This is a genomic window from Vicinamibacterales bacterium, assembly GCA_036496585.1.
Classification (GTDB): domain Bacteria; phylum Acidobacteriota; class Vicinamibacteria; order Vicinamibacterales; family 2-12-FULL-66-21; genus JAICSD01.
In genome coordinates this window covers 1-87,281 of record DASXLB010000065.1, presented here as the reverse complement: position 1 = coordinate 87,281, position 87,281 = coordinate 1, and the positions used below count along the sequence as shown (strand labels likewise).

Genomic DNA, 87,281 nt, shown 5'->3' with positions numbered 1-87,281 from the left:
CTCGGATGAATCGGATAAGGAGTCGGATCCGGCCGCCGAGGGTGGCACGAGTCGAGGGAGTGGAGGGGCGAACGAGCACCGCGAGTGAGCCACGCGACCGGAGCGCGCCGGCGGAGCGGCGCGCGCGCGAGCGTGTAGGGGAGTCCGAGGGGCGACGCCCCTCGGATGAAAACGACGTCGATCTCGCACGGTTGTGTGCGGCCGGCGACGAGCGCGCCTGGGAGAGGTTCGTCCGAGAGTACCGCCCGATCCTCTATCGCGCCGCAGACGCGCTCGACGCGACTGGCGGCGCGCGCGAGGTCGCCGATTCGCTCTATGCCGATCTCTACGGTCTGGCGAGCGGCGGCGGCGAGCGCCAGTCGCTGCTGCGCTACTTCCACGGGCGGAGCAGCCTGGCGACGTGGCTGCGCGCGGTGCTGGCGCAACGCTACGTCGACCGCCTTCGGGCCGCACGCCGCCTCGCGCCTCTGCCCGACGCGGCCGAGCCCGAGGCGCCGGCGGCGGCCGATCCCGATCGCGATCGCTACGTGGCGCTGGTGCGCGGCGCGCTCGGCCACGCCGTGGCGCGGCTCGACCCGCGCGATCGCCTGCGGCTCGCCAGCTATTACGTGCAGGAGCTGACGCTCGCGCAGATCGGCCGTCTGCTGCGCGAGAGCGAGGCGTCGGCGTCGCGTCATCTGGCGCGGACGCGCCGCGAGATCCGCAGCGCCGTCGAGCGCCAGCTCCGCGAGGAGTCGCGCCTCGACGACGACCAGATTGCCGCGTGCCTCGCCTCGGTGATCGCGGATTCAGGTCCGCTCGATATGAAGCAGGTCATCTATGACTGAGTTGCCCGATCGGCTGCTGCGCGGCGTGCTCCACGACTCGGCGTCGGCCGCGGCGTTCGGGACCTGCGCCGACGCGGAGACGCTCGCGGCGTGGGCCGATGGGACGTTGACCGCGACGGCCCGCGCCGCGTTCGAGGCGCACGGCGCCGACTGCGCGCGATGCCAGGCGCTCATCGCCGCCGTGATGCGAACGGAGCCGCCGCCGATCGCCCGACCGTGGTGGAGGGCGCCAGTGGCGTGGCTGGTGCCGCTCGCCGCCGCGGCCGTAGCGCTCGTCATCGTCGGGCGCCTCGCCTTCATCGAACCACCGTCGCCCGCGCTGGTGGCGTTTCCCTCGCCAGCAGCGGCCGCATTGCCCGCGCCCGGCCCGGCCGCGGCGTCCCCCGCCGCCGGCGCGCGCGAACAGGCCGTCGCACCCGCAGGCTCGGCTGCGCAGACAGCCGCATCCGCTGCGGCGGCACCGGCCCGGCTCGCAGGGCGATCGGTGACCGACGCGGCGGGGCCATCCCCTGCGCTGCCGGCGACGCGCCAGAAGGCTGAGACGATCGCTGACGCGGCGCCGGCGGCGCCGGGGCAGGCCGCGCCAGGTCAGGCGCCGGCCACGGCCGAGCCCGCCGCCAAGGACCTCGTTGCTCCGAAAGAGCCCGCGCCGGCCGCTCCGGCAGCGGCTGGGGCGGCGCCTGCGCGGTCTACCCAGGTGAACGTGGCGGCAGCCGACCGCGACGACATGAGGAGGGCGCCGCGCGCCCGTGCCTTCGCCGCGGCGCCGATGATGAACGCGCCCGCGCCTGCGCCGGTGGCGATCCTGTCGCCCGATCCCCTTTCGCAGTGGCGCAGCGTCGACGGCCGGATCGAGCACACGACGGACGGCGGCAAGACGTGGCAGGCACAGTCGATCGACGGACTGACGCCGGTGCGGGCGGGCGCCGCGCCGTCGGCGCGCGTCTGTTGGCTGGTCGGCGCCGGCGGTCTGGTGCTCGTCACCACCGACGGCACCGCGTGGGTCCGTGCCGCAGTCCCCGACGCGATCGATCTCGTCGCCGTCGAGGCGACCGACGCCTCGCACGCCACGGTGACCACCATCGCCGGCCGCCGCTTCATGACGAGTGATGGCGGCAAGACCTGGACGCCGCGGTAGACGCGGGAGAGTGGGACCGGGGGTGTATAAGCGTCACGAATAGAGACGTAAGGACTATTTGTTTGACGAATGATCGGCCGTGTGCCAGAGTTTCGGGGATGCGGATTGCCTATCAGGGGGAGCCCGGCGCCTACAGCGAAGCCGCGGCGCTGGCGTTCGCGCCGGACGCCACGCCGTTGGCGTGCCGCAACTTCGAGGATGTCTTCCAGGCAGTGGCCGACGGCACGGTGGGGCGAGGCATCGTGCCGATGGAGAACACCATCGGCGGCAGCATTCACCGCAACTACGACCTGCTCGTCGAGCACGAGCTGCCGATCGTCGGCGAGGTGCAGCTGAAGGTGGATCACTGCCTGCTGGCGCTGCCCGGCGTGCGGCTCGAGGACGTCAAGGTCGTCCACTCGCACCCGCAGGCGCTGGCGCAATGCGAGCGCTTCCTGCGCGGGCTCTCCGGCGTCGACATCTCCGCCGGTTACGACACGGCCGGTGGCGCCAAGCTGATCCGCGAGCAGGGGCTGAGGCATGACGCCGCGATTGCCTCGATTCGCGCCGCGCAGGTGTTCGGCCTGGAGGTGCTCAAGCGCGGCATCCAGGACTACGACAACAACATCACGCGCTTCTGCGTCATCGCCCGCCACCCCGTCACTGAAGGGGCGGACAAGACGACGATCGTGTTCGCGCTGCCGAGCGAGCCGGGATCGCTGTTCCGTGCGCTGAGCGTCTTCGCGATGCGCAAGATCGATCTGACGAAGCTCGAGTCGCGTCCCATCCGCGGCAGCGCCTGGGAGTACATGTTCTACGCCGACCTGGGCGTGTCGCGCGACGACCTGAACTGCGGCCGGGCGCTCATCAACCTCGCCGAGTTCGCGCGCTGGGTGCGCACGCTCGGCACCTATCGCGCCGCGCGCGAGGTCTCGTCGCCGGACGAGCCGATCACTGCGGCGGCGCCGGAGTCCACCCGATGAGCGCGTCGGATCCGGTGCGCCCCGCCGGCGGCATGATCACCGCCGGGCCGGCCCGCGCCGCGTCGCGCGCGATGCTCAAGGCGGTCGGCTTCACCGATGGCGACCTCAAGAAGCCGCTGGTCGGCATCGCCAACACCTGGATCGAGATCGGGCCGTGCAACTACCACTTGCGCGACCTCGCCGTGCACGTCAAGCGCGGCGTGCGCGAGGCGGGCGGCACGCCGATGGAGTTCAACACGGTGTCGATCTCCGACGGCATCACGATGGGGACCGCCGGCATGCGCGCTTCGCTCATCAGCCGCGAGGTGATCGCGGACTCGATCGAGCTGGTCGCCCGCGGCAACGCCTTCGACGCCGTCGTCTGCCTGGTCGGCTGCGACAAGACGATTCCGGGCGCCGCGATGGCGCTGGCGCGGCTCGATGTTCCGGGCCTGGTGCTCTACGGCGGATCGATCGCGCCCGGCCACGTCGACGGCCGCGACGTCACCATTCAAGACGTGTTCGAGGCGATCGGCGCCAATGCGGCCGGCCGGCTCGATGCCGCCGGGCTGCGGCGGATCGAGGATGGCGCGTGCCCGGGCGTCGGCGCGTGCGGCGGCCAGTTCACCGCCAACACGATGGCGGCCGCGTGCGAGTTCCTCGGGCTTTCGCCGATGGGCAGCGCGAGCGTGCCGGCGCTGGATCCCCGCAAGGCCGACGTCGCCGTCGAGGCCGGCCGGCTGGCGATGGCGCTGCACAACGGCGGGGTCACGGCGCGCCGGATCGTGACCCGCGCCGCCATCGAGAACGCGATCGCGGCGGTCGCCGCGACCGGCGGATCGACCAACGCCGTGCTGCACCTGCTGGCGATCGCCAGGGAAGCCGGTGTCGAGCTCGATCTGGACGTGTTCGACGCGGTCAGCCGCAAGGTGCCGCTGATCGCCGACCTCAAGCCTGGCGGCCGCTTCGTCGCAACCGATCTGCATCGCGCCGGCGGCACCCGCCTGGTGGCGCAGCGGCTCGTGCAGGCGGGCGTGCTTCACGCCGAGACCCGGACCGTGTCGGGACGGACGATCGGCGACGAGGCGGCGCTCGCGACCGAGACGCCCGCGCAGGAGGTGGTGCGGCCGCTCAGCAATCCGATCTCGCCCAACGGCGGCCTGGTCATCGTGCGCGGCAATGTCGCGCCCGACGGCGGGGTGATCAAGATCAGCGGCCACACCCGTCCGAGTCACAGCGGCCCGGCGCGGGTGTTCGACGCCGAAGAGGACGCCTTCGCCGCCGTGCAGGCTGGAGCGATCAAGGCCGGCGACGTGGTGGTCATCCGCTACGAAGGGCCGAAGGGCGGCCCCGGCATGCGCGAGATGCTCGCCGTGACGGGCGCCATCGTCGGCGCCGGTCTGGGGGAGTCGGTGGCGCTCATCACCGACGGCCGTTTTTCCGGCGCGACGCGCGGGCTGATGATCGGCCACATCGCGCCGGAAGCCGCGGTCGGCGGCCCGATCGCGGCGATCAGGGACGGCGACGTCATCACCATCGATCTGGCCGCGCGCAGCCTGGCGGTGGCGCTGACGCCTGCCGCTGTCGCGTCGCGGCTCGCGACCTGGACGCCGCCTCCGCCGCGTTTCTCCACCGGCGTGATGGCGAAATACGCGAAGCTCGTCTCGTCGGCCGCGCAAGGCGCGGTGACGGGATAGAACAGTAGACAGAAGACGGTAGCGACGATGAAAAAGACAGGCGCACAGATTCTCTGGGAGTGTCTCGTTCGCGAGGGCGTGGCCGACGTGTTCGGCTATCCGGGCGGCGCGATCCTGCCGGCCTACGATGCGATGCTCGCTTATCCGATCCGTCACATCCTGACCCGGCACGAGCAGGGGGCGACGCACATGGCCGACGGCTACGCGCGCGCCACCGGCAAGGTCGGGGTGGCGATCGCCACCTCCGGTCCCGGCGCCACCAACATGGTCACCGGGCTGGCCACCGCGATGATGGACAGCTCGCCGATCGTCTGCATCACCGGCCAGGTCGGCAGCCGGCTGATCGGGTCGGATGCGTTCCAGGAAACCGACATCACCGGGGTCACCCTGCCGGTCACCAAGCACAACTACCTGGTGACGCGCGCCGCCGACGTCGCGCCGGCGGTGCGTGAAGCCTTCTACCTCGCCAAGAACGGTCGCCCCGGTCCGGTGCTGATCGACATCACCAAGGACGCGCAGCAGTCGCAGGCGGAGTTCGACTACGACGCGGCGGCTCCGCGTCCGCACGGCCGCCCCGGACCGCCGCCGCAGGAGGCGAATTTCCGCGAGGCGCTCGCGCTCATCAACGCGGCCGAGCGGCCGGTCATCCTCGCCGGCCACGGCATCCTGCTGGGCAACGCCATGGCGGAGTTCAAGGCGTTTGCCGAGCGGACCCAGATCCCGGTGGCGATGACGCTGCTCGGCATCGGCGCCTTCCCCGCCTCGCACACGCTCAACCTCGGCATGATGGGGATGCACGGCGAGGCCTGGGTCAACACCGCGATCCAGGAGGCGGACCTGCTGATCGCGATTGGCATGCGCTTCGACGATCGGGTCACCGGCACCCTTGCCAGCTACGCGCCCAACGCGAAGAAGATCCACGTCGAGATCGATCCCGCGGAAATCAACAAGAACGTGCCGGTCGACGTCGGCATCATCGGCGACGTGCGCGACGTGCTGCCTCGCCTGCTGCCGGCGATCGCGCCGGGCGATCGCAGCGCCTGGCTGCGCAAGATCGACGAGTTGAAGGGGGGCTCGGCCGTCCTCGACATCAAGAACCTGCCCGACGAAGGGCACCTCTACGCCGCGCACGTCATCAACGATCTGTGGCGCGCCACCAGCGGCAAGGCGCTGGTGGTGACCGACGTCGGCCAGCACCAGATGTGGGAGGCGCAGTACTACCACCACGACGTGCCGCGGTCGCTGATCACATCCGGTGGTCTCGGCACGATGGGCTTCGCGCTGCCGGCGGCGATCGGCGCCAAGATCGCGCGGCCCAACGCGGAGGTCTGGGTCGTCGTCGGCGACGGCGGCTTCCAGATGACGATGAGCGAGCTGGCGACGATCGTCCAGGAAGGCATCGACATCAACATCGCGATCATCAACAACGGCTACCTCGGCATGGTGCGGCAGTGGCAAGAGTTCTTCTACGAGCGCCGCTACGCGGCGACGCCGCTGCTCAGCCCGGATTTCGTCAAGATCGCCGACGCCTACGGCATTCGCGGCATCAACGTGCGGAAGCGCGACGAAGTGATCCCGGCGGTGCAGGCGGCGCGCAAGGCGCGCGAGACGGTGCTCATCGACTTCGCCGTGGAGCAGGAAGACACGGTCTATCCGATGGTGCCGGCGGGCGCGGCGCTGCATCAGATGATTCGCCGGCCCAGTCCGATCGCCGAAACCGGCGAGGACGTCTAGGGCCATTGGCAGCGGACAGTCGACAGTTGGCAGAGAAGCCTATGCAGACCACTTTCATCGTTCACGTCGAGGACCAGCCGGGCGTGCTGACGCGCGTCACCTCGCTCATCCGTCGCCGCGGCTTCAACATCGAGTCGCTGACCGTCGGGCACACCGAGCGGGCGGGCATCTCGCGCATGACGATCGTGATGGACTCCGACGAGCGCGCGGTGCCGCGAATCGAAGCCAATCTCTACAAGCTCGTCAACGTGATCAGCGTCGAGAACGTCACGCCGCAGCCGGTCGTCTTCCGAGACCTGGCGATGATAAAGGTTGCCGCGACCGAAGCCTCGCGCGGCCCGATCATGCAGCTCGTCGACGTCTTCCGGGCCCGGGTCGTCGACGTCTCGCCCGACTCGCTGATTATCGAGATCACCGGCACCGAAGACAAGATCGACGGACTGGTCGAGATGCTCAAGCCGTACGGCGTGCTCGAGATGGCGCGCACCGGCCGGGTCGCGATGGCGCGCGGCAGCAGCGCGCCGATCCTGGCCGCCGCCGAACGGCCGGCCGGCGACAAGGAAGTCGAGTTCGACAGCGGCGTGTCGTTCTCGGTCTAGAGCACGGATACACACACGCGGAGCCGCGGATAAACGGCCGGATACGGAGTGGCAATGGCGAAGATGTACTACGACAAGGACGCGGACCTCGCGCTCATTCAAGCGAAGAAGGTGGCCGTGATCGGATACGGGTCCCAGGGGCACGCGCACGCGCTGAACCTGAAGGACAGCGGCGTCGACGTGCGCGTCGGTCTGCCGCCCGGCAGCGCCTCGCGCGCCAAGGCAGAGAAAGACGGGCTGCGCGCCCTCGACGTCGCCGAGGCCGTCCGCGAGGCGGACGTCGTGATGGTGCTGACACCCGACCACGGCCAGGGAAAGCTCTACAAGGAATCGATCGAGCCGAACCTGAAACCCGGCGCGACGCTGATGTTCGCGCACGGCTTCAACATCCGCTTCGGCACGATCCAGCCGCCCGCCAACGTCGACGTGTCGATGATCGCGCCGAAGTCGCCGGGCCACCGGGTCCGCGAACTGTTCAAGGAAGGCGGCGGCACGCCGGCGCTGGTGGCGATTCACCAGGATGCCAGCGGCAAGGCGCGCGAACTGGCGCTCTCCTACGGCAAGGGCATCGGCGTCACCCGCGCCGGCGTCGTCGAGACGACGTTCACCGAGGAGACCGAGACGGATCTGTTCGGCGAGCAGGCGGTGCTCTGCGGCGGCACGAGCGCGCTGGTGAAGGCCGGTTTCGAGACGCTCGTCGAGGCGGGCTACCAGCCTGAAATCGCCTACTTCGAGTGCCTCCACGAGCTGAAGCTGATCGTCGACCTCATGTACCGCGGCGGCCTCAACTACATGCGCTACTCGATCAGCGACACCGCCGAATTCGGCGACTATACCGGCGGCGCGCGGCTGGTCACGGCCGAGACGAAGGCCGAGATGAAGCGGATGCTCGACGACATCCGCAGCGGCCGCTTCGCCAAGATGTGGATCGCCGAGAACGAGAAGGGCCGTCCGAGCTTCAACGCGCACCGCGCCGAGGAACAGGGTCAGCTCCTCGAGCAGGTCGGCGTCGAACTGCGGCGGATGATGCCGTTCGTCGATCCCGTCGAAGTCAAGCAGACGGTGCCGACGCGATAGTTCAAGCCGCGCGCGACGACCGGGCAGGACGCGGGCGGCGGCGCCACACGAGCGCCGAACCGCCTGCGACCAGCAGCAGCACCGCCAACACCGCAAGCGTCTTCCGATAGTGCATACCGCCCAGGACCATCAGCAGCGGGAGCGGCACGTGCGGGGGGCCGATCTGCGGGAGCCAGACGATGGCGTCGGCATTCCTGATCAGAGACAGGCGGACCGGGCGGGATTCGATCCACACGGTTTGGCTCCCGGCAAAGGCCTCGTCGTTCCTGACTGAGGCGTCGCGGAGGTCCACGAGGAAGGGCGTCGACGACAACGCTCGCATCCGCGTGGCGAACTGGTCGGAACCAGCCCGAACCCAGCCATAGCCGACATCGTCATCGGATCCCGGCGCGGGGAAGATCATGATCGCGCTTCCTCGGTCGGCGACCGGAAGGATCGTGTAGATGCGTTCTCCCAGCCGCTGTCGAAGCGCGTAGCCGACGGACGGTCCTGCAAGAGAGTCGTCGTAGGTCAGATGGCTCCAGTGCGCCCAGAGCATCAGCTTCCGGTCGATGGACACGTTTCGCAGCGCTTCCGCGAAGATCGCAGCCTGGCCGTCCCGAAGGGCCTTGTAGCTGGCTGAATGGGAGGCCATGCCGGTGCACAGTGCGAGGGAGCCGCGCAGACTTGCCGGAACCAGTCGCAGTGACCGTGAATGCATTGGAACGTCTGGGAAGCGAGCCGCTACCACTGGACTCGCCGTTGCGATCCACGTCTCCAGTTGCTCAATTGCGTGGATCGCGGCCGGAGCGTCAGCTGGCGTAAACGCACCGCAGCCGCCGGTCAAAGGCTGAAGGTCATGCAGCCATGTGTCACGGGCCAGATTCACTGGCGGCGCGGCATATGTCGTCAGTCGATCGGCAAGCAGCCGAATGGCCTCGACGCCGTATGTTCCCTTTCCGCTGCCTGGCTGCACGTCGTACGAAGTGACGTACAGACGATTTTGCGTCGACCAGCTCGCGGCTTCGTACTGAAACAGCTCCCGGATTTCAGGGGTGTTCCACAGAGGGAAGAGCGCGAGCTGCGCCTCCGACGCGTCGCGATCCGATCGGGCCGACGCGAGGAACCGATCCTGCGTGGCCCACGCATCGACGAGCGAGCCCTCGAGGGCGAGCGTGTGAAAGCCCAGATGCTCGTTCAGGAACCGGATGATTCCGATGCGCAGGATGGGAAACTCGTGAGTCATGTGGATCGGCTCCGCCAACCCGACTACATCGACGTTCTCAAGCCTTGGCGCGAGAAACTGCCATTGGGCCGCCGTCTCGAAATGGCTTCCGTCGAGCCTGTGAATTGCAAGCAGCGACGGCGCTTGTCCCGAGCGCGCGCCGAGGATGGTTCCGAGCAGCAGCAGAATCGACGCGGCCATTGGTCCCCCAACGCCGGCGCGGGCGGCGCCGTCACGGATGACTACGAGCGAAAAAGCGCCGAATTCGGCGGGCGCGAGTCGTATCTTATATCATGTAAGACCGATAAACATAGCTGTAATTTAGATAAAGCACGAGCCTGCCGAGTAGCGAGGCAGGCCGGGTCTTCGGACCCGGCTTTTCGTCAGGCGTCCTGCCGCAGCACGGCGATCGGATCGATCCGCAGCGCTCGCGACGAGCAGGCCGCTGTCATCAATCCCGAAACCAGCGTCACGACGGCCGCCGTAACGCCGAACGTCGCCGCGTCGTACGGCCGTACGCCGTAAAGCAGCGACGATAACCCGCGTCCGGCGATGGCGCCGGCTCCCAGGCCGGCGATGATACCGATCGCCGTCAGCGTCAGGCCCTGCCTGCCTATCGTCCACATCAGCCGCTCCGGTGAGGCGCCGAGCGCCGCGCGGATCGCCAGATCGCGCCGCCGCTCGGCGACCAGCGTCGAGAGCGTGGCCATCACGCCGACCGCCGCGACGGCGAGTGCGAGCAGCGCGAACGCCGCGGCGGGGATGGCGCGCATGCGGCGCGCCGCGATCGACTCCGCCTGGATGCCGTCGAGCGTCAGCAGCTCGGGGACCGGCACGGCGGGATCGATGCTGGCGATGACCTGCCTGACGTCCGCGAGCGAGCGCCGCGGATCCGACGCCGTGCGAGCGACCAGGTAGCCGGTGCCGAACGGCCGGCTGCTCCACGGCAGGTAGAGCGCGCCGCCAGCGGGAGCGTCGAGACCGCTGTACTTGACGTCGGCGACGACGCCGATGACTCGCGGCACGCCGGCGACGCCGAACATCGACGGCAGCTTCACGAACTTCTGTCCGATCGGATCGAGGCCGGGGAAAGAGAATCTGGCGAGCGATGCGCTCAGGACCACGACCGGCGACTGGTTGTCGGCGTCCTGGAAGTCGCGGCCGGCGATGAAGCGTGCGCCGAGCGCCGGCAGAAAGCCCGGTGTCGCGCTGCCGACGTTGACCATCAGGCTCCGCCTCCTGCCGTCATTCTCAAAGGCGATCGACATCGAGACTGGCGGCGTGCGCGGCGGCAGAGAGCTGCCGAGGCCGGCGCCGCGAACGCCTGGTAGCGCACGCGTTCGATCGAGCAGGTCCCGAACGAACGCGGATCGTTCGGAACCCGCAAGGACCTTGTCCGACAACGCGACCTTCGCCGACAGCGCCTGATGCCCGTCGAAGCCGGCGTCCTCGTGAAGGAGTGCGGTGACCGTCCGTATCAGCAGGCCGGCGCCGACGAGCAGCATGCAGCAGCAGGCAATCTGGGCGACCACCAGCAGCCTCCGCACGACCCACACCGCTGGTCGCGACGACGATGATGGCTTGAGGAATGCCGTGAAATCCGCGCGCGCGGCGTGCCAGGCGGGAATGCTGCCGCTCAGCACGACGGCCAGGGCCACGAGTACAACGGTCGCCACTCCGACCGCGATGTCGAGGCGGACCTGGCCGAGCCGGGGGAAAGTTGTCCCGGCGGCCGCGGCGAACCGGGTGAGGGCCAGCTGACCGAGCAGCAGACCCGCCGCGGCGCCGGCGATCGCCACGACGGACAGTTCGACGAAGATGCGGCGGACGAGATCGGCGCGTCCGGCGCCGAGCGCCAGCCGGGTCGCGAACTCGCGTCGCCGGGAGATGTCCCGACCGATGAAGAGCGTGGCGACATTGGCGGAGGCGACGGCGAGCACCAGGAGCGATCCGGCGAACGCGACCAGGAGCAGACGCCGCAGACCGCCGATGACGGACTCACCGAGCGGCGTGATCGAGATGGCATTGCCCGGATCCGTTCTGAGGTCGCGCGCCACCCGCGCCGCGGTGTCGCGAAACTGCGCCAGCGTGACGCCTGGCTTCAGCCGCGCGACGATCTTGGCATAGCCCGGTTCGAACGGTGCGACGCGCCAGGGCAGCCAGATGCCGATCTGCTCGTTCGGAAATCCGAACTCCGGCGAAAGCACCGCGGCCACCGTTCGCGGCGCGTCACCGATGGTGACCGTCGTGCCGACGGCCCGCGGCTTCTCGCCGCCGAGCACCTCGGCGACCCGGCCGGCCCCGACCCACACCGAGTCGTCATCGGAGGCGAGGCGTGTCATGCGCGGCGCTGCCGCGCCGAACACGTCGAAGAACCGATCGGTGGCGAACGCGGCACGCACCACTGCGCTGTGTGACCCGGTACGAACGGTCACGTCACGCGTGTAGTAGGCGGCGGCCGCTTCCGCGCCATCGAGGCGGCGAAGCCACTCCCCGGCTTCGTCCGGAGAAAAATCGAGGTCGCCGCCGTCCGGGAACAGGAGGGTCAGAATGACGATGCGCTCGGAAGACGGATAGGGAAGCGGGCGCAGCAGAATCCCGTACGCCGCCGCCATCGCGGCAACGTTCACGCCGATGCCGAGCGCCAGCGTCAGCACGGCCAGTGCGGTGAAAGCGGGCCGCTGCCGCATGCCGCGCACCGCGTCCCGCAGATCGCGGATCAGAATATCGATCGCGGACATGGCGGCCATTGTATCGCCGCCGCATCGCCGGGTCTGAAGACCCGACCTACGGGTCGTAGGGCGGACCTGTCAGGTCCGCCGCAGCAACCGGTCCCCGGCGCTACAAGCTGGTGATCGCGCCGTACGTCTCCGGCCGGCGGTCGCGGTAGAACTGCCAGGTGTCGCGCACTTCCTTGATCAGATCCAGATTCAGATCGGCCACGACGAGCTCGGTCCGATCTCGGCTGGCTTCCGCGACGATGCGGCCGCGCGGGTCACAGAAGTAGCTCTGGCCGTAGAACTCGCCGATGTTCCACGGCGCTTCAATGCCGACTCGGTTGATCGCGCCGACGAAGTAGCCGTTGGCGACCGCGTGCGCCGGCTGCTCGAGCTTCCAAAGATACTCCGACAGCCCGGCGACGGTCGCGGACGGATTGAAGACGATCTCGGCACCGTTGAGGCCGAGGATGCGCGCCCCTTCGGGAAAGTGCCGGTCGTAGCAGATGTAGACGCCGACCTTGCCTACCGCGGTCTGAAACACGGGATAGCCCGTGTTGCCCGGACGGAAGTAATACTTCTCCCAGAAACCTGGGGCGACCTGCGGGATGTGATGCTTGCGGTACTTGCCGAGATAGGCGCCGCCGGCGTCGATGACCGCTGCCGTGTTGTAGTAGACGCCGGTGTTCTCCACCTCGTAGATCGGGACGATGACGACCATCCCGAGCCGCTGGGCGACGTCCTGGAACAGCCTCGTGGTCGGGCCGTTCGGGATCTCCTCGGTCAGCTCGTACCACTTCGTCTTCTGCTCGGCGCAGAAGTATGGCCCGTAGAAGAGCTCCTGCAGGCAGAGGACCTGGACACCCTGACGGCCAGCATCCTCGACGAGTGGCAGCGTCTTGTCGATCATCCGCTGCTTGACGTCGGCGGTGGCCCCGTCGAGGGACACGTCGCACTTCACCTGAATCAAGCCGGCTCGAACCGTCCGTGGCATTGTGTCGGCCTCCCGGGAAAGAACCGAAACGTAGCATAGTTGCGTCTAATCACGGCATGTACGGCTCCTGGATCCGTCTCGTCCTGCTGGCGGTTCTCGCGGCTGCCGTCCCCGCGTCCGCGCAGACGCCCGCTCCAGCCCCTCCCGCCGCCGCCGGGTTTCGACTGACCCGTGCGGCCAGTCCGATCAAGATCGACGGCGACCTTTCGGACGAAGCCTGGCGGACGGCGGCCAGGGTGGAACGATGGTACGAAGTGCAGCCCGGTGACAACAACGAGCCGCCGGTCAAGAGCGTCGGTTATCTGACCTACGACGATCGGGCGTTGTACGTGGCGTTCGAGTTCGACGATCCCGCCCCGGCGGCGATTCGGGCGCCGTACGGCGACCACGACAGCATTTCGGGCAACAACACCGACTTCGGCGGGATCATCATCGACACGCAGTCGACGAAGCGGACCGCCATCGAGTTCTTCGTGAGTCCGCGCAACGTGCAGTACGACGCCGTCACCGACGACGCGACGGGGGAGAACCAGTCGCCGGATTTCTTCTGGGACTCGGCGGCGAAGATCACCGATCGCGGCTGGACGCTCGAGATGCGGATCCCGTTCTCGACGCTGCGCTACCCGCGCGTCGATCCGCAGAAGTGGGGCATCATCCTGATGCGCAACTATCCGCGCAACTTCCGCTACCAGTTTGCGTCGGCGGTCATGCCGCGCGGCAGCAACTGCTTCATCTGCCACGTCACCGACCTAGAGGGACTCGAACACCTGCCGGCGGGCGGCCATCTGGTGGCCGCCCCCTACGCCAGCGCGAGCGACACCGCGCATCCCGAAGGCGGCGTCGAGGGGGCGCCCCTCAAGAACGATCCGGTTGACGGCCGTATCGGCGTCGACGTCAAGTACAGCCCCGACGCCAATCACGCGCTCGATCTCACGGTGAGGCCCGACTTCTCGCAGATCGAGTCCGACACGGCGCAAATCTCGGCCAACGAGCGGTTCGCGCTGTTCTATCCGGAGAAGCGCCCGTTCTTTCTCGAGGGGGTCGACCTGTTTCAGACGCCGATCCAGGCGGTCTACACGCGCACGATCACCGACCCGACCTGGGGCACACGGCTGACCGGGAAGGACGGCAACCTCCGCTACACCGCGCTCGTCGCCCGTGACGGTGGCGGCGGGCTCGTCATCCTGCCCGGCTCGAACGGATCGTCGTCGGCGCCGCAGGACTTCACTTCGATGAATGCCATCGGTCGCGTCAAGGAGCAGATCGGCCGGTCGTTCGTCGGGGCGCTCGTCACCGATCGCGAGATCACCAGCAGCGGCGGCGGCTACAACCGCCTCGTCGGCCCCGATTTCGAATGGCGTCCCAACGCCGCCGACGTCGTGACCGGCCAGGTGCTGTACAGCACCACGCAGACGCCGAACCAACCCGATCTCGACGAGAGCTGGGACGGGCGCCGCGAGAGCGGGACGGCGCTGCAGACCTACTACACGCGCAACACGCGGCACTTCGACATGTTCGGCGGCTATTCCGACATCACCGACGGCTTCCGCGCCGATCTCGGGTTCGTGCCGCAGGTCGGCTACCGGCAAGGCAACGTGTCGACGGGCTGGACGGTGCACCCGAAGGGGGCGATTTCCCGCGAGCGCACGTTCTTCAGCGCCCAGTACCAAGCCGACCGCGACGGCCGCATCATCACCGAAAACGCGCAGCCAGGATTCGGCATGGACACCAAGTGGAACGGCTTCGTGCAGGTCCGCTATACGAGCGATCGCACCCGCGCCGGCGACGAATTGATCGGACGCCAGCAGGGTGGCTTCACCGTGCAGTTCAGCCCGACGCGCCGCCTCGCGCTGCTCTTCGTCGACACGACCTTCGGCCAGGACATCGATTTCGACAACGCGCGGCCGGCGACCGGCTACACGCTCAACCTGCGCGGCACCGTGGTGGCGACCGATCACCTGTCGCTCGATCTGATCCAGAACACGCGCTCGCTCGACGCGAACGCCGCCGCCGTCACCGGTCACCTCCTCACCGAGCAGGTGTCGCACGTCAAGGCGACCTACACGTTCACGTCGCGCATGTTCGTGCGCGCGATCGGCCAGTACGTCGAGACGACGCGCGATCCATCGCTCTACACGTTCGACGTCCCCGCCAAGTCCGGCAGCTTCAGCGGCTCGCTGCTGTTCGCCTACAAATTGAACTGGCAATCGGTGATGTTCGTGGGCTATGGCGACGATCGCGACCTGCCGTCGCCGCCCGATCCGGTTCACGGGCTGCAGCCGGTCGATCGGCAATTCTTCGTGAAACTGTCCTACGCCCTGCAGCGATAGCGACTCAGGGATTCGGGATCACCGGCGCGGCATAGCCTTCCGCGGCCTCGTGCCCGCCGTGGTACTCCCGCGCGTCGGGGCGCCGGATTTGCGAATGCGCGACGATCCGGTCGCGGCGGAGGCCGCGGAAGTCGTCGAGCCGGCTCCAGCCGCGCGCCGCGTGCGTCTCGAGGAACGCCTGCATTCCTGACAGCAGGCCCTTGATCACGTTGGGCCCGATCGCGTGATCCAGCATCGCGGCGGTACACACCTGTGCGGTGCCGCAGCCGAGCAGGAAGTAGCTCAGTGCCTGGGGGAACTCGGAGATACCGCCGATCCCCGAGAAGCTGCGCTCCGGAAACGCCGTGCTCATCTGGGCGATCTTCGCGAGCGACAACGGCAGAATCGCCGGGCCGCCGAGGCCGCCGTACGACACCAGGCCGTCGACGTTCACTTCGAAGTCGAGCGACTCGGGATCGATCGGCGGCAGCGAGGTGAAGGTGTTCGACGAGGTGATCGAGTCGGCGCCGGCGTTGAACGCCGCTTCCGCCTCCTTGGCGATGTTGGTCGTCGTCGGGGTCAGCTTCACCCAGACCGGCCGGCGCGCCACCTGTTTCACCGCGCGGACGACCGTGTCGATGAGCGCGCAATTTCGCCCGATGTTCGATCCCATGTCGACCCGATCCATGTGCGGGCACGACAGGTTCAGTTCGAAGGCGTCGACCCCCTGCTCCTGGCAGGCGACGGTCAACTGGCGCCAATGGTCGATTTCACGGTCGTCCTCGGAGCCGGCCATGATCGACGCGACCAGCACCTTGTGCGGGAAGGCCTGCTTGATGCGGCGCAGGCGCGGCAGCCACCAGTCGAGCGGCTTGTCGGAGATCAGCTCCCAGTTCCACGACGAGTGAAGCGCGGCGCCAGGGCGCTTGTCCATCGAGATGCGGGCGCTGTCGGCGCTCGAGCGGAGGAATCGCGTTTTCGGCCCCTTGACGTTGACGACCGGGTGCATGCCGATCGTCTTGACGACCACGCCGCCCCAGCCCGCCTCGAAGGCACGGAGAATGTTCGAGTCCGATTCGGTCGGCGGAGCCGAGGCGAGCAGAAACGGGTTCTCGAATTCAATGCCGGTGAACGTCGTCGAGAGCGTCGGCTGCATCGGGTCCCCCTACCACCAGCGCGCGATCGTGACCTTCTTGTCGGTGTAGAACTCGAACCCGTCGCGGCCGTGGACCTTGAGATCGCCGAAGAAACTGTCGCGGGCGCCGCCGAACGGGAAGTAGGCCATCGGCGCGGCCACGCCGATGTTGACGCCGACCATCGAGGCCGTCGACCGGCGCGCGAACTCGCGGGCGTGCCCTCCGTTCGACGTGAAGATCGATGCGGCGTTGGCGTTGGGATGCGCCTCGAGCAGCGCCACCGCATCGGCGAGCGTCCGCACTGCGTGAATCGACGCGACCGGACCGAAGATCTCCTCGTGACCGATGGCCATCTTCGGCGAGACGTCGTCGAACACGGTCGGGCCGACGAAGAAGCCCTCGTCGCGGTCCGCCACGGCGACGCCGCGGCCGTCGAGCACGAGCTTCGCGCCTTCCGCCACTCCCTTGTCGATGTAGCGCCTGACGCGGTCGCGATGCGTGCCGCTGATGACCGGCCCCATCGTCACGCCCGGCTGTATGCCGTCGCCGACCTTGAGGCTCTTCGCCGAGGCGACGAGCCGGTCGCGCGCTTCGGCGTGTGCCTCGCCGACCGGCACCAGCACGCTGCCCGCGAGGCAGCGCTCGCCGGCGCAGCCGTAGAAGGACTCGGTGATCGCCTCGATCGACTTCTCGAAGTCGGCATCGGGCATGATCACCACGAAGTTCTTGGCGCCGCCGAGCGCCTGGACGCGCTTGCCGGCGTGCGAGGCGCGCTGGTAGACGGCGCGCGCGACCGGCGTCGAACCGACGAACGACACCGCGCGAATGCCCGGGTGATCGCAGATCGCCTCGACCGCCTCCCGTCCGCCGTTCACCAGATTGACGACCCCGGGCGGAATGTCGCATTGCTCGAGAAGCCGGAAGAGCAACCGCGCCGACAGCGGCACCTGCTCCGACGGTTTGATGATCACGCAGTTGCCGGTGACTGCCGCGAACGGCAGGAACCAGAGCGGCACCATGGTTGGAAAATTGAAAGGCGTGATCGCCGCCACGACTCCCAGCGGCTGTCGGAACACCGTGCAGTCGACGCCGCCGGCGATCTGCTCCATCCCGTAGCCCATCATCAGCGACGGCGCGCCGCACGCGACCTCGACGCATTCGATGCCGCGGCGCACGCTGCCGCGCGCCTCGCCGAGCGTCTTGCCATGCTCGGTGGTCACCTGGCGCGCCAGTTCTTCGAAGTGCTCTTCGAGCCGCTGCACGAAGCGCAGCATCGCGCGCGCCCGTTGAACGACGGGCGTGTCGCGCCAGGCGGGGAACGCGGCGGCGGCCGCCCTCACCGCGGCGTCCACCTCAGTGGCGCTCGACAGCGGGGCCGTTGCGATGATCTCGCCGGTGGCGGGGTTGTAGACGTTGACCGACTCGGCCGCCCGCGACGTGACCCACGTGCCGCCGATGAAGTTCTGGACGATCTCCGGAGTGCTCATAGTCACGTCGGAGAATACCGCAGGAGGAACAGGCGGGCGGCAGAATCTGATTTCATCCGACGCTTCTGCTCAGTCGCGCCCATTTTTCAGACAATCTCTAGCGATTTTCCCGATCTCCCGTCGATTCCGCGCTGCGAACCGCCGTTCGAACCTGCTCGGGCGTCCACCCTCGCGCCCGGAGGTCGCGGATGCCGGTGTCACGGTCGGACTTGCTCAGCTTCTGGCCTGCCGATTTCATGACCAGCGGATGATGGCGGAACTCGGGGGCCACGGCGCGGCCGAGCAGACGGGCGAGCCGGATCTGGCGGCCCGTGGAGGCGAGGAGATCGACGCCGCGGATCACGAGATCGATTCCCTGACGGAAGTCGTCAACCGCCGCGACGAACTGGTAGGTCCAGTTGCCGAGTCGATCGCGGATCAGCAGATCGCCGCACTGTGCGGACGGATCCTGCGTCTGTGGGCCCAGCAGGCCGTCGACGAAGTGCTCGACGCCCGCGTCCATCCGCACGCGCCAGCCCACAGCGGCGCCGGTCAGCGGCAGTCCGCGGTCACGACAGTGTCCGTCGTAGCGCAGTTCGATCGCCTCCGACGTCTGTCGAGCCTCTGCGAGCCGCGCGCGCGTGCAGTCGCAGGCGTAGACCAGGCCTTGCGCCCGAAGCGTGGCGGCTGCATCGAGATAGACGGCGTCACGTTCGCTCTGGCGGACGACTGGAAGCTGATAGCGGTAGCCAAGCCAGTCGAGATCCGCCAGGATGCCGGCGTCGTACTCGGGACGGCAGCGCTCGCGATCGTGGTCCTCGATCCGGAGCAGGACGCCCACGCCTGCGCCCCAGACGTACTCGGCATTCAACACGTGCCCGAGGTGAAGCCACCCGGTTGGGGCTGGCGCGAAACGCGTGAGCACGGGCCAGTGTACCGCGCGGGGATGGGCCGCCCGGGCACGCGTCGGGATGGGGCTAACGAGCGACGACGAGGAGGAGTGTTCGCGAGGTGAAGCCGGCAGTTTCGGCGGCGGTCACCTCGAAGGTCCATTGACCCGACGTGCGCGGCGTGCCGGACAGCTGACCCGACGGAGCGATGGTCAGGCCAGGCGGCAGGACGCCTGAGGTCACGCGCCAGGTTGCCGGCCGCGTTGCCTGCAGCAGCGCCGTGTAGGCACGCCCGCTTTTGGCGGCCGGAAGCGAACCGGTCGTGATCTGCAGGGGAGCCCATGGCGTGTCGTCGCTGTCGTCGTCGATGGCGCTCAGCCGCAACAGGAAGACGTCCTGGCGCGCCCGCTCGCCGGCCGCGCCCTTCGGATCGGCGCCGAGCGTTTTTCCCCAGTTCGAGGTGAACAGCACCCAGCGGCCGTCGCGCGACACGTTGGGGCGGGGCGTGTACCAGAAAGACGTCGCGCTCGGGTCGTCGTCATTGCGCACGTCGCTCCGATGGTGCGCAAACCGCCACACTTCGGCGCTGCCGTCCCCGATGTCGGTCTGCACGGCCACGATCTCGTCGTCCCACGGACGCCACTCGACCGCGTTGGTCCCATAGCGGTAGGTCCCCGACACGAACGGCACGAGGCGATCGGGACGCGCGTTGTTCCACGACGGGTGATCGGCGAGGCTGATCTCTTTCGGCGTGAGCAGCGGCTGGATGAGATCGCGCGAGGCGATCGGATCGTCGAGCTGGCGCAGCTGCCACTCCGCGGCGTCCCACGCGCTGTTCTGCGCGCAGCAGTCCTGATTGACGGCCGTGCCGTAGCCGTAGGCATCGTGTCCGCCGGAATGCGCCGGCAGCAGGGGCATGGCCGTTATCGTGTTGTCGAGCGTGTCCCACATGAAGACCTGCGCCGCCTTGCGTGGCGCGGCGAGATCGGCGGCCGTCGGATACAGCGCGACGTAGCGCCCGCTGCGGTCGATGGTGGCATGGTGCAGCTTGAAATTGAGCGCCGTTGCGAGCGGTTTCCCGTTGACCGTCGAGGCCGTCGTGTCGAGCAGCAGCCGCTGCTGCGGGTTGTCGTGGGCGAACACGACGACGTAGTGATGCTGGTCCTGCGCGGTGCCGCCGAAGAACGCGAGAATCCGCTCCGGCGGACCCGCGCTCGACGCGATGCCGCCGACGTAGGTCTTCTGCAGGCCAGGGACGAGCGCGTCGAGATCGAGCAGCCGCGAATACTGGCCGCTGCCGAAATCGTATTGATCGAGCGTGCGGAGCGAGCCGCCGCCGACGCTGCCGTAGATCACCGAGTCGTTCACGTAGCTGAACTGTGGCTCGATGTAGAACGTCAGCGCGTCGAGCCGCGAGAAGTGTCCGGTGCCGCGATCGAAGGCGAACGGCACGACCGTGCCGTCGGTCGAGACGACGTAGAAATAGGAGCTGTCGGCGCTCCAGGCGTTCTGGTGCGAAGCCGACGGGGTCCGATACGAGCGGTCCGGCGCGTCCGGACGGGTCAGCCGATCGGTGACCCGCCAGGTTCGCGTACCGAAGACCGGATCGTTGAAGGAAAAACCTGCCTGGCCGAGCCGCACGAGCGCGGGTGTCTGGCGCGGGCCGCGATCGGTGACCGCCGAATACGCTGATGGAGCCTGTGCCAGCGTGCACGCGAGGAGTGTGGCAAGGAACATGGACGCCTCTGCCAGCCCTGCAACCTGGCGACCACATCAGCGCTCAGCTCAGCCGTTGACGGTTTTCCGCCGCATCTGGAGCATTTTCGCGGAGAGGCCAGCGCCGGTGCCGGCGCGCGTGGCAGGTGTCCGGATCCGCGGCTGTCGCGTGGCAAGGCGCCCTGCTGTAAGAAAGCGCCTGCCGCGACGGTCAAGGGCCGGCGCTCAGCCCTCCCGCAGCACGCGAGCGGGGTCGATGCGGGACGCGCGGCGTGCCGGCAGGTAGCCGGCGATCGTGCCGATCGCGGCGAGGACGACGGCCGCGGTCGCGAGCGTCGACGGATCGCGCGGCTGCAGGCCATAGATCAGCGACGACCCCGCCATGAACCTTGCCGCCCACAGCGCGATGAGCGTGCCGGCGGCGATGCCGGCGCCGACGAGCGCGGCGACTCGGAGGAGGATCAGTCGGACCGCGCCGCCAGGACCGGCACCAAGCGCCATGCGAATGCCGATTTCCGTGCGGCGCCGGCTGACGGCGTACGACATGACGCCGTAGAGACCGAGGCCGGCGAGCAGCAGCGCCAGTCCACCGAAGAACGCCGAAAGCATCGCCAGCACGCGTTCCTGCGCCGTCGCCGCGCGGACGCTGTCGCGATACGGCGAGAACGTCAGGGAGACGTCGCCATCGACCCGGCCGAGCGTGTCGGCCAGACTGCGGGTGAGGAGCGCCGGCGAGCCGGCGGCGGCGCGGACGACGATCGTGGCGCTCGGACCCGGCTGTTCGTTCTGCGTGAACACCTGGTACATCGTCGGCGGGATGGCGTCGCGCAGCGAGTCGTAGACGCTGTCGCGCACGAGGCCGACAATCTGCAGCCGCGGCGGGTTATTGCTCCTGGGGGTCGGCTCGTTGCGCACCCAGTGTCCGATGGGACTGGCGCCGCCGAAGTACTTCCTGGCGAACGTTTCGTTGACGATGATCACGCGCGGCGCGGCGAGGTTGTCGGCCGGCGTGAAGTCGCGTCCGGCGAGGAGCGGCGTGCCGAAGGTCGCGAAGAGGCCCGGACTGACTTCGTTGACGTAGACATCGCGCTCGCTCTCGGGCAGCGACAGGCCCTCTGGACTCTGGATGAGGGTGTCCCACGAGCTGTTGGTGAGCGGCGTGATGCTGAGGAGCGCCGCGTCTCTGACCCCCGGTACGGTGGCAGCCGTCTCCCGCAGGCGCCCGTAGAGCGCCGTACGGCCGGTGGTGAGATCGACGGAGCTCCGCTTCGCATTCGCCGAGACCATGATGATCGGGTCGAACTCGAAGCCGAGGCGGACGTGCGCCAGCGTCGAGAACGTGCGCAGGAACAGGCCGGCGCCGACGAGCAGGACGAGCGACAAGGCCACCTGCGCGGCGACCAGCCAGCTGCCCAGGCCGAAGCGCGATTCGCCGACGACCGAGCGCCCCTGCTCTTTGATCGCCTCGCTCGGCGCGACGCGCGTCGAGCGCAAGGCTGGCACGATGCCGAAGAGCAGGGTGGTCGCGCCGGCGAGGCCAATCGTGAAGAGCAGCACGCGCCAGTCGAGGCCGACGTCGAGCGCCGCGGCCGTCGTCGCCCCCGAGAGCTCGAAGACAAGCAGGCGCGCGCCCCATTGCGCGAATACGAGGCCGAGCACGGTGCCGGCGATCGCGAGCACGGCGCTTTCGATCAACAGCTGGCGCGCGATTCGCCATCGGGACGCGCCGAGCGCCACCCGCACGCTCAGTTCGTGGCGGCGGGCGCTGGCGCGCGCCAGCAGCAGGTTGGCGATGTTGGCGCAGGCGATGAGCAGCACCAGCGCGACGACGACCATGATCAGGTAGAGCGGATCGCGGTACTGACGCCCGAGGTTGTTGGGGCCGTTCGCCGCCGCTCGGACCACGAAGGGATCCTTGAGATAGGTGGCCAGCTGCTGCGGACGCCAGTTGGGCAGGGTCGCCTCGCGGAGCTGGGGCTGGAGACCGCGGACCGCCGCCGTCGCGCGATCGATCGTGTCGCCCGGCTTGAGCCGACCGATGACGCGCAGCCACCACCAGCTGCGTTGGTCCATCGCGCTTTCGCTCGCGCCGCGGATGAGCGGCTCCGACGCGAGCGGAATGAACACCTCCGCCGAGGTCCCCTGATCGATGCCGGTGAACTCCGGACCGGTCACCCCGACAATCGTGAACGGAACACGATCGAGCTCGAGCGGTTTGCCGAGGACGTCGGCGGCGCCGCCGTAGTGCTGCTGCCAGAAAGAGTAGCTGATCACCGCCACCTGGCGCGCCTCGAGCCCGGCTCCCTTGCGGACGTCGTTCTCGACCGTGAACGTCCGCCCGAGGATCGCCGGCACGCCGAGGACGTCGAAGTATCCGCCGCTCGCGAACACGCCATTGACTTGCTTGGCTTCGCCGCCGCGCGTGAGGTTGAAGCGAGTGACGGCGTAGGCGAACGCCCCGTCGAAGAGCTGGCGTTCGCGGTCGCGCAGCACCTCCCACAGCGGATTCGTAAAGGACGCGCGCCGGGGACTGCTCATCATCTGTCCCAGCCGCTGCGGTTCGCGGACGGGAAGACTGCGCAGCATCAAGGTGTTGACGAGCGAGAAGATCGCCGTGTTGGCGCCGATCCCCAGCGCCAGCGACAGAATCGCCACCACGGTGACGACAGGGGTGGCTTTCAGCGCCCGCAGGGCATCACGGAGATCGGCCATGCGCGTTGGACGGGCGCGGCGGCCAGAGGGTTGGCGGCGGCGATGTCCGGCCTACCTTTTGACGTTTTCCGTGCCGGTGACCGGAATGCCGCACACCGTCCCGCTATAGCTGACCACGATGGTGGTGGTGTCGGCGCCGGGCGTCGCCTTGCCGTTGGTGAACGTGAACGGGCAGTTGACGTTGCCCTGCGAGACGAGGCCGTTGGCGCTCCAGTCGATCGACGAACCCGACAGGGTACCGGCCCCGGAGCCGCTGACCGTGATGTTGCCGGCGCAGGTGCCGGTGAACGACACGTTGGCGGCGGTCGCGGTCGTCGGAGTCACCGTGTACTTGAGGTTTCCGCACCCGGTCGCCGGCGTGCTCGCGGTCACCGACTGCCAGGTTCCGGCAAACGCGTCCATCGACACGGTCGGCGTCGTGGTCGTCGGCGTCGGCGTAGTCGGGGTCGTCGAGCTGTCCTTGTTCGGCAGGAGATCGCAGCCGGCCGCCGCGAGCGAGGCGGCGAAAAGCACAACCAGGACGAACGGGCGAGCGGACGACACCCCGCGAGCGGCGCTGGTTCCGGATTTCATGTTCCTTCTTATCGTGACGTATGATTTCCTTCTTTAGCCATGCCATTTGCAGGTGTCTATTCCATTATCCCGACGGCATTTACCGACGCCGGCGATTTCGATCTCGACAGCCAGCGCCGGGTCGTCGATCTCTTCCTCGACAAAGGGGTGAACGGGCTGACCGCCCTGGGCGTGACCGGCGAGGTGGCGCGCCTCGAGGAGCACGAACGCGCGGTCGTGCTCGAGGCGGTACTGACGCAGACAGCCGGCCGCGTGCCGGTGGTGGCCGGGACGTCCGCCGACGGTGTCCGGACGTGCATCGCGTATTCACGCCAGGCCAAGTCGCTCGGGGCCGCGGCCGTGATGGTGAGTCCGCCGCGCATGGCGAAGCTCAACTCGAATGCCGTCGTCGCGCACTACAAGGCGCTCGCCGACGCCGTCGACCTGCCGATCGTCGTGCAGGACTATCCGCCGATCACCGGGTTTGCGATGGAGGCGTCGCTGCTGGCGCGGATCGCCAGGGAGATCCCTGCCGCGCGGACGATCAAGCTGGAGGATCCGCCGACTCCGTTCAAGACCGCCCGCATCCTCGAGGCGGCGGCTGGTACCCCGGTTCGGGTGTTCGGCGGTCTCGGCGGGGTGTTCCTGCTCGAGGAGCTCATCTCGGGCGCCACCGGCGCGATGACCGGCTTCGCGTTCCCGGAAATCCTCGTCCGCATCATGCGCTATTGGAACGCCGGCGAACGGGACGCCGCCGCCGACCTGTTCTATCGCGCGGTGCCGCTGATGCGCTTCGAGTTCCAGGAAGGGATCGGCATGGCGATCCGCAAGGAAGTGCTGCGGCGCCGCGGCGTGCTGCAGAGCGCCGCGACACGCGCGCCCGGCGGCGGGCTCGATGCGCCGACGACCGAGGCGCTCGACCGCATGCTGACGTGGGTCACCTCGCAGAAAGGCATGGAATGGATCTCGGTCTGAAGGGCAAGATTGCGATGGTTGCGGGCGCCAGCCGCGGCCTCGGATACGCGGTGGCGGAGGCGCTGGCGCGCGAAGGGGCGATCGTCGCCATCTCGTCGACGACCCAGGCGTCGATCGACGACGCCGCGAAGCGGCTCTCGGCGTCCGGCGGCACCGTCGTCGGTACCGTGGTCGACGTCCGCGATGCCGCGCAGATCGCGCGATGGGCGCAGCAGACCATCGAGCGGTTCGGCGGCGTCGATCTGCTGCTCACCAACGGCGGCGGCCCGCCCGCCGGCCAGGCGCTCGCGTTCGACGATGCCGCGTGGCAGAACGCCGTTGACCTGTTGCTGTTCAGCGCGCTCCGGATGGCGCGCGCCGTCGTCCCGTCGATGAAGCAACGCGGCGGTGGCGCCATCCTCATGTCGACCTCGGGATCGGTGAAGGAACCGATTGCCAACCTCGGGCTCTCGACCGTGGTCCGGTCGGCCGTCTCCGGTCTGGCCAAGACGCTGGCGCTGGAGCTCGCCGCCGATCGGATCCGCGTCAACCAGCTCATTCCCGGCCGGGTCGACACCGACCGGGTCAAGCACCTCGACCAGCTCGCGGCGCAGAAGTCGGGGATCACCCCCGAGGAGGCGAAACGCAAGTCGATCGGGGCGATTCCGGCCGGACGTTATGGTGAGCCGCCGGAGTTCGGCCGCGCCGCGGCGTTTCTGCTCTCCGACGCCGCGTCCTACATCACAGGCGCGACGCTGCAGGTCGATGGCGGCCAGATCAAAAGCGTGCTGTAGCGCGCTGTCCTCGGAGAGGCAATGTCGCTGAGTCGTAAGGTCCTGCTGGCGATGTCGACGTCTACGTTCTTGCGCGAGCAGGCGACGAAGCGGCGGTTCGTCCGCCGCTCGGTGTCGGCGTTCATGCCCGGCGAGACGATCGAGGACGCGCTCGCCGCGGCGGCGACGCTCGCGCCGCAGCGCATCACCACGATCCTGACGCGGCTCGGCGAGGGGGTGACCAGGCTCGACGAAGCGGAGCGGGTGACCCAGCACTACCTCGACGCGCTCGACAAGGTGAAGGCCGCCGGTCTCGACGCGCAGATCTCCGTCAAGCCGACGCAACTCGGCCTCGATCTCGACGCCGAGCAGTGTCAGCGCAATCTCGATCGGATCTGCGAAAAGGGAGAGCGGCTCGGCAACGTGCCGATCTGGATCGACATGGAGAACTCTCCCTACGTCGACCCGACGCTGGCGCTGTACCGCAAGAGCAAGGAACGCTTCAAGGGGGTCGGTCTCGCCATCCAGGCCTACCTCTATCGCTCGGCGAAGGACATCGAATCCCTGATTCCCCTCGGTCCCGCCATTCGCATCGTCAAGGGGGCCTATCTCGAACCCGCGGACCTCGCGTACCCGAAGAAGGCCGACGTCGACGAGAACTTCTACGCTCTGTGCACGCGGCTGATGCGGGAGGACGCCCGCCACACCGGCACGCTCCTGCACATCGCGACGCACGATATAGCGCTCGCCGATCGGCTGCTCGCCTACGTCGATCAGCAGGGGGTGCCCTCGTCGGCCTACGAGTTCGCGATGCTCTACGGCATCCAGCGCGCGCAGCAGCAGCGGCTGGCTCAGAGCGGCCGCCGCGTCCGCGTCCTCATCAGCTACGGCGAATACTGGTATCCCTGGTACATGCGGCGCCTGGCGGAACGGCCGGCCAACGTCGCGTTCGTGCTGAAGAACCTGTTCGGAGGCTAACCGCTGTGAAGGCCATCGTCGTGCAGCCGCTGGTCGCCGACTCGATCCACATGCGCGACATGCCCGACCCGCCGATGGGAGCCGGCGACGTCGTGGTCAAGACGATCCGGGTCGGCCTGTGCGCGACCGACGCCGAGATCGAGCACGGGATTTACGGTCAGGCGCCCGCCGGCAGCGAATATCTGATCCTCGGCCACGAGAACTTCGGGGTCGTCGAAGCGGTGGGCCGGCGGGTCCGCGGCTGGAAGCCCGGCGACCTGGCGGTGGCCACCGTCCGGCGTCCTTGCGGGATGTGCGCCGAGTGCAAGGCCGGCGAGAACGACATGTGCAGCAGCGGGCAGTACACCGAGCGCGGCATCATGCGTCGGCACGGCTACATGGCCGAGTACTACGCCGAGGTGCCGCAGTACCTGCACCGTATTCCGAAGTCGATTCGCGATATCGCGGTGCTGCTCGAGCCGATGTCGGTCGTCGAGAAAGGCATCGACCACGCCTATCTGCTGCAGCGCCGCATGAAGGTGTGGAAGCCGGGGCTCGGGTTGGCGCTCGGCGCCGGCCCGATCGGCCTGCTGGCGGCGGCGGTGATGCGCGCGCGCGGCCTGCGGACGGTCGTCATCGGCCGCGAGGACCCGGCCGACGTGCGCGCGCAGATCGTCAGGCAACTGGGCGCCGAGTACGTGTCGGTCGCCAGCCGCACGCTGACCGACGCGATAAAGGAGATCGGGGAACCCGATCTCGTGTTTGAAGCCACCGGCAGTTCACAGGTGGTGTTCGAGGCAATGGAGATCCTCACTCGCAACGCCGTGCTCTGCCTGCTCTCGGTGACGAGTGGAGACAAGACGCTGCCGGTGCCGGCCAATCTGATCAACCAGCGCCTGGTGCTCGGCAACCAGGTGGTGTTCGGCAGCGTCAACGCGAATGCGCGGCACTTCAGCGCCGGTGTCCGCGACTTCGTCCGCATCGAGAAGAAGTGGCCCGGCGCGTTGAAGCGCCTGCTCACCGATCCGATTCCGTGGCAGGACCACAAGAAATGGTTCGAACAGCGGGGTAGCGGCATCAAGGCCACGCTCGAGATCGCCGGCTGAACCCCCTAAGCCCGTGTGCTAAATTCGGCACGCCTGTTCCGATCTGGAACAATGCAGGTAAGTTTCTGATAAATAGCGACTTACATCGACGTGTCGCTCGAATGCCCGGACATCGTGTCCCATACTGAACCAAATGAGCGAATCGTCGATGCCGTAAGTGATTGATTCTCAAGGGTCGGCGATGGACTGATCGTTGCTCTGCCTGGGTCGTTACTGATCTGGAATGGACCAACGAATGCTCAAAAGATCCTTCGCCAACCGCCTGAGTGTCTTTCCTGTCGTCTTATGTGCTCTTCTGCTGTGGGGATCACAGCCCGCCGGCCAGCAGCCGGCGAATGGATCCGACGGTCCCCCGACTGTCTCCAGCGATCTCGCCCAGCATCCGGCACAACTTCATACCCACCGCGTCATCGTCCAGGGGGGTGACAACGGCCTCGGGCTGCTGCGCGGCGGGGCGCTCGGCCGTCTGCGCCGCGATCTCGGGGGCGCCGTGGCGATCGAGGTCTCCGACAGCCAGCTGGCGGAGCTCGAACGCAATCCGCTCTACACGCACATCTCCGGGGATCTCGCCGTGGCGGCCGACCTGGCGGTCACGAACGACGTCACCAAGGCGACCTCGGTCTGGCAGGGCACGTCCGGCCTGCTCGGCCTGTTCGGCACGTCCGGCGACACCGGCGCGGGCGTCGGCGTTGCCATCGTCGATTCCGGCATTGCCTCGCACACGGCTCTCGACACGCGCGTGGTGGCGCATGTGAATCTCGTGAGCGATGAGCCGGGGGTCACGGGCGATCCCTTCGGTCACGGGACGCATGTCGCCGGCATCGTCGCCGGCAACCGGACGGCGGCCGCCGGCGTCACTCCCGAATTCAACGGCGGCAGCGCGCCGTCGGCCAGGCTCATCGACGTGCGGGTCCTCGGGTCGAACGGCAGCGGTCTGACGAGCGACGTCATCGCCGGCATCGACTGGGCCGTGGCACACCGCTCGACCTACAACATCAAGGTCATCAACCTGTCGCTCGGGCATCCGGTCTCGGAGCCCTCGGCGACCGATCCGCTCTGTCAGGCGGTGGCGCGCGCCGTCGCGGCCGGCATTACCGTCGTGGTGTCGGCCGGCAACTACGGCGTGACGAGCACCGGGCAGCCTGTCCTCGGCGGCATCACCTCGCCCGGCAATTCGCCGCTCGCGCTGACCGTCGGGGCGCTCGACACCAACGGCACGCTCGACCCGTCGGACGATGTCGTGGCGCCGTACAGCTCGAAGGGTCCGACCCAGTACGACTGGGTCGCCAAGCCCGATATCGTCGCGCCGGGCGCGCGGATCACCTCGATGGAGGTCCCGGGCTCCTACATCAGCCGCACCTATCCGCAGTGGCACGTCGCCGGCAGCGGCAAGAACTCCTACCTGCGCCTGAGCGGTACCAGCATGGCGACGGCAGTCGTGAGCGGCGGCGCCGCGCTGCTGCTCAATGCGTATCCGGGGCTCTCGCCCGCGCAGGTGAGGCTCTCGATCCAGATGGGCGCGCACTTCATGCCCGCCGCCGGCCTCGTGGCCTCAGGCACCGGTAGCGTCGATTTTGCGCAGGCGTTGAAGTTCGCGCAGACCGGCCTGCTGACCAATCTGTTGACGCCGCTGACCTCGCTCCTCGGGACCTCTTCGGGCGCGACCTATCGCGACACCGGCACGCTGATCGAGCGGATCTACGACCGTTCCGGCATCCGCCTGCTCGGCCTGGTCGATTTGACCTGGCTGTTCCATCTCACGACTCCGTCCGAGCCGGGCGTGCTCAACCTGCTCGGGTGGTCGAATTCGCTGACGATGACGGGCGCCAACTACATCGTCTGGGGCAACGTCGCCAATTACTCCGGCAGCTACTACATCGTCTGGGGCAACAACCTTCAGTCGCCGGACGGCCAATACATTGTCTGGGGCAACAGCGAGACGAGCGACGGCAGCTACATCGTGTGGGGCAATGCCGCGGGAGGCGGACACTGAGCTCGCCCGCGAAAGACGGCGGCCGCCGCCTGCCGGCTGGCGCGGCAGTGTTTGTCGCGCTGGTCAGCGCCGCGGGTTTGCTCGCGGTGTCGACCAGCGCGCTGACACTCGTGCGGGCGACCGTGCCGGCGGCGTGGCTGTTGTTCGCGATCCTGACGATCGCCAGCGGCATGCTGACGCTGAAGATCCCGTCGATCGAGACGCGGTTCTCGGTGTCGGAGGCCTTTGCGTTTGCCTCGATGCTGCTATTCGGACCTGAGGTCGGCGTCATCACCCTGGCGCTCGACGGCATCCGCATCTCGGTGCGCTGGCGGATGACCCGGACCCAGACGCTCTTCAACTTCTCCAATCTGGGGCTCTCGATGTGGGCGGCAGGGCGCGCCTTTTTTCTGTTGAGCGGCGCGTCGCCGCTCTACGGCGGCGCCACTCCGCCGGCAACGGTGGTGCTCTACGTCGCCGCGATGACGACGGTCTACTTCGGCGTCAACACGCTGTTGACGGCGAGTGCGATCGGCTTGTCGCAGGTGCGCTCGGTCCGGGCGGTCTGGACGGAGCACTACTGGCCGCTCTTTCCCAGCTACGTCGCGGGGGCCGCGGTGGCGCTGCTGCTGGTGCTGGCCTTCCGTGAACTCCATTTCACCGCCATTGCGCTGATTCTGCCGCTGCTCGCCATTTGCTACCTGACGTTCCAGTCGTCGTTCGGCCGGCTCGAGGACGCCAAGCAGCACGTCGACGAGCTCAATCGCCTGCTGCTTTCGACGGTCGAGACGCTGGCGACGGCGATCGACGCCAAGGACGAGGTCACCCACGACCATGTCCGCCGTGTGCAGCAGGGGACGCTGGCATTGGCGCGGTTCATCGGGGTGACGGATGCGACGACGCTGCAGGCGATCGAAGCGGCGGCGCTGCTGCACGATACCGGCAAGATTGCCGTGCCCGAGCACATCCTCAACAAGCCCGGGCGGCTGACGCCGGCCGAGTTCGAGAAGATGAAGCGGCACGCCCCGATCGGGGCGGAGATTCTGTCGGCCATCCATTTTCCATATCCGGTTGTGCCGATCGTCCGCCATCACCACGAGAACTGGGACGGCACCGGCTATCCCGACGGCATCGTCGGCGAGGCCATCCCGCTCGGCGCCCGCATCCTGTCGGTGGTCGACTGCTTCGACGCGCTCACCTCGGATCGCCCGTACCGTCTCCGCATGACCGACGCGCAGGCGCTGGCGATCCTGCGCGAACGCCGCGGGAAGATGTACGACCCGGCAGTGGTCGATGCCTTCATGGCGAACTACACGCGCATCATGCCCGCCTTCGATCCGACGCCGCATCCGGCGTCGCGCGCGATCGGGGACGCGCGCGCGATCGATCGCGTGTCGCCCGATCCTGAGCCGCCACTGTCGGTGGACGCCGGCGTCGCCGACGGCCTCCTGGCAGTGACGAGCCTGTCGCGGGCGATCGGCGGCAACGCCGGCGTCGCGGATGTCGGCGCGCTGCTGTGGACGATTCTCACGCAGGTGCTGCCCTGCGACGCGCTCGCGATTTTCGTCCCGGACCCGCATCACGATCAGGTCGCGGTCCGTTACGCCACCGGCTCGCACGCCGCCACGCTGCGCGGAATGCGGTGCGCCACCGGCACCGGCATCACCGGCTGGGTCGCGGCGACGCTGCGCCCAGCGATCAACGCGGATCCGGCGATCGACGCGGCCCGCAGCGGCGAGGAGCGCACGCCGGCACTCCGCTCGTGCCTCGCGCTGCCGCTGGTGGAGTCGTCGACGCTGGTGGCGATCCTGACGCTTTACCGTTCCGACGCCAATGCGTTCTCGGAAGACCATCTGCGGCTGCTCGAATTGCTCGGGGCGCGCCTCGCGCCGGCGCTCGCCGCCACGATCTCGACAGACGCGACGCTGGCGCCGCCGGCCGCGGCGTTGACGTTGATTCGAGGCGGCGCCAGAGGGTGATATCGCGTCCAGCATGGGCCAGTGTGTGACACGAGAGATGTTTGATAGCGGCATTGTTCATAGATGGTTACAGCGACCGATCGCGTCGTTGCCGAACATGGCGGCGCGGTCTGCTTCGCCGGGGGATCGAGTGTGAGGGCACAGGACAATCGGCTGGACGAGGGACTGCTGGCGGTGGCCAGCCTGACGCGCGCGCTCGGCGGGACCGCGCTCCTGCCGGACATCGGGGCGCTCGTCTGGATGCTGCTCCGGCAGATCGTCTCGTGCGAGTCGATGGCGCTGTTCCTGCCCGACGACACGCACGACAACGTCGTGGCGCGGTTCGCTGCCGGGGCGCATGCGCATGCGCTGCGCGGCGTCACGAGGCCGTCCGGCACCGGCATGGCTGGCTGGGTGGCAGTCCATCGGACGCCCGTCGTGAACGGCGAGCCGGTCATCGATCTCGGCTTCCGCGCCCAGAGCGCGCCGGCGCTGCGGTCTTCGCTGGTCGTTCCCCTCGTCGACAGCGATGCGCTGATCGCGGTGCTGGCTCTCTACTCGCAAGAGCTGCTGGCCTTCACCGACGACCATCTGCGCGTGCTGGAGCTGCTGGCGCCGAAGCTGGCCGCCGCCATGGTCGACGCCGTGATCGCCGACGAAGACCAGGTCTATCCGGTGCGGCGGGCCGCCCCGTCGCTCAGGCTGGTGCAGTCGCGCTGATCCGGCACGCCGGCTGTACACTCAGCCGTCATGCGCGTTTCGTTCCGGGGCGTCCGCGGATCGGTCCCGTGGGACCAGCCCGACGGCGCTGAACACGGTTGCAACACGGCCTGCATCGAGATCCTCGACGAGTCCACCGGGGCCGTGCTCGTGCTCGACGCGGGCAGCGGCATCTGCGGCGTCACGCCCGCCCCGGATGCGAACGTCGCGCTCGTGCTCACGCACTATCACTGGGATCACCTGCTGGGACTGCCGTACTTCCCGGCGCTCGCCGATTCGCGCTGCGCGCTCTCGCTGTACGCGCCCGCCCTGCCGTCGCACGATCCGGCCTGGCTCGACGTCCTCTTTCGCGAGCCGTTCCATCCGCTGCCGTACCGCGCGCTGCCGAATCATCCCGCGCCGCGGATGATCGCGCCAGGCCGTGCGGCGATCGGCGGCTTCGAGGTCGCGGCGATCGCGCTGAATCATCCCGGCGGCGCATTCGCGTATCGCGTCGCGGGTCGCGGCGGGGATTTCGTGTTCGCAACCGATCACGAGTTCGGGATGCCCGAGTACGACGAGCCGTTCGCGGCGTTTGCCGAGGGGGCGGCCGCAGTCGTCCTCGATGCGCAGTTCACCCCCGACGAGCGCCCGCGCTACGCCGGCTGGGGACACAGCGACTGGCGCCAGTGCGCGGAATTCGCCGTCGCGACCGGCGCTGGCGCGTTGTACCTGTTCCATCACAAGCCCGGGCGGACCGACGCCGAGCTGCGCGAGATCGAGCGGGACGCTCGGCGGGTGTTCGATGCGACCCGCGCTGCGCGCGAGGGCCATACGTTCACGATCTGAGGTCGGCCGCGTCGCGGCGAGACAGAGTGTAGAGGGCGACGTCCCCGCGGAGACTAGTCGAAGGGCAGGGCGCTCTGCGTCAGGATCGGGATCCGCAGGCGGCCGGCGCCGTTGGCGGCGAACAGCGGCTCACGGCCGGTGCGACAGACCGCTTCGTCGGCGGCGCGGTTGAACGCGTCGAGCAGGTCGAGGGTGCGGGTACCGGGGCGCCGCGGCCGCCGCAGCTGGCGCAGCAGCGCGCCGGTGAAGAAGCCGTGCACGCTGTTCTCGCGCGTGCGCGAGTCGGCCGCGCACGAGGCGAGCACGATGGGGCGCCGCTCGGGCGCAACCGCCTCGATCGCGTCCCCCAGGTGGCGGATCCGATCCTCCGCGTGACACGTGTCGACGATCAGCACGCGCAGCCGCGCGCCGCCGTCTCTGGCGAGCGCCTCGACGACGCGCTCGACGTTGAAAAGGTGTCCCGACCAGTACACCAGCAGCAGATCGAGATCGCCGAGTGTCGCGCAGTGTCCCAGATGCGCGTCGACGGCCGCCGCTGCGGTCTGCGCGCCGGTGAGACACCGATTGCGCTCGGCGCGCCAGTAGCCGAGTTGTGCGAAGGTCCAGGAGACGCCGAATGCGTCGCGTTCGGCCGAGCGGACGCTCGCGCCGTTGGCCTCGCGGTTTACGCCGATGGAGAGCAGGTGATACCTGAAGTCCCGCACGGGCATTGAGCGCCGTGTGGTGTGTCGGCGCGAGCGGCCGCGGACTTTATGACAAGTTCGTACGCGCCGTGTAAGAACTGCACCGCGCCTCGCCCCGAGCTCACTGTCCTTCAGCGACTTACCGCCGGCACGGATCCTGATACGGCGGAGAGGATGCTCGTACGTCCCGTCCTGCTCGCGGTGTCTCTGACGCTCGCCTCGGCCATGCTCGGCGGACCGATTGGCGTCGCCTCGGTGTTTCCGCCCGACAACTGGTGGAACGCCGACATCAGCCAGGCCCCGGTGGATACGAACTCGTCGGCCTTCATCTCCTTCATCGGCGGCACGCGGAAGCCGCATCCCGACTTCGGTCCCTCGCCGTACGGCATTCCCTACATCGTCGTGACCGGCGATCAGCCGCTCGTCCAGCCGACCTGGGTCGCGTACGGCGACGAGAGCGACAACGGCGCGCCCGGCCGCCCCGCTGGCTATCCGATTCCGATCGAGGCCGCGACGCAGCCGGACTACATCGAGGGGGCGGTGCCGGGCGGCGGCACCAGCGGCGATCGCCACATGCTGATCGTCGACAAGGACCACTCGCTGCTCTACGAGACTGCCGGGACGTTCTGGAACGCGGCGCTCAATCGATGGGAAGCCGATTGCGGCGCCATCTTCGACCTGACGACCAACGCCCGCCGGCCGGAGGGATGGACGTCGGCTGACGCAGCCGGTCTGCCGATCTTCCCCGGGCTCGTCCGCTACGAGGAGGCCAACGGCACCAGCGAGATCACGCACGCCTTTCGCGTCACGGTGCGCGCGACCAACGGCTACGTCTGGCCGGCCTCGCACCAGGCGGGATCGACGACGGGAGCGCTGCCGATGGGGGCCCGCCTGCGGCTCAAGTCGTCGAAGACCCTCTCGTCCTACACCCCGGACGTCCAGCGCATCTTCCGCGCGATGCAGCGCTACGGCCTGATCGTGGCCGACAACGGCTCCGACATGTACGTCACCGGGACGATGGACGCGCGCTGGGACAACTCGGTGCTGAACCCGGCGTTCTCGTCGCTGTCGGCCAGCGACTTCGAGGTGGTCCAGCTCGGGTGGCGGGGCAACGGGCCGCACGCGCCGACCAACCTGCGGATCATCAGGTAACATCGTCGTCAAGTCGGGTCTGTTCCGCCTGGAATGTAAGCGCAGACCATGCTCGAGACGTAGCGCAGACCTTCAGGTCTGCCCTCAACGCGATCTGGTGGAGGCCCGATGACCCCGCAGCAGCGGATGATCGAGGAGCAGATTCGCGGGCGCGACGTCCGCGATCCGCGCGTGCTCGAGGCGCTCGGACGCGTGCCGCGCGACCGCTTCGTGCCCGAGAGCGCCCGCCACGACGCCTACGCCGATCATCCGGTCCCGATCGGCCACGGTCAGACCATCTCACAACCCTACATCGTCGCGTTCATGACCGAGGCGCTGCGGCTGCAGCCGTCGCATCGGGTGCTCGAGATCGGCACCGGCTGCGGCTATCAGACAGCGGTGCTCGCCGATCTGGTACGCGAGGTGTATTCCGTCGAGGTGATCGCTGCGCTTGCGGAGGAGGCGGGCCGCCGGCTCGAGATGCTGGGCTACGGCAACGTGCGCCGGCACGTCGGCGACGGCCACCACGGCTGGCCCGAGCACGCGCCCTACGATCGGATCCTGGTTGCCGCCGCCGCGGACGCCGTGCCGCCGCCGCTCGTCGAACAGCTCGTCGACACCGGCATCCTGGTCATTCCCGTCGGCGCGTCGAATCAGGAGCTGCGCGTCCTCCAGAAGCACGGGACGCGCGTCGATCTGCTCGCCACGCTGAGCGTCCGCTTCGTCCCTCTCGTTCGCCCGTAGCGGCGAAGGTGGCGGGACGGAATCAGTTGCCTCGGCGGCTCGGCCTGTTCACGACGGGCACGGCGGGGACGGCGCGGAGCGGACCTGGCTGCTCCTCGCTCGAATAGCACACCGACTCGAGGAACAGCCCCGACGCGGGCGCCGTCAGCGTCGCGGGCACCTCGGAGCGCTCGTCGAGGAATCGCGCGACCTCGTCCACGCGCAGGTCGTTCCGCCCGACCGCGGCCAGCACCCCGACCAGCCGCCGCACCATGCGCCACAGGAAATGGGATCCGACCACCCGGAGCAGGACGAGGTCGCCGTCCTCGGCGATCTCGATTCGATCGACGAGCACGCGCGTCGATTTCTCGTCCGGCTCGTCGGCCGTGAAGGAGGCGAAGTCGCGCATCCCGACGAACGTCGCGGCGGCGCGCTCCATCGCGCCGACGTCGAGCGCCTCCTTGACCCACCACACGTAGGGCTTGAAGAACGCCGTCTTGCGACGCGAGATCTGATAGACGTAGCTGCGCTGGCGCACGTCGTGCCGGGCGTGGAACCGGTGCGGGACGTTGTCGATCGCGCGGATGTAAATATCGCCCGGCAGCGCGTCGTTGAGGCGGTGACGCAGGATTGCCGGGGTCAGATCGGTGTAAAGCTCGAGGTGCGCGACCTGCCCGAGCGCGTGCACGCCGGCGTCGGTGCGGCCGGCGCCATACAGCTCGAATGCCGTGCGCCGCGACACCTCGCGAATCGCGCGATCGATCTCCCCGGCGACCGTCCGCGCGTTCTTCTGGATCTGCCAGCCGCTGTAGCGCGTCCCGGCGTATTCGATGAGCAGCTTGAAACGGGGCATGAAGAATCGGGTGATCGGGTGATCGGGTGATCCGGTGATCGGGCGATCGACAGGGCAGATTACCTGATCCGATCACCCGATCCGGAGATCACCCGATCACCCGATCACCGGATCACCCGATTCCTTCCGGCACGACCGCGATGGCATCGATTTCGACGAGCAGGCCGTCGCCGGGCAATCCTTTGACCTCGACCGTGGTGCGGGCCGGCCGGTGGGCGCCGAACATCCGCGCGTAGACCGCGTTCATCTTGGGAAACTCGCTCATGTCGACGAGAAAGACCCCGCAGCGCACGACGTGCTCGAGCCCGGAGCCGGAGGCTTCCAGAATCGTGGCGATGTTCTTCAGCGCCTGTTCGGTCTGTCCTTCGACGTCGGGCGACAGGCGCCCGGTGCCGGGCTCGCGTCCGGCCTGCCCCGAGACGAACACGAGGTTGCCGACGCGCATCCCCGGTGAATAGGGACCCACCGGAGAGGGCAGCGCGCTGCTGGTGACGGGGCGCGGGGTGTCGGACACGGCGCCATCTTACCGCGAGCCTCCGCTGGCTCGACGGCGCCGCCGGATGCATAATCGGGCCGGAGGCCTTCGCGTGCGTGGTGTGCTCGTCGCAGTGTTGGCGGTCGCGGCGTTCGCCCGTCAGGCCGAGGTGCCGTCGGCGCGTGAGGCGTTCGATCTCGGACGCACCCACGACACCGCGCTCTTCGAGGCGTTCAACCGCGGCTACGAGCTTGCCGTCAGCGGCACGGTCGACCATGCGGAAGTGATCACCGAGTTCCGCCGTGCCGTGCTGTTCGTGCACGAACAGGCGATACAGGGGCAGTACCTGATCACCGATCGCGATCTGGCGAAGGCGATGTCCCCCCTCGACGGTCTGGTCACCTTCGTGGTCGAGGCGCGTCTTCATCCGCTCAACACCTACGCGAAGCCGCCGCCCTACGAGCTGTACATCGAGACCGGCCCGACGACGAAGCCGCTGGTGGCACAGCCATTGAAGCGCGACGCCGTCTATCCGCCAGGCCTGATCGGACCCGGCAACTCGATGACCGGGGTGCGACTCGACGCCACGTTCCCGCGTGCCGACATCATGTCGGCGCCGTCGCCGTCGCTCATCGTGATCGACGATCAGGCGAACGTGATCTGGAAGGCGCGGATCGACCTCGCGCGCTATCGCTGAGCGCCGCGGCTCTGTCGCGTCCTGACGATCGGCGCACCGCCTGCTTCGGTGTACAGTCACGGGATGCCCCACCCGCGAACGCGCCTCGCATTCATCACGGCCCTCGTCACGCTCCTGCTGGCGCCGATCGCGGCGCGCCAAGCGCTGCAGGAGAAGATTCCCTTCGACGCGGCGGTCCGCACGGCGCGGCTGAGTAACGGCCTCACCTACTTCGTGCGCCAGAACGCCCGGCCGGCGAACCGCGTGGTGCTCCGCCTGGCGGTGAAGGCCGGCTCGCTCGACGAAGGGGACGATCAGCAGGGGCTGGCGCACATGCTCGAGCACATGGCCTTCAACGGCAGCGAGCATTTCAAGCCCGGCGACCTGATCTCCTATTTCGAATCGACCGGCGCCAGGCTGGGCCCGCACGTCAACGCCCAGACGGGATTCGAGAACACCATCTACATGCTCGATCTGCCGAGCGACAAGCCGGAGATCGTCGAAAAGGGGTTCACCGCCTTCGCCGACTTCGCCGGCGGTCTCACGCTCGACCCCAAGGAGATCGACAAGGAGCGCGGTGTCGTGATCGAGGAATGGCGCGGCGGCCTGGGCGCCGGCTCCCGCATCCGCGACAAGCAGATCCCGGTGCTCTTCTGGCACTCCCGCTATGCCGACCGCCTGCCGATCGGCAAGCCGGACATCCTGCGGACGTTTCCGCCGGCCCGGCTCAAATCCTTCTACGACACCTACTACCGCCCGGATCGGATGGCGGTCGTCGCGGTCGGCGACGTGGATCCGCAGAAGCTGGTGGACATGATCACGGCGGCCTTCGGCGGCCTCAAGGCGCGCGCGCCGGAACCGCCGCCGACCAAAGCCGACGTGCCGCTGCACGAGGAGGCGCTCGTCAGCGTCGTCGCCGATCCCGAGGTCACGCAGTCGTCGGTGACGCTGCTGCGCCAGCGGCCGCGCGAGTACGAGACGACAGTGGCGGACTACCGGCGGTCGCTCGTGCAGCGGATCTTCGAGCAGATGCTCAACGATCGCTTCGACGAAATCTCGAGGCGCCCTGACGCCAAGTTCCTCAGCGCCGGCACCGGCAGCGGGCCGCTCAGCCAGGACGTCGAAACGGTGTCGCTCGGCGCCGGCGTCGAGGACGGCAAGATCGCCGAGGGGCTGACCGCGGTGGCGATCGAGGCCAAGCGCGCCCGCGAGTTCGGGTTCAGCGCCAGCGAGCTGGATCGCGCCCGCAAGTGGATGCTCGCCTTCTACGAACGCGCCTATACCGAGCGTGACAAGACCGAGAGCGGATCGTTCGCGCAGGAATACCTCGACGATTTCCTCGAGCGCGAACCGAGCCCCGGGATCGCCTACGAATACCGCCTGGTGCAGCAGCTGCTGCCGACGGTGACGGTCGGCGAAGTCTCGGCGCTCGCCAAGACGCTGCTCGCCGAGGACGGCCGGGTCATCCTCGCGACCTCGCCCCAGAAGGCCGGGATCACGGTGCCGGCCGAGGCCGAGCTGAAACGCGCGCTCAGCGCCGCCGAATCCACCACCGTCGCGGCCTGGAACGACACGACGTCGACGCGTGAACTCGTGCCCCACCCGCCCGAGCCCGCCGCGATCACCGCCCGCCGCACCGTCGAGGCGGTCGGGCTGACGGTGGTCACGTTCGCCAACGGCGTCGAGGCCTGGCTCAAGCCGACCGACTATAAGAACGATCAGGTGCTGTTCTCGATGCAGGCCAAGGGGGGCACCTCGCTCGCCTCCCCCGACGACTACGTCGAGGCCGAACTGGCCACGAGCTACGTCAATGTCTCGGGCGCGTCCGGGATGACGGCGGTCGAACTGCAGAAACAGCTGGCCGGCCGCATCGCCAGCGCGACGCCGTTCGCGTCGCTGTCGATGCACGGGATCGAAGGGGCGGCGGCGCCGGCCCAGCTCGAGACGGCGCTGCAGCTTCTCTACGCCCGGTTCACGCTGCCGGGAGACGACCCGCAGGCCTTCGATCTGATGAAGCGGCAGCTGACCGCCGCCGTGGTCAACCGCCTCGACAGCCCGGATGCGGTCTTCGGCGACAAGCTGGACGAAGTCAACACCTCGAACCACTACACCTCGCGGCCGCTGACCGTCGAGCGCGTCAACGCGCTCGATCGCGGCAAGATGGTCCGGTTCTACGCGGATCGCTTCAACAATGCCGCCGACTTCCACTTCTACATGGTGGGCGCGTTCACCGTCGACCAGGCGCTGCCGCTGCTGCAGCGCTATGTCGGCGGCCTGCCTTCGCGCGGCGCCGCCACGTCGAACTATAAGGACGTCGGCCTTCACTTCCCGTCGCAGGACGAGAAGGCGACGGTGCAGAAGGGGCGCGAGCCGAAGAGCGAAACGGTGATCAGCTACTTCGCCGAGCCCGCCGCCGACGATCCGATGGCGCAGGAGCTCGCGCTCGCCGCGACCGACGTGCTCGAGCTGTCGCTGCGCGACATCCTGCGTGAGGAGCTCGGACAGACCTACACCGTCTCGGTCGGCCTCGCGCAGATGCCGCCGCAGCGCGGCGACGGCCATGTCGAGATCAGCTTCGGCGCCGCCCCCGAGAACATCGGCCGGATGACCGCGCGCGTCCGCGAGGAAGTGGCGCGATTCAAGCGCGACGGGCCGACCGAGGCGCAGTTGAACAAGGTCAAGGAGACCGCGCGCCGCAACTACGAGACGGCGCTCAAGACCAACAGCTACTGGCTGAACCGCTTCAAGGCCGTCGATCTCTACCGGCAGGATCCGGCGATCATCGCCACCCGCCTCGATCGCATCAACGCGCTGACCGTCGCCTCGGTGAAGGACGCCTTCACTCGGTACTTCCCCGAGAACCGCAGCACGGCGGTCACGCTGCTGCCGGCGGCGCAGTGAGACGCAGCCGGCTGGACCGACCGGGCAGCGACGATCCGCGCGCGTCGACGGACCCTCGACGCGTCACGGCCCGTAATGACGGACCACCAGTGTGACGATCACCAGCGCCGCGATCACGCTCGCGACGAGCGCAATCGCGACCCAGGTCATCATTTTTCTGTAGTCGTCGTCCACTCGGCCCCCGCCCCCTCGTCCCGCCCCATGATACTTTCAGCGGCCGATGGGCTTCTCCGCGATCGACTACGTGGTGCTGATCGCCTATCTCGCCGGCATCACCGCGTTCGGCATGCGCTTCCGCACGTCGCAGCGCAGCGTCCGGGACTACTTCCTCGGCGCGCGGCAGACGCCCTGGATCGTCATCTGTCTGTCGATCGTCGCGACCGAAACCAGCACGCTGACGCTGATCGGCGTGCCGGCGCTCGCCTACGGCACGTTTGCGCGGCCGGAGCAGGGGGGCACGCTGACCTACCTGCAGGTGCTCATCGGCTACATCGCCGGACGGTTCGTGATCGCGCGGCTGTTGCTGCCGGCGTATTTCCGCGGGGAGCTGCTGACCGCGTACGGGCTGCTCGAGCGGCGCTTCGGCGCCGGCACCCGCCGGGTCGCCGCCGCGCTGTTCCTGCTGATGCGTGCCCTCGCCGAGGGCGTCCGCGTGTTCGCCGCCTCGCTCGTGCTCTCCGCCGTACTGGCGTCGAGCTTCTCCGGCATCCCGGGCCTGTGGCTCTGGTCGATCGGGATTGTCGGCGTGCTGACGCTCCTCTACACCTTCGAAGGGGGCATCGCCGCCGTCATCTGGACCGACCTGATCCAGTTCGTGATCTACGTCGGCGGTTCGCTGCTGGCCGCGTACGAGATCGTCCACTTGATGCCCGGCGGCTGGGGGGCGATCGTCGCCACCGCACGCGCCGCCGGCAAGCTGCAGGTCCTCTCCTTCTCCGGCGACCTCACCGTGCCGTTCACGTTCTGGGCCGGCCTCATCGGCGGCACGTTCCTGACGGGCGCCAGCCACGGCACCGACCAACTGCTCGTGCAGCGCCTGCTGACGTGCCGTAACCTGCGCGACAGCCAGAAGGCCATCGTGACGAGCGGCTTCATCGTGCTCGCTCAGTTCGTGCTCTTCCTCGGCATCGGCGTCATGCTGTATGCCTACTATCAGCACGCCCCGCGTCCCTCGACCACGACGAACGACGAGATCTTTCCCGCCTTCATCGTCACGACGCTGCCGCACGGCATCTCGGGCCTGGTCATCGCGGCGATCTTCGCGGCGGCAATGTCGAATCTCAGCGGCTCGCTCAATTCGCTCGCCTCGACGACCGTGCTGGACTTCTACAATCCGCTGACCGGCGGCACGGCGAGCGACGCCACGCTGCTGCGACTCTCGAAGTGGTGCACCGCCGTCTGGGGCGTCGTCCTGATCCTGATCGCGGTCGTCGCGCGCGGCTGGGGTTCGGTGTTCACGGCGGGGCTGACGGCGGCGTCGATCGTCTACGGGCCGATGCTCGGCGCCTTCTGCCTCGGCGTGCTGACCCGGCGCGCCACCGCCGCCGGCGCGGTCGCCGGCATCGTCGTCTCGGCGATCACGATGCTGGCGATCTGGTGGACGACCAGGCTGGCGTGGACGTGGTATGTTGCCGCGGGGACAGCGATCTGCGTCGCCGTCGGCTACGCGGTCAGCCTGATGGTCCCGGCCGGAACACCGGCGCAACGCCGGACACAAGGAGCCTTATGAACGGCGTCACACAGGATTTGCGCTTCGCCTTCCGGCTGATCCGCAAGACGCCGGTCGTTTCCATCGCCACCATCGTCACGCTGGCGCTCGGCGTCGGCCTCAACGCCGGCGTCTTCACCGTGCTCGACGGGATGCTGTTCCGGGCGAGAGTCACGTCCGATCCCGGCAGCTTCGTCCACGTGCAGCCGGTGTACTCGGGGTCCGGCGCGCCGCGTCACGAGGCGCCGCAGTTGACCACGCGCGACTATCAGGCGCTTCGCGATCGTGCGACGACGGTCGATCCGCTTGCGGCGTGGACGGTGATCCACGCCCGGCAGGGCGCGGAGGCGGCGAACTCGCTGACGCTGCTCGTCTCGTGCAACTTCTTCACGGTCTACGGCCTCGATCGGCTCGAGCGCGGGCGGACGTTCCGTTCCGAGGAATGCGAGCCGCCGGCGGCGCCGGTCGCCGTCATCAGCGACGAGGTCTGGCGGCGCTATTTCGACGCCGACCCAGCCGTCCTCGGCAAGCCGCTGCTCCTCGACCGGCAGCCGTTCACGATCGTGGGCGTGACGCCGGCGGCGTTTCCAGGACGAGTACGCGGTGAAGGCATCTGGGTGCCCTACACGAACCAGCCGGCGCTGCGCCAGGGCGTCTCGCTCTTCGACGATCCACGTGCGGCATGGCTGGTCGTCGAGGGCCGGCTGAAGCGCGGCGTCACGCGCGAGACAGCGCAGGCGGAGCTCGGCGTGCTGATGCGGCAGCAGGACACGCTCGCCGTCGATCGCACGACCGCGGTCGCGTTGAACAACGGCGCCTTCATCCACGATCCCGCCGTGGCGCCGGTGGCGGTCTTCGTCGTGCCGCTCGTGCTCGGCAGCGTCGGCCTGGTCCTGCTCATCGCGTCGGGCAACGTCGCGCTGCTGCTGCTGTCGCGGGCGGTGACGCGGCGCCGTGAGATCGCGGTTCGTCTCGCGATCGGCTGCAGCCGCGGGCGGCTGCTGCGGATGCTGCTGAGCGAGAGCGTGCTCTTCGCGCTCCTCGGCGTCCCGCTGAGCGCGTGGATCGCCTCGCAGGTGCCGGCGGCGATGCGCGCGCTGATCCCGGCGATGCCGTTCTATCCGATGCAGCTCGACCTGGCGGTGTTCAGCTACCTGGCGGCGGCGTCGCTCGCGGCCGGCGTCGCCGCCGGCGCGACACCGATCGTCGAATCGCTGCGCCAGCGGCTCGCGCCGTCGCTCGGCGGACACGACGCGCTCGCCGGGGCCGGCCGCACGCGCGCGCGCAGCGTGCTCATCGCCGGGCAGATCGCGATGAGCGTGGTGCTGCTTTCGGGCACGGCGCTGTTCCTGCGCGTCGAAGCGGCGCTGCTCGCGCCGGATCCGAGCGTCGACGCCGCGCACCTGCTTGTCGCCAACTACGATCCGCCGCCGACCGCGCCGACGACGGCGTACGCCACAACGGTGGCGCGGCTCGCCGCTCTGCCAGGCGTCGTGGCCGTAGCCTACGGGCACGGGTCGACGGGAGAGCTCGGCGGCGAAGGGACACCGCTGTCGGTGCGTGGCGCGTCGGCGCCGATCCGGCGCGTCGCCATCAATCTCGTCTCGCCGAACTACTTCGACACGCTCAATCGCCGCATCGTCCAGGGGCGCGCGCTCCGCGACGAGGACGGCCGCGCGGCAGCGGCTGGCGCGGTCGTCTCGCAGGCGCTCGCCGACGCCTGGTGGCCGCGCGGCGGCGCCCTCGGCGCGATCCTCGAGACGCCGGAGCACGATCTGCTGGACGTAGTCGGCGTCGTGCGCGGCGACCTCGCGCTTTCCGGAGCGTCGTTCGACCCGATGCAGCTCTACATCGTCGCGCCGGCGGCGCCGCCGTCGGGCCAGTTCGTGCTGCGCTTCTCGGGCGACCTCAGGACATTGCAGGCGGCGGCGCGGGACGCGCTCCGCGATCTCGGGCCGGGGTCGGCCGCGTTGCCGACGACGCTGGCGGCGGCCGACGCGGCGTCGGCGGCGACCTTCATGCCCCTCGTCGACATGGCCGGGACGCTGGCGGTGACCGCGATCGTGCTCGCGCTCGTCGGGATTTACGGGGTCGTCGCCTTTGCCGTCGGCCGGCGCACGCGCGAGATCGGCGTGCGCATGGCGCTCGGCGCCACGGGCGCGCAGGTCACACGGATGATTCTCGCCACCGGTCTGCGGCCGATCGCCGTCGGCCTCGCCGTGGGCTTCGTGCTCGTCGTGCCGGGCGCGATTGCGTTGAGCCGCGTCTTCGAGCACACCCCGGTGCCGATTCGTGCCGGCGATCCGGTGCCCTACGCGATCGTCGGGCTCGTGCTCGCCGCGGCCTCGCTGCTGACGATGCTGGTCCCGGCGCGCCGGGCGATGCGCGTCGCGCCATCGGTGTCGCTGCGCACGGAGTAACCGCCCGGTGAGGCAGGGCAGACCTGAAAGTCTGTGCGACGACGCCGTAGCGCGGGCCCTAGCCCTGCCTCGTCTTCTCGATCCAGCCCGCGAAGGCGTCGACGAATTTCTTCAGGAAGGCGCGCGTATCGTCGTTGATCAGGCGCCCGTCCTGGTCGAACAGCTTTGCCGCGCCGCCGATGTACATCTCCGGCTGCTGAAGCGTCGGCATGTCGAGGAAGACGAGCGACTGGCGCAGGTGGTGATTGGCGCCGAACGCGCCGAGCACGCCCTGCGAGACGCTGACGATCGCCGCCGGCTTCAGGCTGAACACGCTCTTGCCGTACGGACGCGATCCGACGTCGATGGCGTTCTTCAAGAGCCCCGGCACCGATCGGTTGTATTCGGGCGTGACGAACAGCACGGCCTCCGCGCGCCGCAGGCGGTCGCGAAACTGCGTCACCGGCGACGGGACGTCCGCTTCGAAGTCTTCGTCGTATAGAGGAAGGGCGCCGATCTCGACGAGCTCCAGCGCCAGCGTGCCCTGCGCCACCTGCTGCAGCGCCAGCGCCATCTTGCGGTTGAATGAAGCTCTTCGCAGGCTGCCGACCAGCACCGCCACGTCGCGCATGAAACGACCCCCCGTTGACTATGATGGCACGATGCCGGACCTCGACGCGCTGCGATCGCCGATCGTGCAGATTTCGCTCGACCTGACTTCGCTCGACGAAGCGCTCGACACGGCCAGGGTGGCGGTCGACGCCGGGGTCGACTGGCTCGAGGCCGGCACGCCGCTCATCCAGGCGCACGGGCTTCGCGCCGTCGAGCGGCTGCGCGCCGTCTTTCCCGATCATCCGATTGTCGCGGATCTGAAGATCATGGACGGCGGCTATCTGGAAACGGAGATGGCGGCGAAGGCGGGCGCCAGCTTCGTCGTCGTGATGGGACGCGCCCACGAGGCGACGATCCGCAAGTGCGTCGAGGCCGGCCGCAGGCACGGCGTCAAGGTGATGGGCGACAACCTGGGCGCCGCCGATCGGGTGGCGCTGGCCGGCTGGATGGAAGGGCTCGGCGTCGACGTCATCGTGCATCACATTGGCTACGACGAACGCCGGATGGTGCGCGGCCTCAGCCCGATGGACGAGCTCGACGCGGTCGTGGCGGCGGTGTCGGTGCCGGTGCAGGCGGTCGGAGGCCTGACGATTCAGCAGGCGATCGCCTGCCCGTCGCACGGCGCGCCGCTCGTGGTGCTTGGCGCGCCGCTCGTGATCGCCGCCGACGACTTCAGGCCGGCGGGACAGACGCTGAGCGCCGTCCTGGAGGAGATTTGCCGGGAGATCAAGAAGACGCCGGTGAGGCGCCGGTGAGCGGGGAAGCCGTCACGGCGGCGCCGCGCCTCAGCGTCTTTCCCAAGTGCTGGTTCGACGAACTGGTCAGGGGCAAGCGCGACTACGTGCCGTGGATCCATGACGCGGCGCGGCTCGGAGGCGAAGGCATCGAGCACTACGACGGTTTCATGCACGGCGAGCCGGAGATCGCGGCGGCGATCCGGGCGTGCCTGGAGACCGGCCAACGGACGTCGATGCTGTGCTTCTCGCCCGACTTCACCCACCCCGATCCCGTCGAGCGCGCCCGCCAGGTCGACCGGCAGAAGGCGGCGATCGACCTGACGGTCCGCTTGGGGGCGGTGCATTGTCGGACGCTCAGCGGCCAGCGACGGCCGGACGTCACGCGCCAGCAGGGCGTCGCGTGGGCGGTCGAGGGCATCGAGCGATCGCTGGAGTACGCCGAACGTCGCGGCGTCGTGCTGTGCCTCGAGAACCACTACAAGGACAGCACCTGGCGCTATCCGGAATTCGCCCAGGCCGAGGACGTCTATCTCGAGATCCTCCACCGCATCCCGTCGCCGCATCTGGGTGTGCAATACGATCCGTCGAACGCGATTGTCGGCGGCTACGATCCGATCGCCTTTCTCGACACGGTGCTGCCGCGGGTGGTCACCATGCACGCGTCGGACCGCTCGCTGGCCAAGGGAGCGACCCTCGACGACCTGCAGGAGGCTGACGGCTCGCTCGGCTACTCGGCCAAGCTGCAGCATGGCGAGACGGGACGCGGGCTGATCGACTACGACGCGATTTTCGCCAGGCTGGCGGCGGAGCGGTTCACCGGGTGGATCTCGGTCGAGGACGGGATGAACGGCCTCGACGAGATCGCGCGGTCGGTGGACTTTCTCAAGGCGAAGCGCTCGCAGTACTACGCCTCATCGCCGCCGAGGACGCGATAGCGGCGGCAGCGTCGATCTGATCGAACCTGGCCGCCTAGGCGTGTGCGGCGCTGCCCTTCGCCAGTTCGACCGGACGATAGCCCCCCTTCGACTTGAAGTAGAACCAGAGCAGCCCGAAGATCACCGTCAGGATGGCGCCAAGGATGGCCATCATCTGCAGCGCGGCGCCGGGTCCGTACTTGTCGATGCGGGCGCCCATGAAGGGCAGCGCGACCGCCACCGAGAGCATGCCCGTGCCGCCCATGATCGAGATCAGCAGCGCGCCGCCGCGCGGGAACTGCTCGGCGGTGATCCCGATCATCGTCGGCCAGAAGTAGCTCTTGCCGATCCCGAACACGGTCGCCGCGGCGAAGGCGACGGCCGCGCTGGTGCCGGTCTGCAGGCCGCCGAGCCAGTAGAGGCCGACGCCGGTGAGGATCGAGCAGACGACGAGCGTCGAGATCGGGGCCTTGTGCGCCACGCCGCTGCCGGCGGTGCGGAGCACGAAGACCAGGCCGGCGGTGTAGACGAGGAACAGCACGCCCTGCAGGTGCGGCACCAGCGCGCCCATCACCGACGGGAACCATTGATCCGGCCCGAGCTCCGCCGCCGCGGTCATCCACATGCAGCAGAACAGGAGGAGGAAGAGCGGCCGCGCCGCCTGCGACCACATCTCACCGGTCGAGATGTTTGACTGCACGCGTTCGGTCTGCGGATACTGCATCGAGAGCGCCATCACCAGGTAGATCGTGGCGGGAATCAGGATCGTCGACAGCTTCAGCTGCCAGCTCGCGTTGAACGCCTGGGTCATCGCGACGGCCAGCAGGCCGCCGATGATCTGCCCGCCGGGCCACCAGGCGTGCAGCCGGTTCAGCCATTTCGTCTTCTCGCCACTGTAGATCGTCGCGACGAGCGGGTTGATCACCCCTTCGACCAGCCCCTGCGACAGGCCCATCACGAAGAAGCCGGCGTAGAGCATCGACGTGCCGGTGTTGTCGAAGATCGCTGCCACCGGCGCGGTCGGATGCGGCGCGAGCAGCACGAGCGCGATGCCGAGGAAGTAGCCGACCGCCGACAGGACATGCAGCGCGCGCAGGCCGACGAGATCGGCGATCGCCCCGCTGATGTAGATCGCGATGGTGAACGCCCAGAATGCCGGGCTCCAGATCGTGCCCATCTGCTTGGCGTTGATCTGAAACGTGCTGCTCATCGCGGTTTCGATGTCGCCGCGGATCGCAAACACCATCGACGTGGTGACCAGCGAAATGCAGCTGGCCAGGAACAATTTTCCTCTCGGCATCAACCCTCCGGAGCGCGTTGGCGCGCCGAAGCTTAACACTAAACCCCTGGAGTTATTGCGGTGGGGCCGGCATCGGGGATAGATCTTCTCCTGCCAATGCCTGCCGCCCATAGTTCGCTGGGTGCATCGTCGAAGTACGTCCGGCTGCTGTGCTGGGCGGCAATTGCCTGGATCGTCGTCTTCTGGCGCCTCGGCTATCCGAGCCTGATGGACCCTGACGAGGCCCACTACGCGGAACTGACCCGCGAGATGGTGCGCGCCCACAGCTGGCTGGTGCCGCTCCTCGACGGCCACCCCTACATCGACAAGCCGATTCTGTTCCACTGGCTGCAGGCCGCGGCCATCTGGCTGCTCGGGCCGACCGAGTTCGCGGTCCGCCTGCCGAGCGCGCTCTCGGCGCTCGTGCTCTGCTGGACGGTGCGCCGCGCCGGCATCGTGATGTTCGGCGAGTCGGTGGGCGAGTGGGCCGCGGTGATGTTCGCCACGATTCCGGCGACGTTCATGCTCGCGAGCCTCGCGCTCTTCGACATGGTCTTCACCGCGTTTCTCTTCGGCGCGGTGGTCTGCCTGATCGAAGCCTCGGCGAACGGCAGCCGGCGTCGCGAGATCGCCGGCTACGCGCTGTTGTCGCTGGCCGTGATGATCAAAGGTCCGGTGGCGCTCGTCCTGGTCGGCCTCTTCTGGCTGGCCGCATGGGCCTGTGGCGGCGAGCTACGGGCCCGCGCCGGCCGCCTGCGCTGGATCGCCGGCCTGGCCGGCGCCGCCGCCGTCGCCTCGCCGTGGTTCGTGTGGATGTTCGCGCACTTCGGCGACGCGTTCGTGCAGGACTACCTGCTGGCCGGCAATCTCTATTACTTCACCCAGCCGGAAGCGTGGTCGGCGCGCGCGATCAGCCACGTTTTCTATCTGCGGTCGTTCGTCGGCGGCTTCTTCCCGTGGAGCGCGGTCGCTCTCGCCGGCCTGGTCGAGAGCGTGCGGCGGCGCGTCTTGCCGGCGGCCGACGAGCGCCTGCTCTGGATCTGGTCGGCGGTGGTCATCGGCTTCTTCTCGCTCGCCAGGTTCAAGCTCGATCACTACATCTTCCCGGCCGCGCCGGCGATCTGCCTGCTCGCGGCGAAGGCCTGGCACGACGCGGCGCTGGCCCCGCGTGGCGCGTGGCGGATCGTGCACGCCGTGGGACTCGGGCTGGGCGGCCTGCTCGTGGTCGCCGGGACCTTCGCGAGCGTCTACCTGTTCGAGCTCAATCTGGAACTGCCCGCGACGGCGATCCTGCTCCCGGTGGCACTGGCAGCCGGCGGCGTCGGGCTCCTGATTCGCGCGGCGCACTCCGGCTGGCGCATGCCGGCCAGACCGTTCGCGCTCGCCGCAGGCCTGCTCGCGATCGATGCGGTGATCGTCGGCGTGGGGCTGCCAACCCTCGACCACGCGCACCCGACGGCGCTCGTCGCGCAGAAGCTCAGGGACCATACGCCATCCGAAGCGCCGGCGGCGATCTATCAGCTCGAGCAGTGGCGGGCGAGCCTGCGCTACTACGCCGAGCGGCCGCTGACGGGGCTGTCTGGCACCGGACAAATCCGCGCCTTCTTCGGCGCGTCGGACACGCCGCGATACGCCATCATGGTCCGGCGCGACTATCTCGCCCTGCGCGCCGCCGGCGTCCGTATCCATGAAGTGTTCCGCAGCCCCGCAGTCGTCGGCACCACCCGGATGTCCGGGGGGCTGCGCCGCCAGCAGTGGGACGACCTGCTCGTCGTGACCAACGCCCCTCGCCAGCGCTTTCCCGCCTGGCTGCCATAGAATATCTGCAGCGTGGTGGTGGAGTTCGCCCGATAACATCGCTGTCCCGCTGGACGGCCAATGACTCCTGCGGGCAGCCGTGGGAGTGTTGCTCGGCGCCCCTGTTCACCAGTCTTCGAATTTCAGGTGTCGAGCATGATCTGGATGGCAGTGGCTTTCGGCGGTGCGGTCGGTTCGCTGATGCGGCATGCGGTCAACATCGCCTTCGCCCGTCTGGCGGCGACGCCCTATGCGACCGCGACCGTGAACATCGTCGGGTCCGTGGTCATCGGCGTGCTGGCAGGCCTGACGGCGAGCGGCAGGCTGCACCTGTCGCCGCCGGCGCGCGCGTTCATCTTCGTCGGCATACTCGGCGGCTTCACGACGTTCTCGAGCTTCATGCTCGACACTCTGACGCTGCAGCGCGGCTCCCAGCAGGGGCTGGCGGCGGTCAACGTGTTCCTGCAGGTGCTGATCGGCCTGTTGGCGGTGTTCGGCGGATACGCCGCCGCGAGGTAGACGCATGCATCCCTGGCACGACTGTTACATCGACGAATCGGTCATCCCCACCGCGTTTCCGGCGGTGATCGAGATCCCCAAGGGCAGCACCAACAAGTACGAGCTGGACAAGGAGACGGGGCTGCTGCGGCTCGATCGCGTGCTCTACAGCGCCGTCTACTATCCGGCCGACTACGGGTTCATTCCTCGCACCTTCTGCGACGACGGCGATCCGCTCGACGTCCTGGTGCTCGGGCAGGAGCCGGTCTTCCCGCTGACCATCGTCGAGGCGCGCGCGATCGGCGTGATGCGGATGCGCGACGAAAAGGGGATCGACGACAAGATCCTCGCCGTCAGCGTGCGCGATCCGGCCTACTCGGAATATCGCGACAAGACGCAGCTGCCCAGCCACGTCCTCCGACAGGTGCGCCGGTTCTTCGAGGACTACAAGGCGCTCGAGCACAAGCAGGTCAACGTGGAAGACCTGCTCGGGCCCGACGCCGCGGTCGGCATCATCGGCGACGCGCTGCAGATGTACAAGCAGCTGCGGCGAGGACAGCTGGGAAAGTGAGTCACCCACGCCCGTGACACGGCCGGTGGCCTGGTCGCGAGGCGCGATGTTGTCTCGTGTTACTGTCGCTGCATGCCTCGTGCGATTGCGTGTGCAGCGGCGTTTGCTGTCATCGTTTCGTCACCACTGACTCGCGGCCAGCAGACGGTTGACGCGCCGCCGGCTCCCGTGCAGGGCGGCGTGATGGCCGCGGCCGACGCGCAGGCGTTCGCCGATGCGGCGGCCGAGCGTCTCGACTACCTCCCAGGACAGGTGATTGTCCGGTTCAAGGACGGCGTCGACGTGCAAGGCGAGCAGCGGGCGCTCGACGCGCTGCGCAGCCGTCCCGCGGTCGACCGGCTGCAGTGGATGGGGGAATTCGCCGTCCTGCGCGATGCCTCGCAGCCCGACGCGCGCGTCCTCTCCGAACAGCTCGCCTCCCAGCCGGAAGTCGCGTATGCGCAGCCGAACTACCTGCGCCGCAAGAGCCTGGCGCCGAACGACACCGGCTACGCGCCGCGGCAATGGAACCTGCAGACGATCGACATGCCGCACGCCTGGGACATCAATGCCGGCACCCGCGGCGACGTCACCGTGGCGGTCGTCGACACCGGCATCACGAACTTTACCGGTTCGCTGCAGTTCAAGACGTGGAACGGCAGCGCCATCCAGACGATTACCGTGCCCTTCACGTCCAATCCCGACCTGGCCGTGTCGCGCCTCGTCTCGGCGACCGACTTCATCACCGGCGGCGGGACGACGACCCTCGACACCGACGGCCACGGCACCCACGTCAGCTCGACGATCGGCGAAGACACCAACAACAACCTGCTCGACGCCGGCATCGCCTACAACGCGCGGATCATGCCGGTGAAGGTGTGCGCCAGCTACTGGGACGTGCAGTTCGCCATGTCGGCGGCCGGGATTCCCGGATTCGCGGACCCCGACGCCGGCGGGTGTCCGACCAGCGCCATCGCTGCGGGGCTGCACTACGCCGCGGACAACGGCGCCAAGGTGATCAACATCAGCCTGGGGGGTGACGGCGCCTCGCCGACCGAGCAGGCCGCGCTGCAGTATGCGCTCGACAAGGGCGTGTTCATCGCGATCGCCGCGGGCAATTCCAAGCTGGAAGGCAACCCGACGCAGTATCCGGCGTTCTACGGACAGAGCATGCAGGGGGTGATGGCGGTCGGCGCGACGAATCGATCCGGCAACCGCGCGTCGTATTCGAGCACCGGCAGCTACGTCGATATCGCGGCGCCCGGCGGCGATCCTTCCGACAGCGACGCCGCCGGCAACGGCTACATCTGGCAGTCGACCCTCCGCCCTTCGGTGAGCGATCCATCGCTCGTCCTGTTCCCGCGGTTCGACGCCTACGCCGAGGTCGGCTACGCGGGCACGTCGATGGCGTCGCCGCACGTGGCCGGCGTGGCCGCGCTGCTCTACAGCCAGGGGATCACCAAGCCGGCGGCGATCGAGCAGGCGCTCAAGCGATCGGCGAAGTTCCTCGGGACGCCGAGCCCGAGCGATCCCTCGCGCAATGATGATTTCGGCTCCGGACTGATTCAGCCGCGCACGGCGCTGTTCGGCCTCGGGCTCAGGAAGTAGGTCGATGAAGCCGACGCTGCTCGCACTCGTTCTGGCCGCATGCTGCGCTGCTCCCGCGGCGGCGCAGCCCTATTCAGGCTCGTCGGGACCAGGCGCCGGACTCCGCGTCTACGGCATCTTCGACACGACGACGGTCGCCGCGTCCAAGAGCTTTGACGCGATTTTCGGCAGCAGCCAGATGACGGGCTTCGGCGGCGGGGCCGAGGTCGACGTGTGGCATCACCTCTTCCTGCGCATCGCGGTGACGCACTCGTCGCGCACGGGCAGCCGCGTTTTTGTCGACGACGGCGGCCAGGTCTACCCGCTCGACATCCCGCTCACCGTGACGATGACGCCGATCGAAGCGGGCGGCGGATGGCGATTTCCGATCAACAGCCGCGTCACCCCTTACGTGGGCGGCGCCTTCATCTCGCTCGACTACCAGGAAACCTCGGACTTCGCGCAGGCGGGCGACAACGTCAGCGAGCGCTACACGGGTGGCGAAGGGTTCGGCGGCGTCGACGTCAAGGTCTGGAAGGGTTTGTTCATCGGCGGCGAGGCGCAGTACCGGCATATCGGCGTGCCGGATGTGAGCACGAGCGTGATGAATCAGTTCGGGGAGACCGACCTCGGCGGATTCAGCGCGCGCGTGCTCGTCGGTTTCGGAACGCGCTAGCCGTTCGATCGCACCTCCGCCGTCCACGGCTGACGTTGCCTTTGGGGAGCACGGCGCGTACCATCGTTGTGCGCGCCATCGCGGGCCGCGCAGCTCAACACAACCCATGAACTTCAGGATTGGCGTCTGCCTCGCCGTCGTCTCTCTTGCCGTGAGTGCGGCGGCTGCCTCGGGCGTACCGGCAGTGTCGGCAGCCGCGCTGACACAGGAGGCGTGGACCGGAGCTCAGCTGGACGGCCTCAGCCCGGCTGTGTTCGGGCTGGCTCTGCAGTCGGCCTCCTCGGCGGTCGAACGAGGAGCCGCCGCGCTGCCGTCGACGCTCACCGTGATCGATTACTCGAAGCCTTCGACCGAGCCGAGGATGTGGGTATTCGACGTGCGGACCCACGCGTTGCTCTTCCACGAGCTGGTCTCGCATGGCCGCGGCAGCGGCAAGACGCGTTCGACTGCGTTCTCGAACGCCCCCGAGAGCAACATGACCAGCCTCGGGCTCTTCCGCACGGCGGAGCCGTACGTCGGGCACAACGGCTACTCGCTTCGACTGGATGGTCTCGAGAAGGGGACAAACGATCGCGCGCGCGAACGCGCCATCGTGATTCACGGCGCACCGTACGTGAGCGCGTCGGCGGCGAAGGCCAACGGCTATCTCGGCCGCAGTCTGGGCTGTCCCGCCGTGCGTCCGGAGATCGCGCGACAGCTCATCGATACGGTAAAGGCCGGAGGCCTTCTCTTCGCCTACTATCCCGATCCGATCTGGCTGCGCGCGTCTACTTATCTGAACTAGTCGGACCTGCGGCGGCAAGATACGCCGCGAGGTTCAGCATGTCTTCCTGCGTGAGGTCCTTCACGATCTGCTGCATCAGCGGCGACCACGTGCCGTGCCGCGTGCCCTTCTTGAAGTCCCACAACTGCCGCATCAGATAGCTCGGCGAGCGGCCGGCGATGCCAGGCACGGGCCCGAGCCCCAGCAGTTCCGGACCGTGGCAGATGCGGCAGGGTGTCGTCCGCCCTCCGCCGCTGGCGACGAGCAGCGAGCCCTTGTTGACACTGCCTGGCGGCACGTAGGCGATAAACCCCGAGCGAGGGTCCCGCAGCTCGAAGCGCTCGGCGTCTTCGGGCGTCTCGATGATGCGATCGCCGATCGGTTCCGTCTCGCTGCCCGGCAGCGGGAAGAAGACGTTGCCGCCGATCCGCGTCGTGGGTACCGTTGCCGCTTCCTTGACGGTGATCCAGTGGGTCCACGGCATCGACGAGAAGTACTTCGCCGCTTCCTGAATTTCGTCGTCCGTCATGTCCTGCGCCGCCTCGATCATCTGCAGCGTGTTGGTCTTGCGCGGATCGGCGTTGTTCCGCAGGCCGTTCTTGAAGTCGCGCAGCTGCTGGATGATGTAGGGCTCGGGCTGTCCGGCGACGGGAGCGTTTTCGGGACGGCCTTTCCCATTTGGCATGTGGCACATCGCGCAGCCGCGGACGTGCGGCTGCCGGCCGTGCACGACTACGTTGGGCATCGGCGGATGATCCGTCGGGAACCAGTCGCCGACGTCCCAGTAGTCGCGGATGTGCTGGAGCGTCAAGGCCTGATCGCTGCCCGGCACGTGCTTCGGCGACGTGTCGGGCGCCGGTCGCTCCCCGGCCGGACGCTGGACAGGCGTATTGGGAACGCCGTACGCCCACGAGGGGGAGTCGGGAGGCGCCGCGGGCTGCGGTGCCTGCGCACCTTGCGCCGCGGCCGATAACCGGATCGCCAGCACGAGCGCTCCGACGGCGAGAGGACCGATGATCGTGCGTGTCACGTGTGTCACGCGCCTATTTTAGTGTCATTCCCATCACTTGCTCGGCGCGTCGTTGGCCTGCAGATCTCCCAGCGCGTACTGCACGCCGGCGAGGATGTGCGCCAGCATCGGCGCCATCTTGTAGATCGACTCGTCGTGTCCGAGCACTTCGACGAACACGCGGCCGCTGCCTTCACGGCGGATGTAGCTGAGCGCGTAATCGCTGTCGCTGCGCTTCGGCGCCGGCTCCAGCGCCTTGGTCTCAGCCGGCAGTTTGGCGTAGTCGATGCTCGTCAGGACGTGCGCGTTCGTGCGCGACCACGATGCGTCGTTGAACGTGTAGACCTCGTCGACGGTCGTGAAGGGACGCGGCAGACGGACCCCCGAACCCTGGTTCACATAGGTGAAGGGGACGGTGAGCGGGCTGTCGGGATCGTCGATCTTCACGGGGATCTGCGTCGGGTAGAGCCAGTGCCACTTGAAGTAGCCGCCGATGAGCTTGTTGAAGTCGGGCCACAGCGGCGTGCCGCCGTCGACGACGTTGGGCTGCGGGGCGCCGCCGTGGTACGAATCGGTAGCGGCGTGGACGGCGGCGAGTCCCTTGCCGCCGCGCACGAACTCGAGCAGGGCGTCGCGCCGGGCCTTGGTCGCCGCCGGATCGGCCGGATCGTCGAGGAAGGTGCCCGTCGTGCTGGCGAGGAACACGCCGTCGTACTGCTTCAGGTTGTCGGTGTTGATGTCGGCCGCGTTGTAGGTGATGACCGTCGTCCATGCGCCGGTCTTCTGACCGAGCGCTTCGATGGTGCGGGCGGCGAGCGGAATCGAGGCGTGGACGAAGCCCTGCGCGCGCGCGAGCACGAGGACGCGGCGCGGCTTGGCCGGCTTGGCGGGAGCGGTATCGGGCAGCGCCGCCATCATCTGCATCAAGTCGAGCACGCGCGCGACCTGCGGCTGCGGCGGCGCTCCGCCGCGGCCAGCTTGAGCCGTTCCCGACGGGGGGGAGGGTCTCGAGACGCCCTGTCCGCCCTTGGCGGCCATGCCCGACATCTCGAGCTGGCCCTCCATGATGGAGATGTCGGCGCGCATCGCGGTGCCGTCGGGGGTCAGGATCAGGACGGTCGGGATGCTCATCCCGGGATAACTGGTGTTGTAGGAAATCAGGAGGCTCCTGCCCGATAACCGCACATCGCCCGCGGCGGCGTCGGGCTGGTTCGGGGCTTTCACGGTGGCTTTCACCGCATCGGCGCCGCGCGTGACGCTGACCTGGAACGTCTGCGCCCCTATTCCGGGAGCCGAGGAGCTGACGGTCCAGTCTCCGAGAAACGGCGCCGCCTGTTCCGCCGTAATCGCACGTGCAGGCTGACCGAAAGCGGCAAGGACGAGTGCCCCTATCAACGCGGCTGTTTTCATGCGCTGATTATATGGGTGCCATGGGCAGGAGTTGACCTAATCGGCGGCGCGGCTTACGCTGCACTCACGTTCAATTGGGGGAGTACATGGTTCGTTCCGTCCGTCCCGTTCCAGCCGCCATTGCCGCGGTGTCCGCACTCTTTCTCGCAACCTTCTCGACGACGATCCTGAACGGTTTCGCCCAGGCCTCGCCGGCGCCGACCGCGGCGCAGGCCGCGCCCTTCGTCGGCGACTGGGTATCGACCGTCTCCATGGGCGGCAATCAGATGACGTCGCTCGTCTCGGTGAAGGCCGACGGCGGCAAGGTGACCGCGATCGTCACCCCGGAAGGGCAGGCGCCGATCACCAACACGCGCGTGTCGATGGCCGGCACCAGCCTCGCCATCCGCTACACCCTCGACATGCAGGGCACGGCGATCGCCACGGTGTTATCGCTCACGCCTGACACGACGGCGGGCGCGCAGGCCACCGTTCAGCGCGTGAACATGTCGATCATGGACGGCCAGTACGAGATGGCCGGCATGGCGGCCAGGCAGGCGCCGGGCGCGCCGTTCCCGGCTCCGCAGCGCGGCGCCGGCCAGGGCGCTGGCGGCGGCTTCGGTGGCGGCGGCCGTCAGATGACCAACGAGAATACGGACTTCACGCCGAAGCCGCCGATGAAGGCGAAGACGCCGGCCGAGGAAGCGGCGGGCTTCATCCTGCCGCCCGGCTATCGCATGGAGCTCGTCGCCGCCGATCCGGAGATCATCAGCCCCGGCGCCATCGAGTTCGACGGCAACGGCCGCATGTACGTCGCCGAGCTCGTCAGCTACATGATGACGGCCGACGCGCAGAAGGAGCACGATCCGATCAGCCGCATCAGCCGCTGGGAGAGCACCAAGGGGGACGGCGTCTACGACAAGCACACCGTCTTCGCCGACAAGCTCGTCGCGCCGCGCATGATCCTGCCGCTCGGCGACGGCGTCATCCTCGCGAGCGAAACCGATTCGGACGACATCATCAAGCTGACCGACACCAACGGCGACGGCATCGCCGACAAGCGTGAGGTCGTGTTCACCGGCATCGGCCAGAGCGGCGACGCCAACATCGAGCACCAGAAGGCCGGCTTGATGTGGAACCTCGACAACTGGATCTACACGACCTACAACCCCTTCCGCATCCGCTGGACACCGAACGGCTTCCAGCGCGAGCCCACAGGGCCGAACGGTGGCCAGTGGGGGCTCAGCACAGACGACGACGGCAAACCGTGGTTCGTGGACGCGGGCGGCGAGCGCGGGCCGATGAATTTCCAGTTCCCGATCCACTACGGCGCCTTCACGCCGTGCCCGGCCGTCGGCGGACGCATCACCGGCGTCCAGCGCGGTGGGCCGCCGGCGCCGCCGAACAGCCCGAACTGCCCGCCGGGCATGGAAAACGGCTTCGAGAAAGACTTCGCCGTCGTCTGGCCGGCGCCCGGGATTGGCGACATGCAGGGCGGCATCGGCCGCATCCGCATGCCGGCCGGCAACCTGAATCACTTCACGGCGGCGACGGGCCCGGCCATCTTCCGCGGCGACGCGCTCCCCGCCGATGCCAAGGGGGATCTGTTCTTCACCGAGCCGGTCGGGCGCCTCATCCGCCGCGCCAAGGTCGAGAACGTCGAAGGACTGACCGAGTTGCGCAACGTCTATCCGAACTCGGAGTTCCTGACGAGCACGGATCAGCTGTTCCGGCCGGTCAACATGACCAACGGTCCGGACGGCACGCTCTACATCGCCGACATGTATCACGGCATCATCCAGGAGCTGCAGTGGTCGGGCCCGGGCAGTTACCTGCGCGCCAAGATCGAGCAGTATCAGCTCGACAAGGTCGCGCAGTACGGCCGCATCTGGCGTCTGCGCTACGACGGCCGCGCCGCGGTCGCGGCGACCGACAGCAACCCCGGTCAGCCGGCGATTGCGGCGATCACGCCGAAGTTCACGCCGCCGCACATGTACGGCGAGACGCCGGCGCAGCTCGTCGCGCATCTCTCGAGTCCCAACGGCTGGTGGCGCGACATGGCGCAGCGGCTGATCGTCCTCTCGCAGGACAAGTCGGTGGCGCCGGCGCTCGTGCAGCTCGCGCGGACGTCCGACGACCCGCTGGCGCGGATCCACGCGCTGTGGACGCTCGAAGGGCTGGGCGCGCTCGACGCGCGTCTGGTCCGTGACGCCATGGAAGACAAGAGCCCGCGTATTCGCATTCACGGGCTGCGCACCAGCGAGACCCTCTACAAGAACGGCGACAAGACGTTTGCCGATGACTACCGCCGCATGGCCAAGGATCCCGACACGAACGTCGCGATCCAGGCGATGCTCTCGGCCAGTCTCTTCAAGCTCAAGGACATCTCCGACATCGTCAAGTCGGCCGAAGACACGAACAAGGCGAAGGGGCTCGCGCTCATCGGCGATCGGGTGATGACCCCGCCGGCGACGTTCGGCGGCGGCGCCCGCGGCCGGGCGTTGACCGCAGCCGACGAGAAGCGCCTGACCGCGGGCAGCGATGTCTTCAACGCGGTCTGCTTCTCGTGCCACGGACCTGACGGGCTCGGCGCCCCCGACAGCGCCGGCCCGGCCGGAGCGACGCTGGGGCCGCCGCTCGCGGGCTCCCCGCGCGTGCAGGGGCACCGCGACTACATCATCAAGGTGCTGATGCGCGGCCTCACCGGTCCGCTCGACGGCCGGACCTACCGCGACGTGATGGTGCCGATGGACAACACCGACGAGTGGATCGCCGGCATCGCATCCTACGTCCGCACGTCGTTCGGCAACACCGGCGACATGGTGACCCCGGCCGACGTCGCGCGTGTGCGCGCCGAGATCGCCAGCCGCAAGAACCCGTGGACGCAGCCCGAGCTCGACGCCTCGCTGCCGCACCTGGTCGATCCGCAGCAGCTGAAGTTCACCGCCAGCACCGGCGCCGACACGGCGGAGTACGCCGCCAACCTGCGCGGCTGGAGCACCAACGCGCCGCAGGCGCCTGGCATGTGGCTGCAGATCGAATTGCCGCAGGCCGCCAACGTCACCGAGCTGCAGTTCGACTCGGTCGGCGGCGGACGCGGCGGTGGTGGCGGCCGTGCCGCCGCGCCGCTTCCGGCGCCTGGCGCGCCCCCAGCCCGTGGCGCCGCGCCCGCCGGCGGCGGCGCCGCGTCGGCCGGCTATCCGCGCGCCTACGACGTGCAGGTGTCGATGGACGGCAAGAAGTGGAGCAAGCCGGTCGTCTCAGGCCGCGGCGAGGGTGGGCACACTACGATCGCCTTCACGCCGGCGCAGGCGAAGTTCGTCCGCATCACGCAGACCGACAACCTTCCGGAAGCCCCCGCCTGGAACGTCCGCAACCTGCGGGTCTACGAGGCGAAGGCGACGACCGGGACGAAGTAGCGCGAGGCGCGAACGATCAACGGAAACGGGGAGTGGCGCAGGGCCACTCCCCGTTTTACGTACAACCGTCGTGCTACAGGCCGGCCATGTGGCAGGACATTCGCGTCGCCTGGCGCTTTCTCCTGAAACAGCGGACCGGCACCATCATCACAGTCGTGACGCTCGGCATCGCGATCGGATCCAGCACGATCGCGACTGGCGCGCTCGACAACGCGTTCTGGCGGTCGATTCACACGTCGAACGGTTCCTCTCTTCTCACGTTCTACAACACGCGCGCCGCCGCTCCGCAGTTTCAGGTTCTGTCGTACGGGGACTACGCGACGCTCTGCGACCGTCTGCGCGACCGCGTCGACGTGGCCGCCTTCGTTCGCACGTTCACCACCCTCGAAGGCATCGCGCAGCCGGCATATATCCAGGGCGAGCTCGTATCCGACAACTATTTCGGCATACTCGCGGCGGCGCCGTTCACCGGCCGCCTCATCGGCGACAAGGCCGCCACGCACTCGCTGGTACTCGTCCTCAGCTATGACTCGTGGCGACATCGCTTCGGCGGAGATCCGAACATCGTCGGTTCGTCGATCCAGCTCGGACGCGAGTTCTACACTGTCATTGGCGTCACTCGGCCGGACTTCGAGGATCCGGCGTATCCGTCAGAATTCTGGGCGCCACTCGCCGCGACGCCGCAGCTGCTGGGTGTCGATCTTTCCCGAATGCATGTTCCGTATCTCCAGACCATCGCTCGTCCGCGCCCGGGTGTTACCCAACGACAAGTCCAGTCGTACGTCGCCGGTCTCACGACGGATGGCACGCGCGACGGTTGGCGCCTGGCAGCTCTGCGCGGCATCTATCTGCGGTTCTGGCCGGCCTATCGCACAACCGTCCTGAACTTCCTTGGCATCTTCGCCGCGCTGGCGGTCGCGATTCTGGTCATCGCCTGCGCCAATGTGGCGGGCCTGCAGCTGGCGCGAGGTGCGGAACGCGGCCGTGAGCTTGCGGTACGACAGGCGCTTGGCGCGACACGGCTCCAACTGTTTCGTCGTCTCGCGGCCGAAAGCGTCCTTCTGACCGCGGCCGGCGGCGCCACGGGCGTACTGCTCGCCTGGTGGAGCGCCCCGCTCTTCCGCAACATCCCGATGCCGGTCCCGGCCCCCGTCACGTTGACGTTCGACGGGAGACTGGTGGCGATCGCACTGGGGATTTCGTTGGTGGCATCCCTCGCGTTCACCGCGGTCGCGGCGTGGAAGGGCACGCGTGAGGACGCTCAGCAGGTCCTGAAATCGTCCTCTCGCGGTGCCACGAGCAAGACGATGGCGCAGCGCACTTTGGTGGTCGCCCAGCTCGCAGTCGGCTGCGTTGTGGTCACGGCAGCCGTACTGCTGCTCCGAAGCTTCTGGAATGTTCAGCGAATCGACGTCGGTTTCGATCCGGCGGACCGTGTCGCGGCCCAGGTCTCCTTGCGCGATCAAAACTATTCAGACTCGCGGGCGGCGATCTTCTATCGTCGGCTCCAGGAGGCGCTGGAGCGCACGCCGGAAGTCGAAGGCGTTGCCTTCGAGTCGAGGGCCGTACTCGAACGCTTTCGGGCCGTCGGAACCTTCAGACGTCCACAGGCTCCTGAACCGTTGTCAGCCCGATTCGACGCGATGAGCCCGGGATATTTCCGGACGATGGGCGTTCCGATCCTGGTGGGGCGCGCGTTCGACGACCACGATACGGAGTCGGCCGAGACTGTGATGATCGTCAACCGAACGATGGCCAGGCTGCTCGGCGGCGATCCGCTCGGCCAGATATTGATCGAGGAGGGGACGATTTTTGGTCGTCGGTCCGGAACCAGTGTGCGCATCATCGGGGTCGTGGGGGACGTGCAGTACAACGGGATCACGGAAGGACCACAACCGTACGTCTATTTGCCGGCTGCACAATGGCCGTCGACGGATCTCGAGGTCTACATTCACACGCGCATGTCCGCGATCCAGGCGATCGCGCTACTACGAGAGCAGGTACACCAACTGGATCCCCAGGTGGCACTGACCGACGTCGGCACGCTGACGGATCGCGTGACCGAAGCTGGAATCGTCCCTCGGTCATCGGCTCTTGCCTCGATGGCGCTGGCCGCCATTGCCGTCTTCCTCGCGCTGGTCGGCGTCTACGGTGTGCTGACGGTCTCCATTGAAAACCAGCGCCGTGAGCTGGCGATCCGAAGTGCGCTCGGCGCGTCGCCATCGAACCTGATCCTGCGGGTGATCCGTGAAGGGACGCTGCTGACGTCAGGCGCACTGGTCTTCGGCGTTGCGGGAAGCCTGGCCGGCGCTCGCACGATCGCCGGCCTGTTGTTCGGCCTGCCGCCGTACGATCTCTGGTCCATCGCCGCCGCCACATGCCTGATCGTCGCGGCGTCCGCCGTCGCCTGGATCGGACCCGCCCGCCGCGCCGCGAGCACCGACGCAGCGACGGCGCTTCGAGCCGAGTGAAGCGTCGCGGGCGCCTCGCGCCCTAGCTCTCGCGCTTGTGGTGCAGCAGCAGGTCGAGTGCGTCCTGCATCGAGCCGGCGCGGGTGATCTCGCCGCCGTTGATGAACAGGATCTCGTCGGCGTTCTCGATCGTGTTGAGGCGGTGCGCGATGACGACCTTGGTCGTGCGCGCCGGCAGCTCGCGGAGGATTTGCTCGAGCACCTGCTCGGTCACCGTGTCGATGTTCGCGGTGGCCTCGTCGAGGATGAGGATCTCGGGCTCGCGCAGCACGGCGCGGATGAAGGCGACGATCTGTCTCTGGCCGAGGCTCAGTCCCTCGCCGCTGGAGGTGACCGGCGTCGCGACCCCTTCCTTGAACCGCTCGAGCAGCGCGTCGAGGTGCTTTTCCGTGAGGCGCGCGAGCAGCGCTTCGTCGGAGAGCGAGGACAGCGCTTCGTTGCCGTAGACGAGATTGTCGCGCACCGTGCCGGTGAAGAGGAACGGCTCCTGCAGGATGAAGCCGATGCGCGCGGCGCGCTCGGCCGGCGTATAGGCGCGGATGTCGCGGCCGTCGAGCAGCACGCGTCCACCCGCCGGATCGTAGAGCCGCGCCATCAGCAGGGCCGTGGTCGTCTTGCCGCCGCCGGTCGGGCCGACCAGCGCATACGTCTTCCCCGGCTCGAAGGCGAACGACGCGTCGCGCAGGATCGGGGTGCCTGGCGCGTAACTGAACCGGACGTGATCGAAGGCGAGCACCGAGGCATCCGCGGCGGCCGCCGCTGGCGCCTGCGCCAGGTCGCCGCGCAGCGCGAGGACGGCCGAAATCCGATCGAGGCTGGCCATGGCCAGCTGGAACGACGACCACAGCGCCGCGAGCTGGCGCAGCGGCATGTAGAAGCTGTTCACATAGAGCAGGAACCCGATCAGCAGGCCGACGGTGAAGCCGCCGGTCGTGATCAGGTAGAACCCGTAGGCCAGGACGACGACCTGGGCGAGGTTGAGCGCCAGGCCGTAGAGCGGGATGAGCACCGTGTTGGCGATTCCGGCCGCTACCGACGCGCCGTAGTTGCGCTCGTTGGCCTCGCGGAACTGCCGCTCGAAATAGTCGACGCGGTTGAACGCGACGATGACGCGGAAGTTGCTCATGCTCTCCTGGATCTCGCCGCTCAGCGCGCCGAGGGCCTGCAGGCTCGCGAGGTTGCGGCGCTTCATCCAGGGGCCGGCGAGACGGGTCAGCACGAGCGCGGCGGCGGCCGGGGCGAGCGCCGCCAGTCCGAGCCGCGCGTGCAGCGTCACCAGGAAGATGGCCGCGCCGGTCATCACGAACAGGTTGGCCGCGACCTGCACCAGCGCCTGCGAGAAGAACTGGTTCAGCTTGTCGGTGTCGTTGTTGATGCGCGAGATCAGGTCGCCGGCCTTGTTTTCGTTGAAGAAGGCCAGCGGCAGGTCCTGCAGTTTCGCGAACAGCGCGTTCCGCAGGTTGAACAGCAGGTAGCGGCCGACCCGTCCCATCTGCTGCGCCTGCACGTAGGTGGCGACCAGGCCGACCAGATAGGCGAGCAGCAGCACGCCGGCCGAGACCAGCACGCCGTGGAAGTCGTGCCCGCGAATATCGGTGTCGATGGTGCGCGCGATGATCACCGGGCCGAGCAGCCCCATCGCGGCCGAGACGATCGTCGCCGCGAAGGCGACCGCCAGCCGGCGGTGCTCGCCCCTCAGTACCGGCGCCAGCTTCTTCAGCGCCGACAGCACCGACGGGCTCGCCTGCGGCCGCGCCGCGCTAAGCCTGTACGGACTCGTAGTGGCTGGTGCTTCGCTGGGAGTCATGGATCTGGGCGTATTCGGGACAAGTGTCGAGCAGGTGCGGGTGCGTGCCGGCCGCCAGCACCTCGCCTTCCATCAGCAGCACGATCTGGTCGTAGTCCTCGATCGGCGCGATCTTCTGGGTGACGGAGATGAGGGTCAGGCCGGGATAGTTGACGCGGACGTTGTCGAGGATCTTGCGCTCGGTGGCGGCGTCGACGCGCGCCGTGAAGTCGTCGAGCAGCAGCACGCGCGGGTTGAGCGCCAGCGCCCGCGCCAGCATGATCCGCTGTTTCTGGCCGCCCGACAGGCTGGTGCCGCGCTCGGCGACGACCGTGTCGAGCCCCTGCGGCAGCGCCCGCACGAAATCGGCGAGCTCCGCGGTCGCGATCGCCTTGTCGAGATCCGCGTCGCGCACCTCGCGGCTGAACCCGATGTTCTCGCGCAGCGACAGGTTGAACATCGCCGCGTCCTGGAAGACGAGCGCCACCTGGCGGTGGAGCGCCGTCCGGTCGTAGTCGCGCAGATCGCGCCCGTCGTACTCGACGTGCCCCGACGCCGGGTCGAGCAGCCCGGTGAGCACGTAGAGGAGCTGCGTCTTGCCGGCGGCGGTCGGACCGATGATCGCCGTGCGGCTGCCTGGCGCGACCTCGAAGGAGACGTCCTTGAGCGCCTCGCGCTCGGCGTAGCGGACGGTGACGTGCGAGACGCGCACCGCACCGCGCAGATCCGCCACGACGCCGCCGCGCTGCGGCGGCGTCGGCGCCGCGAGCACCGCGCCGATGCGCGCGTAGGAGGCGGTCGACTGCGCGATGACGTTGCTCATGAAGCCGATCATGATCACCGGGAAGATCAGGATCGAGAGATAGCTGTTGAACGCGGCGAAGTCGCCAAGGCTCATGCGGCCGGCGATCACGAAGCGGCCGCCGATCGTCAGGATCAGCAGCGTCGCGACGTTGGTGCAGAACATGATGATCGGGATGAGCCCGGCGAACAGGTTGAGGATGCGCAGGCTGATGTCGCGCGCCTCGGTGTTCGCCTTGCGGAACTTCCCCTGCTCGATCGCCTCGGAGTTGAGCAGCCGGATCAGCGCGGCGCCGAGGATGCTCTCGCTGATCACCTTGTTCAGCCAGTCGACCGCCCCTTGCGCCTTCCCGAAGAGGATGCGGACCCGGCGAAGCACGATCTGGAACGTGATGCCGATCACCGGCAGCACCGCGATCACCGCCAGGCCGAGCTTCCAGTCGATCCACAGCAGCAGCGCGCTGGCGCCGATGATCAGGAACACCGAGGCGATCAGCGATCCGATCGCCTGCGAGACGAACAGCTTGACCGCGTCGACGTCCGACGTCAGGTTGGTCAGCAGCTTGGCCGTCGTCACCTGCTGGACATAGGCGAGGCTCTGAGTCGCCAGCGTGGCGACGATCTTCGCCCGCAGATCGCGCGCCACCCGCTCGGCTGCGAACGTCTGCACGATGTTCTGCAGGTAGGTGAAGAGGAAGATGCCTGCTGCCACGGTGATGAACCCGGCCACCAGCGCCGGCGGGATCGGCCGGGCGCCCGCGAAGGCGTCGATCGCGCGCGCGATCAGCCGTGGCACCAGGAGGTTCAGCGCGTTGGCCGCGACCGTCAGCAGCACGATCCCGCCGACGAGGGGCCGGTACGGGGTGAGCAGGCTGGTCAGCTTCGGGGGGCGCGGGGGAGTCACCGGAGCAGCTAGTGTCTCACAGGCGGCTTCCATCTTCAGCAAAATAACTGATATAATATTGCTATAGAAATTACATGCCGTCGCCTGCAATCGATCCAGCGCCGTCCGAAGGGCTTGTCGTCACGAAAGCGGCGCTGCGCGCCGCCGGACTCCTCGGCTTGTCGAACCGGGCGCTCGCCCGGATCGTCGGCCTTTCGGACGCGACGGTATCGCGCATGGGGACGGGCGCCTATACGTTGTCGCCCGGCGACAAAGCGTTCGAGATCGCCGTGCTGTTCGTACGTCTCTACCGGGCGCTCGACGGGCTCGTCGACGGCGACGAGGCGGTGGCGCGAGCCTGGCTGCGCAATCCCAACAGCGCGCTCGGCGATGCGCCGCTGACGCTGATCCAGACCGTCCCCGGCCTGGTGCACACGCTTGCCTACCTGGACGCGCGCCGCGCTCTCGCCTGAGCGCCGCGCGCTCTCGGGCACCTGCTGGCGCCTGGTCGAGGCGCAGCATCACGTGCCGACGATGAAGCTGGTCGACACGCTCGCGGAGCAGCGCGTGCTCGAGTCGATCGTCGAGGAGACGAAGCCGCCCGTGCCGGCCGAGTGCCGCGGCCTGCACTATCTGCTCGCGACCCCTTTTCGGTATGGCGCGCCGTATCCCGGCGGCTCGCGGTTTCGGCGCGCCGGCCTGACCGCCGGCGTGTTCTACGCCTCACAAGCGGTCGACACTGCCGTCGCCGAGATGGTGTTCCACCGGCTGTTGTTCTTCGCGGATTCGCCGGCGACGGCGTGGCCGGCGCGGGCCGGCGAGTTCACGGCGTTCTCGGCGCGCTACCGTTCGGCGGCGGCGCTCGATCTCGGGGCGGCGCCGCTCGACGCCGATCGCGCGAGCTGGACGGACCCCATCGACTACGCACCATGCCAGGCGCTGGCGGACGCGGCCCGCGACGCAGGCGTCGAGCTGCTGCGCTATCCGTCGGCGCGCGACGCCGGCGGCGTCAATCTCGCGCTCCTCAGCTGCCGGGCGTTCGGCGCGCGCGAGCCGCAGGCGCGCGAGACCTGGCGGATTGCCCTCGGCGAGCACGGCGCGCGGGCGCTGCGCGATATGCCGGATCGCGGGATCGAGTTCGGGCGCGAGGCGTTCGCGGCGGATCACCGGATCGCGGCGCTGCGCTGGGAGCGATGAGGGCTGCCGCTTCCCGCGCGCGCGCGGAAGGCCGCCGCTATTCCGGTTCGTCGATCTGGAGCGCGATCGTCCCGATCCCCTCGATCGATCCCTCGAGGCGGTCGCCCGGCTGCACCGGTCCGACGCCGGCCGGCGTGCCGGTGTAGATCAGATCGCCAGCCTCGAGGTGGTAGTACCTCGAGAGGTCGGCGACGACCGCGGCGACGCCGTGGATCTGCATCGACAGGTCGCCCGACTGCTTCGTCTGTCCGTTGACGCGCAGCTCGATGCGGCCGCGGGACGGATGGCCGATCGCCGCCGCCGGCGCGATCTCGCCGAGCACCGCCGACTGCTCGACATTCTTGCCGAGGTCCCAGGGGCGCTGCTTGTCCTTGGCCGCCGCCTGCAGATCGCGCCGCGTCATGTCGAGGCCGCAGGCATAGCCGAAGACGTGGTCGAGCGCCGCCGCCTCGGCGATGCGGAACCCGCCGGTGCCGATGGCGACGACCAGCTCGATCTCGTGATGGTAGTTGCGGGTGCCGGGCGGATAGGGGGCCGCCCCGCCCGAGGCCAGGTAGTGCTGCGAGGCCTTCAGGAAATAGAACGGCGCCTCGCGATCGACCGCCACCCCCATTTCCTTCGCGTGGTCCTCGTAGTTGCGGCCGACACAGAAGATGCGGCGGATCGGGAAGCGCGGGCCGCCGCGCACCGGCGCGGCCGGCGGCGCCGGCGGGGCGAAGAGGTAGTCGCTCACCGGGCCAGTATATCGGGCTGCCCCCGCCAACCATTTCCCGCCGCATCCCGTCATAGTATGCGTCGCTACCTATAGGGAGGCAGAGTGTGTTCAGCCCTGAACTGAAGAAGGGCAGCATCGAGATGCTGGTCCTCTCGCTGGTCGAGTCGCGGCCCCGCCACGGCTACGAGATCGGCAAGTTGATCGAATCGCGCTCGCACGGCCGCCTCAGCTTCGCGCTGCCCACCCTCTACCCGACCCTCCTGCGCCTCGAGAATCGCGGCTGGATCAAAGGACGCTGGGTCGAGAAGGCGGGCGAGCGCGGCCGCTGCTTCTACCGGCTGACCCGCGCCGGCCGCCGCGTCCTGGCCGAGCAGCGCGCCACCTGGCGCACCTACGTCGCCGCCGTCGACGACGTGATGGGCTTCGGCGATGCGTGACTGGCGCGGCTTCGTCAGGGCGCGGCTCCCGCTGCCCGACCTCGCGCCGGAGCGCGAGCTGCGCATCGTCCGCGAAGTCGCGGCGCAGCTCGAAGATCTCTATCGCGATGCCCTCGCCGGCGGCGCCAGCGAGCCGGAAGCCGACGCCCGCGTCGTGGCGCACGTCGGCGACTGGACCCGTCTCGCCGCCGACCTGCAGCAGCTCGACCGCCCCCACCGGCGGCCGGCTGTCGACCGCCTCGTCCGCGATCTCGAAAACCGGCCCGTGCCTGCTCCAGGAGGAAGCCTGATGGTCGCCCACACGTTGCGTGATCTGCGCTACGCCGTCCGCCAGCTCGTTGCCGTGCCGGGGTTCACCGCCGTCGCCGTGCTGACGCTGGCCCTCGGCATCGGCGCCACGACCGCGATCTTCAGCGTCGTCAACGGCGTGCTGTTACGGCCGCTGCCGTACCCGGAGTCGAGTGAACTCGTCCGCGTGCATGAGATCGTGCCGCAGTTCGGCCGCTTCTCGGTCGCGCCGGCGAACTTTCTCGACTGGCGTGCACAGAACGCCGTCTTCGATCGGATCGCTGCCTATTCGACGAGCAGCGCGACGTTCCAGGGGGCGGACGGCCCGCTGCGGATTCCCGGCGCGCTCGTGTCGTGGGACATGTTCCCGGTCCTGCGGGTGGCGCCCGCGATCGGCCGTCCGTTCACCGCCGCCGACGACGCGCCAGGCGCCGGCGCGACCGTCATCGTGAGCCATGCGTTGTGGCTGGATCGTTGTGGCGGGGACCCCGGCATCGTCGGGCGGTCCATCTCGATGAACGGCGCGCCGGTCACCGTGGTCGGCGTCATGCCGGCCGGCTTCTACTATCCGGCACGCGACACGGCATTCTGGCGTCCGCTCAACCTCAATCCAGCCGACGCGACCCGCGGCGGGCACTATCTCGGCGTCGTCGCCCGGCTTCGCGCCGGGGTGACGCTCGATCGGGCGGATCTCGAGATGCGGACGCTGGCGCAACGGCTGGCGGTCGAGTATCCGAAGAACAGCGCCGGCGAGTCGGCCGTCGTCGTCAGTCTGCAGGACCAGGTCGTCGGCGCCATCCGTCCGGCCCTGCTCACGCTCTTTGCCGCGGTCGGGTTCGTCGTGCTGATCGCGTGCGCCAACGTGGCGAACCTGCTGCTCGTGCGCGCGTCGGTGCGCGAGAAGGAGATGGCGATTCGGGCGGCGCTCGGCGCCAGCTCCCGGCGGCTGGTCGGCCAGATGCTCGCCGAGAGCCTCGTCCTCGCGGCGGCCGGCGGCGCGCTGGGGATCGCGTTCGCGCATGCCGCGCTCGGGCCGATCCTGTCGCTTGGCGCCAAGAGCATCCCGCGCGCCGCCGACGTGGCGCTCGATTCCGACGTGCTGGTCTTCGCGGCCGCGGCCTCGATCGTGACGGGGCTGCTGTTCGGTCTGGCACCCGCGTGGCAGGTCTCGCACGGCGGTCTCGTGGGCGTGCTGAAGGAAGGAGGCCGTTCTTCGGGCACCGGCGGGGCCCGCTGGGTGCGGAGCACGCTGCTGGTCGCCGAAGTGGCGCTGTCGATCGTCCTCCTCACCGGCGCGGCGCTGCTGCTGCGCAGCTTCGACCGCCTGACCGGCGTCGATCCCGGCTTCAACCCTGACGGCGTGCTGGCGTTCCAGGTGTCGCTGCCGCAGAAGGCGTACGCGGAGGCCGGGCGGACGACCGGGTTCTACGACGCGCTCACCGGCCGGCTCGAAGCGGAGGGCGACGTGCGCGGCGTCGGCCTCGTGCAGACGCTGCCGCTGCGCGGATCGTACGAGCTGGCGTTCGACATCCGCGGCCGCGCGCCGGCCAGCCCCGGCGCGGGGCCCTCCGCGCACTACCGCGCGGTCAGTCCGCACTACTTGGACGTTCTCGGGGTTCCGCTCGTCAAGGGGCGCGGTTTTGCGGCGTCCGACGGCCCGAAGAACCAGCCCGTCGCCATTGTGGATCGCGCCTTCGCCGACAAGTACTTCCCCAGCCAGAACGCGATCGGGCAGGGGCTCCACATTGGCAACGGCGTGTCCGACTTCTTCACCATCGTCGGGATTGCCGGCAACGTCCGCTCGGACGGGCTCGACGCGACGCCGGTGCCGACGATGTACGTGCCGATCGCGCAGGACACGTTCTCGACGGTGTGGGTCGTCGCGCGCGCCGCTGGCGACCCGGCGTCGCTCGCCGGGAGCGTGCGGCGGACTCTGCACGACATCGACCCGGCGCTGGCGGCGTATTCGATCACGCCACTGCGGGTGATCGTGAACGAGTCGATTGCGCCGCAGCGCTTTGCGATGCTGCTGCTGGCGCTGTTCGCCGGCGTTGCGCTGTTCCTGGCGGCGGTGGGGCTCTACGGCGTGGTCGCCTACTCCGTGAGTCGGCGGACCCGCGAGATTGGCCTGCGCATGGCGATCGGGGCGGACCCGGGCCAGGTCGTCCGGATGATTGTCGGCGGCGGCGTACGACTGGCGCTGCTCGGCGTCGCGATCGGCGTGGCCGGCGCGTTCGTCCTGTCGCGGTTGCTGCGCACGCTGTTGTTCGAGGTCACGCCATCCGACCCGATCAGCTATGCGGCCACGGCCGCGCTGCTGCTGGCGATCGCGACGCTGGCGTGCTACGTGCCGGCGCGGCGGGCGTTGCGCGTCGATCCGCTCGTCGCGCTGCAGTCGGACTGAGCGGAGGCACTCAAGATTTGGACTTATTCCAGGGTTGGATATATCCTGGGTGTCGTGTCCGACAGCGCCGCCGGGCTTCTTCGTCAACGCGGGATCCAGGTCACCGCGCAGCGCCTGGCCGTGCTGCGCGCGGTCTCGGGCCACCCGCACGTCACAGCCGATCGCGTCGCAGGGATCGTCAGGGGGGAGATCGGCGCGATCTCGCTCCAGTCGGTCTATGACGCGCTGACCCTGCTCGCCGCCGAAGGCCTGATCCGTCGCATTCAGCCGGCCGGATCGCCGGCCCGCTTCGAGGATCGCGTCGGCGACAATCACCATCATCTGATCTGCCGCGTCTGCGGCCGCGTCGTCGACGTCGACTGCGCGGTCGGCTCCGCCCCCTGTCTCACCGCGGTGCACGACAAGGGCTACGAGATCGACGAAGCGGAGATCGCCTACTGGGGCCGCTGCCCGGATTGCCGCGGGCGCCGCCGGCCGCGGCCGGCCCCCACCAAGACCACGACAGCAAGGAAAAAATAGAGGTCACGTCAGCATGGATCAGCAATCGCAGTGCCCGTTCTCGGGCAAGACACACGCCGGCCGCGCGAATCAGGACTGGTGGCCCAACCAGCTGGATCTGAAGGTCCTGCAGCAGAATCCGCCGTCACGCGATCCGATGGGAGTGTCGTTCAACTACGCCCAGGAATTCGCGACGCTCGATCTCGGCGCCGTCAAGAAAGACATCGAGCAGGTCATGACCACGTCGCAGGCCTGGTGGCCGGCCGACTTCGGGCACTACGGGCCCTTGCTCATCCGCATGGCCTGGCACAGTGCCGGCACCTATCGCATCCATGACGGCCGCGGCGGCGCGGGATCCGGCATGCTGCGATTCGCGCCGCTCGGCAGCTGGCCCGACAACGCCAATCTCGACAAGGCGCGCCGGCTGCTGTGGCCGGTGAAGCAGAAGTACGGTCGCAAACTCTCGTGGGCGGATCTGATGGTGCTGACCGGCAACGTGGCGCTCGAGTCGATGGGTTTCAAGACCTTCGGCTTTGCCGGCGGCCGCGAGGACAAGTGGGAGCCGGAAGACGTCAATTGGGGATCGGAGGCGACGTGGCTGGGCGACGAGCGCTACAGCGGGGATCGCCAGCTCGCCAATCCGTTCGGCGCCGTGCAGATGGGCCTCATCTACGTCAACCCGGAAGGCCCGAACGGCCATCCCGATCCGAAGGCGGCCGCCCGCGACATCCGCGAGACGTTCCGGCGTATGGCGATGAACGACGAAGAGACGGTGGCGCTGATCGCCGGCGGCCACACGTTCGGCAAAACCCATGGCGCGGGTCCGGCGACGCACGTCGGCCCGGAACCGGAAGGCGGCAATCTCGAAGAGCAGGGCTTCGGCTGGAAGAGCAGCTACGAGACCGGCAACGGTGCGCACGCCATCACCAGCGGCCTCGAGGTCACCTGGACGACCGTGCCGACGCGATGGAGCAATGATTTCTTCAGGCATCTCTTCGAGTACGACTGGGAGTTGTGCGAGAGCCCGGCGGGCGCGAAACAGTGGACACCGAAAGGCACCGCTGGAGCCGGCACCGTTCCCGATGCGCACGATCCGTCGAAACGGCGCGCGCCGGGCATGCTGACGACAGATCTGGCGCTGCGCTTCGATCCCGCCTACGAGAAGATCTCGCGGCGCTTCTACGCCGATCCGCAGGCGTTCGCCGACGCCTTCGCCAGGGCGTGGTTCAAGCTGACGCATCGCGACATGGGTCCGATCTCGCGCTATCTCGGCCCGCTCGTGCCGCAGGAGCCGCAGATCTGGCAGGACCCGGTGCCGCGGGTCGATCATCCCCTGGTCGACGCCGCCGACATCGCCGCGCTGAAGACGACGCTGCTCGGGTCGGGTCTGTCGATCGCGCAGCTGGTGACGACGGCCTGGGCCTCGGCCTCGACGTTCCGCGGCACCGACAAGCGCGGCGGCGCCAACGGGGCCCGCATTCGGCTCGCGCCGCAGAAGGATTGGGAGGTCAACAAGCCGTCCGAGCTGGCCAAGGTGCTGACTGTCCTCGAGGGGATTCAGCGCGCCTTCAACCAGGCGCAGCAGGACGGCACGAGGATCTCGCTCGCCGACCTCATCGTCCTCGGCGGCTGTGCGGCCGTCGAGCAAGCGGCGAAGGACGCCGGATCGAAGGTCGACGTGCCGTTCACGCCGGGACGCACCGATGCGACGCAGGAGCAGACCGACGAGGAGTCGTTCGCCGTGCTCGAGCCCGACGCCGACGGCTTCCGCAACTACGCAGGCGCCGGCCATCGCGTGCCGGCCGAATACCTGCTGCTCGAGCGCGCCTTCCGTCTGACGCTGAGCGCGCCGGAGATGACCGTGCTGGTCGGCGGCCTGCGCGCGCTCAATGCCGCCGACGTGCCAACCCACGGCGCCTTCACCAGCCACCCTGGCACGCTGACCAACGACTTCTTCGTCAATCTCATCGACATGAGGACGGAGTGGAAACCGACGTCGGCGGCGGCGCACGAGTTCGAGGGTCGGTGCCGCACCAAGGGAGACCGCACGTGGATCGCCAGCCGCGTCGATCTCGTCTTCGGCTCGAACTCCGAGCTGCGCGCGCTCGCCGAGGTCTATGCGTGCGACGATGCGAGGGAGAAGTTCGTGCACGACTTCGTCGCTGCGTGGAACAAGGTGATGAACCTCGATCGCTTCGACGTGGCGTCTCCCGCGGCGCGCGCCGGCCGTGGGGCGGCCGCCGTCTAGCGCCTCGTCGCCGTCACTTGTCCGGCACTCGAGAGGGAGCGACCAGCGTCACTCCCTTTCGAGTGGTGGTCAGCGCAAGCTTCTCGTTCGGCTTGACGCCGTCCGGCAGCGTGTAGGTCAGCGCGTACTGGTGCAGCAGCGTGTCCGCGACCTTGGCCAGTACCGGGCCCGGCACGACGCTGCCGCCGACCGGCTGGATGAGGCCGCCGGATCGCTTCGGCCCGTCGCCGAGCACCTGTCCCAGCTCGAGGCCCGAGAGGTAGACGACGTTCAGGCTCGCGCCGCTGTTCTTCAGCGCGTTGAGCGTCGGCTCGGCCTGCACCGATTGCGCCTGCTCGCCGCCCACCGTCACCACCACGATGGCCGGCCGCGCCGCGTTGCGCTTCTGCAGTTCCTGCGCGGCTTCCTCGATCGCACCCGGCATCTGCTCGCCCGTCGTCGCCACCTTGCCGCGCGGACCGATGCCGTTCAGCGCCGCCTTGAGCGCGTTGACGTCTTCGGTGAAGTCCGTCACTTTCGACGGCTGGGGGTTGAACACGCGGATCGCGACCTGGGCGTGCCCGAGCATCGTCTCGAGGAACTGCGCGACCGGTCCCTGGAACGCCCCAGAACCGCCGTCGTCGACCAGCAGCGACACCTGGAGCGGGCCCGTCGCGGGCTGGACGCTGCGAATGGCGCGCTCCTTCCCGTTTTCCTTGACGGCGAGGTCGGCGGCGGCGAGATCCGTCACCGGCTTGCCGCTCCCGTCAACGGCCGAAAAGTACACCGTGCGCACGACTTCCGCCGCTCCCGTGGCGCGCCCGATCGCCGGACTGGCAAGCGCCGCGAACATCACCGCCGACATCAGCAACCGTTTCATCGAGACCTCCGTGTTTTCGACGTTCATCATGGCGCGGCGGCCGTTTCGCCGCGCATAGAATACGTGCCATGCGAGCCACTTTCAAAGCGGTTGGCCTGATCACCGGCGTGACGATCGCGTGCGCGGGGCCTGCCTTCGCGCTCGGGCGTCCTGCCTACGTCACGACCACGCCTGTGCCGGACGCGTTCACTCTCGCGGAGAAGGGGAGCGCCACACCCATCTGGGTCGACGCGGCGGACTGGCCTGGCGTCGTCCGCGCCGCCGGCGATCTGCAGGCCGACGTCGGACGGGTCACAGGCACGACGCCGGCGATCGTGCACGATGCCGCTGCGGCCGGCGGCGGGGTCGTGATCGTCGGGACGCTCGGGCGCAGCCCGCTCATCGACCGCCTGGCGCGCGAGGGTCGCATCGACGTCTCGGACGTTCGCGGCCGCTGGGAATCGTTCGTCCTGCAGACGGTCAGGAACCCGCTGGCCGGCGTGCCGGCCGCGCTGGTCATCGCCGGCAGCGACAAGCGCGGCACGATCTTCGGCGTCTACGACCTCTCCGAGCAGATGGGCGTATCGCCCTGGTACTGGTGGGACGACGTGGCGCCTGAGCACAAAGCTGCACTCTACGTGAAGCCCGGGTCGTACCGCCAGGGAGAGCCGAGCGTCAAGTATCGCGGCATCTTCCTGAACGACGAGAAGCCCAATCTCGATTTCTGGGTTCGTGCGAAGTTCGGCGAGCATCCCACGCCAGGCGGCGGCCCGGGGACGATCGCCAACCTCAACCGTCAGTTCTATGCGCGGCTGTTCGAGCTGCTGCTGCGCCTCAAGGCCAACTACCTGTGGCCGGCGATGTGGAACAACGCCTTCGCCGAGGACGATCCCGACAACGCCCGCCTCGCCGACGAGTACGGCATCGTCATGGGCAGCTCGCATCAGGAACCGATGATGCGCGCACAAAAGGAATGGGACTGGCACCAGCGCGCGCAGTATGGCAACTGGAACTACGCGACGCAGGCTGACGTGCTGAACGACTTCTGGCGCACGGGCGTGCGGGCGCGCAAGGACTTCGAGAATGTCTACACCATCGGGCTGCGCGGCGAGAACGACACGCCGATGGTGCGGACGCTCGAAGAAGGGGTCGCGCTCACCGAGAAGATCGTCGCCGAACAGCGGCGCATCCTCGCCGAGGTGGTCAACCCGGACGTCACGAGGATCCCGCAGCTGTGGGCGCTCTACAAGGAGGTACAGGAATACTACGAGCGCGGCCTGCGCGTGCCCGATGACGTGACGCTGCTTTGGGCCGAGGACAACTGGGGCAACATCCGGCGGCTGCCGACGCCGGCCGAGCGCCTGCGGCCGGGCGGCGCCGGCGTCTACTACCACTTCGACTACCACGGCGGCCCGCGCAGTTATCAGTGGATCGACACCAATCCCATTCCAAAAATCGCCGAGCAGATGCGCCTCGCGAAGCAGTACGGCTCCGACCGCATCTGGATCGTCAACGTCGGTCATTTCAAGGCCTACGCGTTTCCGACGGAGTACTTCCTGAGTCTGGCGTGGGACACGTCGCGGTGGACCGAGGAGAACACCGGCGAGTTCACCCGCCTCTGGGCGGCGCGCGAGTTCGGGGCGGATCAGGCCGGCGAGATCGCCGACATCATGACAGCGTGGACGCGCTTCAACGGGCGGCGCAAGCCCGAGCTGCTCGACGCCGCGACCTACAGCGTCGTGAATTACCGCGAAGCGGACCGTGTCGTCGCCGACTACGACGCCGTGCTCAGGAGGGCAGAAGCCGTCGCGGCCAGGCTGCCGGAGTCCAAGCGCGACGCGTTCTACGAGCTGGTGCTCTTTCCAGTCAAGGCGTCGGCCAATCTCAACGCCATGTACGTCGCCGCCGCGAAGAACGCTCTCTACGCATCGCAGGGGCGCGCCAGCGCCGGAGGCTGGGCGGAGAAGACCCGGGCGCTGTTCAAGGCCGACACGGATCTGATGACGCAGTTCAACAAGGACTTCGCCGGCGGCAAGTGGGATCACTTCATGGATCAGCCGCACATCGGCTACACCACGTGGCGCGATCCACCCGCCAATACGATCGACGCGATCAAGCTGGTAACGCCCGATGTACCGGCCGAGGCCAGGCTCGGCGTGGCGATCGAGGGATCGACGGTCGCGTGGCCCGCGGGCGACGCTCCGCCGGCACGGCTGCCTCGCTTCGACTCATTGAACCGGCAGGTGAGTTTCATCGATGTCTTCAAACGCGGCCGCACGCCGTTTGCGTTCACCGCGAAGGCGAGCGCGCCGTGGATCACGGTGAGCCGCACCTCTGGCCAGCTCGGCGACGACCTGCGGATCGACGTGTCGATCGACTGGGCGCGGGCGCCGGCCGGCGATGCCGAGGGCACGATCACGCTCCGCGGCGCGGATGCGGAGGTCGTCGTCGCGGTGTCGGCCCGCCAGCCCGCGGGAATCACGCGCGAGTCGCTGGAAGGCGCGGCCGAGGGAGCCGGATACGTGTCGATCGAGGCCGCGCACTACACCCACAAGATCGACGCCGGCGATCGACGCTGGTCGCTGGCCGAGAACTATGGCCGCACCCTGTCGGCCATGCGGGCGGCGGCGCCGGTGCCGCCGGCGCGGGCGCCGGCCACCGACAGGACGCCGGAGCTTGGCCTCGAGACGCCTCGCCTGGAGTACCGGATGTACCTCTTCACCCCAGGCTCGGTGACGGCGGCGTTGACGCTCGGGCCTGGCCTGAACTTCGCGCCCGATCGCAGCGTGCGGCTGGCCGTGTCGTTCGACGACGAGCCGCCGCAGGTCGTGACCGCCGTGCCGCAGGGCTACAACGCGCAGAACGGGAATCGCGACTGGGAGGAGACGGTTCGCAACAACGCGCGCCTGGTGTCGACGACTCACACGATCGCCGCGGCGGGCTATCACACGCTGAAGGTCTGGATGATCGATCCTGCGGTCGTTCTCGAGAAGATCGTCGTCAACACCAGCGACGCGCCGCTGCGTCAGAGCTACCTGGGGCCGGAGGAGAGCACGAGAGGGAAGTCGCGACCGTAGGCCGCGCCCACCGCGAGCTCGCCCGCTCCTCCGTGCGCGTCAGGGCGTGGCTGGCCGATGATGCGTGAATCGGGTCAGACGCCGCCAGACGGGCACGCGACTCATGCGCTCGATCGGCTCGCCAGGATCTGTCGTGATGACGTCGGCAGATTCCCCGCGGGTCAGCTGACGCTGATCCCAGAGGGCGTCGCAGCGGAGGCAGACGAACCACCAGCCTCCGGGGGACTCGCCGGCCATCGTGGCAGCGCCCGATCCGCCGCACGCCGGACAGGCCGGCTGATCCGTTGAGCGTCGCGCGGCATCGGTCGCGCGGCGTCCGCCTCCGCACGAGTGACGACGGTCCGACAGGCGGCGTTCGAGACTACTGTTCGTCATCGTTGACCTCCAGGACGCGGCTTCTTCCTCCTTTCGGCCTATCGGCGGTTCGACAGGCGGACGTGAGGCCTGCCGGGCGCAAGGAGGATGGCGCCCCCCGCGTCCGCCTTCAAGTAGGCATGCGCAGTCGGTATCTTCCGGCCCTGGCGTATGATGCGGCACCTAGCCGACATCATGCCCGTGCGTCCCAGTGCTGCCGTCGTCTGCTTCTGGCTGGCGATTGCCGCCATCCTCGTGGCCGACCTGCGTCTCGTGGTGAGGCACGTAGTCACGGCCTGCGGCGGACTCGACAGTGCCGGGTATGTGGGCTCGGCGAAGCTGCTCCTGTCCGGACATCTGACGAAGTACGAGCCGGTGGCGCGGGTGCTGCCGTTTCCCAACGCCACGGCTGCGGTAGCGCCGCTCGGTTTCGTGGCGGGCGCCACGCCGTACGTCATCTCGCCGCGCTTCCCTCCCGGTCTGCCGCTTGTGATGGCGATCGCGCTGGCGCTGGGAGGCGGGGGCCCATTCGTCGTGGCGCCGGCGCTTGCTGTCGCGACGGTGGCGCTCGTGTTTGTGCTGGCTCGCCGCACCGTGGATCCCGTGACGGCGGGGCTTGCCGCGGCGATCACCGCCGTCACGCCGATCTTCGTGGACATGGCGCTTCAGCCGATGAGCGACGTGCCGGCCGCGTTCTGGATCGTGCTGTCGGGAACGTGGCTCTGGCGCGAGCGGCCGCGCGCGGCTATTGGCGCGCTGGCCGCCGGCATGGCGATCCTCACCAGGCCGCCGCTGCTGCTGGCGGCGCTGGCGCTCGGGGCGACGACACGGTGGGAAACGCGGCGTCAGGCCGCGACGTTCGCGGCCATCGTCGCGATGACGACCGTGCTGTTCCTCGCGCTGCAGCGGCATCTCTTCGGAAATGCGCTGTTGAGCGGCTACGGCACGGCCGGGCAGCTGTTCGTGCCGGCGGCGCTCCCCCACAATCTTCGGTTCTACGGCGGCTGGCTGCTGCTCGTCTGCACGCCTGCGATGCCGGCGTTGTTCGGCGTCGGCGCGGTGGCCCAGCCGCGCCTCGCGTGGCGGGCGGGCGCCGTGCTCCTGGCCGTCAGCGCGCCGTATCTGATTTACGCGCCGCCCTTCGAGGACTGGGAAATCCTGCGCTTCCTCCTGCCGGGCCTGCCGTTCGTGTTCATCGTCTGCGCGGGCGGGATCGTCACGATCGGCCGCGCTGTCGGACAGGCTGCCGGCGGGTACGTGGCCGCCACGATCGCGATCGTCCTGCTCGCGGGGGGATCGTACGTGTTCCTCGATCGCCACCGTGTCTTCGACGTGGCGGTCCAGGAGCAGCGCTACCGTCTGGTGGGCGAGTGGTTCCGCGCGCATTCGCCGCCGCGCGCGGTCGCGTTCGCGTCGCTCCACAGCGGCAGCCTCCGGATCTATGCGGACCGACCGACCGTGCGGGCGGAACTGCTGCCAGATGGCCGGCTGGTCGACACAGTCAGCGCTCTCGAGCGCGCCGGCTATGTTCCGTATGTCGCACTCGAACCCGGCGATGAGTACGAGGATTTCGACCGGCGGTTCCACCCGCTCTCGGACCCGGCGCTCGAGGTGACCCCGGAGGGACGCGTCCGCGGCGTCACGTTCCTGCGTCTCGCGAGCAAGACGCGCCAGCCCTGACGCGTTGCGGCGTCCTGGGCTACCATCGGGCGCCATGTCACTGATCCGGCTCGCGGCTCTGGCGCTGTTGGTTGGCGCGTCCTCGCAGGTCGCCGCGCAGAAGCCCGAGGTGCCCGACTGGGCGCTGCCCGGCTCCGACACTCACAAGCAGGTGGCGCCGCCGCCCGAGTTCCACCGCCCGACGACGACCAGCGCGATGCCGATCGGTATTTTCGACGGCCAGTCGGATGTCGGCAGTGCACTCGTGGCCGGTAGCGCCGGCTACGACGCGGCGGCGAAGCGCTACACCATCAGCTCGGCGGGCTACAACGTCTGGTACACGCGCGACGAGTTCCGGTTTCTGTGGAAACGGATGTCGGGCGACCTCTCGCTGGCGGCCGATATCGCCTACCCGGATCCAAACGGCTACGGCGACCGCAAAACCGTGCTCGTCATCCGCCAGGATCTCGACGACGACTCGAAGGAGGCGCTCGCGGCGCTGCACGGCGCGGGGATGATCCAGCTCGGCCTGCGGGCCGAGAAGAATCGGCGTATCACCGACACGGAGTACCGGATCGGCGGCCGCGGCCGGCCCGGAGGTGCCAGCCCCGACAGCCTGGTGACGATCACGGCCCGGCGCATTGGCATCGAGAAGCGAGGCGATGCGTTCGCCTTGTTCGTCAGCCTCGAGGGTGAACCGCTGCACCCGATCGGTCCGTTCGTGACGCTGCATCTCGACGGGCCGTTCTATGTCGGCATCGGGTTCTGCTCGCATCAGCCGGTCACGCTCGACACCGCCGTGCTCTCGAACGTCGTCCTCACCAATGCGGCAGGTGAGCTGCGCTGACGGTTCGAACGGCGGTTCCGCGCTTCAGTCCGGTTCCCGTGCCCCTTGCACATCAGCGCAAGGTTTTCCCCGCGCATCAACGATCGATGAACTGCTGCGCCCACAACTCGAGCGCGATCGTGATCCAGAACCCTTCGGTCGTGGACGGCGCCGACAGGGCGCGGCGCCACCAGCGGCGGACGACGGCGACGTCCACGAGCCCGCGCGCGGCCATGCCGGGCAACAGGCGATCCTCCATCAGCGCCTCGAACGGACGACTGCGGAAGTACTGCGAGAGGGGCAGATTGAAGCCACGCTTGCGGCGGTGGACGAAACCCGCGTCGAAATGGCGCTGCGCGAGCGCTTTGACTACGACCTTCGCGCACGGCGCGCCGCCTGGCAACAGCGGTCCGACCAGGTGCTCCTCCGGCAGGGAACGGGCGAAGTCGACCACGTGGCGGTCGAGAAACGGCACACGGTTCTCCACGCCGTGGGCCATCGTCATCTTGTCCTGGCGCATGAGCACGTCGACCAGATGCGTCTGCATGTCGTACTTCAGACAGTTCGACAGATGGTCGGCATGCCCTTCGCGGAAGAGCGCGCGCCGCTTCTCGATCGCCGGCCGCAGGTCCGCGCCGCGGCGCAGCCGCATCAGGCGGGTTTCGGAATGGAACTGCGACGCACGGATGAAAGCGTCGATCGGGTCGGTCGCGCCTGGCCGGCCGGAGCCTGCGGGCGCGTGCGCGTCGAGCGCGCGAGCGTAGCCGCCGAAGAGTTCGTCGGCCCCTTCCCCGCTGAGCAGCACCGTGGCATGCTCGCGCGCGCGCTGGGCCAGCAGCCAGAGGGCCATCGAGTTCGGATGCCCGATCGGCTGATCGAGGTGCCAGCTCGCGGCATCGAGCGCGCCAATGAAGGCGGCGGCGTCGAACACGAATCGATGGCTGATGGCGCCAGCGGCGGTGGCGGCCGTGACGATCCACGGCTCTTCCGAGAACGGCGTGTGGTCGAAGACTATCGAGAACGCATGTAGATCCGGATCAGGGTGATGCGCGCGCGCCAGGACGGTGACAAGCGACGAGTCGACGCCTCCGGATAACTGACAGCCAACCGTCACGTCGCCCCGCAGCTGCATGCCGACGCTTCGGCCGAGCAGACGGCCGAAACCCTCGATCGCTTCGCTCCGCGACAGGTGCGTTTTCTCTCCGTAGTCGGGGACGCTCCAGTAGCAGGTGTCCGTGCAGCTTTCCGGCGTGATCGTCAGGCGATGGCCTGGCCTGACGAGGCGCACCCCCTCGAGGAGCGACGCCTCGCCGGCAATCGAGCGGAATGCCAGGACTTCATCGACCTGGGCCGGGTCGATCGCCGCGCGAAACGACGGGTGCGCGAGGAACGCCTTCGCTTCCGACGCGAAGAGTACGGTCGAACCCTGCCGCGACCAGTACAGCGGCTTGATGCCGAGGCGATCGCGGACCAGATGGACCGCGCCGCGGCGCGTGTCGGCGATCGCCATGGCGAACATCCCGTCCAGCTGTTCGAGCATCCGCTCCACGCCGTCTCGCTCGTAGAGCGCGAGGACCACTTCGGTGTCCGTGCCGGTGCGGAATCGACAGCCGTCGCGCTCGAGTGCCGAGCGGTGCTCGGGCGCATCGTAGACTTCGCCGTTGAAGAGCAGCGCCGTGGCGCCGTCGCCGCTCATTGTGCTCAGCATGGGCTGATGCCCGCGCGCCGACCGGTCGAGAACGGCCAGTCGCTGAACACCGAGCGCGAGGTCGGGGGCGCCGCCGCGTAGCGACAGGAAGCAGGTGCCTCGGTCGTCGGGGCCGCGATGACGAAGCAGGTCCGTCATCGCGCCAAGCACGCCGGCGTCGACCGGCGCGCCATCCAGGTTGAGGAATCCGACGATGCCGCACATCAGTCAGGCCTGATCAGCATCGCGCCAACGCCGTCGGAGTGACGAAGGACAGCTACGAATTCGGCGCCGAGCGGCATGGTGGACCTGTCGTCGATGTCGCGCGGGATCGGTCTGGGGGTCTGGGGGGCGATCGGGACGTTTCATGGCCTTGCAAGCGCGCCGCTTGCCGGCAAGCAGGTCTCAAGTATCCCCACTTGATACAAGGCCCGCAAGGAGAATCACACTGGCGACGCTCGAGTGCGGACGCGAGAGAGGGTACGCACGCCTTCGATCTCTTCGACGACAGCCGCACGTCGCGCGACATCGTGCGCCTGACACTGCGATTCCTGCGGCAGCACCTGACGGCCGAATTCGATACCACGTGGTGAACGGCTGACGTCCGACCTCTTGCATTCCGGCTCACCCGGCGCCCTGCGATTGCCCGCCGGGCGCGTCGCTGGAGGTCCGTATGCCGCTCCCTTACCGATTTCTCCCGGCCGTTTTCCTGATCACGGCAGTGGCTCCGGCGGTGGCCGACCCCATCACCGTCGTCAGCTCCAGCCGGTTTGTCCAGGCGGCGGCGTCCGCCACCTGCTGCGGCCTGACGAACATCGCCCAGAACAACCTCGATAGCATGGCGCAGACCGCCGTGCCTCCGCTCGAACCCAACCCGAGCGCCGTCGGGTCGGCGACGCAAATGAGCAGGATCATGGAAGCCGAGCGATTCTTCTATGGGCAGGGATCGGTCTCCGGACAGGTCACGGCCCCGGGTGCGTACGGCACGGGCCAGAGCTACTACCGCCTGACGCTGGATCTCAGCCAACCGCAGAACTACGTCTTTATCGGTGTCTTCGAGAGCAGCCGCCTGAACGACGGTGACACCACCTCCTGGCAGGCGTCGATCACCGACGACAACGCTCCGGATACGCCAATTTTTTCTCTCAGGGACAGCGACTCGATTGACCGATACCAGCCAGGCACACTGCAACCGGGCCGGTACGATTTCCTTATCTCGATGGCCGCGATCAGCACGCTGCCGGGAGGCGCCGCCAATGGAGTCGAGGACTTCCGCCTGGAGTTCAGCGACGTCCCACCGGCGCTGACCCCTGAGCCGGCATCGCTGCTGCTGCTCGGGAGCGGCGCGGCCTTCCTGTTTGCGCGGCGCCGCACCGCGGCCACACAATCGGGGGTGAAGCCAGCTTCGTAAAGGGCGGAGCCTGGCGAAGGAGGAGCATGGCCGTTCAACGCTTTGCGCTTTCGGGAAGTCATCGCCAGCCGCCCCCCGACGCGAACATCGTCGGAGCGCCGAGCGCAACAGACACGATCGAAGTGACCGTTGTCCTCCGGCGCCGGGCCGCTCTCGATCTTCGTCAGGAGTCGTCGCCAATCAGCCGTGACGAGTTCGCCGCTCGGTTCGGCGCCGATCCGAAGGACGTCGCCGCCCTCGAAGCATTTGCCGAACAGTACGATCTGACGATCGGTTCGGTTGATCTCGCCCGTCGGGCGGTCGTGCTGTCCGGATCGGTCGCGTCGATGAACGAGGCGTTCGGTACCCAACTGAAGCTCTATCAGGGGCGACACGGCACATATCGAGCGCGCACGGGCGAGCTGTTTCTACCGGCATCCTTGCAGAACATGGTCGTTGCGGTCCTCGGACTCGACAATCGACCGCAGGCCGAGACTCGCTGCAGGCGGCTGTGGAGGGTCACGCCGAGAGCCGCCGGGGATACGTCGTACTCGCCGCCCGCGGTTGCGAAGCTCTATAACTTTCCGACCGACGTGACGGGGGCCGGACAGACCGTCGCGATCATCGAGCTGGGCGGCGGCTATGCGACCGCCGATCTTCAGGCGTACTTCGCCGGCCTCGGTCTGAAGCAGCCGCGCGTGTCCGCGGTGTCGGTCGACGGCGCCAGGAACCGGCCGGTCGGCGATCCCAACAGCGCCGACGGTGAAGTGTTGCTGGACATCGAAGTCGTCGGCGCGATCGCGTCCGGCGCGCAGATCGCCGTGTACTTTGCTCCCAACACCGATCAGGGATTTCTCGATGCCATAACCACCGCCGTGCACGATCGGACCCGCAAGCCCACGATCGTCTCGATCAGCTGGGGTGGCGCCGAATCGACGTGGACATCTCAGTCGCTGCAGGCCTACGACCAGGCGTTTCAGGATGCCGCGGCACTCGGCGTCACCGTGTGCTGCGCGTCGGGTGACGATGGATCCGCCGATGCCGTATCCGATGGCCGCGCCCACGCCGACTTTCCCGCCTCGAGCCCGCACGTCCTCGCGTGCGGGGGAACGCGGCTGGAAAGCTCGGGTGCGACGATTCAGCACGAGGTCGTCTGGAACGGCGGGGCGTCAGGCGGTGCGAGCGGCGGAGGCGTCAGCGAAGTGTTCGCGTTGCCATCGTACCAGCAGAGCGCGCATGTCCCGGCATCCGTGAACGCCCCCCACTTCCAGGGGCGCGGAGTGCCGGATGTGTCGGGCAACGCCGATCCTGCCACCGGCTACGACGTGCGGGTCGACGGGCACAGCGCGGTGTACGGCGGCACCAGCGCCGTCGCGCCGCTGTGGGCCGCGCTCGTGGCGCTGCTGAATCAAAAGCGCGGCAAGCCCCTCGGCTATCTCAATCCTCAGATCTACGGCCAATCCGCGGCGGCGGGATTCCGCGACATCACATCGGGAACGAATGGCGCGTACATCGCCGGGCCGGGCTGGGACGCGTGCACCGGCCTGGGATCGCCCAACGGCGTTCTGCTGGCGACCCTGGGGAGCCCGGCAACCTGACACAGTAACTACCGGTTCAGTCGGGATCAATCTCCCGCACTGCACGACACGCGCGATGTCATCACGAAGCGTGGCCACGTCGTCGCACATGCGCGCGACGTCAAGGCGGTACCAGAGTCCCAGACGACGTCTTCCGCCTGACGAGAATTACAGCTTCATGAATACGACGGTTGAGCTTCGGATTCTTGACGAACAAACGAATGTCGGCCGATACACTGGGTGAACAAATGCCCACGGCAAAGGAAACCCTGGTCGTGGTTGAAGACGATGACGACCTTCGTCGCCTTCTGGAACACGTGCTTGTCTTCGATGGCTATCAGGTCATCACCGCTGCACACGGTGCCGAGGCACTCCAGATCCTGAATCGCGTAACACCCTCTCTCGTGGTCCTGGATCTGGTGCTCCCTTGGACGAACGGCGTCGAAGTGCTCGCGTCGATGCGTTCCACCGAACGATTGCGCAGTGTGCCTGTCGTGGTGATTACCGGTACCGCAACAAGCCTACGTGAGTTGCAGCACCTGATGCCGCTCACCGTCTTGCACAAGCCGCTGAACGCTGAAGCACTCACCCCGGTGATTCAGCAGATGTTGTCAGTCCAGTAGATCTCGTCCTGGCCCCACCCGGCGGCCTCGAACGTGGTGCACCACTCATGCTGCGTGGTGATCTTCGAAACCTGGAGGATTGAGATGGCGAAGGCACCCCTCAGTTTTGTTTTCTACATGGCGGCCCCGATCGAGAAGGTGTGGGACGGATTTGTGTCGAAGGAAGCGAACCGCACGATTTTCATGGGAGCGGAGTTCGACGTGGATCTCAAGCCCGGCGGAGCAATGAGTTGGTCGGGACCGGGGAAAGATGGCAAGCCGACGCGCTATGTAACGGGGAAGATCCTGACGGTCGAGGCACCGCGGCTGCTCGAGTACAAGTTCGGGATGGGCGAGGGCACAGTGATGTCGCGGGTGAAGGTGGAGCTGACTCCGGAGACCGAGGCCGTCAAGGTTGTGGTGACGAACGATGAGTGGGCGGATGACGATCCCGCGTATACGCAGAACGCAGACGGCTGGCCTCGGATTCTTTCCCGATTGAAGACGCTCCTGGAGACGGGGAAGACATTTCGACCGCACTGACGGGCAGTTCGGTCACGCTTGCGGGCGTAGCCCTAGTAGGCATGGTGCGCGTAGCTCACGACAATGCCGCCCGGAACGGGAACCAGCTGAACGTGATATTTGTTCAACTCGTGTCCCGTTACCGTCCTGCCCGAGATGATGCCGACGGTCGATCCAAAGACGACGTCACTCAACCAATGACGGTTGGCCGGCAAACGCGACATCGCCACGTACGACGAGAAGACGTAAGCCGGCACGAAGAGTTTCCAGTTCAGATGGCGCTCGAGGGCCGTGGCAAACGCGAAAGTGTCGGCCGCATGTCCTGACGGAAACGAGCTCTTGCCGCTGCCATCCGGCCGCTCACGGCGGGTGGTGTACTTCAGTGTCTCGACCATCGCCTCCGACACGATCACCGCGCGAATCAGATCCATGCCGGCGTGCGAGACGCGCGGCTTGTCCTTGGCTCGGCCGACGATGTAGACGGTCGTCGCTGCCGCAAACAACGTATAGGACTGCCCGAGCACGGCGCCCGGCTTGAAGAAGTTCTTCACGCCGCTGCTGGCATCGAGAAAATAGGCGTTGACGTTGTCGTCGGCGGGATGAACCGCGAGGGCCAGGCCTCCGCCCGCAGCCGCCCACAGGGCGTTTTCCTTGGACGGCAGGTACTTGAAGTCCTGGCCGAGCTGCTTGAACATCGCATGGATGCCGGTATGCCGTGGGGTCGGCTCCGGAGGGGCCGGCTGCTGATCCGTGAAGACGGGCAGCGCAGCCGCGAGATCGGCGGCCAGGGCAGAACTTGCGTCGGCAGCGGGCGCCAGTTCCTGGGCCCGGGCGACCGATGGCAGCGCGCTAGCCAGGACTGCCATGCCCAGCATCATCACGATCTTCGACACCCGCATACGGCCTCCCCACGCCGACGAGACGGCGGGACTATTTTGCCACCGGCTTCCCGGCCGCATCGAGATCGAAGGAGGCCTGCCTGCCAGTTCGCGGGCCTGCTGATCTCCAGTCGCGCAGGGTAGCGCTGTCGCCCCCAGAGCGCGGTCTTGGGCAGGATATCAGCCGCCAGATGAAGTCTGGATGAACTTCTGCCCGGCGGGAGCGCAGAGTGACACTGGCGGGGCGCTGGACGCCAAGCTATTTCCTGCGATCTATCGACAAGGGCGGCAGTCTGCGATCGATCCGGCCCGGATGCCTGTCGCGCGGTCCCGGCGTCATCTGGCGGTCATGTCCGCTATGCCATAGTCCCCGCATGGTGAAGTCCA

67 protein-coding genes are annotated in these 87,281 nt (G+C 68.3%); 45 read left to right on the top strand and 22 right to left on the bottom strand.

All coding sequences use genetic code 11. The features are described from left to right. From VGI12_18845 to ilvC, 7 genes are all read left to right on the top strand, one after another. The coding region (locus tag VGI12_18845) for a sigma-70 family RNA polymerase sigma factor (protein HEY2434737.1) at positions 1 to 827 on the top strand (827 nt) is incomplete at its 5' end. Beyond that, complete coding sequence (locus VGI12_18840) at positions 820 to 1,965, top strand: YCF48-related protein (GenBank protein HEY2434736.1); 1,146 nt, start codon at positions 820 to 822, stop codon at positions 1,963 to 1,965. The genes VGI12_18845 and VGI12_18840, both read left to right, overlap by 8 nt. Positions 1,966 to 2,063: 98 nt before the next feature. After that, on the top strand, positions 2,064 to 2,927 hold the full coding sequence (gene pheA, locus VGI12_18835) for a prephenate dehydratase (protein ID HEY2434735.1): 864 nt from the start codon (positions 2,064 to 2,066) through the stop codon (positions 2,925 to 2,927). Further along, positions 2,924 to 4,603, top strand: a complete 1,680-nt coding sequence (ilvD, locus tag VGI12_18830; GenBank protein HEY2434734.1) for a dihydroxy-acid dehydratase — start codon at positions 2,924 to 2,926, stop codon at positions 4,601 to 4,603. Before pheA ends, ilvD begins: the two co-directional genes overlap by 4 nt. A 27-nt stretch (positions 4,604 to 4,630) precedes the next feature. Next, positions 4,631 to 6,337, top strand: a complete 1,707-nt coding sequence (gene ilvB, locus VGI12_18825) for a biosynthetic-type acetolactate synthase large subunit (protein ID HEY2434733.1) — start codon at positions 4,631 to 4,633, stop codon at positions 6,335 to 6,337. A gap of 41 nt (positions 6,338 to 6,378) precedes the next feature. Further along, on the top strand, positions 6,379 to 6,936 hold the full coding sequence (ilvN, locus tag VGI12_18820; protein HEY2434732.1) for an acetolactate synthase small subunit: 558 nt from the start codon (positions 6,379 to 6,381) through the stop codon (positions 6,934 to 6,936). A gap of 54 nt (positions 6,937 to 6,990) precedes the next feature. Then, positions 6,991 to 8,013, top strand: a complete 1,023-nt coding sequence (gene ilvC, locus VGI12_18815) for a ketol-acid reductoisomerase (protein HEY2434731.1) — start codon at positions 6,991 to 6,993, stop codon at positions 8,011 to 8,013. Position 8,014: 1 nt separating this feature from the next. Here the strand turns inward: ilvC and VGI12_18810 are convergent, their stop codons facing one another. From VGI12_18810 to VGI12_18800, 3 genes are all read right to left on the bottom strand, one after another. Beyond that, positions 8,015 to 9,418: an erythromycin esterase family protein gene (locus VGI12_18810; protein HEY2434730.1), complete on the bottom strand. Its 1,404-nt coding sequence runs from the start codon at positions 9,416 to 9,418 to the stop codon at positions 8,015 to 8,017. A 182-nt stretch (positions 9,419 to 9,600) separates the two neighbouring features. Continuing rightward, positions 9,601 to 11,958, bottom strand: coding sequence for an ABC transporter permease (locus tag VGI12_18805; GenBank protein ID HEY2434729.1), 2,358 nt, complete (start codon positions 11,956 to 11,958; stop codon positions 9,601 to 9,603). A 100-nt stretch (positions 11,959 to 12,058) separates the two neighbouring features. Next, entirely contained in the window at positions 12,059 to 12,928 is an 870-nt protein-coding gene (locus tag VGI12_18800) for a nitrilase-related carbon-nitrogen hydrolase (GenBank protein HEY2434728.1), read from the bottom strand. 56 nt (positions 12,929 to 12,984) lie between these two features. On the opposite strand from VGI12_18800, the gene VGI12_18795 reads away from it, so the two are divergent. Then, the gene (locus VGI12_18795) at positions 12,985 to 15,258 is read left to right on the top strand and encodes a DUF5916 domain-containing protein (protein HEY2434727.1); all 2,274 of its coding nucleotides are present in this window, start codon (positions 12,985 to 12,987) and stop codon (positions 15,256 to 15,258) included. Between the two features lie 4 nt (positions 15,259 to 15,262). Here VGI12_18795 and VGI12_18790 read toward each other — a convergent pair whose 3' ends face one another. The 6 genes from VGI12_18790 to VGI12_18765 all read right to left on the bottom strand — a co-directional run bounded on the left by VGI12_18790 (position 15,263) and on the right by VGI12_18765 (position 23,730). Then, positions 15,263 to 16,393, bottom strand: coding sequence for a hypothetical protein (locus tag VGI12_18790; protein ID HEY2434726.1), 1,131 nt, complete (start codon positions 16,391 to 16,393; stop codon positions 15,263 to 15,265). Positions 16,394 to 16,402: 9 nt separating this feature from the next. Next, positions 16,403 to 17,860, bottom strand: coding sequence for a CoA-acylating methylmalonate-semialdehyde dehydrogenase (locus VGI12_18785; GenBank protein HEY2434725.1), 1,458 nt, complete (start codon positions 17,858 to 17,860; stop codon positions 16,403 to 16,405). A 97-nt stretch (positions 17,861 to 17,957) separates the two neighbouring features. Continuing rightward, positions 17,958 to 18,764, bottom strand: coding sequence for a glutamate--tRNA ligase family protein (locus VGI12_18780; GenBank protein ID HEY2434724.1), 807 nt, complete (start codon positions 18,762 to 18,764; stop codon positions 17,958 to 17,960). Between the two features lie 52 nt (positions 18,765 to 18,816). Next, complete coding sequence (locus tag VGI12_18775; protein HEY2434723.1) at positions 18,817 to 20,466, bottom strand: Ig domain-containing protein; 1,650 nt, start codon at positions 20,464 to 20,466, stop codon at positions 18,817 to 18,819. Between the two features lie 204 nt (positions 20,467 to 20,670). Then, positions 20,671 to 23,157 carry an ABC transporter permease gene (locus VGI12_18770; protein HEY2434722.1) on the bottom strand — a complete coding sequence of 829 codons (2,487 nt, stop codon included), beginning with the start codon at positions 23,155 to 23,157 and terminating at the stop codon, positions 20,671 to 20,673. A 51-nt stretch (positions 23,158 to 23,208) separates the two neighbouring features. Continuing rightward, positions 23,209 to 23,730, bottom strand: coding sequence for a hypothetical protein (locus VGI12_18765; GenBank protein HEY2434721.1), 522 nt, complete (start codon positions 23,728 to 23,730; stop codon positions 23,209 to 23,211). 39 nt (positions 23,731 to 23,769) lie between these two features. Between VGI12_18765 and VGI12_18760 the strand changes: the two genes are divergently transcribed. The 8 genes from VGI12_18760 (at position 23,770) to VGI12_18725 (ending at position 32,977) form a co-directional block, all read left to right on the top strand. Then, a complete protein-coding gene (locus tag VGI12_18760) occupies positions 23,770 to 24,684 on the top strand; it encodes a dihydrodipicolinate synthase family protein (protein ID HEY2434720.1) in 915 nt (304 codons plus the stop codon). Beyond that, positions 24,669 to 25,457 carry an SDR family oxidoreductase gene (locus VGI12_18755; GenBank protein ID HEY2434719.1) on the top strand — a complete coding sequence of 263 codons (789 nt, stop codon included), beginning with the start codon at positions 24,669 to 24,671 and terminating at the stop codon, positions 25,455 to 25,457. The genes VGI12_18760 and VGI12_18755 overlap by 16 nt, the downstream gene beginning before the upstream one ends. A 21-nt stretch (positions 25,458 to 25,478) precedes the next feature. Continuing rightward, entirely contained in the window at positions 25,479 to 26,414 is a 936-nt protein-coding gene (locus VGI12_18750; GenBank protein ID HEY2434718.1) for a proline dehydrogenase family protein, read from the top strand. A gap of 5 nt (positions 26,415 to 26,419) precedes the next feature. Beyond that, positions 26,420 to 27,499 (top strand): glucose 1-dehydrogenase, encoded by a 1,080-nt coding sequence (locus VGI12_18745; protein HEY2434717.1) that lies wholly within the window; start codon positions 26,420 to 26,422, stop codon positions 27,497 to 27,499. Positions 27,500 to 27,734: 235 nt separating this feature from the next. After that, complete coding sequence (locus VGI12_18740; protein ID HEY2434716.1) at positions 27,735 to 29,492, top strand: S8 family peptidase; 1,758 nt, start codon at positions 27,735 to 27,737, stop codon at positions 29,490 to 29,492. Between the two features lie 47 nt (positions 29,493 to 29,539). After that, positions 29,540 to 31,450: an HD domain-containing phosphohydrolase gene (locus VGI12_18735; protein HEY2434715.1), complete on the top strand. Its 1,911-nt coding sequence runs from the start codon at positions 29,540 to 29,542 to the stop codon at positions 31,448 to 31,450. Between the two features lie 63 nt (positions 31,451 to 31,513). Further along, complete coding sequence (locus VGI12_18730; GenBank protein ID HEY2434714.1) at positions 31,514 to 32,149, top strand: GAF domain-containing protein; 636 nt, start codon at positions 31,514 to 31,516, stop codon at positions 32,147 to 32,149. Between the two features lie 30 nt (positions 32,150 to 32,179). Beyond that, positions 32,180 to 32,977 (top strand): MBL fold metallo-hydrolase, encoded by a 798-nt coding sequence (locus VGI12_18725; protein HEY2434713.1) that lies wholly within the window; start codon positions 32,180 to 32,182, stop codon positions 32,975 to 32,977. A gap of 53 nt (positions 32,978 to 33,030) precedes the next feature. On the opposite strand, the gene VGI12_18720 is transcribed toward VGI12_18725, so the two are convergent. Then, positions 33,031 to 33,681: a hypothetical protein gene (locus VGI12_18720; GenBank protein HEY2434712.1), complete on the bottom strand. Its 651-nt coding sequence runs from the start codon at positions 33,679 to 33,681 to the stop codon at positions 33,031 to 33,033. A 153-nt stretch (positions 33,682 to 33,834) separates the two neighbouring features. On the opposite strand from VGI12_18720, the gene VGI12_18715 reads away from it, so the two are divergent. Next, a complete protein-coding gene (locus VGI12_18715; protein HEY2434711.1) occupies positions 33,835 to 34,812 on the top strand; it encodes a hypothetical protein in 978 nt (325 codons plus the stop codon). Positions 34,813 to 34,920: 108 nt separating this feature from the next. Continuing rightward, positions 34,921 to 35,535, top strand: a complete 615-nt coding sequence (locus VGI12_18710; protein ID HEY2434710.1) for a protein-L-isoaspartate(D-aspartate) O-methyltransferase — start codon at positions 34,921 to 34,923, stop codon at positions 35,533 to 35,535. Positions 35,536 to 35,557: 22 nt separating this feature from the next. Here VGI12_18710 and truA read toward each other — a convergent pair whose 3' ends face one another. Further along, positions 35,558 to 36,367 carry a tRNA pseudouridine(38-40) synthase TruA gene (gene truA, locus VGI12_18705; GenBank protein ID HEY2434709.1) on the bottom strand — a complete coding sequence of 270 codons (810 nt, stop codon included), beginning with the start codon at positions 36,365 to 36,367 and terminating at the stop codon, positions 35,558 to 35,560. A 112-nt stretch (positions 36,368 to 36,479) separates the two neighbouring features. Then, entirely contained in the window at positions 36,480 to 36,881 is a 402-nt protein-coding gene (locus VGI12_18700; protein ID HEY2434708.1) for a RidA family protein, read from the bottom strand. 73 nt (positions 36,882 to 36,954) lie between these two features. On the opposite strand from VGI12_18700, the gene VGI12_18695 reads away from it, so the two are divergent. The 4 genes from VGI12_18695 (at position 36,955) to VGI12_18680 (ending at position 44,547) form a co-directional block, all read left to right on the top strand. Beyond that, positions 36,955 to 37,539 carry a hypothetical protein gene (locus tag VGI12_18695; protein ID HEY2434707.1) on the top strand — a complete coding sequence of 195 codons (585 nt, stop codon included), beginning with the start codon at positions 36,955 to 36,957 and terminating at the stop codon, positions 37,537 to 37,539. 63 nt (positions 37,540 to 37,602) lie between these two features. Then, positions 37,603 to 40,419 carry an insulinase family protein gene (locus VGI12_18690; protein ID HEY2434706.1) on the top strand — a complete coding sequence of 939 codons (2,817 nt, stop codon included), beginning with the start codon at positions 37,603 to 37,605 and terminating at the stop codon, positions 40,417 to 40,419. Positions 40,420 to 40,639: 220 nt separating this feature from the next. Beyond that, a complete protein-coding gene (locus tag VGI12_18685) occupies positions 40,640 to 42,148 on the top strand; it encodes a sodium:solute symporter (protein ID HEY2434705.1) in 1,509 nt (502 codons plus the stop codon). After that, on the top strand, positions 42,145 to 44,547 hold the full coding sequence (locus VGI12_18680; protein HEY2434704.1) for an ABC transporter permease: 2,403 nt from the start codon (positions 42,145 to 42,147) through the stop codon (positions 44,545 to 44,547). The genes VGI12_18685 and VGI12_18680 overlap by 4 nt, the downstream gene beginning before the upstream one ends. Positions 44,548 to 44,605: 58 nt before the next feature. Here the strand turns inward: VGI12_18680 and VGI12_18675 are convergent, their stop codons facing one another. Further along, on the bottom strand, positions 44,606 to 45,157 hold the full coding sequence (locus VGI12_18675) for an NAD(P)H-dependent oxidoreductase (GenBank protein HEY2434703.1): 552 nt from the start codon (positions 45,155 to 45,157) through the stop codon (positions 44,606 to 44,608). A 31-nt stretch (positions 45,158 to 45,188) separates the two neighbouring features. Between VGI12_18675 and VGI12_18670 the strand changes: the two genes are divergently transcribed. Continuing rightward, complete coding sequence (locus VGI12_18670) at positions 45,189 to 45,893, top strand: orotidine 5'-phosphate decarboxylase / HUMPS family protein (GenBank protein ID HEY2434702.1); 705 nt, start codon at positions 45,189 to 45,191, stop codon at positions 45,891 to 45,893. Then, positions 45,890 to 46,810, top strand: coding sequence for a sugar phosphate isomerase/epimerase family protein (locus VGI12_18665; protein HEY2434701.1), 921 nt, complete (start codon positions 45,890 to 45,892; stop codon positions 46,808 to 46,810). Before VGI12_18670 ends, VGI12_18665 begins: the two co-directional genes overlap by 4 nt. A 34-nt stretch (positions 46,811 to 46,844) precedes the next feature. Here VGI12_18665 and VGI12_18660 read toward each other — a convergent pair whose 3' ends face one another. After that, the gene (locus VGI12_18660; GenBank protein HEY2434700.1) at positions 46,845 to 48,089 is read right to left on the bottom strand and encodes an MFS transporter; all 1,245 of its coding nucleotides are present in this window, start codon (positions 48,087 to 48,089) and stop codon (positions 46,845 to 46,847) included. A 96-nt stretch (positions 48,090 to 48,185) separates the two neighbouring features. Here VGI12_18660 and VGI12_18655 point away from each other — a divergent pair, with 96 nt between their 5' ends. From VGI12_18655 to VGI12_18630, 6 genes are all read left to right on the top strand, one after another. After that, the gene (locus VGI12_18655; GenBank protein HEY2434699.1) at positions 48,186 to 49,886 is read left to right on the top strand and encodes a glycosyltransferase family 39 protein; all 1,701 of its coding nucleotides are present in this window, start codon (positions 48,186 to 48,188) and stop codon (positions 49,884 to 49,886) included. A 144-nt stretch (positions 49,887 to 50,030) separates the two neighbouring features. Continuing rightward, a complete protein-coding gene (locus VGI12_18650; protein ID HEY2434698.1) occupies positions 50,031 to 50,384 on the top strand; it encodes a CrcB family protein in 354 nt (117 codons plus the stop codon). Between the two features lie 4 nt (positions 50,385 to 50,388). Next, the gene (locus VGI12_18645) at positions 50,389 to 50,934 is read left to right on the top strand and encodes an inorganic diphosphatase (GenBank protein ID HEY2434697.1); all 546 of its coding nucleotides are present in this window, start codon (positions 50,389 to 50,391) and stop codon (positions 50,932 to 50,934) included. A 72-nt stretch (positions 50,935 to 51,006) separates the two neighbouring features. Beyond that, positions 51,007 to 52,521 carry a S8 family serine peptidase gene (locus VGI12_18640; GenBank protein HEY2434696.1) on the top strand — a complete coding sequence of 505 codons (1,515 nt, stop codon included), beginning with the start codon at positions 51,007 to 51,009 and terminating at the stop codon, positions 52,519 to 52,521. A gap of 4 nt (positions 52,522 to 52,525) precedes the next feature. Then, the gene (locus VGI12_18635; GenBank protein HEY2434695.1) at positions 52,526 to 53,176 is read left to right on the top strand and encodes an outer membrane beta-barrel protein; all 651 of its coding nucleotides are present in this window, start codon (positions 52,526 to 52,528) and stop codon (positions 53,174 to 53,176) included. A 106-nt stretch (positions 53,177 to 53,282) separates the two neighbouring features. Further along, positions 53,283 to 53,960: a murein L,D-transpeptidase catalytic domain family protein gene (locus VGI12_18630; GenBank protein ID HEY2434694.1), complete on the top strand. Its 678-nt coding sequence runs from the start codon at positions 53,283 to 53,285 to the stop codon at positions 53,958 to 53,960. On the opposite strand, the gene VGI12_18625 is transcribed toward VGI12_18630, so the two are convergent. Then, positions 53,944 to 54,978 (bottom strand): c-type cytochrome, encoded by a 1,035-nt coding sequence (locus VGI12_18625; GenBank protein HEY2434693.1) that lies wholly within the window; start codon positions 54,976 to 54,978, stop codon positions 53,944 to 53,946. The two genes, VGI12_18630 and VGI12_18625, sit on opposite strands and share 17 nt — an antisense overlap. A 24-nt stretch (positions 54,979 to 55,002) precedes the next feature. Next, a complete protein-coding gene (locus tag VGI12_18620; protein HEY2434692.1) occupies positions 55,003 to 56,358 on the bottom strand; it encodes a ThuA domain-containing protein in 1,356 nt (451 codons plus the stop codon). 86 nt (positions 56,359 to 56,444) lie between these two features. On the opposite strand from VGI12_18620, the gene VGI12_18615 reads away from it, so the two are divergent. After that, the gene (locus tag VGI12_18615; GenBank protein ID HEY2434691.1) at positions 56,445 to 59,756 is read left to right on the top strand and encodes a discoidin domain-containing protein; all 3,312 of its coding nucleotides are present in this window, start codon (positions 56,445 to 56,447) and stop codon (positions 59,754 to 59,756) included. An 86-nt stretch (positions 59,757 to 59,842) separates the two neighbouring features. Further along, the gene (locus tag VGI12_18610) at positions 59,843 to 62,227 is read left to right on the top strand and encodes an ADOP family duplicated permease (protein ID HEY2434690.1); all 2,385 of its coding nucleotides are present in this window, start codon (positions 59,843 to 59,845) and stop codon (positions 62,225 to 62,227) included. A 22-nt stretch (positions 62,228 to 62,249) separates the two neighbouring features. Here VGI12_18610 and VGI12_18605 read toward each other — a convergent pair whose 3' ends face one another. Together VGI12_18605 and VGI12_18600 are read right to left on the bottom strand one after the other, a co-directional pair. Further along, positions 62,250 to 63,959: an ABC transporter ATP-binding protein gene (locus VGI12_18605; GenBank protein ID HEY2434689.1), complete on the bottom strand. Its 1,710-nt coding sequence runs from the start codon at positions 63,957 to 63,959 to the stop codon at positions 62,250 to 62,252. A 28-nt stretch (positions 63,960 to 63,987) separates the two neighbouring features. Beyond that, positions 63,988 to 65,718: an ABC transporter ATP-binding protein gene (locus tag VGI12_18600; GenBank protein HEY2434688.1), complete on the bottom strand. Its 1,731-nt coding sequence runs from the start codon at positions 65,716 to 65,718 to the stop codon at positions 63,988 to 63,990. A 74-nt stretch (positions 65,719 to 65,792) separates the two neighbouring features. On the opposite strand from VGI12_18600, the gene VGI12_18595 reads away from it, so the two are divergent. Both VGI12_18595 and VGI12_18590 read left to right on the top strand, forming a co-directional pair. Further along, the gene (locus tag VGI12_18595) at positions 65,793 to 66,170 is read left to right on the top strand and encodes an antitoxin Xre/MbcA/ParS toxin-binding domain-containing protein (protein ID HEY2434687.1); all 378 of its coding nucleotides are present in this window, start codon (positions 65,793 to 65,795) and stop codon (positions 66,168 to 66,170) included. Next, a complete protein-coding gene (locus VGI12_18590; protein HEY2434686.1) occupies positions 66,136 to 66,894 on the top strand; it encodes an RES family NAD+ phosphorylase in 759 nt (252 codons plus the stop codon). The genes VGI12_18595 and VGI12_18590 overlap by 35 nt, the downstream gene beginning before the upstream one ends. Positions 66,895 to 66,931: 37 nt before the next feature. Here VGI12_18590 and VGI12_18585 read toward each other — a convergent pair whose 3' ends face one another. Next, positions 66,932 to 67,627, bottom strand: coding sequence for a fumarylacetoacetate hydrolase family protein (locus VGI12_18585; GenBank protein HEY2434685.1), 696 nt, complete (start codon positions 67,625 to 67,627; stop codon positions 66,932 to 66,934). 86 nt (positions 67,628 to 67,713) lie between these two features. Between VGI12_18585 and VGI12_18580 the strand changes: the two genes are divergently transcribed. Genes VGI12_18580 through katG form a run of 4 tightly spaced genes read left to right on the top strand, consistent with a single transcriptional unit; the run spans position 67,714 to position 73,484 of the window. Beyond that, positions 67,714 to 68,046, top strand: a complete 333-nt coding sequence (locus VGI12_18580; protein HEY2434684.1) for a PadR family transcriptional regulator — start codon at positions 67,714 to 67,716, stop codon at positions 68,044 to 68,046. Then, entirely contained in the window at positions 68,039 to 70,738 is a 2,700-nt protein-coding gene (locus VGI12_18575; GenBank protein HEY2434683.1) for an ABC transporter permease, read from the top strand. Before VGI12_18580 ends, VGI12_18575 begins: the two co-directional genes overlap by 8 nt. A gap of 54 nt (positions 70,739 to 70,792) precedes the next feature. Beyond that, entirely contained in the window at positions 70,793 to 71,257 is a 465-nt protein-coding gene (locus tag VGI12_18570) for a Fur family transcriptional regulator (GenBank protein ID HEY2434682.1), read from the top strand. Between the two features lie 13 nt (positions 71,258 to 71,270). Next, entirely contained in the window at positions 71,271 to 73,484 is a 2,214-nt protein-coding gene (katG, locus tag VGI12_18565) for a catalase/peroxidase HPI (protein HEY2434681.1), read from the top strand. Between the two features lie 13 nt (positions 73,485 to 73,497). Here the strand turns inward: katG and VGI12_18560 are convergent, their stop codons facing one another. Next, positions 73,498 to 74,343, bottom strand: coding sequence for a VWA domain-containing protein (locus VGI12_18560; GenBank protein HEY2434680.1), 846 nt, complete (start codon positions 74,341 to 74,343; stop codon positions 73,498 to 73,500). 68 nt (positions 74,344 to 74,411) lie between these two features. Between VGI12_18560 and VGI12_18555 the strand changes: the two genes are divergently transcribed. The 3 genes from VGI12_18555 to VGI12_18545 all read left to right on the top strand — a co-directional run bounded on the left by VGI12_18555 (position 74,412) and on the right by VGI12_18545 (position 80,259). After that, entirely contained in the window at positions 74,412 to 77,399 is a 2,988-nt protein-coding gene (locus VGI12_18555; protein HEY2434679.1) for a glycosyl hydrolase 115 family protein, read from the top strand. A gap of 555 nt (positions 77,400 to 77,954) precedes the next feature. Continuing rightward, on the top strand, positions 77,955 to 79,433 hold the full coding sequence (locus tag VGI12_18550) for a hypothetical protein (protein HEY2434678.1): 1,479 nt from the start codon (positions 77,955 to 77,957) through the stop codon (positions 79,431 to 79,433). A 34-nt stretch (positions 79,434 to 79,467) separates the two neighbouring features. Continuing rightward, the gene (locus tag VGI12_18545) at positions 79,468 to 80,259 is read left to right on the top strand and encodes a hypothetical protein (protein HEY2434677.1); all 792 of its coding nucleotides are present in this window, start codon (positions 79,468 to 79,470) and stop codon (positions 80,257 to 80,259) included. Between the two features lie 76 nt (positions 80,260 to 80,335). Here the strand turns inward: VGI12_18545 and asnB are convergent, their stop codons facing one another. After that, the gene (gene asnB / locus VGI12_18540; GenBank protein HEY2434676.1) at positions 80,336 to 82,150 is read right to left on the bottom strand and encodes an asparagine synthase (glutamine-hydrolyzing); all 1,815 of its coding nucleotides are present in this window, start codon (positions 82,148 to 82,150) and stop codon (positions 80,336 to 80,338) included. 496 nt (positions 82,151 to 82,646) lie between these two features. Between asnB and VGI12_18535 the strand changes: the two genes are divergently transcribed. The 4 genes from VGI12_18535 to VGI12_18520 all read left to right on the top strand — a co-directional run bounded on the left by VGI12_18535 (position 82,647) and on the right by VGI12_18520 (position 86,037). Continuing rightward, on the top strand, positions 82,647 to 83,336 hold the full coding sequence (locus VGI12_18535; GenBank protein ID HEY2434675.1) for a PEP-CTERM sorting domain-containing protein: 690 nt from the start codon (positions 82,647 to 82,649) through the stop codon (positions 83,334 to 83,336). A gap of 26 nt (positions 83,337 to 83,362) precedes the next feature. Further along, positions 83,363 to 84,913, top strand: a complete 1,551-nt coding sequence (locus VGI12_18530; GenBank protein ID HEY2434674.1) for a S53 family peptidase — start codon at positions 83,363 to 83,365, stop codon at positions 84,911 to 84,913. A gap of 227 nt (positions 84,914 to 85,140) precedes the next feature. After that, positions 85,141 to 85,515 (top strand): response regulator, encoded by a 375-nt coding sequence (locus tag VGI12_18525; protein ID HEY2434673.1) that lies wholly within the window; start codon positions 85,141 to 85,143, stop codon positions 85,513 to 85,515. A gap of 54 nt (positions 85,516 to 85,569) precedes the next feature. Beyond that, positions 85,570 to 86,037: an SRPBCC domain-containing protein gene (locus VGI12_18520; GenBank protein HEY2434672.1), complete on the top strand. Its 468-nt coding sequence runs from the start codon at positions 85,570 to 85,572 to the stop codon at positions 86,035 to 86,037. 32 nt (positions 86,038 to 86,069) lie between these two features. On the opposite strand, the gene VGI12_18515 is transcribed toward VGI12_18520, so the two are convergent. Further along, complete coding sequence (locus VGI12_18515; protein ID HEY2434671.1) at positions 86,070 to 86,882, bottom strand: phosphatase PAP2 family protein; 813 nt, start codon at positions 86,880 to 86,882, stop codon at positions 86,070 to 86,072. Positions 86,883 to 87,281 lie beyond the last annotated feature (399 nt).

Coding starts and splice junctions, on each gene's coding strand:
- VGI12_18840 (HEY2434736.1), top strand. CDS start 820: ATGACTGAGTTGCCCGATCGGCTGCTGCGCGGCGTGCTCCACGACTCG.
- pheA (HEY2434735.1), top strand. CDS start 2,064: ATGCGGATTGCCTATCAGGGGGAGCCCGGCGCCTACAGCGAAGCCGCG.
- ilvD (HEY2434734.1), top strand. CDS start 2,924: ATGAGCGCGTCGGATCCGGTGCGCCCCGCCGGCGGCATGATCACCGCC.
- ilvB (HEY2434733.1), top strand. CDS start 4,631: ATGAAAAAGACAGGCGCACAGATTCTCTGGGAGTGTCTCGTTCGCGAG.
- ilvN (HEY2434732.1), top strand. CDS start 6,379: ATGCAGACCACTTTCATCGTTCACGTCGAGGACCAGCCGGGCGTGCTG.
- ilvC (HEY2434731.1), top strand. CDS start 6,991: ATGGCGAAGATGTACTACGACAAGGACGCGGACCTCGCGCTCATTCAA.
- VGI12_18810 (HEY2434730.1), bottom strand. CDS start 9,418: ATGGCCGCGTCGATTCTGCTGCTGCTCGGAACCATCCTCGGCGCGCGC.
- VGI12_18805 (HEY2434729.1), bottom strand. CDS start 11,958: ATGTCCGCGATCGATATTCTGATCCGCGATCTGCGGGACGCGGTGCGC.
- VGI12_18800 (HEY2434728.1), bottom strand. CDS start 12,928: ATGCCACGGACGGTTCGAGCCGGCTTGATTCAGGTGAAGTGCGACGTG.
- VGI12_18795 (HEY2434727.1), top strand. CDS start 12,985: ATGTACGGCTCCTGGATCCGTCTCGTCCTGCTGGCGGTTCTCGCGGCT.
- VGI12_18790 (HEY2434726.1), bottom strand. CDS start 16,393: ATGCAGCCGACGCTCTCGACGACGTTCACCGGCATTGAATTCGAGAAC.
- VGI12_18785 (HEY2434725.1), bottom strand. CDS start 17,860: ATGAGCACTCCGGAGATCGTCCAGAACTTCATCGGCGGCACGTGGGTC.
- VGI12_18775 (HEY2434723.1), bottom strand. CDS start 20,466: ATGTTCCTTGCCACACTCCTCGCGTGCACGCTGGCACAGGCTCCATCA.
- VGI12_18770 (HEY2434722.1), bottom strand. CDS start 23,157: ATGGCCGATCTCCGTGATGCCCTGCGGGCGCTGAAAGCCACCCCTGTC.
- VGI12_18765 (HEY2434721.1), bottom strand. CDS start 23,730: ATGAAATCCGGAACCAGCGCCGCTCGCGGGGTGTCGTCCGCTCGCCCG.
- VGI12_18760 (HEY2434720.1), top strand. CDS start 23,770: ATGCCATTTGCAGGTGTCTATTCCATTATCCCGACGGCATTTACCGAC.
- VGI12_18755 (HEY2434719.1), top strand. CDS start 24,669: ATGGATCTCGGTCTGAAGGGCAAGATTGCGATGGTTGCGGGCGCCAGC.
- VGI12_18750 (HEY2434718.1), top strand. CDS start 25,479: ATGTCGCTGAGTCGTAAGGTCCTGCTGGCGATGTCGACGTCTACGTTC.
- VGI12_18740 (HEY2434716.1), top strand. CDS start 27,735: ATGCTCAAAAGATCCTTCGCCAACCGCCTGAGTGTCTTTCCTGTCGTC.
- VGI12_18730 (HEY2434714.1), top strand. CDS start 31,514: ATGGTTACAGCGACCGATCGCGTCGTTGCCGAACATGGCGGCGCGGTC.
- VGI12_18725 (HEY2434713.1), top strand. CDS start 32,180: ATGCGCGTTTCGTTCCGGGGCGTCCGCGGATCGGTCCCGTGGGACCAG.
- VGI12_18715 (HEY2434711.1), top strand. CDS start 33,835: ATGCTCGTACGTCCCGTCCTGCTCGCGGTGTCTCTGACGCTCGCCTCG.
- VGI12_18710 (HEY2434710.1), top strand. CDS start 34,921: ATGACCCCGCAGCAGCGGATGATCGAGGAGCAGATTCGCGGGCGCGAC.
- truA (HEY2434709.1), bottom strand. CDS start 36,367: ATGCCCCGTTTCAAGCTGCTCATCGAATACGCCGGGACGCGCTACAGC.
- VGI12_18690 (HEY2434706.1), top strand. CDS start 37,603: ATGCCCCACCCGCGAACGCGCCTCGCATTCATCACGGCCCTCGTCACG.
- VGI12_18685 (HEY2434705.1), top strand. CDS start 40,640: ATGGGCTTCTCCGCGATCGACTACGTGGTGCTGATCGCCTATCTCGCC.
- VGI12_18680 (HEY2434704.1), top strand. CDS start 42,145: ATGAACGGCGTCACACAGGATTTGCGCTTCGCCTTCCGGCTGATCCGC.
- VGI12_18675 (HEY2434703.1), bottom strand. CDS start 45,157: ATGCGCGACGTGGCGGTGCTGGTCGGCAGCCTGCGAAGAGCTTCATTC.
- VGI12_18670 (HEY2434702.1), top strand. CDS start 45,189: ATGCCGGACCTCGACGCGCTGCGATCGCCGATCGTGCAGATTTCGCTC.
- VGI12_18660 (HEY2434700.1), bottom strand. CDS start 48,089: ATGCCGAGAGGAAAATTGTTCCTGGCCAGCTGCATTTCGCTGGTCACC.
- VGI12_18655 (HEY2434699.1), top strand. CDS start 48,186: ATGCCTGCCGCCCATAGTTCGCTGGGTGCATCGTCGAAGTACGTCCGG.
- VGI12_18650 (HEY2434698.1), top strand. CDS start 50,031: ATGGCAGTGGCTTTCGGCGGTGCGGTCGGTTCGCTGATGCGGCATGCG.
- VGI12_18645 (HEY2434697.1), top strand. CDS start 50,389: ATGCATCCCTGGCACGACTGTTACATCGACGAATCGGTCATCCCCACC.
- VGI12_18640 (HEY2434696.1), top strand. CDS start 51,007: ATGCCTCGTGCGATTGCGTGTGCAGCGGCGTTTGCTGTCATCGTTTCG.
- VGI12_18635 (HEY2434695.1), top strand. CDS start 52,526: ATGAAGCCGACGCTGCTCGCACTCGTTCTGGCCGCATGCTGCGCTGCT.
- VGI12_18630 (HEY2434694.1), top strand. CDS start 53,283: ATGAACTTCAGGATTGGCGTCTGCCTCGCCGTCGTCTCTCTTGCCGTG.
- VGI12_18620 (HEY2434692.1), bottom strand. CDS start 56,358: ATGAAAACAGCCGCGTTGATAGGGGCACTCGTCCTTGCCGCTTTCGGT.
- VGI12_18615 (HEY2434691.1), top strand. CDS start 56,445: ATGGTTCGTTCCGTCCGTCCCGTTCCAGCCGCCATTGCCGCGGTGTCC.
- VGI12_18610 (HEY2434690.1), top strand. CDS start 59,843: ATGTGGCAGGACATTCGCGTCGCCTGGCGCTTTCTCCTGAAACAGCGG.
- VGI12_18595 (HEY2434687.1), top strand. CDS start 65,793: ATGCCGTCGCCTGCAATCGATCCAGCGCCGTCCGAAGGGCTTGTCGTC.
- VGI12_18575 (HEY2434683.1), top strand. CDS start 68,039: ATGCGTGACTGGCGCGGCTTCGTCAGGGCGCGGCTCCCGCTGCCCGAC.
- katG (HEY2434681.1), top strand. CDS start 71,271: ATGGATCAGCAATCGCAGTGCCCGTTCTCGGGCAAGACACACGCCGGC.
- VGI12_18560 (HEY2434680.1), bottom strand. CDS start 74,343: ATGAAACGGTTGCTGATGTCGGCGGTGATGTTCGCGGCGCTTGCCAGT.
- VGI12_18555 (HEY2434679.1), top strand. CDS start 74,412: ATGCGAGCCACTTTCAAAGCGGTTGGCCTGATCACCGGCGTGACGATC.
- VGI12_18545 (HEY2434677.1), top strand. CDS start 79,468: ATGTCACTGATCCGGCTCGCGGCTCTGGCGCTGTTGGTTGGCGCGTCC.
- asnB (HEY2434676.1), bottom strand. CDS start 82,150: ATGTGCGGCATCGTCGGATTCCTCAACCTGGATGGCGCGCCGGTCGAC.
- VGI12_18530 (HEY2434674.1), top strand. CDS start 83,363: ATGGCCGTTCAACGCTTTGCGCTTTCGGGAAGTCATCGCCAGCCGCCC.
- VGI12_18525 (HEY2434673.1), top strand. CDS start 85,141: ATGCCCACGGCAAAGGAAACCCTGGTCGTGGTTGAAGACGATGACGAC.
- VGI12_18515 (HEY2434671.1), bottom strand. CDS start 86,882: ATGGCAGTCCTGGCTAGCGCGCTGCCATCGGTCGCCCGGGCCCAGGAA.